The 115,343-nt window shown below is 65.4% G+C and carries 96 protein-coding genes and 1 tRNA gene (1 of these 97 cut by a window edge); 52 read left to right on the forward strand and 45 right to left on the reverse strand.

All coding sequences use genetic code 11. The annotated features are described in order from the left end of the window. On the forward strand, positions 1-563 hold the 3' portion of the coding sequence (locus ML540_RS13895; RefSeq protein ID WP_243362150.1) for a hypothetical protein. 427 nt of this gene lie to the left of the window's left edge; 563 of the gene's 990 nt are visible here — the last part of the coding sequence; its start codon lies off the left edge, out of view; the stop codon is at positions 561-563. A 12-nt stretch (positions 564-575) separates the two neighbouring features. Here the strand turns inward: ML540_RS13895 and ML540_RS13900 are convergent, their stop codons facing one another. The 3 genes from ML540_RS13900 to ML540_RS13910 form a co-directional block, all read right to left on the reverse strand. After that, positions 576-1,160 carry a hypothetical protein gene (locus ML540_RS13900; protein WP_243362151.1) on the reverse strand — a complete coding sequence of 195 codons (585 nt, stop codon included), beginning with the start codon at positions 1,158-1,160 and terminating at the stop codon, positions 576-578. Beyond that, a complete protein-coding gene (locus ML540_RS13905; RefSeq protein WP_243362152.1) occupies positions 1,157-1,462 on the reverse strand; it encodes a hypothetical protein in 306 nt (101 codons plus the stop codon). Before ML540_RS13905 ends, ML540_RS13900 begins: the two co-directional genes overlap by 4 nt. Positions 1,463-1,651: 189 nt before the next feature. Beyond that, positions 1,652-1,984, reverse strand: coding sequence for a hypothetical protein (locus ML540_RS13910; protein WP_243362153.1), 333 nt, complete (start codon positions 1,982-1,984; stop codon positions 1,652-1,654). Between ML540_RS13910 and ML540_RS13915 the strand changes: the two genes are divergently transcribed. Then, positions 1,983-2,969, forward strand: a complete 987-nt coding sequence (locus ML540_RS13915) for a hypothetical protein (protein WP_243362154.1) — start codon at positions 1,983-1,985, stop codon at positions 2,967-2,969. The two genes, ML540_RS13910 and ML540_RS13915, sit on opposite strands and share 2 nt — an antisense overlap. A gap of 5 nt (positions 2,970-2,974) precedes the next feature. Here ML540_RS13915 and ML540_RS13920 read toward each other — a convergent pair whose 3' ends face one another. After that, positions 2,975-3,847, reverse strand: coding sequence for a lysozyme family protein (locus tag ML540_RS13920; RefSeq protein ID WP_243362155.1), 873 nt, complete (start codon positions 3,845-3,847; stop codon positions 2,975-2,977). A gap of 266 nt (positions 3,848-4,113) precedes the next feature. On the opposite strand from ML540_RS13920, the gene ML540_RS13925 reads away from it, so the two are divergent. Both ML540_RS13925 and ML540_RS13930 read left to right on the forward strand, forming a co-directional pair. Further along, positions 4,114-4,578: an RpiB/LacA/LacB family sugar-phosphate isomerase gene (locus ML540_RS13925; protein WP_243362157.1), complete on the forward strand. Its 465-nt coding sequence runs from the start codon at positions 4,114-4,116 to the stop codon at positions 4,576-4,578. Positions 4,579-4,666: 88 nt separating this feature from the next. Then, positions 4,667-5,284, forward strand: coding sequence for an HAD family hydrolase (locus ML540_RS13930; protein WP_243362158.1), 618 nt, complete (start codon positions 4,667-4,669; stop codon positions 5,282-5,284). A gap of 69 nt (positions 5,285-5,353) precedes the next feature. Here the strand turns inward: ML540_RS13930 and ML540_RS13935 are convergent, their stop codons facing one another. Then, positions 5,354-8,041 carry a bifunctional acetate--CoA ligase family protein/GNAT family N-acetyltransferase gene (locus ML540_RS13935; protein WP_243362160.1) on the reverse strand — a complete coding sequence of 896 codons (2,688 nt, stop codon included), beginning with the start codon at positions 8,039-8,041 and terminating at the stop codon, positions 5,354-5,356. A gap of 113 nt (positions 8,042-8,154) precedes the next feature. Here ML540_RS13935 and ML540_RS13940 point away from each other — a divergent pair, with 113 nt between their 5' ends. Then, positions 8,155-9,879, forward strand: a complete 1,725-nt coding sequence (locus ML540_RS13940) for an AMP-binding protein (RefSeq protein ID WP_243362171.1) — start codon at positions 8,155-8,157, stop codon at positions 9,877-9,879. A gap of 83 nt (positions 9,880-9,962) precedes the next feature. Continuing rightward, positions 9,963-10,805: a zinc dependent phospholipase C family protein gene (locus tag ML540_RS13945; protein ID WP_243362172.1), complete on the forward strand. Its 843-nt coding sequence runs from the start codon at positions 9,963-9,965 to the stop codon at positions 10,803-10,805. A 245-nt stretch (positions 10,806-11,050) separates the two neighbouring features. Here ML540_RS13945 and ML540_RS13950 read toward each other — a convergent pair whose 3' ends face one another. The 4 genes from ML540_RS13950 to ML540_RS13965 all read right to left on the reverse strand — a co-directional run bounded on the left by ML540_RS13950 (position 11,051) and on the right by ML540_RS13965 (position 14,988). Continuing rightward, positions 11,051-12,070, reverse strand: coding sequence for a transglutaminase-like domain-containing protein (locus ML540_RS13950; RefSeq protein ID WP_243362174.1), 1,020 nt, complete (start codon positions 12,068-12,070; stop codon positions 11,051-11,053). 273 nt (positions 12,071-12,343) lie between these two features. Continuing rightward, the gene (gene pstA, locus ML540_RS13955; RefSeq protein WP_243362176.1) at positions 12,344-13,213 is read right to left on the reverse strand and encodes a phosphate ABC transporter permease PstA; all 870 of its coding nucleotides are present in this window, start codon (positions 13,211-13,213) and stop codon (positions 12,344-12,346) included. Positions 13,214-13,225: 12 nt separating this feature from the next. Next, a complete protein-coding gene (pstC, locus tag ML540_RS13960) occupies positions 13,226-14,119 on the reverse strand; it encodes a phosphate ABC transporter permease subunit PstC (RefSeq protein ID WP_243362178.1) in 894 nt (297 codons plus the stop codon). Positions 14,120-14,175: 56 nt separating this feature from the next. Beyond that, positions 14,176-14,988: a PstS family phosphate ABC transporter substrate-binding protein gene (locus tag ML540_RS13965; RefSeq protein ID WP_243362186.1), complete on the reverse strand. Its 813-nt coding sequence runs from the start codon at positions 14,986-14,988 to the stop codon at positions 14,176-14,178. A gap of 327 nt (positions 14,989-15,315) precedes the next feature. Here ML540_RS13965 and ML540_RS13970 point away from each other — a divergent pair, with 327 nt between their 5' ends. The 3 genes from ML540_RS13970 (at position 15,316) to ML540_RS13980 (ending at position 20,260) form a co-directional block, all read left to right on the forward strand. Next, on the forward strand, positions 15,316-15,774 hold the full coding sequence (locus tag ML540_RS13970; RefSeq protein ID WP_243362188.1) for a hypothetical protein: 459 nt from the start codon (positions 15,316-15,318) through the stop codon (positions 15,772-15,774). Positions 15,775-16,152: 378 nt separating this feature from the next. Continuing rightward, entirely contained in the window at positions 16,153-18,174 is a 2,022-nt protein-coding gene (locus tag ML540_RS13975) for a PAS domain-containing sensor histidine kinase (RefSeq protein ID WP_243362190.1), read from the forward strand. 187 nt (positions 18,175-18,361) lie between these two features. Then, positions 18,362-20,260, forward strand: coding sequence for a HAMP domain-containing methyl-accepting chemotaxis protein (locus ML540_RS13980; RefSeq protein ID WP_243362192.1), 1,899 nt, complete (start codon positions 18,362-18,364; stop codon positions 20,258-20,260). A gap of 102 nt (positions 20,261-20,362) precedes the next feature. Here ML540_RS13980 and ML540_RS13985 read toward each other — a convergent pair whose 3' ends face one another. Next, on the reverse strand, positions 20,363-21,904 hold the full coding sequence (locus ML540_RS13985) for a YifB family Mg chelatase-like AAA ATPase (protein WP_243362194.1): 1,542 nt from the start codon (positions 21,902-21,904) through the stop codon (positions 20,363-20,365). Between the two features lie 243 nt (positions 21,905-22,147). On the opposite strand from ML540_RS13985, the gene ML540_RS13990 reads away from it, so the two are divergent. Continuing rightward, entirely contained in the window at positions 22,148-22,795 is a 648-nt protein-coding gene (locus ML540_RS13990; RefSeq protein WP_243362196.1) for a tetratricopeptide repeat protein, read from the forward strand. Positions 22,796-22,867: 72 nt separating this feature from the next. Here the strand turns inward: ML540_RS13990 and ML540_RS13995 are convergent, their stop codons facing one another. From ML540_RS13995 to lepA, 3 genes are all read right to left on the reverse strand, one after another. Beyond that, positions 22,868-25,207 carry a methyl-accepting chemotaxis protein gene (locus tag ML540_RS13995; protein ID WP_243362198.1) on the reverse strand — a complete coding sequence of 780 codons (2,340 nt, stop codon included), beginning with the start codon at positions 25,205-25,207 and terminating at the stop codon, positions 22,868-22,870. A 215-nt stretch (positions 25,208-25,422) separates the two neighbouring features. Further along, the gene (lepB, locus tag ML540_RS14000) at positions 25,423-26,022 is read right to left on the reverse strand and encodes a signal peptidase I (RefSeq protein WP_243362208.1); all 600 of its coding nucleotides are present in this window, start codon (positions 26,020-26,022) and stop codon (positions 25,423-25,425) included. A 120-nt stretch (positions 26,023-26,142) separates the two neighbouring features. Next, on the reverse strand, positions 26,143-27,945 hold the full coding sequence (gene lepA / locus ML540_RS14005) for a translation elongation factor 4 (RefSeq protein WP_243362223.1): 1,803 nt from the start codon (positions 27,943-27,945) through the stop codon (positions 26,143-26,145). 184 nt (positions 27,946-28,129) lie between these two features. Here lepA and ML540_RS14010 point away from each other — a divergent pair, with 184 nt between their 5' ends. Genes ML540_RS14010 through ybgF form a run of 5 tightly spaced genes read left to right on the forward strand, consistent with a single transcriptional unit; the run spans position 28,130 to position 32,572 of the window. After that, positions 28,130-28,744: a rhodanese-like domain-containing protein gene (locus tag ML540_RS14010; protein WP_243362225.1), complete on the forward strand. Its 615-nt coding sequence runs from the start codon at positions 28,130-28,132 to the stop codon at positions 28,742-28,744. A gap of 3 nt (positions 28,745-28,747) precedes the next feature. Continuing rightward, positions 28,748-29,392 carry a YeeE/YedE thiosulfate transporter family protein gene (locus ML540_RS14015; RefSeq protein ID WP_243362227.1) on the forward strand — a complete coding sequence of 215 codons (645 nt, stop codon included), beginning with the start codon at positions 28,748-28,750 and terminating at the stop codon, positions 29,390-29,392. After that, positions 29,389-31,458, forward strand: a complete 2,070-nt coding sequence (locus ML540_RS14020; protein WP_243362229.1) for a rhodanese-like domain-containing protein — start codon at positions 29,389-29,391, stop codon at positions 31,456-31,458. Before ML540_RS14015 ends, ML540_RS14020 begins: the two co-directional genes overlap by 4 nt. Beyond that, positions 31,455-31,760: an MTH1187 family thiamine-binding protein gene (locus ML540_RS14025; protein ID WP_243362231.1), complete on the forward strand. Its 306-nt coding sequence runs from the start codon at positions 31,455-31,457 to the stop codon at positions 31,758-31,760. The genes ML540_RS14020 and ML540_RS14025 overlap by 4 nt, the downstream gene beginning before the upstream one ends. Beyond that, positions 31,757-32,572 carry a tol-pal system protein YbgF gene (ybgF, locus tag ML540_RS17975; RefSeq protein ID WP_243362240.1) on the forward strand — a complete coding sequence of 272 codons (816 nt, stop codon included), beginning with the start codon at positions 31,757-31,759 and terminating at the stop codon, positions 32,570-32,572. The genes ML540_RS14025 and ybgF overlap by 4 nt, the downstream gene beginning before the upstream one ends. 187 nt (positions 32,573-32,759) lie before the next feature. Here ybgF and ML540_RS14035 read toward each other — a convergent pair whose 3' ends face one another. Next, a complete protein-coding gene (locus tag ML540_RS14035) occupies positions 32,760-35,291 on the reverse strand; it encodes a methyl-accepting chemotaxis protein (protein WP_243362242.1) in 2,532 nt (843 codons plus the stop codon). Positions 35,292-35,560: 269 nt separating this feature from the next. Here ML540_RS14035 and ML540_RS14040 point away from each other — a divergent pair, with 269 nt between their 5' ends. The 4 genes from ML540_RS14040 to ML540_RS14055 all read left to right on the forward strand — a co-directional run bounded on the left by ML540_RS14040 (position 35,561) and on the right by ML540_RS14055 (position 38,840). After that, positions 35,561-36,766, forward strand: coding sequence for a PhoH family protein (locus ML540_RS14040; protein WP_243362244.1), 1,206 nt, complete (start codon positions 35,561-35,563; stop codon positions 36,764-36,766). Between the two features lie 526 nt (positions 36,767-37,292). Next, entirely contained in the window at positions 37,293-37,685 is a 393-nt protein-coding gene (locus ML540_RS14045; RefSeq protein ID WP_243362246.1) for a hypothetical protein, read from the forward strand. Next, complete coding sequence (locus tag ML540_RS14050) at positions 37,682-37,930, forward strand: glycine zipper domain-containing protein (RefSeq protein WP_243362248.1); 249 nt, start codon at positions 37,682-37,684, stop codon at positions 37,928-37,930. Before ML540_RS14045 ends, ML540_RS14050 begins: the two co-directional genes overlap by 4 nt. Before the next feature lie 79 nt (positions 37,931-38,009). After that, positions 38,010-38,840 carry a hypothetical protein gene (locus ML540_RS14055; RefSeq protein ID WP_243362251.1) on the forward strand — a complete coding sequence of 277 codons (831 nt, stop codon included), beginning with the start codon at positions 38,010-38,012 and terminating at the stop codon, positions 38,838-38,840. A 63-nt stretch (positions 38,841-38,903) separates the two neighbouring features. Here ML540_RS14055 and ML540_RS14060 read toward each other — a convergent pair whose 3' ends face one another. Continuing rightward, a complete protein-coding gene (locus ML540_RS14060; protein WP_243362261.1) occupies positions 38,904-39,647 on the reverse strand; it encodes a sulfite exporter TauE/SafE family protein in 744 nt (247 codons plus the stop codon). Between the two features lie 323 nt (positions 39,648-39,970). Between ML540_RS14060 and ML540_RS14065 the strand changes: the two genes are divergently transcribed. Beyond that, positions 39,971-40,309, forward strand: coding sequence for a Rap1a family protein (locus ML540_RS14065; protein ID WP_243362263.1), 339 nt, complete (start codon positions 39,971-39,973; stop codon positions 40,307-40,309). A 111-nt stretch (positions 40,310-40,420) separates the two neighbouring features. Here ML540_RS14065 and ML540_RS14070 read toward each other — a convergent pair whose 3' ends face one another. Then, a complete protein-coding gene (locus tag ML540_RS14070) occupies positions 40,421-41,881 on the reverse strand; it encodes a sensor domain-containing diguanylate cyclase (protein WP_243362265.1) in 1,461 nt (486 codons plus the stop codon). Between the two features lie 191 nt (positions 41,882-42,072). Between ML540_RS14070 and ML540_RS14075 the strand changes: the two genes are divergently transcribed. The 7 genes from ML540_RS14075 to ML540_RS14105 are packed head-to-tail and all read left to right on the forward strand — an operon-like array spanning position 42,073 to position 48,995. Further along, the gene (locus ML540_RS14075; RefSeq protein ID WP_243362267.1) at positions 42,073-42,642 is read left to right on the forward strand and encodes a GAK system XXXCH domain-containing protein; all 570 of its coding nucleotides are present in this window, start codon (positions 42,073-42,075) and stop codon (positions 42,640-42,642) included. A 9-nt stretch (positions 42,643-42,651) separates the two neighbouring features. Continuing rightward, positions 42,652-43,851 carry a hypothetical protein gene (locus tag ML540_RS14080; protein WP_243362269.1) on the forward strand — a complete coding sequence of 400 codons (1,200 nt, stop codon included), beginning with the start codon at positions 42,652-42,654 and terminating at the stop codon, positions 43,849-43,851. 13 nt (positions 43,852-43,864) lie between these two features. Then, positions 43,865-44,176, forward strand: coding sequence for an amphi-Trp domain-containing protein (locus ML540_RS14085; protein ID WP_243362271.1), 312 nt, complete (start codon positions 43,865-43,867; stop codon positions 44,174-44,176). Between the two features lie 3 nt (positions 44,177-44,179). Beyond that, the gene (locus ML540_RS14090) at positions 44,180-45,826 is read left to right on the forward strand and encodes a PhoU domain-containing protein (RefSeq protein ID WP_243362280.1); all 1,647 of its coding nucleotides are present in this window, start codon (positions 44,180-44,182) and stop codon (positions 45,824-45,826) included. 16 nt (positions 45,827-45,842) lie between these two features. Then, the gene (locus ML540_RS14095) at positions 45,843-46,715 is read left to right on the forward strand and encodes a GAK system ATP-grasp enzyme (RefSeq protein ID WP_243362282.1); all 873 of its coding nucleotides are present in this window, start codon (positions 45,843-45,845) and stop codon (positions 46,713-46,715) included. After that, complete coding sequence (locus tag ML540_RS14100) at positions 46,715-47,797, forward strand: HprK-related kinase B (protein WP_243362284.1); 1,083 nt, start codon at positions 46,715-46,717, stop codon at positions 47,795-47,797. Before ML540_RS14095 ends, ML540_RS14100 begins: the two co-directional genes overlap by 1 nt. 4 nt (positions 47,798-47,801) lie before the next feature. Further along, a complete protein-coding gene (locus ML540_RS14105; protein ID WP_243362286.1) occupies positions 47,802-48,995 on the forward strand; it encodes a GAK system CofD-like protein in 1,194 nt (397 codons plus the stop codon). On the opposite strand, the gene ML540_RS14110 is transcribed toward ML540_RS14105, so the two are convergent. Further along, entirely contained in the window at positions 48,967-49,815 is an 849-nt protein-coding gene (locus tag ML540_RS14110; protein ID WP_243362288.1) for a hypothetical protein, read from the reverse strand. The two genes, ML540_RS14105 and ML540_RS14110, sit on opposite strands and share 29 nt — an antisense overlap. Before the next feature lie 302 nt (positions 49,816-50,117). Then, the gene (locus ML540_RS14115) at positions 50,118-52,451 is read right to left on the reverse strand and encodes a GGDEF domain-containing protein (protein WP_279343445.1); all 2,334 of its coding nucleotides are present in this window, start codon (positions 52,449-52,451) and stop codon (positions 50,118-50,120) included. Between the two features lie 161 nt (positions 52,452-52,612). On the opposite strand from ML540_RS14115, the gene ML540_RS14120 reads away from it, so the two are divergent. Then, a complete protein-coding gene (locus tag ML540_RS14120; protein ID WP_243362290.1) occupies positions 52,613-53,389 on the forward strand; it encodes a hypothetical protein in 777 nt (258 codons plus the stop codon). A 126-nt stretch (positions 53,390-53,515) separates the two neighbouring features. Here the strand turns inward: ML540_RS14120 and ML540_RS14125 are convergent, their stop codons facing one another. The 16 genes from ML540_RS14125 to ML540_RS14200 all read right to left on the reverse strand — a co-directional run bounded on the left by ML540_RS14125 (position 53,516) and on the right by ML540_RS14200 (position 72,493). Further along, positions 53,516-53,974, reverse strand: a complete 459-nt coding sequence (locus ML540_RS14125; protein WP_243362299.1) for a GNAT family N-acetyltransferase — start codon at positions 53,972-53,974, stop codon at positions 53,516-53,518. 136 nt (positions 53,975-54,110) lie between these two features. Then, positions 54,111-55,994 (reverse strand): asparagine synthase (glutamine-hydrolyzing), encoded by a 1,884-nt coding sequence (asnB, locus tag ML540_RS14130; protein WP_243362301.1) that lies wholly within the window; start codon positions 55,992-55,994, stop codon positions 54,111-54,113. Between the two features lie 177 nt (positions 55,995-56,171). Continuing rightward, entirely contained in the window at positions 56,172-57,341 is a 1,170-nt protein-coding gene (locus ML540_RS14135) for a glycosyltransferase family 4 protein (protein WP_243362304.1), read from the reverse strand. Beyond that, positions 57,341-58,150 (reverse strand): class I SAM-dependent methyltransferase, encoded by an 810-nt coding sequence (locus ML540_RS14140; RefSeq protein WP_243362311.1) that lies wholly within the window; start codon positions 58,148-58,150, stop codon positions 57,341-57,343. The genes ML540_RS14135 and ML540_RS14140 overlap by 1 nt, the downstream gene beginning before the upstream one ends. A gap of 55 nt (positions 58,151-58,205) precedes the next feature. Continuing rightward, complete coding sequence (asnB, locus tag ML540_RS14145; protein WP_243362313.1) at positions 58,206-60,065, reverse strand: asparagine synthase (glutamine-hydrolyzing); 1,860 nt, start codon at positions 60,063-60,065, stop codon at positions 58,206-58,208. A 6-nt stretch (positions 60,066-60,071) separates the two neighbouring features. Next, entirely contained in the window at positions 60,072-61,034 is a 963-nt protein-coding gene (locus ML540_RS14150) for a glycosyltransferase family 2 protein (RefSeq protein ID WP_243362315.1), read from the reverse strand. A 144-nt stretch (positions 61,035-61,178) separates the two neighbouring features. Continuing rightward, a complete protein-coding gene (locus tag ML540_RS14155; RefSeq protein ID WP_243362317.1) occupies positions 61,179-62,843 on the reverse strand; it encodes a hypothetical protein in 1,665 nt (554 codons plus the stop codon). A gap of 123 nt (positions 62,844-62,966) precedes the next feature. After that, a complete protein-coding gene (locus ML540_RS14160; RefSeq protein ID WP_243362319.1) occupies positions 62,967-64,094 on the reverse strand; it encodes a hypothetical protein in 1,128 nt (375 codons plus the stop codon). 1 nt (position 64,095) lies between these two features. Next, on the reverse strand, positions 64,096-65,046 hold the full coding sequence (locus tag ML540_RS14165; RefSeq protein ID WP_243362327.1) for an efflux RND transporter periplasmic adaptor subunit: 951 nt from the start codon (positions 65,044-65,046) through the stop codon (positions 64,096-64,098). A gap of 3 nt (positions 65,047-65,049) precedes the next feature. Beyond that, positions 65,050-66,558 (reverse strand): TolC family protein, encoded by a 1,509-nt coding sequence (locus ML540_RS14170; protein ID WP_243362329.1) that lies wholly within the window; start codon positions 66,556-66,558, stop codon positions 65,050-65,052. Between the two features lie 15 nt (positions 66,559-66,573). After that, the gene (locus ML540_RS14175) at positions 66,574-67,260 is read right to left on the reverse strand and encodes an ABC transporter ATP-binding protein (protein WP_243362331.1); all 687 of its coding nucleotides are present in this window, start codon (positions 67,258-67,260) and stop codon (positions 66,574-66,576) included. Continuing rightward, complete coding sequence (locus tag ML540_RS14180; RefSeq protein WP_243362332.1) at positions 67,253-68,503, reverse strand: ABC transporter permease; 1,251 nt, start codon at positions 68,501-68,503, stop codon at positions 67,253-67,255. The genes ML540_RS14175 and ML540_RS14180 overlap by 8 nt, the downstream gene beginning before the upstream one ends. 59 nt (positions 68,504-68,562) lie before the next feature. Then, entirely contained in the window at positions 68,563-69,855 is a 1,293-nt protein-coding gene (locus ML540_RS14185) for an aminotransferase class I/II-fold pyridoxal phosphate-dependent enzyme (protein ID WP_243362340.1), read from the reverse strand. 115 nt (positions 69,856-69,970) lie between these two features. After that, positions 69,971-70,450 carry a hypothetical protein gene (locus tag ML540_RS14190; protein WP_243362343.1) on the reverse strand — a complete coding sequence of 160 codons (480 nt, stop codon included), beginning with the start codon at positions 70,448-70,450 and terminating at the stop codon, positions 69,971-69,973. Beyond that, positions 70,447-70,890, reverse strand: a complete 444-nt coding sequence (locus tag ML540_RS14195) for a hypothetical protein (protein WP_243362345.1) — start codon at positions 70,888-70,890, stop codon at positions 70,447-70,449. Before ML540_RS14195 ends, ML540_RS14190 begins: the two co-directional genes overlap by 4 nt. After that, complete coding sequence (locus ML540_RS14200; protein WP_243362347.1) at positions 70,880-72,493, reverse strand: glycosyltransferase; 1,614 nt, start codon at positions 72,491-72,493, stop codon at positions 70,880-70,882. The genes ML540_RS14195 and ML540_RS14200 overlap by 11 nt, the downstream gene beginning before the upstream one ends. A gap of 138 nt (positions 72,494-72,631) precedes the next feature. On the opposite strand from ML540_RS14200, the gene ML540_RS14205 reads away from it, so the two are divergent. Further along, positions 72,632-73,435 (forward strand): glycosyltransferase family 2 protein, encoded by an 804-nt coding sequence (locus ML540_RS14205; RefSeq protein ID WP_341482662.1) that lies wholly within the window; start codon positions 72,632-72,634, stop codon positions 73,433-73,435. Between the two features lie 329 nt (positions 73,436-73,764). After that, positions 73,765-76,134, forward strand: coding sequence for a methyl-accepting chemotaxis protein (locus ML540_RS14210; RefSeq protein WP_243362350.1), 2,370 nt, complete (start codon positions 73,765-73,767; stop codon positions 76,132-76,134). Positions 76,135-76,211: 77 nt separating this feature from the next. Here the strand turns inward: ML540_RS14210 and ML540_RS14215 are convergent, their stop codons facing one another. Beyond that, positions 76,212-76,673: a helix-turn-helix transcriptional regulator gene (locus ML540_RS14215; protein ID WP_243362352.1), complete on the reverse strand. Its 462-nt coding sequence runs from the start codon at positions 76,671-76,673 to the stop codon at positions 76,212-76,214. A 510-nt stretch (positions 76,674-77,183) separates the two neighbouring features. Here ML540_RS14215 and ML540_RS14220 point away from each other — a divergent pair. Then, entirely contained in the window at positions 77,184-77,810 is a 627-nt protein-coding gene (locus ML540_RS14220; RefSeq protein ID WP_243362360.1) for a hypothetical protein, read from the forward strand. A 25-nt stretch (positions 77,811-77,835) separates the two neighbouring features. Here ML540_RS14220 and ML540_RS14225 read toward each other — a convergent pair whose 3' ends face one another. Continuing rightward, positions 77,836-79,041, reverse strand: a complete 1,206-nt coding sequence (locus ML540_RS14225; RefSeq protein ID WP_243362362.1) for a zinc-dependent alcohol dehydrogenase — start codon at positions 79,039-79,041, stop codon at positions 77,836-77,838. 165 nt (positions 79,042-79,206) lie between these two features. Between ML540_RS14225 and ML540_RS14230 the strand changes: the two genes are divergently transcribed. From ML540_RS14230 to ML540_RS14245, 4 genes are all read left to right on the forward strand, one after another. Beyond that, positions 79,207-80,421, forward strand: a complete 1,215-nt coding sequence (locus tag ML540_RS14230) for a radical SAM protein (protein WP_243362364.1) — start codon at positions 79,207-79,209, stop codon at positions 80,419-80,421. Then, on the forward strand, positions 80,421-81,530 hold the full coding sequence (locus ML540_RS14235; RefSeq protein WP_243362366.1) for a glycosyltransferase: 1,110 nt from the start codon (positions 80,421-80,423) through the stop codon (positions 81,528-81,530). Before ML540_RS14230 ends, ML540_RS14235 begins: the two co-directional genes overlap by 1 nt. Positions 81,531-81,698: 168 nt before the next feature. Beyond that, entirely contained in the window at positions 81,699-82,106 is a 408-nt protein-coding gene (locus tag ML540_RS14240) for a hypothetical protein (protein WP_243362368.1), read from the forward strand. A gap of 19 nt (positions 82,107-82,125) precedes the next feature. After that, the gene (locus ML540_RS14245) at positions 82,126-83,301 is read left to right on the forward strand and encodes a glycosyltransferase (protein ID WP_243362377.1); all 1,176 of its coding nucleotides are present in this window, start codon (positions 82,126-82,128) and stop codon (positions 83,299-83,301) included. Between the two features lie 190 nt (positions 83,302-83,491). On the opposite strand, the gene ML540_RS14250 is transcribed toward ML540_RS14245, so the two are convergent. The 5 genes from ML540_RS14250 to ML540_RS14270 form a co-directional block, all read right to left on the reverse strand. After that, positions 83,492-84,946 (reverse strand): oligosaccharide flippase family protein, encoded by a 1,455-nt coding sequence (locus ML540_RS14250; RefSeq protein WP_243362379.1) that lies wholly within the window; start codon positions 84,944-84,946, stop codon positions 83,492-83,494. Between the two features lie 59 nt (positions 84,947-85,005). Then, positions 85,006-86,526 carry a radical SAM protein gene (locus ML540_RS14255; RefSeq protein WP_243362381.1) on the reverse strand — a complete coding sequence of 507 codons (1,521 nt, stop codon included), beginning with the start codon at positions 86,524-86,526 and terminating at the stop codon, positions 85,006-85,008. A 49-nt stretch (positions 86,527-86,575) separates the two neighbouring features. Next, the gene (locus ML540_RS14260; protein ID WP_243362383.1) at positions 86,576-87,652 is read right to left on the reverse strand and encodes a glycosyltransferase family protein; all 1,077 of its coding nucleotides are present in this window, start codon (positions 87,650-87,652) and stop codon (positions 86,576-86,578) included. A gap of 78 nt (positions 87,653-87,730) precedes the next feature. Next, positions 87,731-89,629: an asparagine synthase (glutamine-hydrolyzing) gene (asnB, locus tag ML540_RS14265; RefSeq protein ID WP_243362391.1), complete on the reverse strand. Its 1,899-nt coding sequence runs from the start codon at positions 89,627-89,629 to the stop codon at positions 87,731-87,733. Positions 89,630-89,634: 5 nt separating this feature from the next. Beyond that, the gene (locus ML540_RS14270; protein ID WP_243362401.1) at positions 89,635-90,876 is read right to left on the reverse strand and encodes a glycosyltransferase; all 1,242 of its coding nucleotides are present in this window, start codon (positions 90,874-90,876) and stop codon (positions 89,635-89,637) included. Between the two features lie 202 nt (positions 90,877-91,078). Here ML540_RS14270 and ML540_RS14275 point away from each other — a divergent pair, with 202 nt between their 5' ends. The 6 genes from ML540_RS14275 (at position 91,079) to ML540_RS14300 (ending at position 99,638) form a co-directional block, all read left to right on the forward strand. After that, the gene (locus ML540_RS14275) at positions 91,079-92,050 is read left to right on the forward strand and encodes a chemotaxis protein (RefSeq protein WP_243362403.1); all 972 of its coding nucleotides are present in this window, start codon (positions 91,079-91,081) and stop codon (positions 92,048-92,050) included. Positions 92,051-92,131: 81 nt separating this feature from the next. Next, positions 92,132-92,221: transfer RNA gene (locus ML540_RS14280), tRNA-Ser, on the forward strand. A gap of 1,120 nt (positions 92,222-93,341) precedes the next feature. After that, complete coding sequence (locus ML540_RS14285; RefSeq protein ID WP_243362412.1) at positions 93,342-94,292, forward strand: ABC transporter substrate-binding protein; 951 nt, start codon at positions 93,342-93,344, stop codon at positions 94,290-94,292. 51 nt (positions 94,293-94,343) lie between these two features. Further along, positions 94,344-96,548, forward strand: coding sequence for a two-component system sensor histidine kinase NtrB (locus ML540_RS14290; protein ID WP_243362415.1), 2,205 nt, complete (start codon positions 94,344-94,346; stop codon positions 96,546-96,548). 223 nt (positions 96,549-96,771) lie between these two features. Next, a complete protein-coding gene (locus ML540_RS14295; RefSeq protein ID WP_243362416.1) occupies positions 96,772-98,286 on the forward strand; it encodes a sensor histidine kinase in 1,515 nt (504 codons plus the stop codon). Further along, positions 98,283-99,638 (forward strand): sigma-54-dependent transcriptional regulator, encoded by a 1,356-nt coding sequence (locus ML540_RS14300; protein WP_243362419.1) that lies wholly within the window; start codon positions 98,283-98,285, stop codon positions 99,636-99,638. The genes ML540_RS14295 and ML540_RS14300 overlap by 4 nt, the downstream gene beginning before the upstream one ends. A 6-nt stretch (positions 99,639-99,644) precedes the next feature. Here the strand turns inward: ML540_RS14300 and ML540_RS14305 are convergent, their stop codons facing one another. Further along, positions 99,645-101,654: a S16 family serine protease gene (locus ML540_RS14305; RefSeq protein WP_243362421.1), complete on the reverse strand. Its 2,010-nt coding sequence runs from the start codon at positions 101,652-101,654 to the stop codon at positions 99,645-99,647. Positions 101,655-101,907: 253 nt separating this feature from the next. Between ML540_RS14305 and ML540_RS14310 the strand changes: the two genes are divergently transcribed. From ML540_RS14310 to glpK, 9 genes are all read left to right on the forward strand, one after another. Beyond that, positions 101,908-102,075 carry a hypothetical protein gene (locus ML540_RS14310; protein WP_243362431.1) on the forward strand — a complete coding sequence of 56 codons (168 nt, stop codon included), beginning with the start codon at positions 101,908-101,910 and terminating at the stop codon, positions 102,073-102,075. Between the two features lie 8 nt (positions 102,076-102,083). Beyond that, positions 102,084-102,620 carry a universal stress protein gene (locus ML540_RS14315; protein ID WP_243362432.1) on the forward strand — a complete coding sequence of 179 codons (537 nt, stop codon included), beginning with the start codon at positions 102,084-102,086 and terminating at the stop codon, positions 102,618-102,620. A 54-nt stretch (positions 102,621-102,674) separates the two neighbouring features. Then, positions 102,675-102,974, forward strand: coding sequence for a hypothetical protein (locus tag ML540_RS14320; protein WP_243362435.1), 300 nt, complete (start codon positions 102,675-102,677; stop codon positions 102,972-102,974). A 28-nt stretch (positions 102,975-103,002) separates the two neighbouring features. Next, positions 103,003-104,058, forward strand: coding sequence for a sulfite exporter TauE/SafE family protein (locus ML540_RS14325; RefSeq protein WP_243362446.1), 1,056 nt, complete (start codon positions 103,003-103,005; stop codon positions 104,056-104,058). A gap of 4 nt (positions 104,059-104,062) precedes the next feature. Next, complete coding sequence (locus ML540_RS14330; protein ID WP_243362448.1) at positions 104,063-104,914, forward strand: universal stress protein; 852 nt, start codon at positions 104,063-104,065, stop codon at positions 104,912-104,914. Positions 104,915-105,416: 502 nt separating this feature from the next. Then, complete coding sequence (locus ML540_RS14335) at positions 105,417-106,364, forward strand: sugar-binding transcriptional regulator (protein ID WP_243362450.1); 948 nt, start codon at positions 105,417-105,419, stop codon at positions 106,362-106,364. 12 nt (positions 106,365-106,376) lie between these two features. Continuing rightward, complete coding sequence (locus ML540_RS14340; protein ID WP_243362452.1) at positions 106,377-108,014, forward strand: glycerol-3-phosphate dehydrogenase/oxidase; 1,638 nt, start codon at positions 106,377-106,379, stop codon at positions 108,012-108,014. Positions 108,015-108,107: 93 nt separating this feature from the next. Further along, complete coding sequence (locus ML540_RS14345) at positions 108,108-108,851, forward strand: MIP/aquaporin family protein (protein WP_243362454.1); 744 nt, start codon at positions 108,108-108,110, stop codon at positions 108,849-108,851. A 53-nt stretch (positions 108,852-108,904) separates the two neighbouring features. Continuing rightward, positions 108,905-110,398, forward strand: a complete 1,494-nt coding sequence (gene glpK, locus ML540_RS14350) for a glycerol kinase GlpK (protein ID WP_243362456.1) — start codon at positions 108,905-108,907, stop codon at positions 110,396-110,398. Between the two features lie 112 nt (positions 110,399-110,510). On the opposite strand, the gene ML540_RS14355 is transcribed toward glpK, so the two are convergent. After that, positions 110,511-110,864, reverse strand: a complete 354-nt coding sequence (locus ML540_RS14355) for a hypothetical protein (protein ID WP_243362466.1) — start codon at positions 110,862-110,864, stop codon at positions 110,511-110,513. Between the two features lie 158 nt (positions 110,865-111,022). Here ML540_RS14355 and ML540_RS14360 point away from each other — a divergent pair, with 158 nt between their 5' ends. Then, positions 111,023-111,526, forward strand: coding sequence for an SRPBCC family protein (locus ML540_RS14360; protein WP_243362468.1), 504 nt, complete (start codon positions 111,023-111,025; stop codon positions 111,524-111,526). A gap of 82 nt (positions 111,527-111,608) precedes the next feature. Here ML540_RS14360 and ML540_RS14365 read toward each other — a convergent pair whose 3' ends face one another. Continuing rightward, entirely contained in the window at positions 111,609-112,232 is a 624-nt protein-coding gene (locus ML540_RS14365; protein ID WP_243362475.1) for a DUF1571 domain-containing protein, read from the reverse strand. Between the two features lie 424 nt (positions 112,233-112,656). Between ML540_RS14365 and ML540_RS14370 the strand changes: the two genes are divergently transcribed. After that, positions 112,657-113,997, forward strand: a complete 1,341-nt coding sequence (locus ML540_RS14370) for a ferredoxin reductase family protein (protein WP_243362477.1) — start codon at positions 112,657-112,659, stop codon at positions 113,995-113,997. Positions 113,998-114,009: 12 nt separating this feature from the next. Here ML540_RS14370 and ML540_RS14375 read toward each other — a convergent pair whose 3' ends face one another. Beyond that, positions 114,010-115,167: an iron-containing alcohol dehydrogenase gene (locus ML540_RS14375; RefSeq protein ID WP_243362480.1), complete on the reverse strand. Its 1,158-nt coding sequence runs from the start codon at positions 115,165-115,167 to the stop codon at positions 114,010-114,012. Positions 115,168-115,343 lie beyond the last annotated feature (176 nt).

Genomic DNA, 115,343 nt, shown 5'->3' on the forward strand with positions numbered 1-115,343 from the left:
ATGAAAGATTCATGACGTTGGCCACAAGGCGTTGGCAAGCAGAGATGGAGGCGTGGTTGCGCGTGGCCACATACCTGAAACAGGAGTGTGATGCGGAAGGGCTGGAGCCTGGCGCGTGGCAGAAGTCTATAACTGAAACAGCTCCCGAATTTGTCCGCTTTAAACACAGAGTGGAAAAAATTCGTCTGGAAGCGGAGAAAATGACGAAGGGATACAGCACGCGCATCACCAGCAACTGGCCGGGCAAACTGGCGTACCTTCTGGAAGATGTCCGGACCAGGGCCGATTTATGGTCGATGGCCCTGGTCGCGGACATTTCGGAGAAGACCCCCAAAGAGGGCCTCAAGTTGTTGACGGACCTCTACAGGATGGACGAAGATGCAGATATGTCCGTGCGGTACTCCTTCCAGACAAAGGGCGAGAGATACCCGCCGCTTTCGCCTCCAGAGCGGCGTCTCGCGCGAGAGGCGCTTGAAGCCTTGGAAGCTTACCGGAACGCCATTCTCGAGAGGAATCTCATTTCATTTGTGAACAGGGCCGAGGACCTGCTCGACGCCAAGTAGGTCATTCTGCTGTTACTGGCCGTTCCATTGGCCAGGGAACATCTTTCTGACATAGCCGGGGTTTGGCCATGGTTTCCCCGACCGTTCCATATCGTTGAGCGTGCCGAACCCATTTCTGTAGCCCGCCTCGGCCCTGAACGGATCGTCTCCTGCTTGATTGAAGTTATTCCTGGCAAGCATGGAGCCGACCATTGTGGCGAAATTGGGGTCGTGCATGGCCTGCCGGAATGCCTCGATGTCCTTGGGCTCGGTAAGGTTCCCGCCGTTACGGTTTCCAAAGTCGAAACCGACGTCGGCAGCGGCGATGGGGCGCACCTGCTCAAGGCCGCCAGCCTGCGAGCCAGCCACCCAAGCATCGGCCTTACCCTTCGATTCCACGGAAACCTTGTTGTTGGCGTACTGGTCCGGATACCCGAAATAGTTGGCCCAGTACTTGGCCGTGTCGGCGTTGGCCCCGGTGGGCGGGCCGTAGTTGGTGTCCGGGGCCTTCATGTTGCCGTAGACGTCTTTGACCGCCTGCGGGGCGTTGGAGGGATTGAGCGGGTGGCGCTTGTTGAAGTCCGCCAGGAACTCCGACAGCCTCTCCGGGTCGTTCACCCATTGGAATTTCTCGGGCAGCGCTGATTTTGCTTGGGGAGCTCCGGCCGGGCCGCCCCGGAGGAGGCATCGGGCGGTGAACTGCCGCCATCCGGCGATGCCGGGTATACGGAGTCGGAGAGCACCCCCTTGACGCGGAGGTAATCGTCCGGTTGCCTTCCGGCCCAATCGTTTCCAGTCTCGCCGTATGACAGCACGCCGCCGTTGAAATGCTCGCCGTCCGGGTTGGCGCGCACGTAGCTCTCTGCGAGGGCGTTCACGTAAGGGAGTTCATTGTCTTCAGTTGATCCGAACGTCACCATCTTCGATTCTCCTGTGGCCGCATGCGGCCGTTTTCACTCCCCAAGGGCGGGAGCGGTTTTCGCTTCCTTGCCATGCCTGAAGCATTCTCCTGCGGGAAGGCGATCACAGTCTTTCGGGATGCCGGAACGTCTGGCCATGAAACGGTCGTGCGGGGCGTCCTCCTTTGCCGGGGCAGACAACGCGCGATTTTAGCGGGAAGGAGTTCCAAAGCTTCCCATATAGGGGTATGTGGGGAGAAAGTTGAAAAAGCCTTTCGGAGGGACACCCATGCGCATCGGAATCGCCGCCGACCACGGCGGCAACACCATGAGTACCTCGCGGATGCGATCGGGCGGGAAGGCCAACATGTGGAAGATTTCGGGGCCTACAGCTTCGACCCTGGAGACGACTGCGCCGACTTCGTCATCCCCATGCCCGTCGGGCAGGCGGCTGCCTTGCAGTTTTGACTGCATTATCTTATAAATTCGCACGAATTGATTTCGTCTGATGAATATTCGCGATAAAGTTTTCAGGTGCCCCATGCGCCCCATCCCGCTTCATGTCTTGCTCCTCGTGATGCTGGCCGCGCTCGCCTTCGCGTCACCCGCATGGTGCGGGGCGGGGGAGATACGCCAACTCGCGGTCGAGCTCGACACGGCCAAGAACGCGATTTTCCTGCCCGGTTCGAGCGCGCTCCGGGACAAAGTACTGGCTGAGTTCGCAGGCAAGCCGCCCGGTCCCGGCTGGGCGGACTGGAGCGAATCGGGCCTCCCGTCGTTCTCCCTGGCGTATGATGTGCTGGAACTGCTCCGGGCGGCAGATATCCTGGGCTTTCTCGACCGGCGCGACGCCACGGCCCGGAAGGTGCTCCTGGAGATGGCCGGGCGTATCAGGGACACGGGACGCGAGGATGCGCGATGGCTGGCGAGGACGGGCCGGTGGATCCAGGCGAGCGTCAGCATCCCGCACGCGCAGGACATGGTCGGGAACGTCCGGGAGAAGAGCCCCGAGGTCAGGCGGCTTCTTGCCAGGCTCAAGGCGGCATTGCGGGCCGAAGCCCTCGCCGGGGGGCCGCCCCCGAAGGGGCGGCCCGTGTTGGCGGAGGGGTATCTCCCCTACTTGACGTTGATACGCAGGGTGGAGTCACTTAAGCCCATGGCCCGTGATCTCGAAGCCCGGTACGGCAAAACCATCAAGCACGACTGGCCCCAACGTCTGCGGAGTGCTCGCTACTGGGCCCGGTGGAGATGCGACATCCTCGGCATGATCTGTTCCTCCGACCTGACGAAAGCAAGCCCTAAGCCAGCCCTGGAGTTTTCCCGTGACTTCACAGGAGACGATGGGTGGGCTCTTGAGGAAATTGTGGAGTCACTCTGTCGGCCGTTCGATTGGAAACCTCCGATCCCAGAAAAGGAACAGGTTGTTGCACAGAGTGTCTGCGCGCTGCTTACGACTTTCCATGACGACATGTACGAGGCGAACCTGACTCTCGCAAATCGTTTCTGGGGGTGGGTTCCTCGTCACTAGGCATGTTACTTCATGGAGCCATCCCATTGGCCTGGAAACATGTTGCGAACATATTCCTGCGCTTCATTTTTCCAAGGCTCGCCAGGAGAAAAGCCGTATGGACCCTTATTGTACCCCGCTTCGGCCTTGAATGGGTCCCCTTTTTCAATGTTGAAAACTTTCCGTGAGTACATTGTTGACACCATACTATTGAAGTTGGGATCTTTCATCGCATTCCGAAAATCCTCGGCATCCTCGGGGCCTAGTTTCCCATTCTTCCGGTCCCCGAACTTGAAACCCACATCTTCAGCGGCAATCGGGCGCACTTGGTTGAGTCCAGCAGCCTGCGAGCCAGCCACCCAAGCATCGGCCTTCCCCTTCGATTCCACGGAAACCTTGTTGTTGGCGTACTGGTCCGGGTATCCGAAGTAGTTGGCCCAGTACTTTGCCGTGTCGGCGTTAACTCCGGTGGGCGGTCCGTAGTTGGTTTCCGGGGCCTTCATGTTCCCGTAGACGTCCTTGACCGGTTGCGGGGCGTTCGATGGATTGAGTGGGTAACGCCTATTGAAGTCCGCCAGAAACCCCGACAGCTTCTCCGGGTCGTTCACCCATTGGAATTTCTCGGGCAACGCCGATTTTGCCGGGGGAGCTCCGGCCGGGCCGCCTCCTGACGCGCCATCAGGCGGGGAGGCCCCGCCATCCGGTGATGCCGGATATACGGCATCGGACAGCACCCCCTTGACCCGGAGGTAATTGTCAGCCTGCCTCCCGGCCCAATCGCCGTATGACAGCACGCCGTCGTTGAAGTGCTCGCCGTCCGGATTGGCGCGCACGTAGCTCTCAGCGAGGGCGTTCACGTAAGGGAGTTCATTGTCTTCAGTTGATCCGAACGTCACCATCTTCGATTCTCCTGTGGCCGCATGCGGCCGTTTTCACTCCCCAAGAGCGGGGGTGGTTTCGCTCGCTTTCTTGCCATGCCCGAAGCCTTTTCCCGAAGGGAAGGCGACCGTCTTGAACGCCGGAACGTCCGGCCATGAAACGGTCGTGCGGGGCGTCCTCCTTGCCAGGGCTGACGGCGCGAGATTCTAGCGGGAAGGAGTTCCAAAGCTACCCATATAGGGGTATGTGGGAAGAAACGTGAAAAATCCCGCAGGAGGACCACCCCATGCGCATCGGAATCGCCGCAGACCACGGCGGCTACGAAATGAAGGAGCGCCTGAAAAAGGCGCTCGCGCAGGACGGCCACACCGTGGAGGACTTCGGGGCCCACGCCCTGGATTCCGGCGACGACTACCCCGACTTCGTCATCCCCATGGCCGCCGCCGTGGCCTCGCGGAAGGTCGAGCGGGGCATCGCCCTGTGCACCAGCGGCGTGGGGGCCTCCATCGCGGCCAACAAGATTCCCGGGGTGCGGGCGGCCCTGATCCACGAGACGTTCTCCGCCAGCCAGGGCGTGGAGGACGACGACATGAACGTGCTCTGCCTGGGCAGCAAGGTGCTCGACTACGGGCAGGCCCTGGAGCTGGCCCGGCTGTTCCTGGCCGCACGGTTCAGCGGGGCCGGGCGCCACCGCCGCCGCCTGGACAAGGTGGCGGGCATGGAGTGCGACTGCAAGTCGGGCCTGCCGTGACCGGGCCAGCGCATCATGCAGGGAACGCAAGGCCGCGCGCGGCGCAACGAACGAAAGCTCTCCTCACGAAACCGACGGAGGCGCGGGCATGAGACTTGATTTCACCACACTGTTCGTGGACGTGGGGGGGGTGCTCCTGACCAACGGATGGGACCGCGAGGCCAGGAAGCGGGCCGCGCGGCACTTCGGCCTGGATCACGAGGCGATGGACGAGCGCCACCACCTGACCTTCGACACCTACGAGGTCGGAAAGCTGAGCCTGGACGGCTACCTGGAGCGGGTGGTGTTCCACCGGGACCGGCCGTTCACGCCGAGTGAGTTCCGGGCCTTCATGTTCGCCCAGTCCAAGGCATTCCCGGAGATGATCGCCCTGGTGAAACGCATCAGGGATCGCCACCGCCTCAAGGTGGTGGTGGTCAGCAACGAGGGGCGGGAGCTGAACGAGCACCGCGTGCGCGCCTTCGGCCTGGGCTCCTTCGTGGACTGCTTCGTGTCGTCGAGCTACGTGCACTTCCGCAAGCCCGACGAGGACATCTACCGCATCGCCCTGGACATCGCCCAGGCCGCACCGTTCCAGGTGGCCTACATCGACGACAGGCCCTTGTTCGTGGAAGTGGCCGCGAGCCTGGGCATCGCGGGCATCGTCCACAAGGACGTGGAGACCACGCGGCTGGCCTTGAAGGACATGGGGCTTGACGACCAATGAAAAAGGCCGCGGGATGGCCCGGAGCCTTTCAGTCGACATCGGAATAAACTGAAGAAACTTGATCGACGCTTATCGTAAAGCGTCCGGCTGCTTGAGGTCCAGGTGCATCTCCACCACCTCGTCGTCGGTGTTGCGCCACACCTCGAACCCTACCTTTTCCGCCAGCCCCTGCATGCCCTTGTTGTCCAAAAGCGCCTGGCCGGTGATGGCCCCGGTGCCCCGTTCGCGGCAGTAGTGGATGATCTTCTCCATGAGCTTGCGGCCCAGGCCCTGCCCTTTCTGGTCCGAGCGCACGATGATGGCGAACTCGGCCGAGCTGTTGTCGGGCTTGGCCGAGGCCCGCACCACGCCAAGCGTCTCGGGCACGCCTTCGGCGCTTTCGGCGGTGGCGATGAAGGCCATCTCGCGCTCGTAGTCGATCTGGGTGAGCCTGGCCATCTCCATGTGCGAGAGCTCGCGCACCACGCCGAAGAAGCGGAAACGCAGGTCCTCGGGGGTCAGGTGGGTGAAGAATTCGTAGTGGGCCGGTTCGTCCTCGGGCCGTATGGGCCGGATGAGCACCTCGCGGCCGTTTTTCAGGACCGCGTGCTCCTCCAGCTCCTTCGGATAGGGCCTGATGGCCAGCCGGTCCTGGCCCGAGGCCATGACCTCGGCCACGCGGACGCGTACGCCGAGCACCGACACCCCGTGGCTGTCGGCGAACAGCGGGTTGATGTCGATCTCCTGGATCTGGGGGATGTCGATGATCAGCTGGGCCACCTGGATGATGGTCTTGCTGATGGCGTCCAGGTCCGCCGGGGGACGCCCGCCGAAGCCCTTCAGAAACGCCGACACGCGGGTGCGGTTGATCAGGTCGCGAGCTAGGCTCATGTTGAGCGGCGGCAGGGCGATGGCCTTGTCCTGGGAGAGCTTGGCCGCCAGACCGCCCTGGCCGAAGCGCAGGTACGGCCCGAACACCGGGTCCACCTGGGCCTGGAGCAGGAGTTCCTGCGCGCCCCGGCGGCCCATCTTCTGCACGATGAAGCCCTTGATGCTGGCTCCCAGCTCAAGCTTGCGCGCCCGGGCCTTGATGGACTGGGCCGCCTGCTTGAGCTCCTCGCGGTCCTCGATGTCCAGCACCACCCCGCCCACGTCGAAGGGCTGGGGAATCTCCGGCGAGACCACCTTGATGGCCACTGGATAGCCCAGCTCCTCGGCCGCCTCGATCACCTCGGCCGTGGTGGTGACCAGCTTGGAGCGGATGACCGGGATGCCGTAGCAGGCCAGCACAACCTTGGCCTCGGGCTCGGTCAGCTCGGTCCGGCCTTCCTCCAGCACGGCGTGCACCACGCCAAGGGCGCACTCGTTGTCCGGGGTGAATCCGGCGGGGATGCTGGCGGGCATCTCCATGAGCAGTTCCTGGGTGCGGCGGTGGTTGGCCAGGTCCAGGAAGGCGCGGACGGCGGTGTCCGGGGTGTTGTAGGTGGGGATGCCCGCCTGGCTGAACAGGGCCCGGGCCGGTTCGGCCACGCCGTGGCCCAGCCAGCAGGTGAAAACGGGCCGCTGGCTCTTTGAAGCGGCCTTGATCACGGCGCGCGCCACTTCCTCGCCGTGCACGGCCGCGAAGGGCACGTGCATCACCAGCACCGCGTTGGGCTCCTTGTCCTTGAGCACCGCGGTCAGCGCGTCGTGGTACTGCTCTGGCGAGGCGGTGAGCCCCATGTCGACGATGCCCTCGCGCTGCCAGTTGGGGCCCAGAAGCTCCCGCAGGCCCAGGCCGGTCTCGGCGCTCACGCCCGAGAGCTTGCCTCCGCGCTCGATCAGGGTGTCCGCGCTCATGACGCCCACCGACCCGCCGTTGGTCATGATGGCAAGCCGGTCGCCCTTGAGCGGCTGGGAGCGGGCCAGGGTCTGGGCGGCGTCGAACAGGGCGTCGATCTCGAAGACGCGCAGCATGCCCGCGCGCCGGAAAGCCTCGTGGTACACCTCGTCCAGTCCCTGGCCGGGCCGGGCGATGGATTCGCCGCCGGGGCCGCGCCTGCGCCCGGGCTTGACCACCAGCACCGGCTTGTTGCGGGCCGCCGCCCGGGCCGCGCTCATGAACTTGCGGGCGTCGGACACGCTTTCCAGATAGAGAAGGATCGAACGCGTGTTGGGGTCGGAGGAGAGGTAGTCGAAAAGGTCGTGGTATTTGAGGTCCAGCCGGTCGCCCAGCGACACCACGTAGGAGAAGCCGATGCCGTGGCCGTGCGCCCAGTCCAGGACGCCCGTAAAGAGCGAGGCCGACTGGGAAATGAAGGCGATGCGCCCCTTGGGCGGCTCGGCGGCCACCAGGCTGGCGTTCAGGCCGATGGGGGGGATGATGAGCCCCAGTCCCGAAGGCCCGAGGATGCGGATGCCCTCGTCCTCTGCGGCGGAGAGCATCTTGCCCTGCACCTCCCACTTCTCGGCGGGGGTCAGTTTGGCGTAGCCGGGGCACAGGGCCACGGCCGCCTTCACGCCGCGCCGTCCCAGGCGGTAGATGTAGTCCGGCGCATCCGCCGGGGGGATGCACAAGATGGCCAGGTCGGGCGTCAGCGGCAGCGTGTCCACGCCCTTGTACGCATCGACGCCCAGGACCTCGTCCTCGGTGGTGGAAAGGGGCATGACCGGGCCGAGAAACTTCCCGCCCAGCAGGTTCTCCATCACCACACGGCCCACGTGCCCGGGCTCGTTGGTGGCCCCGATCACGGCCACGGAGTTGGGCTTGAAGAGCCCGTCTAGGTTGGCAACGCTCATGGTCCGTCGCTTGTTGAAATCCTGGGGTTTGGCTAGTACATTCCTGCGATCGCAGGATAGTAGGCCCACGCCGATACGGCAAGCCTGATTTTCGATAAGCCCCAAGGAGAACCATGAACCAGCCCCAACGCGAACGCTTCTGGGACGAACGCGCCAAGGAACTCCTGGCCTGGAGTTCCCCCTGGACCCGCGCCTGCCCTGAAACCTTCGAAGCCGCTTCCCGGTGGTTCGAGGGCGCCTCCCTGGACGTGAGCGCCAACTGCCTGGACCGCCACATCGCGGCCGGGCGCGAGGACGTGCCCGCGCTCATCTGGCAGGGCGAGCCCGAGGACGAAGCCGTGGCCTACACCTACGCCCGCCTCCAGGCCGAGACGCGCCGCGCCGCCGTGGTGCTGGCCGGGCTCGGGGTGAGCAAGGGCGACGTGGTGGGCCTGAGCCTGCCGTCCCTGCCGGAACTGGTCGTCTCCATGCTGGCCCTGGCGAGGCTGGGGGCCGTGCACCTGGTCTTCCCGGCCGGGCTCTCCCCGGCCGTGGTCTCCAAACGCCTGGACGACTGCGACGCCAAGCTCTTCATCACCGCCGACGGCCACTACAAGGCCGGGCGCCCGGTGGCCGTGAGCCAGCCCCAGGGCGGGCCGCGCCGCGTCGTGGTGCGCCGCACCGGCCAGCCCCTTGTCGATCCCCGCCCGGACGACCTCTGGTGGCACGACCTCATGGACGCCCACGCCACACCCCCCTCCCTGCCCGCGGCGGTGCACGGAGCGTCCGAGCCGCTGTTCATCCTCTACACCTCCGGCTCCTCGGGCCACCCCAAGGGCGTGGTCCACACGGCCGGCGGGTTCCTCACCGCCTGCGCCCACTCCGCCCGCCACGCCTTCGGCGTGGGGCCCGGCATGACCATGTGGTGCCAGGCCGAACCCGGCTGGATCATGGGGCACGCCTACGCGGTCTACGCCCCCCTGTGCCTGGGGGCCACGACCCTTCTCTATGAAGGTTCTCCCAGCCATCCCAAGCCCGACCGAATCTGGCGCATCGCCCAGAAGCACCAGGTGGCCACCCTCATCACCACACCGGCGCTCACCGGCCAGCTCATGCGCGAGGGCGAAGCCTGGCCCGCCGCGCGCGACCTCCCGGCGCTCAAGCTCATCGTGAGCCTGGGCGAGAAGCTCACCCCCGAGAGCCGGCAATGGCTGGCCCGCGCCGTGGGCAAGGGCCGCGCCCCGGTGGTTGACGCCTTCGGGCAGACCGAAACCGGAGGTGTGCTCATGATCTCGGGCAGCCAGGGCGGGCTCTCCCCCATGCCCGGCGCGGAACTCTCCGTGGCCGACGACTCGCGCCTGGGCCTGGACGCTCCCTGGCCCGGACTGGCCGCCGCCCTGGTGGGGTCTCCCTTCGAATTCAGCGGACGCTACGACACGGGCGATCTGGCCCGGCGCGCGCCGGATGGCAAGTTCGTCATCCTGGGGCGTTCCGAGCTGGCCGGGCAGGGTCTCCCCCTGGCCGCGGTGGAGGCCGCCGTGGCCGCCCAGCCCGGAGTGGCCGAAGCCGCCGCCGTGGCCTGCGACGACACGGTGGTGGTCTACGCCACGCTGCGCGCCGAGGCCGACGACCCCTCTAGCATGGAAGACATCCTGACCAAGGCCGTGCGTGAAGGCGTCGAAGCCTCGGAATTCCCCTTGAGCGTGCGCATCGTGCAGGAACTGCCCAAGACCCGCTCTGGCAAGATCGCCCGGCAGGCCTTGCGCGGCGCGGCCGAGGGACGCATGGGCGACGTCTCCGGACTGGCCGATCCCTCGGTCATGGCCGCGCTTCTGGATCAAGGCGACTCCCTGTTCTGAAACATGAACAGGGTTGTCACTTGACTTGGCCAGCCACGGGCATAGATACATCCCCGTCCGCAACCGGCGGTGGAGGCGTTGCCTTGGCGCTTCTTTTGGTTCTTTCGTTCTTCCTGGTGCTCCTCCTGCCCGGAGAAGCCCTGGCCTGGGGTCCCGGCGTCCATACCGCCGCGGCCCGCTTCGTGCTGGCCAACCTCGATCTGGTGCCGTCAGCGGTGGCCGCCCTTATCGCCCAGTTTCCCAACACCTACCTCTACGGCTGCCTGAGCGCCGACTTCTTCGTGGGCAAGGGCACCCGCCTGCGCCCCGGGCACAGCCACAACTGGGAGTCCGCCTTCCGGCTGGCCGCCGCCGCAGACACCCCCCAGCTCAAGGTCCACGCCCTGGGATACATGTCCCATCTGGGGGCCGACGTGGTGGCCCACAACTATTACGTGCCCGGCGTCATGGAACGCACCGCCCTGCCGCGCAACATCGCCCACATGTACGTGGAGATGCAGGCCGACTCGCGCCTCACCGGCGGCCACGGCCTCAAGGAGCGCCTGTCGCGCCTCTCGCAACGCATCCTGGACCGCAGCCTCGTCTCCGCGCTGGACAAGAACCCCTTCACCTACCTGTGCCGCAAGCGCGTGTTCCGTGGCAGCGTGCACCTGTGCCGTCTCCCGGGCTGGAACCGCTCCCTGCGCTTCGCCCAGAAGATGATGCCCCTGCCCGACGGCAGCCAGGCCCTGGACGACATGTTCGACCTTTCGCTGCGCGCCGTGCTCGACGTGCTTCGCTCGCCCGAATACAGCGTGCTCACGAAATTCGACCCCATCGGCAGCGTGAACCTGAAACACGTCAAGCGGCGTTGCACGCCCGACCTGGACGAACGGCTGGCCAGCCTGCCGGCGCTGCCGGTGATGCCGGTCAAGGACGTGGCGTAAGAGGAAGAGAAGAAGCCTCCGGCGGCCAAAGGGCTACGCCCTCTGGATACCCTTTTCGCTTCGCGTCGACCGATGCGGAGTTTGCTGAACGCAAATTAAGGCAGGAAGCGCGCAAAGCCGCGCTTCCTGCCTTAATTAATTAACTTACGCGCGAACCCCGTTGAGGGTCCAGGGGGATCATATCCCCCTGGTGGGGGGAAGTCGCAGCGCCCTGCCGGGGTCTGGGGCAAAGCCCCGGTCTTCTCCTAGTCGGCCTTGTAGCCCACGCTGAAGCTGAACGCCTTGGGGTCGAAGTAGTTCAGGGTTTCGCCGTCCACTTGGCCGAAGGGGTACATGAAGTAGTTCACCGGGCCGCCTTTCTGGGCGGGGTTGAACACCACGCCGCGCGAGCCGATGTTCAGGGTGATGCGCGTCAGGTCGTCGCCGCCCCAGAAGAACTCCCGGTAGCGTTCGGCTTCGGGGCTTTTGGCCTCCAGGTTCTTCACCAGCATCATCTTGCGCACGTCGGCGGGATCGGCGGGCACCCAGCCGGTGCCCGGCAGGTAGAACTCGGCCCAGCAGTGGTAGTCGCCGGTGATGTCGCCGGTCTTGGGGTCGGCCATGCGCAGCCCGAACACCTCGCGCGCGGGCACTCCGGCGGCCCTGGCCAGAGTGACGAACACGGTGCTGATGTCGGCGCATTTGCCGCCGCCCTTCATTTCGCACAGGGTGCGTCCGGGAATGCCCAGGCCGCAGCCCTGTACGGCGGGATCGCGGAAGGTGTTGTCCACGGTCCAGTCGTAGACGGCCCGCGCCTTGGAGAGGACGGTGCGCTTGCCCTTGACGATCTTGGCCGCCTGGTCGGCGTAGGCCTCGGAAGGCGTCCAGTCGTCGCTGGCGAGGTACTGGGCCTTGATGTCGGCGGGGATGGGCTCCTTGGAGTCCTTGAGGGGCGCGAGCTTGCGGAAATGGCTGTCCACATGGAAGCTCAGGGTGAGGGCGGGCTTGTCCTTCGCGTCGACGCGGCTCCAGGCGGCGTACAGGTAGTTGGCCCCGCTCTTGGGGTCGCGCAGCACCTGCACGGAGTCGTAGTTGCCCTTGAACGAGACGCCCGCGATGTCCTGGGTGTCGTTGGAGAACGGGTAGGGCAGCCAGACGTCGGCCTGTCTCGAGCCGGGCAGGACGCTCGGCGTCACGGTCATGGTGATGGTGCCGGACGCGGCCTGGGCGGCCTGGGCGGTGAACGCCAGGACCAGCAGGACGGGCAGGATGAACTTGTAGCGCATGAAAACCCCCTTGAGGAAATGCAGACTTCCATAGGCGGATTTTCAGGCGCCAACCAATCGTTTTTCGAAATCAGGCCCACCCTGCGGCATCAGGTGGCCTGATCGCGCTTCGTAGTCTCACTCACGAATCCCGCGACAATTCCGCAGGACAGCGGAATTGGACGCTGCGTAGCAGCGCCCGAAGGGCGAGGGCCAGGATGGCCCGAGTCAAGCAATTACCGGGTCCAGGGTGAGGCTTCTCCCCCTGGCCGCCGGAGGCATCTTACTCTTCTCTTATCTCTTCTTCTGCAGTCTCGCGCGCAGCACGATGGCCACGAGGTTCATCCCCAGCACCAGGGCGATGAGCACCAGGGCGGTGCCGTACTGCATGGGCCGGGTCTTTTCGATTTCGGTCCCGGCGGTGGCCAGCACGAAGATGTGGTAGGGCAGGGCCATGACGTCGGAGAAGATGGACGTGGGCAGTTTCGGGGCGAAGAACACGGCGGCGGTGAACATGATGGCCGCCGTTTCGCCTGCCGCGCGCGACAGGCCGAGGATGGCGCCGGTGAGCATGCCGGGCAGGGCGGCCGGGAGCACCACCAGCCGGATGGTCTGCCACTTGGTGGCCCCGAGGCCGAGGGAGGCTTCGCGGTAGGTGTTGGGCACGGACTTGAGGGCTTCTTCGGCGGTGCCGATGATGACCGGCAGGACGAGGATGGTCAGGGTGAGCACGCCCGAGATGACGCTCACGCCCAGGCCGAAGAAGGTCACGAAGAAAGCCAGCCCGAACAGTCCGAAGACCACGGAGGGCACGCCCGCCAGGTTGGCGATACCCAGGCGGATGACGCGCACGAGCTTTCCGGGCTTGGCGTATTCGTTGAGATAGATGGCGGCGCACACGCCCAGGGGGAAGGCCACCATCATGGAGCCCAGCGACAGGATGACGGTGCCGATGATGCAGGGCAGGATGCCGCCGGCGGTCATGGAGTCGCGGGGGGGCTGGGTGAGGAATTCCCAGGAAATGGCGGGCAGCCCGTTGTAGAAGAGGAACAGGCAGATGACGCCCAGGGCTGCGGCGTTGACCAGGGCCGCGCCCCTGAACACGTTCCACATGACGCTCTGCGCGCCCCGGCGCCGCTTGAGCAGCTTTTCGTCTATGCGCATGGCTCGGGGCTCCTAAAGCGTGGCCGCGCCGACCTGCTTGTGCTTCTCGGCTATGTGCTGTGCGATGATGTTGAAGACCAGGGTGAACAGGAACAGGATGATGCCGATGGCGAACAGGGCGTGGTAGTGGTCCGACCGGAAGGGGGCCTCGGCCATTTCGGCGGCGATGGACGAGGGCATGGGCCGGATGGCCGAAAAGATGGATGTCGGGACGATGGCCGCGCCGCCCGCCACCATGAGCACCACCATGGTCTCGCCGATGGCCCGGGACATGCCCAGGATGATGGCCGTGGACACGCCCGAGAGCGATGCGGGAACCACCACGCGGCGGATGGTCTCCCAGTGTGTCGCGCCCAGGGCCAGGGAGGCTTCCTTGAGTTCGCGGGGCACGGCGTAGATGGCGTCCTCGGACACGGAGCAGATGGTGGGCACGGACATGAAGGCCAGCATGAGACTGGCGTTGAAGAGGTTGAGTCCCGTGGCCAGGTCGAAGGTGTCCTGGAGGAAGGGGGCCACCACCACCATGCCGAAGAAGCCGATGACCACCGAGGGCAGGGCGGCCAGGAGCTCCACCAGCGGCTTGACCGCGCCCCGGGTGCGGGGGCCGGCGATTTCGGCCAGGTAGACGGCGGTCATGACGCCCAGCGGGATGGCGATGAGCGAGGAGAGCACCGTCACCGCGATGGAGGCCACGATCAGCGGGAAGATGCCGAACTCGGCCGGATCGGACGTGGGATACCAGAGGTTGCCGAAGAGGAAGTCCAGGACGTTCACATGCGTGAACAGCGGAAGGCCTTCCAGGAAAAGATAGATCATGATCAGCGCCAGGGACACGATGGACACCATGGCGGTGATCATGAAGAAATAGCGGATCAGGTCGTCTTTGAGCTTGCGGCTTACGGCCACGGCGTTCTCCAAAGGCGGCCCCCCTCTGGGCGAGAGGGGCCGCAAGGCGGTTGGATCTATTTCTTGACGGGGAAGTAGCCGACTTCCTTGATGATCTTCTGTCCGTTGGCGGCGTCCATGATGTAGTCCACGAATTTCTGGACAGGGGCGTCCAGCTTCTCGGGCACGATGATGAACAGCGGGCGGGCGACGGGGTAGGTCTTGTCGGCCACGGACTTCTCGCCGCCGGTCACGCCGTTGACCTGGAGGCCCTTCACGGAGTTGTTCACGTAGGCGATGCCGTCGTAGGCGATGGCGGCCTTGTTCTTGCTGACCACCTGGAGCACCGCGCCGGAGGAAGCCTGCAGCAGGGCGGCGGGGGTCACTCTCTGGCCTTTCATGATCAGTTCGTTCCAGGCTTCGTAGGTGCCGGAGGAGGAGTCGCGGGAGATGATCACGATTTCCTTGTCCTCGCCGCCCACTTCCTTCCAGTTCTTGATCTTGCCGGCGTAGATGCCCTGCAGCTGCTCGGCGGTGAGGTTGGTGACGGGGTTGGCCGGGTTCACGATGGGCACGATGGCGTCCATGGCGATCTCCATGGGCTTCACCGGATGGCCTTTTTCCTTGGCGGTGGCCAGTTCCTTCTCGGTGATCTCACGCGAGGACATGGCCACGTTGGTGGTGCCGTCGATGATGGCCTTGATGCCGTTGCCGGAGCCGCCGCCGGACACGGTGATGTTCACGCCCGCGTTGGCCTTCATGTAGGCTTCGACGATTTTCTGCATGGCGGGCAGCACGGTGGTGGAGCCGTCGACGCGGATGCTGGTGTCGGCATGGGCCAGGCCGGCCATGAGCATAAGAGCAAAGAGAAACACATTGATTTTCTTCATCTTGTGTAGCCTCCAGAAAGGATTGTTTGTTGCCGGAGACGCTGGCCCGGCAGCATGCGGACCCTAGGAGTAACATATTACAGTTCTGTGACGGCCGCCAAGAGAATCTGTGACAACCTCACGCCCGGCCGACACCGGGCGATGCCCGGGCGGACGTAACCTTGAACCGCGCGGTGGCGTCTAGCGCGAGCCGCACCTTATCTCTTGCCATCGGCCGGGAGCGGGATTACTTCTTAAGCGTCACGTACGGTTTCCATGGACGGGAACCCGCGCCACGGCGCGTAGAGGCAAGGCCGCCTCAAAGGGCTGCAGCCCGGGAGCACGTCCATGGAAGCATCCGGCCAGATCAGGCAGGCTTCCCAAAATCAGGCGTTCGAGGCCGTAAAGGCTCGCGTCACCACGCGCGCCTTCGGCTTTCGCATCGGCGCGTTCGGGGTGGATTACACCTCGAAGAAGGTCGAGGTCGATCCCGACGATCAGGCCAGCCGTCGCAAGCAGGGCGGTTCCAAGGCCGACGGGGCCGGGTATTCGCCCGCCGGACTGCGCTCCGGGGCCGGGCGGGCCTCCTCGCCGGATGCTCCTTCCGCCGACGCCCAGGCGTCCTCCTCCGCTTTCGAAAACTCCGACGCCTATTCCTCCGCGAGCGATTTTGCCTCCGGCCAGACGGACGGCGCGGACCATCCCGATCCCGCCTGGCGCAGGGGCCTGGCCGCATACGCCAAGGCCCGGGACCTGCTGCTTTCCGACTCGTCCCGCTCTGGGCGCGTCAGCCTGGCCGTAGCCTGAGCGAACCTTCTGATCCGGGCTGATCCGGGGCAGGTAGGGAGCAGGCTTTTCGCGGCGTTCGGCGTGGCGGACGAAACATCATTATTTTTCTGTCCACTTCCTCCGGAAAGCCTTTTCCCCTTTTCACCCCGGCCCGAGGCTGCTAGGGTTTATGTAATCGTGGCGGCCCCCTGGCCGGGCGCCATGGACCGGCCCCCCCGGTTGTGTTGTCACAAGGCCCTCTGCTCACGAGAAGTGAGAAGGAGGAGTTCCGTTATGGACGTCCCGAAAATTCGTCTGCTCAAGGCGGCGGGTAGCCGCGTGGAAAACGGTCCGGCCTGCGTCGACTCCCCGCGGCGCAAGCGCTGCGGGACCTCCGCATAAACCGCGCGGCGAACCATGTCCGGCGCGTCCCTGCAGGCTTCGGTTCTCGGCCAGCTCCTGCTCGTTCCGAGCTTGGCCAACGCCCTCCCCGATGAGACCTCCCTTTTCGCCTTCGTCTGCGAGAAACTGAAGGACATCCCCGGCGTGAAGGAAGTCCTGATCGTGCCCGATGGAGCCGGAGACGCATACGGGGCCGAGCCCGAGAGCGAGCTGCTTGCTTTGCGCGACGGGAAAGTCCAGTGGGGGAGGCTCCTCTTCAGACTGTCCGATCCGGCCGCATTTTCCCCCTACCGGGCGTATCTCGAGAGCCTCTGCCAGGTGCTGGCCGTGATGCTGGAGGCGCGCGCGCAGCGCTGGCGGATGGAGGCGCGCGAAGCCTGGCTGGAGGAGCGCATCCAGGTGCGCAACCTCCAGCTCACCGAGCAGGCCGCAGCGCGCAGGCAGACCGAAAAGGCGTTGGGCGAGAGCCGGATGATGTTGGAATACATCCTGGACGCCGTGCCCCAGTCCATTTTCTGGAAGGACCGCGATAGCGTCTACCTAGGCTGCAACCAGGCGTTCGCCAGCGCGGCTGGCGTGGAGCATCCGGCCGCCATCACGGGCATGACCGACTACGATCTCCCCTGGCTCCGGGAGGAGTCCGACGCCTACCGCCGCGACGACAAGGAGGTCATGGAGCACAACCGGCCCAAATTGCACATCGTCGAGCAGCAACTGCCCGCCGATGGCGAGCGCCGATGGGTGGAGACCAGCAAGATCCCGCTGGTGGACGAAAAAGGGGAGGTCATGGGCGTGCTCGGCATCTACTCGGACATCACCGAGCGCAAGCTGGCCGAGGAAGCCCTGCGGGAGAGCGAGGCCAAGTACCGCAGACTCCACGAGAGCATCATGGACGGGTACGCCCGGGTCACCATGGACGGGAGCATCATGGAGAGCAACCCTTCGTTCCAGGTCATGACCGGCTACGGGGCCGAGGAGCTCGGGCATCTGACCTACAAGGACCTGACGCCCGAGAAATGGCACGCGTTCGAGGGCGATATCCTGAGCAAGCAAGTGCTCGTCCGGGGGTATTCCGAGGTCTACGAGAAGGAGTACCGGCGCCGCGACGGAACGATCATCCCGGTGGAGCTCAGGACCTACCTGGTCCGGGGGGCCGATGGGGAACCCGAGGGCATGTGGTCCGTGGTGCGCGACGTCACCGAACGCAAACACATGCTGGATGCGATGATCCAGAACGAAAAAATGATGAGCGTGGGCGGCCTGGCCGCGGGCATGGCCCACGAGATCAACAATCCCCTCTCCGGCATCATCCAGGGGACGCAGGTGGTGATCAACCGTTTGAATGTCGACACCCGGGGCAACCTCGAGGCTGCCCGGGAATGCGGCATCGATCCGGAAAGCCTGCGGAGTTACCTGCACAAGCGCGAAATCCCGGAAATGGTCGAATCCATCCGGGAATCCGCCGTCCGGGCGGCCCGGATCGTGGCCAACATGCTGGAGTTCAGCCGAAAGAGCGACTCCGCCAAGATCCCCGTGGACCTGAATGCGCTTCTGGACAAGTCCGTGGAACTCAGCTCCACCGATTACGACCTCAAGAAAAAGTTCGATTTCCGGCGCATCGTCATCCATCGGGAGTATGACCCGAATCTGCCCCAGGTGCCCTGTTCGGCGTTGCAGATCCAGCAGGTGTTCCTGAACCTGCTGCGCAACGCCGCCCAGGCCATGGAAGGCCGGAGTCCGGAAGCCCCGCCCCCTGCCATCACCCTGCGCACCAAGCTGGAGGGAGACAAGGTCCGCATCGAGGTGGAGGACAACGGCTCGGGGCTGGACGACTGCACCCGCCGCAAGATATTCGAGCCCTTCTTCACCACGAAATCCGTGGGGCGAGGCACCGGGCTCGGCCTGTCCATCTCCTACTTCATCATCGTCAACAACCACCGCGGCAGCATCGAGGTGGAATCCTGCCCGGGCTTGGGCAGCCGCTTCGTGGTCAAGCTGCCGCTGGGAACCTCCGCGAGCCCTCGGACCTGCTCCTAGCGCCGCTTCCGCCGGGGAATCTCCACGAGCCGGAACGGCTTCGGGGCAACGTGCGCCGGATTTTCGTCCCGAGCCGCTTTCGGGCTTTTCATTTCTATCAGGTTGTCATACCTGCAAGGTCCGGTCTGGCCGGATGCTTCGTTTTCGCCAGTCGTCCGTCACATCTGTATTCGTGAGGGAATTATACATGAAAAACGCTCGGTTGGGTGTCAAAATCGGGGCTGGTTTCGCGGTGCTCATCCTGTTGTCCCTGGCCGTGTCCGCCACCGGCTGGTTCGGCCTCGGGGCCGTGACCGACAGGGCCGGGAAGGCCGAATCGGTGGGGCGCATCTACGCCGACATCCTGCTCGCCCGCATAGACGCCCTGAACATCATGTTCGCGGGGGGCGAGAAGCGCGGCGACGCGTTCAAGGCCAAGCTCGAATCCGCCCGGGCGCAGTCTTCCGCGCTCAAGGAATCCTTCCGGGACTCCTGGAACAGGGACAAGCTGGACGCGATCACCGGGGCGGTGAAAGCCTACGAGGCCGATTTCGGGAAATTCGGGGAGGCCAAGGACTTCAAGATGGCGGCGGTCAAGATCATGGCCGCGGCCGCGGCGGACCTGCAACAGGCCGCCGACAGCCTGGAAAAGAGCCTGGACGCCGCCCAGGGCCGGGTCCTGGCCGGAGGGGACCAGGCGCAGCTCGCGCGGCAGTTCGAGATGCAGCGCAAGCTGGGCTCCGTGACCCGGGCGTTTCTGGGATCTCGCATCGAGGTGCTGTATTTCCTGTGGCAGGGGGATGCGGGCCGCGCCCGGAACGCCATGACGCAGCTCGCTTCCGTGGAGCAGGCGTGCCGCGAGCTGGCGGGAGTGGCCGCCTCGGGCGAGGACAAGGCCATGCTGGCCGGGATAGCCGCCAAGGCCGTGGCCTACCGCGACAGGATCGGGGACCTGCTCGCCGCCACCCAGGCGCAGCAGGAGGCCGTGGGCCGGATGACCACGCGCGCCGCGGAGGTCAGCCAGGTCACGCAGGAATCCCTTGAGTTCCAGCAGAAGAAGATGGTTTCGGACGCCTCCGCCGTGAATGCGGTCAACATGGCTGTGGCCGTGGCCGCGGCTGTGTTCGGGGCGGTGGTGGCCGTGCTGCTCACCCGGTCCATCACCGGCCCGGTCACCAAGGGCGTGGACTTCGCCCGCAACATGTCCGGGGGCGACTTCACTACCTTGCTGAACATCCACCAGAGGGACGAGATCGGCGTGCTGGCGCAATCGCTCAACGCCATGGTCTCCAGGCTGCGGGAGGTCGTGGCCGAGGTGCAATCCGCCTGCGAGAACGTGGCCGCCGGGAGCGAGGAGCTCTCCAGCACCGCCCAGACCCTCTCCCAGGGAGCCTCGGAGCAGGCCGCCTCGGTGGAGGAGGTTTCTTCCACCGTGGAGCAGATATCCGCCGCCATCAAGCGCAGCGCGGACAACTCGGCCCAGACCGAGGCCATCGCCGCCAAGGCCGCCGAGGAGGCGGAGCTGGGCGGCAGGACCGTGGCTCAGACCGTGGCGGCCATGAAGCAGATTGCCGAAAAGATCAACATCATCGAGGAGATCGCTCGCCAGACCAACCTGCTGGCCCTGAACGCGGCCATCGAGGCCGCCCGGGCTGGGCAGCACGGCAAGGGGTTCGCCGTGGTGGCGGCCGAGGTCAGGAAGCTGGCCGAGCGCTCAGGCAACGCCGCCGCCGAGATCGCCACCCTGTCCATCGAATCCGTGGCCGTGGCGGAACAGGCCGGGGAAATGCTCGGCGCCATGGTTCCGGACATCAGAAGGACGTCCGTGCTGGTGCAGGAGATCGCCTCCTCGGCCAGGGAGCAGAACACCGGCGCGCAGCAGATCAGCCAGGCCATCAACCAGCTGAACCATGTGGTGCAGTCGAGCGCGGCCGCCGCCGAGGAGATCGCCTCCACCGCCGAGGAGCTCGCCAGCCAGGCCGAGCACCTGCAGCACGCGATCTCGTTCTTCCATGTGGGAGCGCAGGGGGGGCGTGCCGGCGCGGGCGTGGCGAAGAGGGCCAGGGCCCTGGCGGTGCGGCGAGCGCCGGCGGCCATCGGGGCGTGACGGAGGGGCCGGCGGTTTCGATATCGGACAGTTGCCGGTCACGCGGGCGCATTGGACGCAACAACGCCGTTGCGCATCGGCTGCAATCAAGGTTGACCGGCGCTAGAGTCCGCCCCCAGCCCTGTCCAAATTCCGGTAATTGATGGCCTCCGCCAGGTGCTCCACCCGGATGGACTTCTCGTGGTCCAGGTCGGCGATGGTGCGCGAGAGCCTGAGAATGCGGGTATGCGCCCGGGCGGACAGCCCCAGGCGCGAGTTGGCCATCTCCATGAAGCGGTGGCAGTCCTCCCCGATGGGGCAGAAGGTCGTAAGGGCCTTGCCCGAGAGCTGGCTGTTGGTGCGTATCTTCGTGCCCGCGAAGCGCGTGGTCTGCACCTCCCTGGCCGCCAGCACCCTCGCCCGCATAATGGCCGAATCCACCCGCCCCGATTCGGCCTTCAGGTCCTTGTAGGGCACGGCCGGGACCTCCACCTGCAAATCGATGCGATCAAGCAACGGCCCCGACAGCTTGCTCAGATACCCCCGCACCTTGACCCCCGTGCAGGTGCAGTCGTGGCGTTCGTCCCCCCGGAAGCCGCAGGGGCACGGGTTCATGGCCGCCACCAGCATGAACTCGGCCGGATAGGTCAGGCTCATGGCCGCCCGGGCGATAGTCACGCGGCCGTCCTCAATGGGCTGGCGCAGCACCTCCAGCACGCTCTTCTTGAATTCCGGCAGCTCGTCCAGGAAAAGCACCCCGCGATGGGCCATGGACACCTCGCCGGGCCTGGGCACGCCTCCTCCCCCGATGAGCCCCGCGTCGGAGATGGTGTGGTGCGGCGAGCGGAAGGGGCGCACGGTGATGAGAGACCCCCCGCGCGCGAGCTCCCCGGCCACGGAATAGACCCGTGTGACCTCCAGCGCCTCGTCGAAGGTGAGGGGAGGCAGCACGGTGGGAATCCGCTTCGCCAGCATGGTCTTGCCCGAGCCGGGAGGCCCCATGAAGAGCAGGTTGTGCCCACCTGCGGCCGCAATCTCGATGGCCCGCTTGGCGTGCTCCTGGCCCTTCACCTCGGCGAAATCCAACGGGAACGGCCCGTCATCCGGCTCGAGCGCGGCCTCGTCGAAGGCCGTGGGGGTAAGGGCTTCCTCGCCGGTGAGGAAGCGCACGGCCTGGTCCAGGGTGTCCACGGCGTAGACCGGCAGTTCCTTGACCACGCAAGCTTCCTGGGCGTTGGCGGCGGCCACCAAAAGCCCCCTGGCCCCGTCCTGGCGCGCCCGGATGGCCAGGGGCAGTACGCCGGACACGGGCTTGAGTTCGCCCGTCAGCGAGAGTTCGCCGGAGAAGAAATAGCCTGAGAGTGATTCTGTGGGGATGACCTCGGCGGCGGCGAGCAGCCCAAGGGCCAGGGGCAGGTCGTAGCCCGAGCCCTCCTTGCGCATGTCCGCGGGGGCGAGGTTCACGGTGATGCGCGAGGGCGGCAGGCGGAATCCCCGGTTCTTGAGGGCCGCGAACACCCGCTCCTTGCTTTCGCGCACCGCGCCCTCGGCCAGCCCCACCATGGTGAAGGAGGGCATGCCCTGGCGGGCCAGATCGGTTTCCAGGACCACGCCATGGGCCTCGACCCCGGCGAGCGCGGCGGTGAATGCGCGGGAAAGGGCCACGTGCTCCTCCAGGTATTGTGTGGGCAAAAAGACGATGCCCCCTGCAGGGTATCGCACAGGCCACCATATACGCTTTTCCGTGATGTTTATCCAGCTTTCCGGGGCGCGGGATCGATCTGGAGTGCGGCGCGCTTCCCGGCCGCGTGCCTGGGTGACGCGCGCCTGGCCGTGACGGCGCGGCTTGACCTTTTCCCAATTCGTCAAATAGACACGGCAGGAAATAGATAGGCCAGGAGGCTACGCTTGCCAAACGTCATTATCGCAGTGCTGTTCGTGCTCGCCTTGGCCGCCGGATGTGGGCGTCAGGACTCCCTTCCGGCAAATCAACGCCCCATGTACGGCGGGATCGAGAAGAGCGACGCCCAGAAGAAGGCGGACGCCGACCTGGTGGCCGGCATCAAGGCCAAGGGATTCACGCTCGAGCAGGGCTCGGAAAATGCCGTGAAATTCGGTTGGGAGGCGTTCCACAAGAAGGATCGCGACCTGGCCGTCGCGATGCAGCGCTTCAACCAGGCCTGGCTGCTCGACCCCGAAAACGGCGACGCCTACCACGGATTCGCCCTGGTTTCCTACGAGAAGGGAAGCCCCCCGGACGAAGTGGACAAGTATTTCCAGCTGGCCCTTTCCAAACAAAAGGTGGGCATAAACGCACACGTCGATTACGGCCGCTTCCTGTGGACCCAGAAAAAGTACCGGGAAAGCCTGGCCCAGCTCCAGAAGGCCTTGGAGATCGATCCCAAGGCCTGGAAGGCGCGCTCCCACATCTCCTTCGTCTATTACAAGATGGGAGACTACGCCTTGGCCTGCGAATGGGCGCAGAAAGCCAAGGAAAACAAGGACCCCCTTGAAAAGGGCTACCTTGAGGATATGTGCTCGAAAGCCGGGAAATAGCGGCCCGCGCGCAACCGAAAGGCCCGGCGTGGACCGGGCCTTTCGGACCAATCGTGAACGGGAGCGGCCCAGCTACCTGGGCAGCGCCCGGGCGCCGCTCCTGGACGAGCTTCCCAGCGCCCGCGAGCCGCTCCTGGACGAGCCTCCCTCGGACTGCATCTCCTCGATCAGGCCTCTGAGCACCTGGGCCTGGTTGGCCAGTTCCACCACCGCCTGGGCAGACTGCTCCATGGCCTGGACGGTCTCCGAGGAGATCTGGTTGACCTCCTCCACGGAGCGGTTGATCTCCTCACTGGCGGCGGACTGCTCCTCGGAGGCGGTGGCAATGGCCCGCACCTGGTCCGAGGAGACCTCCACGATGGATACGATCTCCTTGAGGGACTCGCCTGACTTGTTGGCGAGGTTGGTGGCCTTGTCCACGGCCTTGGACGCGTCGTCCATGCTGGTGATGTTCGTGCGGGCCCCGTTTTGGATCTCCCGGATGGTGTTGCCCACCTCGTTGGTGGCGCTCATGGTCTTTTCGGCCAGCTTCCTGACCTCGTCGGCGACCACCGCGAACCCTCTCCCTGCGTCGCCGGCCCGGGCCGCCTCGATGGCCGCGTTCAGGGCCAGCAGGTTGGTCTGGTCGGCGATGTCGGAGATGACGTCGATGATCTGGCCGATGCCTTCAGCCTGGCGGCCCAGGGCGGACATGTTCTCCTTGAGGCGTTCAGCCTGGGTCTGCACGTCGCGGATGGCTTCCACCACCTGGCGGACGACGTCCGCGCCCTCCTGGGCCATCTTCTTGGCGTTGTCCGTGCCCTCCGAGGCATGGAGCGCGTTGCGGGCCACCTCCAGCACGGTGGAATTCATCTCGCTCATGGCCGTGGCCGCTTCCTCGGCGCGGCTTTTCTGAATGGTGGAGCCTCTGGCCGCCTGCTCGATCTGGCCGGAAAGCTGGTCCGAGGCGGACGTCAACCGCTCCACCACATCCACCAATTTGTTGGCTGCGGCCAGGATGCCCTCCCGCTGGGCCTGGTCGGCCTGCTTCCTGGCCTGCTCGGCCTCGGCCATGGCGTCGTTGGCCTTGCGGGCCTCTTCCTCGGCCTCTTGCCCCTTTTGCTCGGCCTGGTGGATCATCTTTTTCAGGTTCTCCACCATGGTCCGCAGGGCGTCGGCCAGCATGCCGATCTCGTCGGACTGGCGCACGTCCAGCACCTTGGTGAAGTCGCCCTCGGCAACGCTCCCGGCGAAGTCGGCCGACTTCCGGATGGGCCGCACGATGCCGCCGGAGAAGAACCACAGCAAGACCACCGCCGCCAGGGTCACCGCCGATCCCACGCCCGTCTGCCAACCCACCGCGCTGTCGGACTTGTCCTTCAGACCTTTCTCCAGGATGTTGGCGTCGGCCATGACCACGTCGGGCTTGACCCGGATGAGCACCGACCAGGGCTTTCCGGTCCGGCCCAGCTGGATGGGGGCGAAGGCCCTGACCATGCCGGTCACCTGGCCCAGGTCGGCCAGGGATTTACCCGCCTGGACGGTTTCCACGACCTCCTGCCAGTTGTCCGGCAGGAAGCTCTTGACGTGCTCGCCGATGAGCTTCGGATTGCCGCTGTGGGCCACGATGAGCCCCATGTTGCTGATGACCACCACTTCAGCCTGGCCGCCGTAGAGCTTCTGGGCCACTTCCTTGCTCAGGTCCTGGAGGAAGTTCAGGCGCAGGTCGGTGCCGGCCACCCCCAGGAACTTGCCGTCCACCACGATCGGCACCGAGAGGGTGGTCAGCCAGTCCTGCTTGCCCTGGACGATGTAGGGGAAGGGGTCGAGCACGCTCTCCTTGCCCGTCTCCCTGGGTCCCAGGTACCAGCCCCCCTTGCGCACCCCGTTGGGGTGCTTGTCCTGGCTTTCATACTCCACCAGGGCCTGCCGGGCGATGTTGCCCTTCTCGTCCCGGTTCCAGTAGGGGATGAAGCGGCCGGTGTCGTCGTAGCCGCCGGTCTTGTTTCCGGCGAAATCCTTGTCGCGCCCGTCGATGGCGTTCGGTTCCCAGGCGGAATAGGTGCCCAGGAACTTTGGGTTGTCCTTGAGCACGGCCAGGAGGATCTCGTTCAGGGTGTTGCGCAGGGTACCCTGCCCCGCGCCCCCGGCGGTGTCCCGTTCCTTTTTCAGGACCGAGAAACTCTTGGCCAAGGTCCGGGCGGTGTCCAGATTGGCCTGCAGCTCTCCCTGGATGAAGCCGGCCTGCTCGCTCGCGATGGCCAGCAACCCCAGCTCTGTGGTCTTGTTGATGAGCTTGGTGACGTTTTCCTTGGTGTACTCCTGCAGCCCCCTGGTCTGGAACAGGCTGAAAACGACCAGGACGGCGGAGGTGGCCATGAGGCAAACGGCGGCCATGACGGCGATGCGCGACTTGATGGATTTGAATTGCATGCTGGCGCTCCGATGGTTTTCCTCGATAACTATCTGCATCCAACCTTTCCAGGCGAGAGTCAAGAATTCTCGCTGAGGTTTGGCGAACCTTCAATCGTGCTCGCTTGCGCCATCGGCCGGAGCGGCGGTCTCTTCGTGTATTTACCGCGCCCCAGGACAAAAAAGCGCCCCGTCCTTTCGGACGGGGCGCTTTGGTTGCTCGTGTATGAACCGGGCTAGTGGATGATGTTGCCGACCCGGTTCCAGCGGATATCCGTGATTCCCGCCCAGGACCAGTAGATCACCCAGGCCTTGCCCCGGATGTACTCCCGCGGCACGAAGCCCCAGTAGCGCGAATCCTGCGAGTGGTCGCGGTTGTCGCCCATGACGAAGTACTGCCCCTCGGGCACGGTGATGGGGCCGTAGGTGGACTTGGTGCCGGGCACCATGTTGGCCTCCACCCGCTTGTAGGGCTCATCGACCTTCTGGCCGTTGCGGTAGAGCACGTTGTTCTTCAGCTCGATCACGTCGCCCGGGATGCCGATGATGCGCTTGATGTAGTCCAGGTCGCGGTTCTCGGGGTATTCGAACACGATGACGTCGCCGCGCTCGGGGTCGCCGGTCTTGACCAGGGTCTTGTCCGTGAAGGGCAGCTTCACGCCGTAGGCGAACTTGCTCACCAGCAGGTGGTCGCCCACCAGCAGGGTCTCGACCATGGATTCGGAGGGAATCTTGAAAGCCTGCACCACGAAGGAGCGGATGACGAGAGCCAGGATGAGCGCGACGGCCAGGGCTTCGACGTATTCCTTGAGCAACTTCTGCCAGCGAGGATTCATGCGGTGTCCTTTCTAAGAAGAGAGATGGGGGCTTAGCCCCCAAACCCCCGGCAGGGCGATGCCCTGCACCCGCCAGGGGGATCATCCCCCTGGACCCCGCGACGGGGCCTGCGGGGTTGGTTATTCGCCTGCTTTCAGGGCGGCCAGGAACGCTTCCTGGGGCAATTCCACGTTGCCCATGCGCTTCATGCGCCGCTTGCCCTCTTTCTGCTTCTCCAGGAGCTTGCGCTTGCGGGTGATGTCGCCGCCGTAGCACTTGGCGATGACGTCCTTGCGCAGGGGGGCCACCCGCTCGCGCGCGATGACCTTGGCCCCGATGGCCGCCTGGATGACCACCTCGAACATTTGTCGTGGAATGACCTTCTTCAGTTTCAAGGCAACGTCGCGTCCCAGGTAATAGGCCTTGTCGCGGTGCACGATCACGGCCAGGGCGTCCACGGGGTCGCCGTTCAGAAGGATGTCCAGCTTCACCAGGTCCGAGGCGCGGTAGTCGATGAGCTCGTAGTCGAGCGAGGCATAGCCGCGCGTACCGGATTTGAGCCGGTCGAAGAAGTCGTACACGATCTCGGCGAAGGGCAGCTCGTAGGTGATGATCACCCGCGTGGCCGTCAGGTAGCGGATGTCCTTCTGGATGCCGCGCTTCTCCTCGCAGAGCTTGAACACGTTGCCCACGTACTCGTTGGGCACGTGGATCTCCACCCGGGCGTAAGGCTCGTAGAGGGTGACCGTGTCCTGCTGCTTGGGCAGCTTGGAGGGGTTGTCGATGGAGATTGTGGTGCCATCCTGCTTCTCGACCTTGTAGACGACCGAGGGCGCGGTGGCGATGAGCTCCACCTGGAACTCGCGCTCCAGGCGCTCCTGCACGATCTCCATGTGCAGAAGCCCCAAAAAGCCGCAGCGGTAGCCGAAGCCCAGGGCCTGCGAGGTCTCGGGCTCGTAGGTGAGGGCGGCGTCGTTGAGCTGGAGCTTTTCCAGGGCGTTTTTCAGCTGCTCGTAGTCGTTGGCGTCCACGGGATAGAGCCCGCAGAACACCATGGGCTTGACTTCCTTGAAGCCGGGAAGGGGATCAGGCGTGGGGTTCTCGGCCAGGGTGATGGTGTCGCCCACCCGGGCCTCGTGCAGGTTCTTGATGGCTCCGCACAAAAAACCCACCTCGCCCGGCCCGAATTCGGTCATGTTCACCGGGCCCGGCGAGAACACGCCGAGCTTGGTCACCTCGAATTCAGCGCCCGTGGAGAACATCTTGGCCCGGCTGCCCACCTTGAGGGTGCCGTCCATGACCCGGAACAGGACCACCACGCCCTGGTAGGCGTCGTACCAGGAATCGAAGATGAGGGCCTTGAGCGGGGCGTCGGGGTCGCCCTTGGGGGCGGGCAGGCGGTCCACGATGGCTTCGAGGACCTTGTCCACGTTGAGCCCGGTCTTGGCGGACACGGAAACGGAATCCTTGGTGTCCAGCCCGATGGCTTCCTCGATCTCGGCCTTGACCCGCTCCGAATCGGCGGAGGGAAGGTCGATCTTGTTGAGCACTGGGATGATTTCCAGGTCGTTGTCCAGGGCCAGAAAGACGTTGGCCAGGGTCTGGGCCTCGACGCCCTGGGTGGCGTCCACCACCAGGAGCGCTCCCTCGCACGCGGCCAGGGAGCGCGAAACCTCGTAGGAGAAGTCCACGTGGCCCGGGGTGTCGATGAGGTTCAGCACGTAGTCGTTGCCGTCGTGCGCCTTGAAGGGGATGCGGACGGTCTGGGCCTTGATGGTGATGCCGCGTTCGCGCTCCAGGTCCATCTTGTCCAGGTATTGTTCCCGCATTTCCCGGGCGGTGATCACCTTGGTGACCTCCAGGATGCGGTCGGCCAGGGTGGACTTGCCGTGGTCGATGTGTGCGATGATGCTGAAATTGCGTATGCGCGAAGGGTCTACCATTTTTCACCTGCTGACGTGTGTGCAACAACGCCCTCTAAAAGATGGCGGGGGGAAGGTCAATGAGGCGTTTGGGGTCCAAGCCGCCTCGAACGCCGCCCGAATTGCCAAGCGCCTCAAGGTATTGAGATCGCGGGGTTGCAATAAATCGTCTTGGTGCTACCAAGTCGCTCAAGGAGACATGCCCATGAAACGCACGGCACCGCTCTTCCTGGCGGCGATCATCGCCGCCGGGGGGATTTTTGCGCCCCCGCCCGTCTCGCCCCTTTCGATGGCCCAGGCCAAGGAGCCGGTCCTGCCCAGGGCCGCCACCCCCGCCGAGACCGCCCAGCTGCTGGCCAAGCCGCCGGCTGGATTCGAAATCGTGGACATCCGGCCCCAGGCCGAATTCGCCGACTATGCCCTGCCCGGCAGCCTGAACCTGGACGCGGCCGCCGTCCTGGCCGACGAATCGTTTTTCACAGGAGCCGGTCCCCTGCTCATCGTGGACAAGGACGGCACCAGGGCCTTCGCCCTGGCCGGAGCGCTGGCCCAGAAGACCTCGCGCCCCCTGCTGGTGCTGCGGGGCGGCCTGGCCGCCTGGTGGGCCGAACGGGAAATGGGCGCGGTGGTCAAGGAAACCCCGCTGACCGGCGCGCCGTCCCCGGCTCCCGCCCCGGGCAAGGCCCCCGCATCACCCGGGGCTCCCAGTGCTCCCGGTTCCTCGGGCTCCCCGGCCCCGGGAACTCCCGCCGCTCCGGCAACGCCCGGTGCGCCCGCTCCGGCCCCGCAACCCCCGGCCTCCAAAAGCGCAGGATGCTAGACCATGAGTGACCATATCATTTCAGACGCCCCCCAGGAAGCGCCCGGCGAGGAGAACTCCGCGCCCGAGGGCGGCCGGGACGCCTCGGCGCAGGCCTCGGCCGCGTCCGGCTCCCCCTCGTCCGCACGGCCAGCCGTGCCGCAAGGCCCCGGCAAACCGCCCATGAACCCCTATCTGGCCGGGATGTTCCTGGGGCTCACCCTCTTGGCCTCCTACCTCATCCTGGGGGCCGGCCTGGGCGCGTCCGGCGGCTTCGCCCGCTTCGGAGCCTGGCTCGAACATCAGGTCCTCCCGGCCCACGTGGAGGCGGCCGCCTATTTCGGCCCCTGGTTCCCGGCTCCGCTCAGCTACTACTTGGTGTTCATGGTGGCGGGCGTGTTCGCGGGCGGGTTCCTCTCCGCCATATCCGGCGGAAGGCTCTCGTTCATGATCGAGCGCGGCCCCACGGCGTCCTCCTCCCGCAGGCTTCTTCTGGCGCTCATCGGCGGCTGCCTGGCTGGGTTCGCCTCGCGCCTGGCCCAGGGGTGCACCTCGGGCCAGGGGCTTAGCGGCGGGGCGATGCTCCTCACCGGGAGCTTCGTGTTCATGGGCTGCCTCTTCGCCACAGGCTACCTCACCGCCTGGGCCTTCAGGAGGCAGTGGAAATGATCGCCACCCTCTATTCCACCGGGCAGTTGAACGCCCCCATCGGTTTCATGGCCGCCCTGGCCCTGGGCTTCTGCTTCGGCCTGTGCCTGGAGAAGGCCGGATTCGGCAGCTCCAAGCGGCTCGCGGGCGTCTTCTACCTCACGGACATGTCCGTGGTGAAGGTGATGTTTTCAGCCATGGTCACTGCGGCCATCGGCCTTACGGCCGCCGAGCGCATGGGCGCGGTCAGCCTTGACGCCCTGTACCTCATGCCCACGATGCTTGGCGCGCACGCCATCGGCGGCGTGATCTTCGGCCTGGGCTTCGCCATGGGCGGCTGGTGCCCGGGTACGGCCGCCGTGGGCGTGGGTTCCGGACGCCTGGACGCCCTGGTGTTCCTGGCGGGCATCGTGCTCGGCTCCATCGGCTACAGCGAAGCCTACCCGTGGGTGGCTCCCTACGCCTCCATGGGCTCCAAAGGGGTGGTGTTCCTGCACCAGAGCCTGGACATCACCAAGGACCAGCTGCTGCTCGGCCTCACGGGCGCGGCCGTGGTCATGTTCTGGATATGCGAGGTGATCGAGCGCGGACCGGCCATCGCCCGGCCCGGCGTCAGCAGGATCTTCCTGGCCGGATTCAGCATGCTTTTGTGCGTGGCCGCCCTGGTGGCCCTGAACATGCCCAAGATCGATATGGCCCCGGGTGCAGCCACCATCGCCTCTCCGGGCGTCCCGGCCGCTCCCCAGGCCCCGGCGGCCTCGCCCGAGGCAGGCCTGCTGGCCGACGTGCAGACCGGCAAGGACCACGTGGAGCCCGAGGAGCTGGCCGCGCGGCTCATGGCGGGCGACGCCTCCATCACCCTGGTGGACATACGCTCCAAGGCCGAGTTCGACTCCTTCCACCTCAAGGGGGCGGTGAACGTCGTCGTGTCCCAGTTGCCTGAGGCCCTGGCCGCCAAGCGCGGGCAGGGGATCATCGTGCTCTACTCCAATGGGATGACCCACCCGGCCCAGGCCCGCGACGCCCTGGTCCGCATGGGCTTCCCCAACGTCTACATGCTCACCGACGGCCTGACCGGATTCTTCGAGAGGGTCCTCAAGCCCGCCTCCCTGCGCGACGAGCCCGCCTCGCCGGAAAAGGCCGCCGGTATCGCCGCCGCGCGCAAGTTCTTCCTGCCCGCCGAGTGGACCAAGCCAGCCGCCCCGGCCCTCCTCACGCCGCCGGGACAGCTGCCGGGCCTCGTGGACGCCGCCTGGCTGGCCGCCAATCTGGGCAAGCCCGGCCTTGCGGTCATCGACCTGCGCACGCAGCCGCAGTACAACTCCGGGCACATCCCCGGCAGCCTCTCCCTGCAGTTGGAAAGCCTGCGCGGCAACGTGGGCGGCGTGCCCTCGTCGCTCCTGCCCGCTCCCATGCTGGCCCAGCACCTGAGCCAGATGGGCGTCGGGCCGCGCGACCTGGTGGTGATCGTGGCGGGCGAATCCCCCCATGACGCCACCCTGGCCGCCGTGGCCCTGGAACGCGTCGGCCACATCCGCTACGCCGTGCTCTCCGGCGGCATGAAGGCGTGGACCGCCGCCAACCTTCCCAAGGACATGGCGCTTCCCAAGGTGACCCCCTCGCGCCACCCCGCGCCGGAATACGGCAACGCGCCCGACGCCTTCACCGTGAGCGGGGCCGAGGTCTTCGCCGCCATGACCGCCGGAAAGACGACCATCATCGACGTGCGCCCGGCAGAGTACTACACCGGGGCCAAGACCGACGAAGCCCGCGCCGGACATATCCCCAATGCCGTGAACCGGCCTTTCAGCGAGGACACGGCCAAGGGACCCGGCGACGCAACCGTCCTCAAGCCCGTGGCCGAGCTGGAAAAGGCCTACGCGGCCATCATCCCCTCCAAGGATTCGCCGGTCATCGTGCACTGCCGCACGGGACACCAAGCCTCCCAAACCTGGTGGATACTCACGCGCCTTTTGGGGTACACCAACGTCAAATACTACGACGCGGGCTGGACCGAATGGGCCGCCCGTCCGGAATGGCCGGTGGCCGCCTCGCCGCCGCCCCCGGACAAGGAGCAGAAGAAATGAGCGTCATCGCCGAACTCTCCATCTTTCCGCTGGGAGTGCAGGGCAGCCTCGCGCCCTACGTGGCCAAGGCCGTGCACCTGATCCGCGAATCCGGGCTGCCGCACCACCTGGGCCCCATGGGCACCTGCGTCGAGGGGGAATGGGACGAGGTCATGGCCGTGGTGGACCAGTGCTTCAAGGCCCTGGCCGTCGACCAGGAGCGGGTCTACATGACCCTCAAGGTGGACTGGCGCGCCGGACGCGAAAACGGCCTGCACTCCAAGACCGCATCCGTGGAGTCGCAGTTCTGGAGCGCCCGGTGAAACGCCCGGGCCTTCTCGCTGCGCCGGTTCCGGTCCTGGCTTTGGCGCTCGCCCTGGGTCTTTCGGGGTGCGCCGCGGAGCCCAAGCCCGTCGATCCCGGGCAGATGGCCCAGGCCAACATGCAGGCCGACCTGACCGCGCTCAAGTCGCGCAACCAGGAACTGCGCATGCGCCTGGAGGAGATCGAGTCCATCCTGGGCAAGCAGGGACGCGGCTTCACCCTGGAGGACGTCAACAAGCGCCTGGCGCAGCTCGAGGAGACCGTGTACCGCATGGCCGCCACCCTGGGGGTGGACGCAGGGACGCGCGCGCCCTCGCCGTCCGGAACGACCGCCGCTCCGGCCGGACAGTACCCCGGCGCGCCCTCCGGCACGCCCGGCTCCTACGGCGCAGACACGCCCCCGGCCGGACCCATCAGCATGGGGCCGGGCTCCACCGATCCGGCCGAGGCCATCTACAACATGGCCATGGAAGCCTACAACCAGCGCGACTACGACCGGGCCAACACCCTGTTCTCGGAGATGCTCAAGAGCTACCCCTCCTCGCGCCAGGCTCCGGGGGCGCTCTTCTGGCAGGCCGAGACCAACTACCAGCAGGGGGACTACGCCCGGGCCGCGCTTCTGTGCCAGGACCTCATCCAGAAATACCCCAGCAACCCCATGGCCGCGTCCGCCATGCTCAAGCAGGGACTGTGCTTCCGCAAGCTCGGCAAGCTCCAGGCGGCCAAGATACTGTTCCAGGACGTGGTGAAACGCTACCCCGGCGGCCCCGAGGCCAGAAGCGCCCAGGTGCAGTTGAAGGAGCTGCGGTAAGAGAGCAAAGGCAGGAGACGCGAGGAGGGGAAGATGCCTCCGGCGGCCAGGGGGATGATCCCCCTGGACCCTCAACGGGCTTCGCGTCGATCGACGCGAAGCCCGTTGAAAGTTTTTGAAGGAGAGTCCAGAGAGGAAACTTTTTTCAAAAAGTTTCCTCTCTGGCCGCCGGAGGCGTTTTTATCTTCTACATGACCAGCATCCGGCGCTGCGGATAGTGTCCCTGCCGCGATTCCAGCGCCGGGGCGCCGGCCGCGCGCAGTTCGGGCGCGCCCTGGTCGCCGCTGACCATGGAATCGATCAGTTCCCGCAGTTCGCTGGCCTGGGCGGCCAGGTAGGTGACGGCCTCGGCGGTGTCCACCATGCCGAGCGAGGTCTCCTGGGCGATCTCGTTCACTTCCGACACCGCGCCGTTGACCTGGTGGTGCGCGCTGGACTGTTCCTCGGCGGATGCGGCGATGCGCCGCACCTGGTCGGCGGTGGCGGAGGTGTAGTCCACGATGCGGGCCAGGGCGTCGCCGGAGCGTTTGACCAGGCTGTTGGCTTGGCTGATGGCCTCGAAGGATTTCTCGGTGCCGTCGATGTTGAGGCGGGTGACGCGCTGGATTTCGGCGATGCTCTGGGACACCTCGCGGGTGGCGTTCTGGGTCTTTTCGGCAAGCTTGCGCACCTCGTCGGCCACCACCGCGAAGCCTCGCCCGGCGTCGCCCGCGCGGGCGGCCTCGATGGCGGCGTTCAGGGCCAGCAGGTTGGTCTGGTCGGCGATGTCGTCGATGACGCCGATGATGCGTCCGATGGAGGTAGCCTTGTCGCCCAGGTCGTTCATGCTTTGTTGGTGTTCATTGGAGAGGCTGAAGACCTTGTCGATGGAATCGATGCAATGGGCGACGACCTGCGACCCTTCCCCGGCCTGGCCGCTTGCCGCGTCGGAGCTCCCGGCGGCCTCACCGGCCACCCGGGCCACCTCCACCAGGGCGGCGTTCATTTCATCCATGGCCCGGGATGTTTCGGCCAGGCGTGTGGTCTGGTGGTGGGCTCCTTCGCGGATGCTCTCCACCTGCCCGGAGAGTTCCTCGGCTCCCTGGGAGACGTGCATGGCGATCAGGTTGGCCTGTTCGGCCACCTGGGTGATCTTTTCGTTCTGGCGGCGGATGAGGGCTTCCTGGTCCTTGATCCCGGTCAGGTCGGTGAAGAGGGTGAAGGTGCCCAGGGGCACCGCGTCCAGGTCGTAAAGGGGGGCGCAGTCCTGGCGGACGAAGAAGGCCCAGCCGCGCGCCCCGCGCCCTTCGAGTTCCACGCCGCGCACGGGGTGCTTCTCCGCAAACGAGCGGCGGGGTGCGTCGGCCAGTGAGGGGGTGGCGGCGAAGAAGTCATCCACGTCCATGCCCGCGCATTCGGCCGGGGCAAGGTCCAGTTCCAGCAGTTCCAGCAGGGGGGCGTTGACGAAGGCCACCTTGCCCTCGGGGGAAGTGACCATGCAGGGCAAGGTCATGGCCTGGAGGATGCCCTGGGAGAAGCCGAGCTTGTTTTTTATCTCGCCCACCATGCGGGTGATGCCGCCGGAGAGCACGGCCATTTCGGCCTTGAAACGGCCGGTGAGTTCGGCCTGGAAGTCGCCCTTGGCGATGCGGTCCAGGAACAGGCGCAGGGAGTCGAAGGGCCTTACGATCTCGCGGCGAAGGAAGGCCACGGAGCAGGCCAGGATGATCGCGGCGGTGCACAGACCCAGGATGAGGCTCGCATTGGTGAGCCTGCGCACGGCGGCGAAAGCCTCGTCCTTGTCGATGACCGTGACCAGCGCCCAGGTGGCGTCCCCGGCCTTGACCGGGGTGTAGGCCGCGAGGACGGCTTTCCCGGCCACGTCGACGGTGATCTCGCTGCCGGTGTGGCCTTCCAGGGCCCGGGCCACGGCCGGGATGTCCATCCTGCCCCTGGCCGGGTCGGCGAAGGAGGCCGCCACGGAGTGGGTGTCCGGGTGGGAGGCGCTGTCCGTGCGCATGAGCCGGTCCGCGCCCGTGAGGAAGCTCTCGCCGGTTTCGTCCTTGCCGGAGCGCGAGGCCATGATGGAGGCCAGGTCCTCGGGGGCGATGCGCAGCAGGGCCACGCCGTCGATGCCTCCCACGTGGTTGTGCACGGGGCTGGCCACGAAGGCCGCCGGAGCGTTGCCCAGGGGCTGGTAGGGGGCGAAATCCTCGAACACGGTCCGGCCCTGCATGGCCTTGCGCCAGGACCTGGCCAGGCCGGAGTCCTTGAGGGGGCCCTTGTCCAGGTCCTCGCCCAGCTCCAGCCCCTTGCTTACGCTGAAGATGACCCGGCCGTACTCGTCCACCAGCAGGGCGTCCCGGTAGCCCAGCACCGAGACGAAGGGCTCGAAGGCTGGGGCCACGAACTGGACCATCTCCGCGAATTCGGGGTCGCTGACGTCGTTTCGCACGCCGGTGCTGGACTTGCCCATGAAGATGTCCCGCAGCATGCCGATGGCGTTGTAGACCTCCTTCACGGAGGCGTAGATGCGCACCTCGGCCAGCCATTTGTCCACCTGCTGGCGCAGGGCCTCGCGGCGCGAGTCGCGCACGGATTCGAGCTGGCCGAAGGCCTGCTGGGAAAGGCTGCCGGATGCCTGGCGGACGCTGTAGACACCCATGAACGCAAGGGGCAGGATGCCTATGGCCAGGCAGAAGATGACGAGTTTGGCGCGCAGGCTGAGCTGGATTTTCACGGGGGGACTCCTTGGAAGTTGCGCGCGCATCCTAGAAGCCCATGGTTGGGGCTTGGTTGACAACCGGTTACAATTGGGTGACGGCTATTTCAGATCGCAAAAGGCGGCAATGCCAGGACATCCAGGAGGGCACGAAAGAGCTGGAGAACACGAAGGGCGCGGCCATGCGCCGATAGGGGCGCGCGGGCGCGGTCATGGTTTCGTCACACAGGGCGGATAGGTTCGGCATGCCGCACAAGCGGCGAGAACGTCCCTGAAAGGAAGGCCACATGACCCTGGAAGGTTCGAAGAAGAAAAATTACGTCATCGACACCAACGTCCTCATCGAAAACCCCAACTCGGTCCTGGCGCTACGAAACGGCAACGAAAACAACATCTTCATCCCCTACCACGTGCTCATGGAGCTGGAGACGCTCAAGAACACGCCCAAACTGCGCCACATCGTCTCCCAGGTCATCACCAGCCTCATCGAGAACCGCGACCACATCACCTTCATCCGCAACGGCAACTCCGACTCCCCCTTCACCCACATCGTCGACAACTACATCCTGCGCGAGATCGAAACCGCCCAGGACATCCAGGACCCCATCCTGGTGACCAACGACCGGCTCCTGCAGCTGCAGGCCTCGCTGCGCAACATCAAGAGCGAGGAGCTGCGCGACTCGAAGCCCTTCGAGTCCGAGTCGCAGCTGTACACCGGCTTCGTGGAGGAGCCCCGGAACGCCCCGCCCAACAGCTTCCTGTGGCGCGACGGCAAGCCGGTGATGCTCAGCCCTGAGGGCGAGCGGCCCATCGGCTACGTCAACGACGTCTGGAACCTGAAGCCCCGCACGGTATACCAGAACCTGGCCCTGGAGCTCATCACCTCCGGGCACGTGGACCTGGTGTCCATCCAGAGCGAGGCCGGGTTCGGCAAGACCTACCTGGCCCTGGCAGCCGCGCTGTATCTTGTGCTGGAGCGCAAGGAGTACGACAAGATCTTCGTGGTCAAGCCCACCATCGAGATCGGCGCCAAGCTCGGCTACCTGCCGGGCGACATCGCCGAGAAGATGGAACCCTACATGAAGTACATCTTCGACCTCTTGGTGAAGCTGCACCGCCAGCGTCCGGCCAACAAGGTGTTCTTGAACCCCAACGACGAGGCCCTGCGCCTGAACGTCAAGAAGTTCGAGATACTGCCCTTGGGCTACGTGCGCGGCATGAACATCGAGAACGCCTTCGTCATCATCGACGAGGCCCAGAATCTGTCGCGCTCGGAAGTGCGGGCGCTGCTGACCCGCATGGGCGAGGGGGTGAAGTGCGTGTGCCTGGGGGACACCTCCCAGGTGGACAACCCGTACCTCAACGAGGCCAACAACGGTCTTAACTGGATCGTCAGGAAATTCAAGGGGTTTTCGAACTATGGGCACATCGTCCTGAAGGGCGATCGATCGAGGGGGCCCATCACGGACATGGTGCTCAAGAGCAAGCTGTAGGCGCACGCGCGCCTCTCGATTCCCGGGCGGGCCATCCGCCCGCCCCGGGCCAGGGCGGCCGGATGGGGTCCGGTCCGGGTCAGCCCGGTGTCGTCGCTCCCGGGGCGCCCGTGGGGCGTTCCCGTTGCCCCGTCCCCGCCGCCGGGGGAGCATCCTTTGCGCACCGGAACCTGCTGCCTGGCCATCCGCATCCATGAGGGCGGCAGTTCCAGTAAGCCCCCGCCGGGTCTCCTCGTATCCCTCCTTTCGTGCTTCTGCATTCTTGCAATTGTCTGCACTAATTTTCTATATCATTGTTTGTGTTGATCTTTTTTAGAGGCTTCAAACGCAGTTTCCAGAAAAGAGATTATGTAAAAAAGATAGTCATACGTTTGTCTCCGGAAAATATGCTATGCCAGGGCGGTTTGTTCTGCTTTTTGTTGAAACAGAATGGCTGGTCTGGGAGCGATCGTAAAGCATGATCGTTGGTTAGATGCCGTTGTTTGCGTCCGGAAGCCGTCCAATCTACCCGGACAGGGAGGACCTTATGAAAAGACAATGGTTGCTGGTCATGGCGCTGCTTGCGGGCATCCTGCTCCTGGCGGACGGCCCGGGCTCGGCCCAGGACAAGGCGATGCTGCCCGACGTGGACGGCGTGGTCTGGATGCGGTCCAGTTCGGAAGCGAAGCGCGCCTTCCTGTACGGCGCGGGAAGCGCCTTCGTGCTGGAGTACTACATCCGCACCAAGCACAACGAACAGCCGTCGCAGTTCATCCTGGGGTGGGTGGAGGTCTTCGGGAACCGGACCTGGGGCGAACTGGAGAAGGCCCTGGACGATTACTACGCGGCCAATCCGGACCAGATGCAGGAGCATGTTTTCCGCGTCATCTGGACCCAGATGATCGAACCCAAAATGAAGAGGGTTGAGGCACGGCCATGAACAAGAAACTCGTCTCCATTCTGGCGGTGGCGGTTCTCGGCATGGGCGGCTGCACCAACATGACCCCCACCCAGCAGGGTGCGCTGTCCGGCGCGGCCATCGGCGCGGGCGCGGGCGCGGGCATAAGCGCCCTGTCGGGCGGCAACGCGGGGGTCGGGGCCTTGCTGGGCGGCGCCCTGGGCGGCGTCGGCGGCGCGCTCTACGGCCATGAACAGGAAAAACCGAAGTACAGACGCACCTACTAACGTACCGATGACGTCCCGGGGCCGAGGCCGCCGGGCACATCGCCCCGGGCCTTGCGGGCCCACAGGGAGGAGATTCCCCATGCGCCATGGAAAATACCTTTCGATCGTCGTCCTGCTTCTTTCCTGCCTGATGCTTTTGGGCGGATGCGCCCCGCGCAGGCATTACGACTCCTCCGCCACGAGCACCCCCTACTACCGGGACGAAACCGGCCGGGCCTACTACCGGGACGCTTCAGGGCGCTCCTACTACAAGGATGATCGGGGAAACAGGCATTACATGGAGCCGAAGATCGTGGAGCGCGTCCCTGCTCCTGCCGGGGAAATGACCGTGCGATACTACGTTGACGCCACGGGAAGGCGATACCTCCTGGATGAAGGAGGGAACAGATACTACATCAACAACGACATAATGCGGATATTCGTCGATGACGTGGGGAACAGGTTTTATGTCGATGCGGCCGGGGTGAAGCATTTCATCAAGGATGGAGTGGTGCGGACGTATTATACCGATCCGTCCGGCGTGGTTTATTACGTCGATGATTATGGGACCAAGTATTACGTTCCTGACGTGGCAAGGCATTACTATATCGATGAGAGCGGAAGGAAATTTTACGTCACCGACAGCGACAAACGTTTCATCGTCGATGAGCGGGGAACCAGGTACTATGTCGTGGACAGCGTCCCCGGGGTGGTGACGGAGACTGTCCGGCCCATGCCCAGGGTGATGGAGCCCGTCGAGATCATCCGCGTGCAGGAACCGATGAGCGCGCGCGAAGCAGCCATGCTCGGTTGCAACTCCAAATGGAACGCCTGCCAGTCCGACTGCAACGGCCTCGACTCCGAAACGGCCAAGGAAAGGTGCTTGAAGCGCTGCGACAACGATCGAGAGAATTGCATGCGCAACTACTGAGAACAAGACGCCCGGCTCCGGCCGGGCTTTTTGTGTCCCCACGGGGAGCGCGCCCGGGCCGGATCAGCGCAGGGCCGTCCCAGCTGCCTGCCAGACCATGGAGGTCCCGATCAAACCGAGGAGCGTCAGCACTACGGTCCGGAAGGTGCGCTCGTCCACCTTGCCGCAGCAGGCGCCGCCGATCTTGATTCCGGCCAGCAGCGCGGGCAGGGACCACGCGAAGAGCGTGAGCACCTGGCGCGTCACCACCCCCTGCGTGCTCTGCACCGTCACGATGCACAGCCCCGTCAGCAGGAAATAGAAGGTCAGGGTGGCGCGCAGCTCGTCACGCCGCCAGGGCTGGCGCGACGCCCAGGCTATCACTGGCGGGCCGTTGGCCCCGGTGCAGACTCCCACCGTACCGCTGCAGAACCCCGCGACCACCGCCCAGAACCTGCCCGCAGGCGCTGTCCGGGGTGCCGGGGAGACCACGGACTGGGCCACCAGCAAGAGGATCACCGCTCCCAGAATCCCCTTGATGAGGGCGTCCGGCGCATCTTTCAAAACCCAGGCACCAGCGGCCATGCCCGGCAGGGAGCCTGCGATGAGGGTCTTCATGGGGCCGCGCTGGATGTGCCCGTGCAGGCGCGCCACCATCACCACGTTGATGGACACGGCCACCAGGCTGCCCAGGGGGACGGCCGTGCGCACGTCGAGCACGGTCAGGAGGAGCGGCAGGGCCACCAGCACGGAGCCGAATCCGGCGAAGCCCTGGACGAATCCGGCCAGCAGGGCGGCGGTGAGGCAGACGGGCAGAAGCGGTTCCATAGGGTGTGCGATGTCCTTCGGACGGCGGGGGGAAACCGTGTCCGACCAGCGGAGTAAGTTCCGCGTGGGAGGAAGGCAAGCGAAGAAAAGGGAACCGGCGGTTCGGATTCCCCGAACGCTCAGGAACGGTGGCTCAGGCCCGACAGACCGTCTCCGCGCGCGCCTGCGCCTCCGCCATCAGGGTGCGGGTCCGCAGGATACTCACGGGGTTGCCTCCGGCTCTCCGGGCGGAGTATGGTGCCGGCCGGCCTTTTCGGCTGCGGCGCTTGCGGCGGGAGGCCCCTCCGTGTGTCCGCCCGATTCCGAACCAAGGAGTGAACGCCATGAAAAAGATTCTTCTCTGCGTCGTATTGCTGATGATCCCCACTGCGTCATACGCAAAGTATTTCACTCCAGAGCTGCTCTCGGAATACCTCAATTCCGGCGAGTGCGAGAAGCGTAACCAGGCCGCCGGTTACATCGTGGGGGTGTACGACTCCTTCGAGGGGGTCATCTACATGCACCACGAGGGGCTCAAGCGGGAGGAGCTGGTGGACGTGGTGGACCGGTTCATGAAGCAGAACAAGGAGGGCATCTACTATTCCGCGCAGCTCATGGTGCTGCGGGCCATCGAGGATTACGTGAAGAAGCAGGAAGAGGAGAAACGCCGGAGTTCGCAGTAGCCGGAGTCCGCAGTAGATCGTTGGGTTGGATGGTTGCAGAACGTCCGGCTCGGTGGCCCCTGTGCCGTTTCCGCCAGGGAAAATCGTGAAGGGGGATTCGGCGGAAGCTGATCAGCCGGCCATCAGGCTGCCGGCCTGGGCGGCCTCGCGCGCGTCCTCGCGGGAGGCCGCGATGCTCACCCGATTGCGTCCGGCGAGCTTGGCCGCATAGAGGGCCTGGTCGGCCTGGGCCACCAGGCTGGCCGGAGTGGCGGCTTGGCCCGGCGCGAATCCGGTCATGCCGATGGAGATGGTGAGCGGGATCATCCGCCCGGCGTAGCGCAGCGTGATCGAGCTCACGCGGCGGCGCAGCCTCTCGGCCAGCATCCATGCCTGGGACTGCCCCGTGTGCGGCAGGATGACGGCGAATTCCTCGCCGCCGTAGCGGGCCAGGAAATCCGAGGAGCGAAGGCCGCTTTCCAGGGCATGGGCCGCGTGCTTGAGCGCGGCGTCACCGGCAAGGTGGCCGTGGGTGTCGTTGACGGCCTTGAAGTGGTCCAGGTCGGCCATGAGAAGGACGAAGCCCTCCTTGTGGCGTATGTGGCGCTTGAGTTCCTGGTCCAGGCGGGCGTCAAAGCTCCGGCGGTTGTACAGGCCGGTCAGCCCGTCGCGGTCGGCCCTCCGCTTGAGCAGCAGGTAGTCCAGGGAGTGCTTGACGCACGGGGCCAGCTGGTTGAGCGCCTCACGGGCGGTCTCCTGCTCGTGCTTGGCCAGGTCGCGGTGGATGAGCACGCTCAAGCACCCGAAGGGCTTGTCCTCGACGCGCAAGGGCACCAGCAGCGCCCGTCCCGGTTCGGCCGGGGCGGATTCGTCCCCGCCGGGCACCGGGTGCGTCCGGTAGGAACTGGGCGGCGCGCCGCGCAGGCGCGAGGCCAGGTCCAGCAGGTAGTCGGTCCGCGCGGCCTTGGCCTGGACCGACAGCCCATCGGGCAGGAATATCTCGCTCTCGGCGGACAGTCCCCAGAACACTCCGAGCACTTCCGACACCGGGAAAGCCAGCCCCAGGTCCTCGCGGAGGCAGGCCAGGATCTGCGCCAGGTCCAGGGTGGACATGGCCCTGGCCAGCATATGCTGGAAAAAGGCCAGGCGTCCGTTCTCCTGCGCCATGTGGTCGCGTTCGCGCTGGGCCTCGCCCAACAGCTTGGCGATGTCCTCGAAGACTCCGGCGGTGTCGCGCGCGGCCTTGATGGCGGCGACTATGCGGGCCTTGGCCAGGGGCGGAGCCAGGCAGGCCAGGAAGCCTCCGGCCAGGACCTCGTCGTGGCCGGGCAGGTCGCCGTCCGAGGCCACCAGCACTTTGCGCGCGGTCTTGAACCAGGCGGGCGGCGCGGCCTGGAGGCTCCTCCAGGCGGGGACGTCCAGGAACACCACCAGGGGGTCGGCACGGTCGTAATCCGTCTGGGAGGGGGTGTCGCGCACGTCGAAGCGCCTGACGTCCAGGTCCTCGCCGGCGGCCAGGCGAATGCGCTTGGCGGGCTGCCCGGCCAGGCCCAGGAGCCAGATGGGAGAGGAACTCTTGGCGGACTTGCGCATGCGTGGTCTCCGGATGGTGGTGCTCATCGCCGCGTTTCAAGCAAGTTTGATGCCGGGAATTTTTTGCCCCCGGACCGGACCACGGCCGCCGCCGGTAACAGGATCGCCATGTCGGCGGGGTAGGAACACTTTGCCTCCCGCCGGGAAGGTGCTATGTGAAAATCTCTTTTATCTCCGGGAGGACGCCCGTCATGAGCATGAGCAACAAACACAAAGCGGAAGTTACGCTTGAAAAGAGCGATCTGGCCGGATGGCTGCGCGGCCTCGCCGAGGCCGTGGAGGCGGGGGAAATCGCCACCGAGGCCGGACCCGTGAGCCTGGAAGGCTACAGGGCCGTGAAGATATCCTTCAAGGAGACCTTCGAGGGCAAGGTGCGGGCCAAGCTCAGCGTGAAGTTTCCCCGGCCTGCCCTGGTGCTGGCGGGCGAGCCGGGCGAAGCCGCTGAGGACGAGGAGTCCGAAGAAGGCGGAGCGCTTCCGAAATACAAGTCACTGAAAAAGCACATGAAGCAGACCTTCAAGGCCATCGGGGCGGCCTTGCTGGCGGGCCAGATGCCCCCGCTCCTGGAGGCCCAGAGCTTCATAGCTGACTCCAGGCTCATGGTCAGCTATCCCGGCAAGGGCGACGAGTTCTACGCCGCGTTTCTCGAGAAGACGGTCGCCTTCGAGGCCGCCCTTGTCGCTTCCGACCTGGAGGCCGCCAAGTCCGCATATCTCGATCTGGCTCAGCTCAAGCGGGACTGCCACTCCCGCTACGTGTAGGCGCGCGCCATGTCCGGCTCGAAAATGGAACTGGTGAAGACCCCCGGGGCGCCCGCCTCTTCCCCGTCTTCGAAGGTCTGCTCGGAGATAGACCTCTCCGCCATCCCCCGCGAAGTCACCGAGTGGGACCTGGAGACATTCCTGGAGATGACCTGCCCCGGCGTCACCCCGGAGCAGGCCCGGATAGTCCGCAACCCGTCCGTGCGGTACCCCCGCCAGGAATACGTCCTGGCCGTGCACTGGCACCCGGAGCAAGTGCCCATGGACGTCATCCGGGACCGCATCGCGGCCATGTTCCCGGGCAGCCGCGACGAGCTCATCATCCCCACCCAGCACAATCAGCTGCTCACCTGGGGCGAGTACGCCGGGGTGGAGGTGGACTGCTATTCCCACGGCTTCAACCGCAAGGTGCAGCTCCTGGTGCACATGCGCGCCGATCGCCTGGACCGGGCCGGGGTGCTGGCAAACATGCTCAAGCACACGTTCAAGTACCGCTCCTCGCAGCTCTTCGAGTATCTGGACGCCCTGTGCGACCCCGAATGGGAGGAGCGCCGCCAGCAGGCTGCGGGCAGGGCCGGGTCCGACGAGGATGTGGTGGAGTTCACCGCCATCCACGCCAGGCGTCTGAAGGGCCTGCTCATCCAGAACGAGATGCGCACCCCCCAGGACGCCATCAAGAACAAGCTGGTGCGCAACTACCTGGACTGCTTGCGCGAATTCTACGACGCCCGGTTCATCAACAAGGCCCAGGTCTACGCCAAGGCGGTCAAGGAAGTGGTCAAGGACAACTTCTCCCTGGCGTACTTCTACCGGGCCTCGGAGGTGGTGGAGGAGTGCCGGGCCATGGGGGCCGGAGTGGTCATCCCCCACCCGGAGCAGTTCTGGCCCATCCTTCTTCGCAACTACGACGTGGACGGCATCGAGGTGTGGAACCCGCAGTCGCAGCAGTACACGGAGTTCCTCATCAACGTGGTGCTGGACCAGAACCGGCGCGGCTACCACAAGGACAGGCCCATGCTCATCTTCATGGGCGACGACTGCCACCTCTCCGAGAAGCTCAAGAAGCCCGAGGAGCAGGACAGCGACAAGGCCGCCCGCGAGGTGGGCCTGCAGCCCGCCTGGGACGACCTGGGCATCTCCAAAGCGCTCATCATGGCGGGGGTGAGCCGCAAGACGGTCATGGACGAATACCGCACCCGCCTGGGTTAGGAGTACGCACGCGATGGATACTACGGACAACAAAGACCAGCCCGCACGCGAGGGCAAGTTCTTCTACGAATCGGTGCAGGACGCCAAAACCCTGGTGGAATACCTGCGGGCCCTGACCGACGGCTTCGAAAAGGGCGAGATGCGCTTTTCGCGCAAGGACCTGGACATGACGCTCTCGCCCAAGGGGCTCATCGGCTTCGCGGTGGAGGCCAAGGCCAAGGAGGGGCGCATGAAGCTGGCCCTCAAGTTCGCCTGGCGCGAGGCCGTGGCCGATCCTGAGCGGGATACCGACAATCTGGTCATCACCTCGGGGGGCGGAGAGTAGCGGATGCGTTTTCTGGAAGGCATCGAAGAGAATTTCCGCTTCATGGTCCTGGAAGTGACCAAGCAGGTCGAGAACACCCTCAAGGTGCTCGAGAACCCCGATCCGGCCCTGGTGGTCAAGATAGAGAGCCGGGACGACTACATCGACAACCTGAAGAGCGTCATCGAGAACAAGTGCTTCTCCCGCATCCACACCGGATTCGGCAGCGACAAGCGGGCCATCGACATGGCCCGGGCGGTGAACATCATCACCTCCAACCTGGAGCGTCTGGCCGACCACGCGGTGAACATCGTCATGCAGTCGCAGTACCTGCGCGACCCGAACTTCATCAAACGCTACGACTACAAGGCCTTCTTCACCGAGATCATCAAGGCCCTGCGCTTGGTGGTGAAGGCCCTCTACAACCAGGACATCACCCTGGCCTTCCGCATCTGCCGCGCCGAAGTGACCCTGGACGCCCTGTTCAAGACCAACTTCGACATCATCCTGGCCGACCTGCGCAAGGGCGAATCCCCCGAGAACTGCATCACCGCCCACAACATCTTCCGCTACCTGGAGCGCATGGGCGACACCATCCTGAACATCGGCGAGGCCATCATCTTCGCGGCCGTGGGCGAGAAGTTCAAGATCCACCAGTACGAAGCCCTCAAGGAGACCCTCTCGGAACTGGGCGAGGAAGTGCCCATCTCCGACGGCGAGTTCCACTCCATCTGGGGCACGCGCTCGGGCTGCCGCATCGGCATGGTGGCCGGAGAGCGCAAGGGCAGGCGTTCAAGCGGCGTGCTCTTCAAGGAGGGCAACCCCGAGAAGCTGCGCCGCGAGGTGGAGAACATCCGCCGCTGGGAATCCATCATGCCGGGCCTGCCGCCCAAGGTGCAGGCCTTCCACGAGGACGTCGAGTCGGCCTCCATGCTCATGGAGTACCTGGGCGGCTGCACCTACCAGGAGGTGGTGCTCACCGGCGCGCCCGAGGTGGCCGCCAACGCCACCTTCATCCTGGAGCAGACCGCGCGCCAGCTCTGGACCCAGACCCGCAAGGACACGCCCGTGCAGGCGGGCTACGTCAGCCAGTTGCGCCAGCGCCTGGACGACGTCTACCGCATGTACCCGTCGTTCCGCACCAAGGCCATGACCCTCATGGGCCTGGACATCCCGGCCTTCGAGGACCTGGTGGATGCCACGGCGGATCTGGAGACCCGGTTCCAGGCCCCTTTCACCGTGTTCATCCACGGCGACTTCAACATCAACAACATCGTCTACAACCACGAAGAACAACGAATCCACTACATCGACCTGCACCGCGCCAAGAACAGCGATTTCGTTCAGGACGTGTCGGTGTTTCTCATCTCCAATTTCCGCCTCCCCGTGCTGGACAGCCTGCTGCGCACCCGCCTGGACCGGGTCATCAACGAATTCCTGGCCTTCTCCCGGGAGTTCGCCGCCGAGTCCGGGGACGAGACCTTCGAGGTGCGCCTGGCGCTGGGGCTTGTGCGCTCGTTCGTCACCTCCAGCCGCTTCGAGTTCAACCACCGCTTCGCCCACGAGATGTACCAGCGCGGCGTGTACATCATGCGCAAGCTCGACGCATTCAGGCAGGGCGGGCGGCCCTGGCGGGAGTTCATCCTGCCCGCGGACGTCCTCATTTACTGATTTTCCGGGAGCGCACATGAAAAAGATAGGTGTCGTCGGCCTGACGGACGGATGGTCCTCCGAGATATTGGCCGACGCGTGCAGAAAGCTGACGGGGTTTCGGCTGCTCATCGACATGGACCGCGCCGTGCTGGACCTGGACCGGGGCACGGTGTTCTACGGCGGGCAGGATCTCTCCGAACTGGACGCCCTCATCGTCAAGAAGATCGCCCCGCAGTACTCCCCGGACGTGCTCGACCGGCTGGAGATGCTGCGCTTTTTGGAACTGAAGGGGCTGCCCATATTCTCCAAGCCGTCTTCGATCCTCAAGCTCATCGACCGGTTGAGCTGCACCGTGGCCCTGCGCGCGGGCGGCCTGCCCATGCCCGCCACGGTGATCACGGAGGACGTGGACGAGGCCCTCGCGGCCGTCGGACGCTTCGGCCGGGCCGTGTTCAAGCCCCTGTACTCCACCAAGGCCCGGGGCATGGAAGTGATCGCCGCCGGGCCCGAGGCGCGCTTACGCATCGAAGCCTTCCAGAACGGCGGCAACAAGGTGATCTACCTGCAGAAGATGCTGCCGCCCCTGGAGAGAGACCTGGGCGTCACCTTCATGGGCGGGCAGTACCTGGCCACCTACGCGCGCAAGTCAGGCGGTACCAGCTGGAACACCACCACCAGCGCGGGCGGTAAGTACGAGCCCTACGAGCCCTCGCAAGAGATCGTCGAGCTGGCCCGCAAGGCCCAATCGCTCTTCGACATGGCCTTCACCTGTGTGGACGTGGCCGAAACCGCCCAGGGGCCCATCGTGTTCGAGGTTTCGGCGTTCGGGGGCTTCCGGGGCCTTCTGGACGCCTGCGGCATCGACGCCGCGGAGGCCTACGCCCGGTATGTCCTGGAGAGGATTTGATGAGCCAGCCCACGGTTCCCACGGTCAGGGGGCTCGTCGCGCCCTTCCTCGAACGCTTTGACTGCCCCCACCTGCTCAGGCTGGATTTCGGCGGGTTCGGGGTGGACGTGCGCGTAAACGACGAGCGCCTGGCGGCCTGGCTGGCGGACTACTTCCGCGATTTCCACCGCGCCCCGGGACCGGCCCACTGCGAGGTCCTGGCCGTGGAGTGCGATCCGCAGACCCTGCCCGTGACGTACTCGGTCAAGGAGCCCGAACCGGGCAAGACCAAGATCAAGGAGGAATGGGCGGACCTGGTCGACGGGCGCGTGGTGCGCAAGCGCCTGACCGGGATGCTCTTTCTTTTCGGCCAGGGCTGCAACCTGGCCCTGGGGCCTTGCCTGGACAACCCCAACCAGGTGGTCAACTTCATCAACAACCGCTTCATCGAGCATAAGCTCAACCAGGGATGCCTGCTGGGGCATGCCGCCGCAGTGGCCTGGGACGGCGAGGGGCTGGCCCTGGCAGGGTTCTCGGGCATGGGCAAGTCCACCCTGGCCCTGCACATGATGAACCTAGGGCTTGATTTCGTCTCCAACGACCGGGTGATGCTGGGCCGGGACAGCGGCGGGCTGACCATGTACGGCGTGGCCAAGATGCCCCGGGTGAACCCCGGCACCGTGCTTCACAACACAAGCCTCGCGGGCGTCATGCCGGATGCGGACCGGGCCGCCTTCAAGGACTTGCCAATCGAGGAGCTGTGGAGCCTGGAGCACAAGTACGACGCCTTCATCGACGAGTGTTTCGGGCCGGGACGTTTCCAGCTTGAGGCGCGCATGAAGGGGCTGGCCATCCTCAACTGGAAGCGCGGCGGCGGCGAATTGAAAGTCGCACGCGTGGACATCGCCCAGCGCCGTGACCTTTTGCCCGCGTTCATGAAGAGCACCGGGCTTTTCTACGACACCGGCGCGGACATGCCCATCCCGGATTTCTCGGAGGACGCCTACGTGGAGGCGCTTGGGGGGTGCACGGTGCTGGAAGTGACCGGCGGGGCCGATTTCGAGACGGCCGCGCGCGAGCTGACGAAATTTCTGAAGGGATGACCATATGCCCACAGTCACCATCTCGCACACGGTCACGCTTCCCGATCCGGTGAAGATCGCGCGCTACCTGAAGGCCCCGGAGCTCGGACCGCGCGTGCTGTTCTTCAGCGGCGGCTCGGCCCTGCGCGACCTCTCGCGGGAGCTTGTGCGCTACACCCACAATTCGGTGCACCTGATCACGCCCTTCGACTCGGGCGGGTCCTCGGCCAAGCTGCGCGCCACCTTCAACATGCTGGCCGTGGGCGACCTGCGAAACCGGCTCATGGCCCTGGCCGACCGGACGCTGCATGGCAACCCGCAGATATACGACCTGTTCGCCCACCGGCTGCCCAAGGATTTGCCCCAGGACGACCTCAAGGCGCGCCTCGACGCCCTGGTGGACGGCAGCGATCCCCTGGTGGGCGCGGTGCCCGACCCCATGCGCAAGATCATCCGCAGCCATCTCAAATTTTTCCGCAAGGCCATGGAGGGCACGAATTTCAACCTGCGCGGCGCGAGCATCGGCAACCTGATCCTGGCGGGAGGCTTCTTCAACTACAATCGCCAGATCGACCCGGTGATCTACATGTTCACCATGCTGGTGAAGGCGCGGGGCACGGTGCGCCCCATCATCAACAAGGACCTGACCCTGGTGTCGGAGATGGCCGACGGGACGCTCCTGGCCGGGCAGCACCTGCTCACGGGCAAGGAGACCGGTCCCATCACCCAGCCGGTGAAGCGGGTGTACCTGAGCAAGAGCCAGAAGGACCTGCGCCCGGTGGAGGTGAACGTGCGCCGCAAGGTGAAGGAGCTGATCCGCTCGGCGGAGCTCGTCTGCTACCCCATGGGTAGCTTCTACTCGAGCCTTCTGGCCAACCTGCTGCCCAAGGGCGTGGGGGACGCGGTGTCCAAGGCCCAGTGCCCCAAGGTGTTCGTGCCCAATCCGGCGGGCGATCCCGAGCAGTTCGGCCTGGGCCTGGGCGACAGCGTGCGCCGGCTGCTCGAGGCCCTGCGGGCAAGCTGCGTGAAGCCCAGGCCCACGCAGTCGCTTCTCAACTTCGTGCTGCTGGACAAGGGGCGCGGCTACCAGGCGCCTCTGGCGCTCAACCAGATCGAGGCCATGGGCATCAAGGTCATCGAGGCGGATCTGGCGAGCACGGCCAACGCGCCCTATTTCGACGAGCGCGCGGTCATTGAGCTCCTCCTGTCCGTGGCTTGATCGGCTGGTTCACCGACAATATACTACTTATTTGAGGCTTCTTGTCTGAAGTCGATCTGCAAATAAAGGAGGCTCCCCCAGGATCGGCATTAGGGATGAAGGTTATTGCGACATCAACCATTTTGTCGCAACATTTGAATGTCCAGATTTCTTCCCAAACACCCTTGAATGTCTTGTCTCCTTCAGTCACGTCGTGAAACCCCTCGGAGACGCGCATGTCAAATACATTGACATCTTCACATTTTTTGTCACCTGTTTTTATTGCTTGCAGATGTACGTTGGTTAAGGCTGACGTCAAAGCGTCTTTAATCAACAATTGTGATGCGTTTGTGGTCCCGGGGAGAAGCATGTCACATTTTGGTTTCTCTCTGTCGTTGCTGGCAGTGAATAAGGCGTTGTAAATTTTTGATTCCCCGCAACGATCAAATTTGTATCTTACTTTCCATATGCCTTTTGACGGAAATAGTCTTCCGTAATTAAACTCAATAGGTTGAATGATGTATACGAGGATTGGCGTAATACCATATTCTTTCGTGGTACAATTTGATTGAATATTTAATTTTGAATCTTGTGTCGTGCCAAGTTTGACCATGTCGTTCAGTATGTCGATAGACATGATGGAATCCATCGCTTCCTTGTCTTGTAATAATTCGCTTGTCGTTCGTATAGGTGTTTGACAATCGGCTATTCCGTGAAAAGTAAGTAGTAAGCATAATGTGAATTTTGTGATTTTAAATAGGATGTTTTGCATTTTTTCCTCAATTTGAAATGAAATTTCTGAGTCTTTTACGCCGCATTTTGCCTGCGCTTGCACAGCCACATCACCTGCGAAAGGGGTAGGGGTACGGCCTAGGACGAGTGATTCCCGGCCGGAACAATGGCGAATACTTTCATATCCCGCGCCGAGTTCGGTCCTGGCATATGAAAATATGCCAGTATATGCGATAATGAATTGACAAGCACGTTTTTGTCAAGGGCAGCCGAATCGGTTGTTTCTTGATTCGGCCCATCCACGCAAAGCCGTGAAGGCGCTCGGATGATTCCAGAGGGAGGGCAGGTTGAGAGGTCGCGGCGGTCCCCGCCATCGCAGGCCTTCACCCTGGGACTTTCACACCAGGGCTTTCAGCCCGTGCAGGCAGTGAGCCCTACGGGGCCGCGCCGGTCACGCACCCAGACGTTGCCGGGCCTACTCTTGGCGTACTTCTTCATCTCCGCCGAGCGCTGGGAGATGGACTCCAGGGTGCATGCCCCGTGGCAGTCCACGATGGCCAGCGACATGGACACGATCGGGAACTTGCCTTCCTTGCCGCTTCTGTCCTTGCCCGTGATGTATCCGGCCGTCCGGTCGGCTTCGTTGTAGCAGTCGCCCACCAGCCGGGCGAAGCAGCGCGTGACGGCCTTGCAGATGCGCTCGGCCTTGTCCGGGGTGGTGCAGATCACGAAGTCGTCGCCGCCCACATGGCCCAGGAAGTCCGTGGGCGCGCCGTGGCGGCGCATTGCCCAGGCCAGGATGCGCGCGGCCAGCAGGATGATTTCGTCGCCAGCCTTGAACCCGTACGAATCGTTGTAGACCTTGAAGTTGTCCAGGTCCGCGTAAAGGAAGCTGACCGGGGTCCCGGCCGCCACGCGGCCTTCCAGTTCGCGCTCGATGGCCACGTTGCCGGGCAGGCCCGAGAGGGGGTTGGCGCCCTTGGCCATCTCCATCTGCACCTGGGCCAGGGCGTCCAGGATCATCTGCACCGAGGCCAGGCCCGCCAGCAGGCCGTCTCGCGTGACCAGCACGTGGTCGTACACCTTGTAGCCGTCGCGGTTCATGGCCGCCTGGGCCGCGATCTCCACGGGGGTGTTCCAGTCCACCACCAGGGGCTGGCTGTCCATGATCTTGGTGACGGGCCGGTTGGTGTACAGGGCCAGGCCGTACTGGGAGGAGAGCACCCGGTCCATCTGGTGGCGGGTGACCAGGCCCACGGGCCTGCGGCTCGAGACCACGGCCACGGAGCTGACCCGGGGGTGGGCGTCGAAATAACGCTTGAGGTCCCCCACATGGGATGAGGTCTGCACCTGGACGGCCTCGTCGGCGTGGATGCCGATGGGCGAGGAGCACTTGAGCTCGGCCGTGGAGCGGCGCTTGCGCCCGGCCAAAAAGAGCGACGCCTCGGCCGAGATGTCCGGCTTGGGGGCGGCCGGGCGGGCCAGGTAGTAGCCCTGGCCGTAGTGCACGCCCATGGACACCAGGGAGGACAGTTCCGTGGCTGTCTCGATGCCCTCGGCGATGATCTTGCACCCCACCTTGTCCGAAAAGGTGAGGAAAGTCTCGATGAGGGCGCGCTTCACCGGGTTGGCGTCGATGCCCTGGATGAGCGACATGTCCAGCTTGATGAAGTCCGGGCGGATCTCGGCGATGGACCACAGGCCGGAATAGCCGGTGCCCACGTCGTCCACCGCCACCTTGAACCCTTCGCCCCGGTAGTGGTCCAGGGTGCGGTGGAAGAGGGAAAAATCTTTGGTGGAGTGGCGCTCGGTGATCTCCAGGACGATGTCGTGGGGCTCGAGCCCCAGGGTTTCGAGCAGCTTGAGGGTTTCGCCGGGGCTGAAGGACGGGTCTACCAGGGTGCGCGGGTGGACATTCAAAAAGAGTTTGCGCCCGGGCGGCAGGGCCCCGAACCCGGTGACGGCGGCGGTGCGGCAGGCGCGCTCCAGGGGGAACACCAGGTCGTGCTCCTCGGCGAAGCCGAAGAGCATGGCCGGGTTCTCGAAGGTGCTGCCCCGGGGGCCTCGGGCCAGGGCTTCCCAGGCGAAGATGTCGCCCGCGCGCAGGTCCAGGATGGGCTGGTAGACCGCGCGCACCTGGGGGGCGTCGATAAGGCCCCGGAACTCCTTGAGGAGCACCGCCCCGGCGGGGTCCAGGCTGCCCCGGATCATGCGGTGGGCGTCGGCCAGGGCGGAGTGCACGGCCTGTTCGAGCTTCCTGCGCGAGATGCCGGTGATCTGGGCCGCGCCCACGGCGATCTCCATGTCCTGGCCGGTGAGGTTGAGGGCCTCGCGCTTGAGCCTGGCGCGCAGGCTCAGGCGCATGATGGAGCCTGTGTGCAGAAGCGGTCCCATCTCGGCCTTGTACGCCCCCACGGCCAGCAGGAACTTGTCGTTCTCGAGCTTGTCCAGGACCATGAAGGGCAGGCTGTCCACGCGCTCGCGGGCCAGGGCTTCCAGTTCCTTTTCGGCGCACTGGCTCAGGGCGTCGGCAATGGCGCTGCCGTAAATCCGGCTGAAGATGTAGAAATCCTGGATTTCAAAGAGGAGCAGTCCGACGACTCCGTCTTTTTTGAGCAGGTTCTCCATGGCCTCGCGGTGGGGCGAGGCCAGAAGCGAGAGAGGGCGGCGGCTGTCGGGGACGGTTCCCCGCCGGTTCGCCGGCCTGGCCAGATGGGGGCTTAGGTCGATCACGCCTTCGAGCATGGGGAGGCAATACCTGTAACGTGGAAAGAGGCGTGCCGGGCGGGTGAAATCACTGTTAAGAACGTGTTACGGCGTTGCGGGAGGCAATGCCCGGGACGCCGAGGGCTTGCCAATCCGTTTGCAGGGCCGTAGGAAGGGCGCATGGCCGGAAGGAGGCCGGGATGCCGGAAAACAAGAGCTTCATGGACGACTTTTATAGCGAAACCATGACGGAGATGGCGGAGAATTTCTTTACCCGCCGCCGTGAACTGGAGACCCGGATGGAGGGCTTCGCCCGGCTGTCCGGCGAAGTCCGTTCCTACGCGGTCAAGGCCCTGCGGCGGTGGAGGACGTTCTGCATGCTTCTGGCCGATGACGCCCGGACGGCCGGATTCCTGCGGCGGATCGGCGTGGACCCGGGGGAGATCCCTGCGATCGCGAACCAGGCCGGGGAGCCCTGGCACTTCAAGCCCCAGTTCGCCCTCACGGCGCGCGGGCGTTACCGCAAGAGCGTCCGCTACGCCTACCGGGCCTTGCGCCAGGCCACACAGGACTACATGGAGGGGTGCTACGGCACCGACCCCAAGAACCCGAAAAAGAAGATCGTCCTGCCCAACTATTTCGCGCTCAGGGACATGGCCGAGCAGATCAACAGGGAGGTGGCCACCGTGAACACCGCCCAGTGCCCGTCCTCGGTGCTGAGCTACGCGAAATCGCTCGATCCGTCGGCGTCCGAGAGGGAGGCCGTGATGGGTGGCATGGTGGGGGAGGACGTCTGCAGGCTCGATGAGTCCATGGCCTTCCACCCCGTGGATTTTTCCGCCCTGGAGCTGCCTGAGCTGCCGGTCCTGCCGCCCCTGGACGACGTCGAGGATGCGTTGGATGAAGCCTGCTGCGATGCCTACGGCGACTGCCGGGAGGCCGCACAGCGGGCCTTGGCGTACATCACCGGCCCATGAAGGGCTCCCGGCCCGTCACATTGCGGCAGGCGGCGCGTCCGACCCGGCCGCCTTCGTCATCAAATGGCAACACGGACTCCGGAGGGGCAGGCTCGTGCAGGTTTCCTGGCGGCGTGGACGCGCTCCTTACCCTTCCGTTTGTGACTTCAACCGCTTTTTGAACCCCGCATGCCCGGCGTAGCCGAGGGATTGATAGAATCCATGAGCCCGGGTCCGCTTCTCGTCGGAGACGAGCACGGCGTAATTGCAGTTGTTCAGCCGCCCGAATTCTTCCAGGGAGTTCACGAGCAGTTTCCCGGCGTTTTTGCCTCGATGGCTGGGCAAAACGACCACGTTTTCGATCAAAAGAAACGGATCGCAATTCCCGACAAGGTCATGGCACACTATTCCCATTGCCGTTCCAATGACTTTGTGGCTGTCGCAGGCGACGGCCACAAAATAGAGCGGATTGTTTGAAATGATTTCGATTCGCTTCTTGAGGGAGTCGGCATTGGAAGGCCGGCCAATGAACTCGAGGAACAAGTCGGACAGGGAGGCTATGTCGTCAAGGCTCGCCTTGCGGACCAAATAATCATGCTCACGCATCAAAAATATCCTCCTCTTTGGGAACCCCTCCCGGTGTCCGGCTTTGAAAAGCAGGAACCTGTTCTGCAAAAATAAAACAAAGTATTGAGGGTTGTCATTCCCGCAGGGAGTCTGAACGAATCTTGATGGCGTGACACTAGAGCGCTGAAAACCGGCGCAGCCACAGCTCCAGGCAGGCCAGGGCCCAGAGACGCTTGCCGTGGTCGATCCGCCCCCGCGCGTGCTCGTCCAGCAGGCGGGCGATCTCCTCTCGCCTGAACAGGCGCGCGACGGCCACCCCGCCCAGGAGCAGTTCTCGGCTCCAGCCCGAAAGCCCCTCGCGCATCCACTTGCCCACGGGGATGCCGAAGCCCTGCTTGCCCTGGGCCGTGACCTCGGGGGGCAAGAGATCCGCGAAGGCCTTGCGCAGCAGGTACTTGCCGGTGCGACCGCGCATTTTGAGGCGAGCCGGGAGGCGGGCGGCCCACTCGGCCAGTTCGTGGTCCAGGAGTGGCGAACGCCCTTCCAGGCCGTGGGCCATGGCCATGCGGTCGGCCTTCACCAGCAGGTCTCCCGGCAGGTAGGAGCCGAGGTCCGTGGCCAGGGTGCGGTCCAGGAAGGTGTTGGCGCGGGCGCCGTCGAACAGCCGGGCGAGCAGGTCCAGGGCGTCGACGCTGGGCCGGACCTCGGGCCTCCAGAGCCTCCCGGCGGCCTCAGGGGTGAAATAGGACCCCCAGCGCACGATGCTGGCCTTGGGGCTGATCGCCGCCACCTGGGCCAGACGCTTGAGCCCGGCCACCCAGTCGGATTCGATCGGCCGGTCGCCGGCTTGCGGCCACGCGGCAAGCAGGGCCGGGACGAGGCCCTGGGTGACGAAGCGGGGCAGGGCGGCATAGGGCGCGACCAGGGGGTCCAGCCAGTAGCGCTGGTAGCCCGCAAACAGTTCGTCCCCGCCGTCGCCGTTCAGGGCCACGGTGACCTTGGTCCTGGTTTCCCGGGCCAGGAAGTACGAGGGCAGGGCCGAGGGGTCGGCGAAGGGTTCGCCCACGTGGGCGACCACCTGCTCCAGGGTGCTCGGCACGTGGCCGTACTCCACCATGAACTCGCTGTGGTCCGTTCCGTAGCGGGCGGCCATGGCGCGGGCCTTGTGGAGTTCCGAAAAGGCCGCCTCCGCAAAGCCGATGGAGAAGGTCTTCACCGGCTCGTCCGAGAGCCGGGACATGAGGGCCACCACGATGCTCGAGTCTATGCCGCCGGAGAGGTGCGCGCCCAGGGGCACGTCGGACATGAGCCGGATGCGAGTGGCCTCGGTGAGGCGCTCGCGCAGCTCCTCGGCCAGCTGGTCCTCGCCTGCGGTGAACTTGGGCTCGAAGGCGAGGCTCCAGTAGCGGGCCGTGTCCAGGCGGCCGTCCTTCCAGGCGAGGTGGTGGGCCGGGGGGAGCTTTCGCAGGGCCTTGAAGGCGCAGAGCGGGTCAGGCACGTACTGCAGGCTCAAATAGAGGCCCAGCGCCTCGAGGTCCGGCTCGCGGCTCACGCCCGGGAAGGCCAGAAGCGAGGCCGGTTCCGAGGCGAAGAGCAAATGCCCCTGGTGCAGGCAGTAGTAGAAGGGCTTCTTGCCCAGGCGGTCGCGCGCGGCGAACAGGGACTGGCCGCGCTCGTCCCAGACGGCGAAGGCGAACATGCCGCGCAGGCGTTCGACGCAGGCCGGGCCGTACTCCTCGAAGGCATGCAGGATGGCTTCGGTGTCGCTTGCGGTGGCGAAGCGGTGACCCTTGGCTTCCAGGTCGCGGCGCAGGTCCAGGTGGTTGTATATCTCGCCGTTGAAGACGATCCACAGGGACCCGTCCTCGTTGCACATGGGCTGGTCCCCGGTGGCCAAGTCGATGATGGCCAGGCGGCGGTGGGCAAGCCCGGCCCGCCCGCGCGTAAAGAAGCCCTCGCCGTCGGGCCCCCGGTGGGCGATGGCGGAGGCCATGGCAGCGAGGGTTTCGCGCCCGGGAGTGGCCCCGGCAGGGGCGATGATTCCGGCGATGCCGCACATACGGGTGTTCCTAGTATAACAAGTAACGTTCTTGAAACGCTGGCCGGGGCGAAAAAGCGTTTCTAGTTGCGTGCAGGCGAAGAATGCGCACGCCCTGTCGTGGCGCCCGGCCCGGGCCCTCTCCGGCCGATTCCATGACCTGGCGCAGGGAAAATTCCGGCCAGGGCGGGGCCACGGTCATGGGCGGCGGGATCTTGAGGCGAGCCTGGCGCACAGGTCCAGGTAGCGCGCGGCCACGCCGCCCCAGGAGTAGTCGCGCTCCACCCGGCCTCGTCCGGCGCGGCCCATGCGCGAGCGCATCGTTTGCGCTTCGTCCCCGCCGGTTCCGATAAGCCGGGCCAGGGCCACGCACAGTTCCCCGGGCGAATCCGGCGCGACCAGCAGGCCTGATTCTTCCGGCACGACCAGCTCTTCGTTTCCGGCGATGCGGGTGGCCACCACGGGCAGCCCCGAGGCCATGGCCTCGAGCACGGCGTTGGGCATGCCCTCGTCGCGGGATGCGAACACGAACACGTCCATGTCGCGCAGCACCTCGGCCAGCTGCGGACGGCGCATCCAGCCCCGGAAGAACACCTTGGCCTCGATGCCGAGCTCCCTGGCCCGGGTCTCGAGTTCAGGGCGCTGGGGGCCATCGCCCGCGATGTGCAGCTCCCAGAGGGAGGAGTCCTGAAGCCGGCCCAGGGCGTCGAGCACCGTGTCCAGGCCTTTCTGGTAGACCACGCGACCGTGGAAGAAAAGCCGCACGGGGCCGGGCCTGCGCGCTTCCTCGCGGGGGTGGAAAAGCTCGGTGTCCGCGCCGTTGGGGATCACCGGATAATTGAGGTTCGGCTCGAAGGCTCGGGCCAGGGCCGCAAGCCCTGCGCTGTTTGGCACCACGGCCCCGGCCTTGCGCCACAGGAACCGGATGGCCGGGCCGGTGAGGGCGTGCATGCGGGCCAGGTCGTAAGGCTGGAAGCCCGGCACGTCGCCCCCCCGCAGCGACACCACGTAGGGAACGCCGCGAAGGGCCTTGAGGACCCAGGCCGACGGCCCGCTTGGGATGCCGAAAAAGGCCACGCAGGCGTCGGGCTTGAAGGACCTTGCGTAGAGCGGGACGTAGACGCAGGCGGTGGCCATGAACACGGCCATCTCCCAGCTGGCGCACTTCTCCTCGAAACGGCGCACGGTGGGGATGCGCCGGACGGTGAAGCCGTCGACACGTTCGTTGCGGGGAAAATCTCCGAAGGCCGAGGTGACCACCAGCACGTCGTGTCCCTGCCGGGCCATCTCCCGGGCAATGTGGGCAGTGGCGTTGCCCGCGCCGCCGCCCAGGGGCGGGTACTCGTAGTTGACCAGCAGGATGCGCATCAGGCGGGTTTCCTGCACACGATGGAGGCGGTGGTGGTGGCCAGGATGTCGCGGTTTCGCGAAGCGAACTCGGGGGCCAGGAAAGGGGCCACGGCGGCCAGACCGTCGGGGTCGGCGCTGCGCTCCACGACCTCCGCCTCGAAGCCGCAGCAGGACAGGGCGGCCAGATGGTCGTCCAAACGGTGGCGCGGCAGATCGCCCGGGTCCAGGAAGTTGTCCCAGGCGGCCTGGGAGAACGTCAGGAAGTGAAAGGGATATTTGAAGAAATGGTCGCGATAGTCCACCCGGTGCAGCATGGTCCCGCCCGAGGCCAGCACCCGGTGGCACTGGCGGAAGCAGGCGATCGGGTCGGCCACGTGCTCCAGCACCGAGTTGGACACGATGAGGTCCGCGCTGCCGGACTCCAGGGCGTCCAGGTCGCGCACCCGGTCCACCCGTCCCCCCAGGCCCGTTAATCCCCCTGGATGGCGCCGTGAGACGTCCTGGGCAATCCACGCGTCCAGTTCCGCGTCAAAGGGCGCAAAGGGCTCCACGCCCGTCCAGGAGCCCCCAAAGCGGGCGATCCATTCATGGCCCGTGCCGTTCGCCGCGCCGCAGCCCAGTTCCACCACGCGCGTCCCCCGGATGGCGACGCCGGCCTCCCGCGCCAGGCGCTGGTAGGCGGTGACGATGGGTTCGGGGTCCAGGCGTCCCTGGTTCACCCGCCAGTAGGGAATGAACGCGCCGATGCGGTCCAGCACCGCGCCGCTGAACAGGAAGCGGCGCACCAGGCGCAGGGTGACGTATTCCAGGTTGGACCAGAGGATCATGGACGCGCTCCACGAGGACGCATGCCTGGCCGCGCGGCAAGGGCGCGCGGGCGAGTCACGCGGCGCTCCTGCGCTGGTGGCGGCCAAGCACCCAGAGGTTCCACAGGGCCAGGCGGTGGTCCGCCTTGCCCGAGCGGTGTTCGTCCTCCAGGCGGGCGGCGCGGGAGCGGTCGATGCATCCGGGCAGGGACGCCGTGTCCAGGCGCAGGCGTCCCTCGTGGAACCACAGGCCCACGGGAGCGCCGAAGCCCTTCTTCTTGCGGTGTAGGATGTCGGCCGGCAGGACAGGCTCCAGGGCCTTCTTCAGGATGGACTTGCCCTGCCCGTTCGAGAACTTGAAGCGGTGGGGGATGCGCCGGGCCAGGTCCACCAGCTCGATGTCCAGGAAGGGGGCGCGCACCTCCAGGGAGTTCAGCATGCTGGCCCGGTCCACCTTGGTCAGGATGGCGTCCTGCAGGTAGAAGCGGGCGTAGAACTCAAGAGTCTTGTCGGTGAGGTCCTTGGCCGGGGTCTCGTCCCAGGCCTCTATGGCCTCGCTGTAGACCTCCTCGGGGTCGCAGGGCGCGGCGAAGAGCTCCGAGAGCATGGCCGGGTCCGCCGGGCCGAGCCAAACGGGGTTCCAGAGCTTTTTCGGGTGGGAGAGCCCGGACAGGAAGCGGTTCACCTTGAAGGAGACGTGCATGTTGGAGTGGCCCACGGGCAGGCGCGCGGCAAGCATCCGGAGGGCCTTGTGCACGGGGCGCGGGCACAGGGCGGCGTATGCCTCGGCCGCGGCCAGGGCCTTGAAGGGGTCATAGCCCGCGAAGAGCTCGTCGGCCCCATCCCCGCCCAGGGCCACGGTGACGTGCTTCCTGGTCTCGCGGCAGAGCAGGTACGTGGGCAACAGCGAACTGTCGCCCATGGGCTCGTCCAGGCGCGCGGCCAGGTCCGGCAGGATGTCCAGGGCCTTGTCCAGGCTCAGGGTCTCCTGGTGGTGGAGGGTGCCGAAGAGCTTGGCGGCGCGCAGGCTGTGGGTGGATTCGTCGAAGCTCGCCTCGGTGAAGCCCACGGAAAAGGTGCGCAGGGAACTCGCATGCCGAACGGCCAGGGCGGTGACGGCCGAGGAGTCGATGCCGCCCGAAAGGAACACCCCCAGGGGCACGTCGCTCATGAGGCGGCGGGCGACGGCTTTTTCCAGGAGATGGCGTATCTCCTCGCCCCAGGCGGCTTCCGGATCGGCCGGAAGCCGGTCGAGGGGCTCAACCCGGTAGGACCAGTAGCGCTCCACGCGGTGCGAGAAGTCCCTCAGGGACACCAGCATGGAGCACCCGCCCGGCAGCTTGCGCACCCCGGCGTACAGGCTGTTCGGGGCCGGGATGAAGCCGTAGGCGAAGTATTTGCGAAGCGCCAGTTCGTCATGGGAATCAGGGACGGCCGGATGGCTCGCAAGGCCCGACAGCTCCGAGGCGAAGGCGAAGAACCCCGGGCGGATGTGGTAATAGAGCGGCTTCTTGCCGAAGCGGTCGCGGCTTACAAACACCTCGCCCTTCTCGGCGTCGTGCACGGCGAAGGCCCACATGCCGTTAAGCCTTGCGGGCAGGGACGCGCCCCATTCCCGGTAGCCGTGCAGGAGCACCTCGGTGTCGCTATGGCTGGTGCGGAAGCGGTGGCCTTTGGCTTCGAGCTCGCGGCGCAGCTCCGCGTGGTTGTAGATTTCGCCGTTGAAGGTGACGGTGAGGCGCTCGTCGGCGGTGGCCATGGGCTGCGCGCCCGCGGCCAGGTCCACGATAGCCAGGCGCAGGTGGCCGAAGAAGAGCCTGTGGCCGGGGTGGCGGTAGGTGCCGCTGCCGTCCGGGCCGCGATGGGCCATGCGGGCCATCATGGCCTCAAGGACGGCCTGGTCGCCTTGCCCGGCGAAACCGCAGATGCCGCACACGGGGGGTCAGTCCCCGCTGTCGCAGTTTCGGGTCCTGTCCACGATGTAGGTGGGTTTGTCCTGGGACTCGTGGTACGTTCGCATGAGGATCTCCGCGATGAGCCCCATGAAGATGGACATGAACCCCATGAGGAAGAAGAGCACCACGGTAAGCGGCAGGGGCGTCTCGATGAAGCTCTTGCCCGCGAAAAACTTCAGATAGAGCATGAGCAGAAACATCAGGAAGGCCACCAGCAGCGCCACCAGCCCGAACCCGCCGAAGAGGTACATGGGCTTCTGAGCGTATTTGTCCAGGAACTTCACAACGATAAGGTCGAGGATGACCTTGACGGTGCGCTCGAAGCCGTACTTCGAGACCCCGTGAACTCGCGGATAGTGGGTGACGCCCACCTCGGTGACCTTGGCCCCCTGCCAGGTGGCGTAGATGGGCACGAAGCGGTGCATCTCGCCGTAGAGCTTCACGCCCTTGATGATCTCCTTGCGGTAGGCCTTGAGCGAGCAGCCGTAGTCGTGCAGATGCACGCCGGAGATGGCGGAGATGATGAAGTTGGCCACCCGGCTAGGGAAGTTGCGCTTGAGGGGGTGGTCCTGGCGGTCTTTTCTCCAGCCTGACACCACGTCGTAGCCTTCGGCCAGCTTGGCCAGGAGCTTGGGGATGTCGGCCGGGTCGTTCTGCAGGTCGCCGTCCATGGGGATGAGGATATCCCCGGAGGCGGCGTCGATGCCCGCCATCATGGCCGGGGTCTGGCCGAAGTTGCGGCGCAGATGGATGACCTTCACCCGGTTGTCGGCCTGGGCCACTTCCTTGAGGCGCGCGGCTGTCTGGTCGGTGGAGCCGTCGTCCACGATGATGACCTCGTAGGGGCGGCCCATGGTGTCGAGCACTTCGGAAAGCTTCTCGTGCAGCGGGTGGATGTTGTCCGCCTCGTTGAACACGGGGATGATGATCGAAAGGGATTGTTCTCGCATGCTTGGGGACCGGACTACACCAGAGAGCCCTGGGCATCAACCCTGGGCGGCAATTTGCAGAATTGTAGCGCTGTGTTGGCTAGATGAATCATTTCCATGCATTGTGACGGCACGAAGCCGGGACGGTGTTCAAAGGGCGGCGCTCTAGCCCCGGCTATAGGGGCGCAGGTCGATGAGGAAAGCTCCCGGCCGCAGGGGGATGCGGGCGAAGCGCGACTGGTCCAGCACCGCGAAATGCGTCCGGTCCCGGGTCATATCCCTGATGGCCTGGCCGAAGGGCTCGAAGAAGGGGTCGCGGGTGAGGAACTCGCGGGTGAAGTGGGACTCGTCCACCAGCAGGAAGTCCACGCCGAAGTGTTTGGCGAAGGCCGCGACATCGGCTGCGTCCTCGGCGTAGTAGGCGGCGAAGAGCCCGTCCAGGCGCGGGCGGATCTGGTTCCAGTAGCCCACACTCCAGGGCTGGGCCAGCTCGGTGTTCACGAAGCCGTTGCGTTTCGCGAAGGTCTGGACATTGTCCATGAGGTCGGGATGCCCGGCGACCAGGGCGTCCTTGGGCGTGGCGGCCTCGACGCCATCGTAGAGCGCCTTGTCCGGACGCAGGTCGTAGAGTCCCACCCCCATCAGGCGCACCCCGCCGGCCACTGCCAAGACGGCCAGGAGGGCGACGGTCGCGCCTTTCCCGGTCCAGGCCCGGCGCGCCCGCCAAGCCGCGCGGAGGCAGGCGGACAGAAGCAGGGCGTAAAAGAGGTTGATCGGGTACTGCACGTAGCGGTCGGGCACGAACAGGGCGAAGGCCCTGGCCCGGGCCATCACGTAAAAGAGGAGGAACGACCCGCCGATCCAGGCCAGCGGCTTCGCCCGCCGGGCCAGCTCGCGCCAGGGGAGCTGGCCCGCCCCCTTCCAGAGCGGCCAGGCCAGCAGGCACAGGCTCAGGATGCCCGGAATCAGGGTGAGTTCCTTGAACAGACCGATGCCCTCGAAGGGAAAATACACGAAATCGAGGAAGGGATTGGGCAGCGGCGCCAGGTCCAGGCGGCCCTTGGGACCGAATTCCGGCCTGCCTGCCGTTTCAGCCAGGCTGACCAGGGGCCCGAAGCCCTTCATGGCGTACACCTGGGTGAAGGCCAGCACGGCCGCGGCTGAAGCCACCAGGACGATCCAGTGCCTGCGGGTGTTCAGCCATACCCCTGGGCGCCCCTTGACGTGGGACCAGGCTTTCTGGGCCGTGACCGCCAGGGCGCAGGGCAGGAAGATGTACGGGATGAACAGCGCCTGCGCCGCCAGCACCCGGCCGAGCCACGTGCCGCTGCCGAGGAGCCAGGCCAGGGCGAAGGCGGCCAGCAAGGGGCTGGCAAAGGCGCGTGAAAGTCCGCCCGCCATGTTGTCCAGGAAGAACGGCATGAGCCAGCCTGCAGCCAGCGCGGCCCACCCCGCGTCCCTTCCGCCCAGGCGGCGGCCCAGCCCCATGAGAAGCAGGCACTGCGCACAGTAGAGCGCGCCCGTGACCACCTTGCTGAACTGCAGCGGGTTCATGAACCACGATCCGCACCAGTACAGGAACTTCACGCCCCACGGGACGTAGGCTTCGGAGTAGGCGTTCAGGAGGTCCGGCGGATAGAGGGCCGGGTCGAGCCAGCGCTGCATCCAGAAGATCTGCTGGCGCAGGTCGTCGTTTATGACCAGCGGGCTGGCCAGGGATTTCCAGTGGGCCAGGCAGAAGACCGCCGCACTGGCCGCCAGGGCGACCAGCCACCGGGACGCCGGGATAGCCGGTTCGGCCGGGCCTGATTTCGTATGGTCCATGATCATGCTGTCGATGCCGCCGAAAGGTCCGGAGCCGTACCCGTTGCCCCTAAAGGGGATTCCAAAGGGACTGGTCCCTTTGGCCACCGGAGGCTTTCCCTGGCGATTCCTCCCGCTCTCCCGGCCCGATCAGATTTCCCGGTCGTAGAGCCTGAAGGTACGCCACTTGCGGCCGCCGAACATCTGCAGGGTCTTGTTCCACTTCACCAGCGACTCGGGGATGAGCGAGCAGTCGCACCACACGCCCGCGCTCTTCCAGCGGTTCAGGGTGATCATGATGTTCATGATGAGCGCGTAGTGGAGCTTGCGCCACTGGTGCGACTTCTTCACGCCGATGATGATGGCCCTGGAGGCCTTGAGGGGCGCGATGCGGCAGTCGTAGAGCAGGCGCAGCATGCCCAGCCAGTTCAGCTTGCCGCCGGTCTTGTGCAGGGTGTGGTTGATGTCCGGAGCCACGACGCTGAACGCCAGGATCTCGCCGTTTTCCTCGATGAAGCTCACGAGTTCGGGGCGCAGCACGGGTTTGAGCTGCACGAAGATGTCGTTGAACTGGCGCTCGGTCAGCGGCACGTGGCCCCAGTTCTTGTCCCAGAGGGTGTTGAACATCTCCAGGACTTCCGGGCCGCGCTTGATGAATTCGCTGGTCTTGCCCTGGGTGATGGTGAGCCCGGCGGCGGCCATGATGTCGTCGCGGCGCTTGATGAGCTCTTCCAGGGGCATGGGCAGCTTGTCGATGATGTAGCCGAACCAGTCGAAGGACTTCCTGAATCCCCAGTTCTCCACGAGCTTCTCGTAGTAAGGGGGATTGTAGGTGTGGAACATCACCGGGCGTTCGCCGTAGCCCTGGATGCAAAGCCCCACCTCGTCGTAGATGCCGAACGAGAGCGGCCCGTGCAGCTTGGTCTTGCCCCGGGCCTTCACCCAGTCGGCGGCGGTCTGGAACAGGGCGTTGGCCGTGTCCTGGTCGTCGATGCACTCGAAGAAGCCGAAGAAGCCGGTGTCGGTATCGTGGTGCTTCTCGTAGGCGAAGTTCAGGTGCGCGCTGATGCGCCCGACGACCTTGTCCCCGTCCTTGGCCAGAAAGAGCTGGACCTGGCCCACCTCGTAGAAGGGGCCGGTCTTGGGGTCCAGGAAGGAGCGCAGGTGGGGAATGACGGGGGGGACCCAATGCGGGTCCCCCTCGTAGATCGAAAACGGAAACTGGATGAAGTCTTCCATGTCCTGCTTGGAGGACACGGGGATGATGCGCGCTGTCATGCTATTTCTTGGGGATGATGGTCACCTGCGCCTTGAGACCCTCCTTGAGGGCATAGTCGGCGTTGGGCAGGGTGAGCTCGATTTCGTAGTAGGAGGGCTGCTGCAGCGCCGTGGGCAGGGGCGCCCAGGGGATGCGGCTGACCGTAGCCGTGAATTCCTTCCCGGGGATGGAGTCGAAGACAACCTTGGCCTGGTCGCCCAGCTTCAGGCGCAGGGCCTCGATCTCGTGCACCTGGGCGCGGATGAGGATGGGGTCCAGCACGCCCACCTGGAAGAGCTCGGTCTCACGGGCGAGCTTCACGCCCTTGCGCAGCTCGGGGTTGATCCAGAGCACGTAGCCGTCCACCGGGGCCTTGATGATGCCTTCGCTCGGCAGCGATCCGAAGTTGGCCTTGGGACCGAAGCGGTCGCGGGCCAGATCCAGGCGCTGCTGGGCCTGTTCCTTCTCCACCGCGAGCTTCTCCTGCTGGGCCACGCGCTGCTTTTCGAGCACGTCGATCTCCTGGGCGTTCTGGGCGAGCGCCTGGGAGGTGGCCATGTTCTGCTTCTCCATGACCTCGAGTTCCTTGCGCTTGACGCGCAGCTTGTCGATGTCCCGGGCGGTGGTGGCCAGCTGGTGCTCCAGATCCTTGACCGACGCCAGGGACAGGGTGCGCTTCTCGGACATGCGCGTTTCCAGCGGGATCTCGAAAGTGGCCAGCACGTCGTCCTTCTTCACCTTCTGACCGATGGCCACGGGCATGGACATGATCTGCGAGGTGTAGGGCAGGGTGACGGAAAGCTTCAGCGGGCTGTAAAGCTTGCCGGCGAAGATGATCTCCTGAGCCAGAGGAGAGGGGTCGACGGGCTTGGCCTGCTGCGGCGCGGCCGGGGCCTGCGCCTGGTTCTGGGCGTGGGCCGCGCAGGGCAGGAGCGCAAGGGCCAGAGTGAGGCAAAGTGAACGTATCGTCATCGCTTATTTCTCCCAGGCGGCGACGTCGACGTACTGGCCCTGGAGGTCGCCGGTGAGGTGCTTGAGGGTGAGGAGCGCGACGTCGCGCTTGGTCTGCTCCAGGATCATTTTCTGCCGCGCCTCGTAGAATTCGTTGCGGTCGGTGACGTACTTGTCGAAGTCCACCTGGCCGGTCTTGTAGCGGTATTCGGTCTGCTCGTCCTGGAGCTTGTTGAGCTCCATCTTGGAGTTGGCCAGGGTGAAGTCGGCCGTGGTGGCCTGGTAGTCGGACATGGCCTTCTGCACGCTGACCATGAGCTCGAACTCCTTGGCCCGCGCGCCGGCGTAGACCTGGTCCATCTTCTTGTACTGGCGGGCGATCTCGCGGCCCCTGGTCCAGTAGTCCAGCGGCATGCTGATGTTGATGCCGGGATAGAAGGGGAAGCCGCTCTTGTTGCTGCTGGTGCTGGTGTTGTTGAAGGCGTCCACGGTCTGGAAGGTGAAACCGAAGGTGGGCAGGAGCTTCACGTAGGACAGGCCGATGTTCATCTTCTGAAGGTTCTTCTCGTACTCCTGGATGCGCAGGTCGAAGGAGTAGGCGCGGACCTTCTCGTCGGTGACGTCGGCCGGGCTGAACTTGCCCAGGATCTGTTTCTTGGCGGCGGCCACGTCCAGATCGAGCTTGTTGGTGAAGGGCACGCCCAGGATGAACTTGATGTCGTCCATGACCATGGCCCGCATGGAGTTGACCTTGTCGTCCTCGGCCTTGGTCATCTGGATGCGGGTTTCGGCGATGCGGATGTCCAACTGGGTGGCCTGGCCCATGCCGAGCCTGGTCTTGAAGAACTCGAGGTTCTGCTTGGCCAGTTCCTGCTTCTTCTTCACCACTTCCTTCTGCTCCTGCATGGCCGAGAGTTGGAGGAAGTCGGAGGCCAGACGCTTGAGACCCTCGCCGATGACCTTGAGGTGGCCCAGAACTGCGATGTTGGTCATCTGGTTCTTGGCCTTGACGTCGAACCCGGCCAGAATGGGGTTCCACTGGCTGGTGGAGAAGCTGATGGTGTAGGGCTTGTCCGTGGTTCCGTCGGTCTTGGTGGGCATGCGGAACCAGTAGGTGGTGTTGATGCTGATGGTGGGAATGAAGGTGCCCCAGGCGTCCTGGACGTCCAGGCGCTTGGTTTCGATCTCCAGGGCGGATTTCACCAGCATGGGCGACTGCACCAGGGCCACGCGCACGCATTCGTTGAAATCGGCGGGCTCCTTGACGGTGGTGGACATCTCCTTGGAGGAGTCCATGGGAGGAGCCATGTCCTGGCCCTTGGCGGGAGCGGGCTGGGCCGTTTCGGTGGCCTTGGCCGGAGGGGCGGTGGGCAGCGTCTCGGACTGCAAGGGCTTGACCTCGCCCGACTTCACCGTGGCGCCCTTGGTCTGCTGGGCCATGGCCGGACAGGCCCAGGCCAGGGCGAGGCAGGCCAGGACGGCCAGGGTTTTGAATCCGGACGGGAGCCTAACCGGGCCAGCTGTGCGGTGCATCATGTCTCTCCAGGGCTAATAGGGCTTGAGCAGTCCTTCGGACAAAAGGCTTTTCCGGGAGCAGCGCTCGGCCGTGGCCGCGTCGTGGGTGACGATGACCATGGCGACCCTGGCCTCCTCGGTGATTTTCACGAAGTAATCCATGACGCGTTCAGAGTTGGCCTGGTCGAGCTGTCCGGTGGGCTCGTCGGCCAGGATGAACTCGGGTTCGTTCACCAGGGCGCGCGCGATGGACACGCGCTGGCGTTCGCCGCCCGACAGGCGGTTGGAGGGCTGGCGCACCCGGTGCTCCAGGTTGACCCGTTGCAGGGCCTCCATGATCATGTCGGGCCGTTCCCGGCGTTTAACCCCGGTATAGATCAGGGGCAACTCCAAATTCTCGTATACCGTGGAATTCTCGAGCAAATCGCAGCTCTGGAACACGAAGCCCATCTTCTCGCGGCGGAATATCGCCTGGGCGTCGCGGTCCAGCGACAGCACGTCCACACCGGCCACATTGTACACGCCGCTGGTGGCGGGCTGGAAAATGCCCAGGATGAAGAGCAGCGTGGACTTGCCCGAGCCGGATGGGCCCATGATGGCCACCATCTCGCCCCGGCGGACCTCGAGGTTGATGTCCTTGAGCACGGAGATCTTCTCCGCCCCCGAGTTGTAGTCCTTGGTCAGGTGCTGGATGTCGATGACGAGTTCGCTGTTATTCATAACGCATGGCGTCCACGACCTGCATCCGGCTGGCCCGGATGGAGGGATAGAGTCCCGAGCCGACTCCCAGCACGGCGGCGAAGGCCAGGCCGGCCGAGAGGCACAGGAAGAAAAGGCCCTCTGGGGGGCTCGAGCCGAGCATGCGGCTCATGTATTCGATGCCCACGCGCCCGATGAGCACGCCCAGGAAGGCGGAGGAGAAGGTGACGGTGAGGGCCTCGAAGAGAAACTGCCACAGGATGTCGGAGTCTTCCGCGCCCATGGCCTTTTTCAGGCCGATCTCGCGGGTGCGGGCCGTGACCGCCGCCATCATGATGTTCCAGATGCCGAAGCCGCCCAGCACCAGGGTGGCGCCGATGGAGGCGTAGATGAACAGGCTCACCCACCAGAACATGCGCTGCACCTGCTGCAGGGGCTCCCAGCCCACCTGGATGCGCAGGCCCTTGTTGGACTGGTTGGCGGGGATGACGGACTCCAGGGCGGCGGCCACGGGGGCCACGTCGTCCCAGGTGTTGCAGCGGATGTACAGGCTCGAGATCTCCGAGATGTTGGGGATGCGGGCCTGGGCCGTGGTGATGGGCAAAAAGGCCATGAGGGTCTTGTCGGCCGCGCGCACGCCGCCGATGATGCCCACCACGTGGTAGAGGTTGTTGTCCAGGCTGAGCATCTGGCCGATGGCGGCCTCGGGGGAGCCGAAGATGGTTTTGGCCAGGTCCTGGCCGAGCACGCACACCTTGTTGCCCAGGGCGATGTCCTCGGCGGTGAAGAGCCTGCCCAGGCGGGGCGTGAAGGAGAACAGCGACCAGTAGTTGGCGTCCACGCCCAGCAGGTTGAAGCCGTAGACCTTTTCCTGGTAGGTGGTGGTGGCCCCGGAGCGCAGCCTGCTCTTGGTGACCTCCTTGACCCCCGGGATCTGCTCCACAGCCGCGATGGTGCCGGAGCGAAACCATTCCTGGCGGTCGTACATCTGGGGATCGAAGTGGGCGGCGATGATGGTCGCGCCGCCTAGGAGGTCCAGGTCGTTGTTGAAGTTGGCCTTGAGGTCGCGGCCCATGGTGACGATGGTGATGAAACCGGCGGTGCCCAGGGCGATGGCGGCCATGACGCCTATGTAGCGGCGGCGCTTGCGCAGAACCTCGCGGAAGCTGATGCGGATAAGGTCCCGGAAGCGCAGGAGTCTCGTCCCGCGGTCGGGAGGGAGAAAACCCGCTGCCCGGAGGCTTTGCAGTGATTTGTTTGCCATGCTTCTCATAGGGGCGGCCCGTGCCGCCACCTGATTAGACTATCCGAATAACGGTATGGTTACAACAAGGACTGGCTGGAGCGCGCTCCGGCGATGGTGGAGGCCTGTCCGGCCGCCGCTTCTTCCTCGGCCGCGACCTCGTCCTGGTCCTGGATGCGGATGCGGTACTTGCGCGCCATCTCGTCCATGACCTCCAGCACGAAGTCCAGCTGCCTGTCCTCGTGGGTGGACATGCAGGCGGTGCGGATGAGCGCCTGCCCGCGCGGCACGGCCGGATAGATGGCCGGCAGGGCGAAGATTCCCCTGTCGAAGAGCTCCTGGGCGAACATGAACGCCTTCTCGTCGGAGCCGATGGTGATGGGGATGATGGGCGAGAGCGACTGGGTGATGCGAAGCCCCATCTCGTTGTAGGCCTTGCGCATGCGGGCGGTGATGGAGTGCAGGCGCGTAACTCGCTCGGGCTCGGCCTCGAGGATGTCGATGCAGGTGAGCGCGGCGGTGGCGCTGGCCGCGGGCAGGGCCGCGGAGAAGATCTGGGTGCGCGACTGGTGTTGGATGTATTCGAGCACGTCCACGTGGTCCGAGGCGATGAAGCCGCCGATGGAGGCGAACGCCTTGGAGAAGGTGCCCATGATGAAGTCGGTCTGGGCGGTGACGCCGAAGTGCTCGGCCGTGCCCCGCCCATTAGGGCCCAGCACGCCCAGGCCGTGTGCGTCGTCCAGGTAGACGAGCAGGTCAGGGAACTGTTTCTTGAGCCCGGCCAGCTCGTCCATGACCGCCACGTCGCCGGACATGGAGAAGATGCCCTCGGTGATGAGCAGCACCTGTCCGTCGAAGTCGGGCTTGGCCATCTCCGAGGCGATCTTGCGGGCGGCGGACCCGGCGTCGTTGTGGACGAAGGTGCCCATTTTCTTGGTGCCGCCCAGGCCCGCGAAGATGGAGGCGTGGTTTTCGCGGTCGCAGAGCACGTAGTCGCTGGGGGTGAGCAGGCAGCCCAGGGCGCCCAGGTTGGTGGAGAACCCGGTGACGTGCAGCACGGCGCGCTTCTTGCCCACGAAGGCGGCCAAGCGTTCTTCCAGGGTCTGGTGCAGCACCATGTTGCCCGAGAGGAAGCGCGAGCCGCCGGGGCCGGTGCCCATGCGGAAGATGGCCTGGGCGGCGGCTTCCTTGACGCGGGCGTCATGGGCCAGTCCCAGGTAGTCGTTGGAGCCGATCATCACCAGGCGTTTCCCGGCGACCTCCACCTCGGTGCCCCAGGAGCGGTTGATGGGGCGGAAGTAGGGGTATATTCCCGCATCCCTCAGGTGGCGGGTGATGCCGGACACTTTCTGGCAGCGTTCATGCAATTTCATCGGCTGGCGTTCCTCACGAATGGATTTGCCTGGATGGCGGACGGAAGGCGCTTTATGCGCCATTTTAGGAAGGGGCCTCTACCCCAAATAGAGTTCCCCTGCAACCCTTCGCCTGTCAATGGTCCTGGGCGCTCAGGTATTCGCGGACGTGGCGGGCGTTTTCCTTCATGATTTTCCCAAGCGCTATGCGGGCCCGGTCGTATTGACCCGGGAAGGCCGGGGTGTAGTAGACCTCGTCGTCGTCATCGGCCAGCACCAGGGTGTAGCTGCGGGTCCAGACGCTGCGCTTGGCCGACCATTCCAGATAGATCCAGGCCAGGCGTTCGCGCCTGTCGGCGGTGATGGCCCGGGCCACGCCCCAGGCGTACGCCTCGCTTCCGGTTTCGGGCTTGCGGAACTTGACGAAGTCGGGGCGCTCGTACGTCAGGTCAGAGGATTGGCAGAAGCCGCGCGCCGCGGTTTCCCAGGCGGCCTGGTACTGGTCCACGGAAAGTCCGTGCAGGCCCATGGGCGGGTAGACGTATCCGTTCCAGAAGGCGAAGGAGCCGATGGCCAGGCCCAGAAGGACCGCAAGGATGAGCAGGAGGCGCTTCATTTTCCGGCCTCCCTCGGCGCGGACGGCCTGCACAGGCTCCAGCCCAGGGACCAGCCCTCGGCCTCGAGCCGCCTGGCCCGGGCGAGCTTCTCCTCGGCCATGTCCACGTAGTCGGCGTTGCGCGAGTCCTTGGCCGCGGTCTTGCGGATGGCCCGCTCCAGCCGGTCGCGGTTCACCAAGTCGCCATCCGGCGGATTTTCGCCCCGGGCCCGCATCTCGCGCCAGCGGATGTCCAGGGCCTTGCCGGTCTGGTAGTTGAAGTCGAAGTGGCGCTCCTTCATGATGAGGGAGTTCTCGCCGTCGTTCACGAGTCCCTGGTAGAAACGTCCGGGCTCGAGCGCGGGGTAGACCTCCGGCAGCTTCATGAATCCCTTCCAGGCGGTGAGCGCCAGGCAGAAGAAGAGACCCAGCTTCACCATGCGGGTGAGATCAATCCGCACGGGGGGACTCCTTGCGCTTGTAAATCACCAGCGGCTTCTGGGGCGGCCCGGCGGGAATGAAATAGTGGAACTGCGGCCCGGCCCGGTTGCCGAAGGTCTCGTCGGGCAGGTCCAGTTCGATGCGCTCGTAGTCGCGGGCCAGGTCCAGGTGGTTCTCGATGAACTCCCTGGGTGCGAAGAGGAATCCGTCGCGGTTGACGCGAACGTCGCGGCGCATGCTCACCCAGTCGGGCTTCTCGTCCAGGGCGATGGGGCCCTGCAGGCCGCCTATGATCCGGAAGGGCGTGTAGAACTGCAGGGGCATGTCCCCGTATTCGGCCAGGATGGTCTGTCCGGGCTTGGCGTTCTTCAGGAAGAAATTGACGAGGCTGATGTTCACGTCGGGATAGCCGCAGAGAACCTCGTTCAGATAGAGCTTGAGGGGGATGTTCACCGAGGTGAGCTGGCGCAGGTCGTTCTGCCAGGGGCGGTTGACGATGGCCAGGCGCTCCATGGGGATGATGTGCAGCCAGTTGGTGAGGCCCACCAGTATGAGAAACAGCGCCCCGGACGGTTTCGAGAACCGCCAGAGCGCGAGCCCGGCCCAGGCCAGCAGCATGGCGCACGCCGGATAGAAATGGACGATGTACCGGTGGAAGCGCTGGGGGAACAGGGACAAGATGAGCAGGCTTCCGATCATGATGAGCACCATGAACAGGCAGAAGCGTTCCGCCGGGGCCTGGGGGCCGCCCCGTCCCAGGAAGAACCCCCTCCAGCGCCAGGCCAGGGCGGCCAGCACCGGCAGGGGGATCATGTACATGATCCAGTCCGAGAAATAGAGCATGATGTTCTCGGGCACGAGCATGATGTTGAAGAGCGAGGACTGCCGGCCCATCCTGTAGAGGAAGATGCCCGGCACGATCATCACGCAGGAGATCGCTATGGCCAGGGCCACGCGCCTGAAGGAGAGATCCTTGCGGTAGAGCAGGATCGCCGCCGCAAGCAGCGGCGGCGACAGGGAGAGCAGCAGCAGGTAGTTGGCGTGGAAAAGAAGCCCGAGGCCCAGGCCGATGGCCAGGAGCGGCGGTGTGCGGCGTTTCCAGTCCCCCAGGAATCCCCAGAGGATCAGGAGCATGATGAGCCCGCCCGCCGCGTAGTAGCGTCCCTGGCGGGCGTAGAGGAGAAACGGCGTGTACACCGTGAGCAGGGCCGCCGAGACGCGCGCCCAGGCCAGGTCGCCGAAGCGGCTCATGATGAAGAGATACGTGGCCGCGATGCAGAGAAGGCCGGTGACGGCGAAAAAGAACCGGGCCCAGAAGGTGGAATGCGGGTCCACGAGCTGTCCGGCGGCGGAAATGTAGATCTGCAACCAGGGGGACCAGCGCCAGATCATGTCCTGGCCGAACTCCCTGCGCTCCTCCTGGGAGACGATGTTCACGCCGTCCGTGACGTAGGGCAGTCCGGTGCGCACGACGTTGCGGCCCAGGTTGGCGGTCTCGGCTTCGTCCTGCCACAGGGGGCGCGAACCGAGGTTTACGAATATGAGGAAGGCCCCCAGGGCCAGGATGGTCCAGAAAATTGGGTCGCGTAAGAAGCGGGAGTGGGTTGCGGATATGGTGCTCATGGTTTAAGCGGCGGTTCTCTACCCGCAATCTCGTCGAAAAACAAGGGCGGGCTCTTTGGGGCTTGACAGGGGGCGGGGGTTGGGGATTAATGCCCCGTTTCCGATTCCAGCAAGAGATCTTACCGGAGGATTCCCCCGATGATGAACGGCAAGAAAGTGGTGGTGGTCATGCCGGCCTACAACGCCGCCGCCACACTGGAGCGCACCCTTTCCGAGGTGCCCCGCGACATCGTCGACGATGTCATCCTGGTGGACGACGCCAGCCGCGACAATACCATCGAGCACGCCCGCAAGCTCGGCATCAAGTGCTTCCTGCACGAGCGCAACTGGGGCTACGGCCGCAACCAGAAGACCTGCTATTCCGAGGCCCTCAAGCTCGGCGCGGACGTGGTCATCATGGTGCACCCCGACTACCAGTATACTCCTCTGATTATCCCGGCCATGGCCAACCTGGCCACGTCCGGGCTCTACGACGCGGTGCTCGCGTCGCGCATCCTGGGCGGCACCGCCCTGGCTGGCGGCATGCCCGGATACAAGTACGTGTCCAACCGCGTGCTGACCCTGTCCCAGAACCTGCTCATGGGGGCCAAGCTCTCGGAGTACCACACCGGCTACCGCGCCTTCACCCGCGAAGTGCTCGAGACGCTGCCCCTGTGGGAGAACTCCGACGACTTCGTCTTCGACAACCAGATGCTGGCCCAGACCCTGTTCTTCGGGTTCAAGATCGGCGAGGTGAGCTGCCCCACCAAGTATTTCGACGAGGCCAGCTCCATCAACTTCAAGCGCAGCTGCATCTACGGCCTTGGCTGCCTGAAGACCGCCTGGCAGTTCCGCATGCAGAAGATGGGCAAGGGCGACTACAAGATCTTCGACCCCAAGGGCCGGGGGTTGAAGCATTCCGATTCCGACTACTACACCGACCAGACCGTCACCTGCGAATAGCGGGCGCGGTCCCGACAGGACTTGACGAGCCCCCCGGCCCCGCGGCCGGGGGGCTTTTTTGTGCGCCGGGTGCCGTTGCGCGCGGGGGGGGGGGGAATTGTTGTGGTTCGAACGCCACGGGCGCAAAACATCTGCCGCCATCGGCCCAGGCCATGGATATTGCTGCGTCCGCCCCATACCAGACCGCCAGGACAGGGTATGCTGATCCGAGAAACGTCCTTGCTCTTTGCGTCAAAACGATGCAAATTTCGCCGCTTGTTAAAAAAATCCCAAATGACGGATATAAACGGGGCGACATTCGGAGCGCCTGAACGACCGGAGGAATGGGCATGTTCAAGTTCATGGACCGGGTACGGTTGCAGACAAAGTTGCAACTTGCTGTGATGATGATTGTTTTTGTCGCGGTGACCCTCTCGGCGGGACTGTCCATCTACAATATTTATTCGAAGGCCCTGAAGCTGGGCCAGTCACTGGCGGAAACGTCGGCAAGCGGCGTGGCGGAAGTGCTCGACCTCTACCACAGGGCAAGCAAGTACCGCCTTGAGGCGGTGCTGGACATCCTGGAATCCCAGGTGGATATTGAGTCCTTCTCGCCGTCCTTCGACAAGGACAACGCCGTCGTGGACCGCATGCGCGAGCGCTACGACACCAGTGCGACCTATTTTTATTTCACGGACAAGGGCTTCGAGCGCATCTCCACCAACCTCGTGCAGGACGGCAAGCGCATGACGGGCACGGCCATCGACTCCGGCCCGGTTTTCGAGGCCCTCAAGGCCGGACGCCCCCACCAGGGCGTTTCCATGCTGGGGGGGATCTACCGCATCGTGGAGTACCGGCCCCTCAAGAAGAACGGGCAGGTGGTGGGGGCGGTGTTCGCGGGCAAGCGCATCTTCAGCCAGGATTTCATTGACTACCTGAAAACCGTGACCGTGAACGGAAAAGGCTATCCCTTCATTCTCGACGGCCAGGGCAACTTCGCCTACCACCCCGACCCCGGGTTCAACGGCAAGCCGTCCAGCCAGGTCTCGACGGTGGCCGACCAGCTGATGTCCAACAAGGAGAAGTTCCTTACCTACGAGACCCGGGGGCAGCACAAGGTGGCGGCCATGGAGGAGTTTCCCGAGTACGGCTGGAAGATTTATTTCGGCATGACCCGGGACGAAACCCTGCACGGCCTGGACTGGGTGGTCTACAAATCCTCCCTGCTGGGCCTGGGGCTGGCCATGGTGGGCTCCTTCCTGAGCCTGGTGCTGCTGGTGTCGCGGGTGCTGCTCGATCCGGTGAAGCGCATCGCCCACGCCTCGGAACAGATCGCCAAGGGCGAGTACGACGTCTCCATCGACTACGAGGCCCCGGACGCCCTGGGCGAGACCGCCGACAGCGTACGGCGCCTGGCGTTGACCGTGAAGGAGAAGATCGGCTTCATCCAGGGGGTGCTCGATTCCATCAAGTCCCCCAACATCATCTGCGACACGGCGGGCAAGGTCCTCCAGATCAACCGGGAGATGGTCGAATTCCTAGGCGCGGGGGGAACGCCCGAGAGCTGGAAGGGGCGCACGGCCGGGGATCTCATCTTCGGCGACCCGAACCGCAAGGCCGTAATCCAGCAGGTGATCGAGGAGCGCACGGCCCGTATCGGCTACCAGTCCGACGTGACCTCGCGCTCGGGCGAGGTCAGGCACGTGCGCATCGACGCCGTGCCCCTCTACGACCTGGACGGACACCTGATCGGCGGCTGCTCGGTGTGGACGGACATGACCGAAGTGGTGCGCAGCCACCGCGAGGCCGAGGACAACCAGAAGCGGCTCCTGGACGTGGCCCGGGACATCGACGCCTTCACCCAGCACGTGGCGGCGGCCTCCGATCAACTGGCCGCCCAGATCGAACAGGCTTCTCGCGGCACGGAAAACCAGCGCGACCGCACCGCCTCCACGGCCACCGCCATGGAGGAGATGAACGCCACGGTGATGGAGGTGGCCCGCCACGCATCCGAGGCGGCGGACGGCGCCAGGGACGTGCAGGAGAAATCCGCCCACGGTGCCCAGGTAGTGCAGGAGGTGGTCTCGGCCATGGGCCGGGTGAGCACCATGTCGCGCGAGCTCTCCGGCGAGATCAACGAACTGGGACGCCAGGCCGCGGACATCACCTCCATCATCAACGTGATCCAGGACATCGCCGACCAGACCAACCTGCTGGCCCTGAACGCGGCCATCGAGGCGGCCCGGGCCGGAGAAGCCGGGCGCGGCTTCGCCGTGGTGGCCGACGAGGTGCGAAAGCTCGCCGAGCGGACCATGTCCGCCACCTCTGAAGTGACCGGCTCCATCCAGGCCATCACCGGAACCGTGGACAAAAACGTGCGCAGCGTGAACCAGGCAGTGTCGGCCATCGAAGAGTCCAACCGCTTGGCCTCCCAGGCCGGGGACTCCCTGGAGGAGATACTGGGCATCGCGGGCAAGGCCGTGGACCAGATCACCTCCATCGCCACGGCCGCCGAGCAGCAGTCGGCCACCTCGGAGGAGATCAACCGCAGCGTGGACGAGATCAACGCCATCGCCTCGGAAACGGCCGAGGGCATGAACCACTCCGCCCAGGCCGTCTCGGACCTGGCCCGGCAGGTGACCGACCTCAAGGGGCTGGTGGAACGCATGGGCGCGCCCGGGCGGAAAGAGCTGGCGCAGGCCGGATTGGCCCGGCCGTAGCCTGGCCCCGGTCGGGGATGTGAAAAGAGGCGTCCCGGGCCCGACAGGCCCGTAGCGGCGGACGCCGGGCAGTCCGCCTAGGCGTCCCGGGTCTGGCCCGGGCTGGGGGGGGAGATGGCCCTGGTCTCCACCATGGCCACGCGCAGGTCCCCGTTTTCCTGCAAGAGCCTGCGAACGGTCAGGTTCAGTTCGCGGTTCTCCTGCCGGAGTTCCTTGTGCTCTTGGCGCAGCTCTTGGGTTTCCTTCCTGAGGTCCGTGGCCTCCCGGCGCAGCGCGGCCAGCTCCTGTTCCAGGGCCGTTTCGGAAAGCGCGGCCCGGATGTCCGTGGCCAAATCGTCGGAGGCGTACTCCTGCGAGCGCATGACCCCTTCACCCAGAAGAAGCCAGCGGGGCTCGATACCAAAGATGGTGCAGAGGGCCCTGGCGATGCCGGTGTCGGGCTCGGTGACGCCCCGTTCGTAGCGCCCCAGGGTGTTCTGGTGCACCCCGAGGCGCTTCGCGAATTCGGCCTGGGACAGGTCTCCGCGGATGATTTTCAACCGTTGCGCGGTCGTAGTGGCTGTGCCCAATGAGTTCCCCGAAAAATATATGTCTGATGTTGGACACGTCGCGAGCGTCTGGTCGAATGTAACACAGGACCACCAAAACAATTTTTAGTCACGGCTACCAATAACGGTTGACCATGAACCAAAAACAGGTTTATTAACGTCTCGCGGACAGTAGATAGCTCGACATCCCATGAACACTTCTACTTGTCCCGTAAACAGGGGTCAACGTCCGAAAGGCGTATTGGCTTGGGCGTTGGACTCGCCCTGTGCTATATCGCCCATGCGAAAACACGGAGCCGGTCCCGGGTCATGCGTCTCTTTCACGGCCAGCCGGGCGTTCAGGGCGTTGCGCTGCGCGTTCAAGGAATATGCGGTCACGCGCTTGTTGATAGTTCGGCATGTTTTGGAAAAGCTTTAGTGTCTTGCCGCCCACAGGCGAGGCGTTTGCTTGCCGGTCAGTGATCGTCTTTCGGACCGGGGCCGGTAGTGTGGAGCAATGGCATGACGTTTATGCGTTTGCGCCTGGAGATTGACGGCAAGCCGGACCTCCACGCCGATATTCAGGTGGGCTCGCCGGGCCCTTCCGGCGCGTGCCGTTTTTTCTCCCAAGGATGTTACGACGCCCGGGAAGCTGGCCCCGAAGCCGGCGCCAGCCCAGACTTCCCCGGGGGCTGCAAAGCCATCGCGGCATGCTCCGAAGTTTTCTCCTTCTTCACGCAGGTCGTTTCCTACGAGAAGGCCAGTGCCGTCCTGCACGGCATGGGAAGTCCGGCCGCGTTCAACGGTTCGGCGCAGTGCGTGGCGGCGTTTTCGCTGCTGTGCTGCCTGGTGCATTCCGGGTGTGGGTACCTGGGGGAATACGCCTTCCTGCTGCGAAGTCTCTGTCAGTTGCAGGGGCAGGCCGAAGCGGTGGAGGCGCTGGGCGCTCCCATGAGCTCCGGCCGCTTCGCGGGCAAGGCCAAGAAGAATTGGTACGCGAGGTTCATCGAGCGCCTCGGCAGCCGTACCGGGGTGCTGCTGGACGAGCTGGACAGGCAGGGCGGCAACGACACCCTGCGCAACGCCTGTCAGATACTCTATTCCGTGGGCAGCCTGGCCCTGTCCCAGGAGGACGGCCAGGACGGCTGACGCTCACACCGGTCTCCCGGCCCGGCTATCTGAAATCGAAGGCCGCCTTCATGGATCCGCTCCCGGCCTTGTCGAAGGCGGATTGAAACGCGCGCTTCCAGTCCTCTATCCTGTAGAGTCCGGTCAGAAGCCCCTGCGTGGGGTAGGCGCCCGAGGCCAGAAGGTCCAGGCACGCCTGGTAGGTGCGCACGCGCCCGTCCTTCCACGGGGCCGTGGCGTAGCTGGCCGAACCCGTCACCCGCAGTTGCCTGAACCACAGGCTGGACACGTCGGCCTTTCCTATCTCCGAAGCCGTGCCGATCATGACGTAGCGGCCCCTGGCCCGAAGCGCCAGCAGGGACTCCTGGAAGGTCCCGGACGAGGCCACGCAGTCGTAGACCACGTCCGCTCCGCCCTCAACGTTGCCGCCGCCCATGGTGGTGGGCACGAAACGGCCCCCGCAGGCTTTCGCCAGCTCCTGGCGCGAGGGCGAGCGCAGCACCGTGTCGGCTCCCCCTGCCTCGGCCATGTCCGCCTGGAAGCCGTGCCGGGCCACGGCCACGATGCGCCCGGCAAAGCCCATGGCCCGCAGGCAGCGCACCGCGTGCTGGCCGAGCACCCCGGCCCCCCAGACCACGGCCGTGTCGCCTGGTTCGGGGAAGTTCTCCAGGATGGGCTGCATCACCGAAGCCATGGAGTCGACCAGCACCGCGTCCTCGTCGCTCACGCTGTCCGGCACGTGCAGCACCTTGGAGGGATGGGCGGCTGTGGTCTCGGCCATGCCCCCCGAGGCTTTCGCGTTGAACCCCAGGAAAGACCCCGGCGGCAGCGCGCCGTCCAGGAAATTCTCGCACAGGTTGTATTCGCCCTTGGCGCAGAAGCGGCACGGGGGCAGCTCCCGGCAGGCGCAGTCCAGCACCGGTTCCACCAGCACGCGCTGCCCGGGCGCGAGGTCCGAGCCCGCGGGGGCGGACTCGACCGTGCCCAGCACCTCGTGGCCGATGACCATGGGCAGGGAGGCGTAGGGCTCGAGCAGCATGGACTCTGCGCCCTTGAGCAGGTTCACGTCCGAGCCGCAGATGCCGCACAGGCGGGTCTTGATGGTCACCCAGCCGGGACGGGCGGGCGTAAAGGGCACGTCCTCCAGTTTGAGGGGCGTCACCAGATGGTGGAAGCGCTTGCGCTGCAACTTGGTGAAGAAGGCCGAGAGCAGGTACCGGGGGATGGAGCGGTGGTAGACGAGGGCTTTCATGGCCGGGGTTCTGCGGCAGGCCCGGCGGCCCTGTCAAGGCCGCTTCGGCCGAGGTTGACTCCCGCATTGGCCGGGAGTAAGGAGCAGCGTCCCACTTGGGTTGAAAAAAACCCTCGGGATATCGACAATTCCGCCGGTTCGAACGTGTCCGGCCCGCGAGGTACCATGTCCAAACGCTCCAGCATCGCCCTGGGAACCATCCTCAAGAATTTCGCCCGGGTTTCCCGCCATCCGTGGATCGCATCCCGGCTCGTCGCCCTCGAAAAGGAAAAGATGCTTTTCAAGTGGCTGAATCCCAAGGCACACGAAGGCGTTGCCCGCTCCATCCGTCAGGTGTCCATCCGCATCACCGACCTGTGCAACCTGCGCTGCCACACCTGCGGCCAGTGGGGCGACCAGGGCTTCATGCACTGCGCCGACCTGAAGTCGCTCAAGAAGGCCGAGGTCAGCCCCGAACGCTACCACCTGCTGCTGGCCGACTTGGCCACCCACGGCCATTTCCCCTCGGTGTACCTGTGGGGCGGCGAGCCCACCATGTACAAGGGCTGGCTCGAGATCATCGAGCACGCCACCGTGCTTGGCATGCCCACCTCCATCGCCACAAACGCCACGGGCCTGGCCAAGGCCGCCGAGCGCCTGGTGGCCGCGCCCATGTTCCTGCTCCAGATGTCCATCGACGGCCCCGACCCGGACACCCACAACGCCGCGCGCCCCTCGGCCGGCGGCGGGAACAACTTCCAGGACATCCTGGACGCCCTGGAGGCGGTGAACGAAGAGAAGCGCCGCACCGGCAAGAAGTTGCCCCTGACGGCCTCGCTCACCACCATCTCCCAGGCCAACGCCCACCGCCTGGTGGACATCTACGAAACCTTCAAGGACAAGGTGGACCTGTTCGTCTTCTACCTCTCCTGGTGGATCGACGAGAAGTCCGCCGACGCCCACGAGGTGGACTTCAACAACCGCTTCGGCTTCGCCCCCAAGCTGCACCGCGGTTGGGTGGGCGACTGGACCATCAAGGACTACGCCACGCTGGACGCCCAGCTGAAGGAAGTGCTGCGCCGCTCCAAGAGCCTGAATTCCCCGGCGGTGAACATCATCCCCAACATCACCGGCGTGGACAACCTGCGCGAGTACTACACCGACCACTCCACCACCTACGGCTACGACCAGTGCATTTCCATCTACCAGGCGGTGGAGATCGACTCCAACGGCGACATGTCTCCCTGCCGCGACTACCACGACTACGTGGTGGGCAACGTCAAGAAGAACACCATCACCGAGATCTGGAACAACGAGGCCTACCGGAAGTTCCGCTCGAGCCTCACCACCGAGGGGCTCATGCCCGCCTGCACCCGCTGCTGCGGGCTGATGGGATATTAATGGCCGCGAGGCGGACGGTCCTGCTGCTGCAGGACCTCCTCTTCGGGGGCACCCAGCGCCACGCCCTGGAGCTGGCCCGGCGCATCGACCGCAGGCGCTTCGCTCCGGAATTCTGGATGCTCTCCTCGGGGGCGGACTTCGCCCCCCAGGCCCGCGAGGCGGACGTGCCCATGCGGTGGCTGTCCGATAAGCGCGCGGTCACTCCAGGGGCGATTCTCTCACTTCGGCGAGAGCTTGCGCGAAGCCGCCCGGACATCCTCATGCCCCTTACCGCCGTGCCCAACATCTGGGGGCGCGTTTTCGGACGCCTCTCGGGAGTGCCCGCCGTGCTGGCCACCTGCCGGGGCGGGGGAAACATCACGCGCCAGCACGAGCGCTTCCTGGCCCGCCTGGCCCACCACCACATCGCCAACACCCGCGCCCTCAAGGACGCCTTGGTGGCCCTGGGGCGGCGCGAGGACCAGGTCACGGTCATCCCCAACGGCGTCGACACGGACTTCTTCACCCCGGACCCCGACGGCGTGGGCCCGGTGCGCCAGGTGATCCTCTGCGTGGCCCGCTTCGTGGAGGACAAGGACCACCAGACCCTGCTGGCCGCCTTCGACATGGCCTGGGCCAAGGTGCCCGGGGCCGAACTCTGGCTGGTGGGCGACGGGCCGCTCAAGGGCCGCGTGGAGTTCTCCGCGCGCCGCCTGGCCAGCCATGAGCGCATCAAGTTCTTCCCCGGCGGCTCGGACCTGCGCCCCTTCTACCGCCAGGCCGCGGTGCTCACCCTCTCCAGCCTGCGCGAGGGGCTGCCCAATGTCATCCTTGAAGGAATGGCCTCGGGAGCGCCCATCGCCGCCACGGCCGTGGGCGGCATACCCGAGGTGGTGGAGGAGGGCGTGACCGGGCTTCTCTCCCCGGTTCGCGACGCCTCCCGCCTGGCCGGGAGCTTCGTGCGCCTGCTCTCGGACGAGGACGCCCGCGCCCGCATGGCCCGCGAGGCCAGGGCTGTGGCGGTGCGCGACTACTCCATGGCGGCCATGGTGGCCCGCCACGAGGAGCTTCTGGACCGCCTCGCATCCGCCCCGATTGGGGCTGGTCAAGCGGGTCCGCGCAGACTATAAGCCCCTTGTCCGCGAGGGATTCCGAGCACATCCCGTAACTTTTCCCCGCCGGAAAGCGACCAGGGATGGAGGCGGCCACGCCCAGGCCGGCGCGGGCAAGCCCCGCCACCGGCCTGAACCAGATCATCATGCCCGGCCCGGACACCACCCGGGCCGCCGGAGAATACCGTGAGAGCTTTTCTTCTTGCCATAGCCATGCTCCTCGTGGCACTGACCCCCGCCCTCGCCCAGGCGGACGTCACAGGCCTTTGGGTGGCCGAATTCTTCGGCAACAAGGTTGAGTGCAACCTGGAACAGCGCGGCCAGTTCCTCTACGGAGTGGCCACCGTCACCACCAGGACCGGCGAGAGCAACACCTACCACCTGGCCGGGTTAGTCGACGGGAAGCATATTCGCGCCCTGCACGGCAGCGGCAACTACTTCGAAGGCGAGATTCAGGGAGAGGACAAGGCGTCGGGGACGTTCTTCTTGATCAAGAGCGGCCAGTCCATCGCCATGCAGGCCGAGAGGACCAAGCGCGGCCAGACCGTTCCCGGCGGCCTCCAGTGGCCGCCCGGCTATCCTCCCTCCAACTGAGTCTCGCAAGGATGTGTTCGTGAAAACAGTCTTCGTGCTGACCGCTCTGGCGGAAATAGCCATGCTCCTGGCCCTGTACCTGGCCGGGCGCAAACACGTGCTCGGCGGGCTCAAGCGCCCCTACGCCGGACCACGCCCCCTGGAGAACGCCCCCCGCACGGCCATGATCGTGCCCATCACCGGTGACACACCGGCCGTGCGCGCCGGGCTCGAAAGCCTGCTGGCCCAGGACTACCCCAACCTGCGCTACGTGCTGGTCACCCGCGACGAGGCCGACCCGGCCACCGCCGTGGCCCGCGCCCTGGTCCGGGGACGGGACGACGCCGAGCACCTGCTCAGTGGCCCGTCCGCCGCCTGCGGCCAGAAGAACCACAACCTCCTGGCCGGAGTGGCCGCCGTGCGCGACTGGGCCGAGGTCTACGTCTTCTGCGATTCCACCCATGTGGCCCGGCCCGACCTGGCCCGCCTGCTGGTCGATCCCATCGCCCAGGGCAAGGCCCCAATCTCCGGCGGCTTCCACCGCGTCGTGCCCCTGGACGCCTCCGTGCCCACCCTGGGCATGCTCAACGTCTGCCTGTTCCTGCACAGCCTCCAGCCCATCCGGGCCATCACCCAGCCCTGGGGCGGGGCCATGGCTGTCACGCGCCAGCTCTTCGAGGAGCACGGCATCGCCCAGGTGTGGGAGAAAAACATCGTGGACGATTTCTCCCTCGGACCCCACCTGGCCAAGCGCGGCATCCGCTCCTGGCCCGTGGCCGAGGCCTGCCTGGATACGCCGCTGAAAAGCGTGCCGTACTCCATCTGGGAGGACTGGCTCACCCGGCAGCTCCTGTACCTCAAGTTCTGCACGCCCGAGATGTGGATAGGCTCCCTGGCCGTGGTCTGGATGTTCTCCGTGCCGCCGCTCCTGGCGGTGTTCGGCCTGCTCGGGGCGGTGACCGGCTCCGCTGACGCTTCCTGGTGGGTAGGGGCGGTCGCCTGCTACGCTGCCGGCTTCGCCGCGGTTGGGCTGGTCTTCAGGACGCTTTCGCCCAGGCCCATCGGATTCTGGGACTGGACCAAGGGATTCTTCGCCTCGCCCATCATCACCGTCTGGTGCTACCTGCGCACCTGGACCACCTTCACCATGCGCTGGCGCGGCATCGCGTACAAGGTGACGTGGGGTGGACGGGTCGTGGAGGTCATACGGGGGTAAGAGCAAGAGGGGAGGAGGACGCCTCCGGCGGCCAAGGGGACTGTGTCCCCTTGGAATCCCCAACGGCTTCGCGCGATTCGAGAGGCACGATTCAGAGAAATGTGAAAGGCGGGATGCGCACACAACTGCGCATCCCGTCTTTTGGTTTGTGAAGCGACGAGGGGCGTCGCCTAAGCCGCGTGGAGCCGGGCTAGGCCGCCTTCGGCAAGGCCTGGGCTTTCATCTCCCTCCACCACTTGTACCCGAGCACCCCGAACGGGGCCAGCCCGCCCGCTTCGGCGATTTCGCGGATTCCCAGAAGGCCGAGGCCGAAGTAGAGGCCGGCGCCGAGAAGCGTGGCCGTCAGCACCGGCCGCACCGCCCGCCATTTGATCAGCCCCATCTCCCGCTGGCAGGAGTACGTGGTGCAGCAGCACACCACGCCCTTGGTGATCACGATGGCCAGCCCCGCGCCGAGAAGCGGCATCTTGGGGATGAGCAGGGCGCACATCACGATGTTCAGGGCCAGGCCGCCGGCGTAGATCCAGAACAGGGCGTTCTGGCGGTGCTGGCTCATCATCAGGTAGGCCGCCAGGTTGTGCACGAAGCTGAACATCACCGACGGCACCAGCCATTTCTGCAGCCACATGGCGTCCACGTAGCTCTTGCCGTAGATGAGCCCGATGATGCGGTCGGACTCCACGAACAAAAAGAACATCACCGGGATGGACGCGCCCAGAAGCCACTTGACCGAGTTGTCCTTGAGGCGGTCGAAGCCCTCCTTGTCGTGGCGCCACAGCCCCACGAACAGGGGGAACAGCACGCTCTTCATGAGCAGGCTGGAGATGGGTATCTGGATGGCGTCCACCACCTCCCAGGTGGCCGAATACTGCGCCACAGCGTAGGGGCCGGAGAACTTCTGCAAAAAGAACAGGTTGGCCTTGTTGTACAGGATGGAGAAGAAGGCCAGCAGCACAAACACCAGCCCGCCCTTGGCCGTGTTCCAGGTGCGGGCCAGGGCTTTGCCCTTGAGGGCCAGGCTCTGGATGTCGGTCTTGTTCACCGCCACCCAGGCCCCGCCGACCAGCGAGATGCCGTTCTCGATCAGCTTGAAGAGCGCGATCCAGTGGGGCGCGAACCCCAGCGCCAGGGTGCCCAGCGCCCAGCCGTAGCCGCACACGGCGGCGACCGACCTGATGCGCGCCTCCAGATCCTGCCTGCCCTGCACCCGGCAGGCCACGAAGAAGCTCGAGGCCAGGGCCTCCAGGCCCACGCCCGCCGTGATCACCTGGATCAGGTTGGTGAGTCCGGCCGTGTAGCGCTGCTGGGTGATGAACACCCACACCCCGAGCCACCCCAGCACCAGGATGAGCCCCTTGATGAGGGTGTACTGGGCCAGGATGTCGCCCTTGTTGCCGTATTTCTTGGAAAGCGACGACACCAGCGGCTGGTTCAGGCCGAATTCGCCCAGAAACAGCACGATCATGGCCGTGTTGAAGGCCAGCTGGAACTCGCCATAATGGCTCTGGTCCACGCGGGCCAGATAGATGAAGAAGCACGTGTGCAGGACGTCCCGGATGGTCTGGGCGGACGCCAGATGCAGGAACTTGCCGATGATGCCGTGAGAGGCTGTGCCCGCCTGGGGGGTGCCGGGGGATTGAGTCATGCGGGCGGGTGGTTCCCTGTATAACGCGTTAAGGGCGGGCTCGAGGCCCGCCCTGGATGTTACTTCTTGCCTTTGGCCTTTGACGCCTTGGGCTTGCCTGACTTGGATTTCGCCGCCGATTTCGGCTTGGCGGCCGGGGGGGCCGGCGCTTGTGGCGCGGCTGCGGGCATCTCGATGGGAGCGGCCGGGGCTTCCTCCTTCACGGCGGGAGCCTTGACCTCCTGCTTGACCGCCGGGGCGCTGGCCTCCGGCTTCACGGCCAGGGGCGCTTCGGGCTTGGCCGCGGGCAGGGTCCCGGCGGCTTCGGCGGGCAGGTTGGCCCCGCTCTCGGCAGGCGTAGCCTGGGTGGCTGTGCCGCAGCATCCGCCGCGCGGGGTGCAGGTGATGAACGTGCCATACTTCACCAGTTCATCCACGCGGCAGCTCCAGACCATGCGGCCCTTGTGCAGGATGGCGTCGGGGCAGCCGTCGCACATGTTCTGGCGGCCGTCCTCGAACACGTCGCAGGGCTGGATGATCATGATGGACTGGATGTGCAGGCAATCGGTCCACTTCCCGGGCTCCTTGAGCCACTTGAGGAACACCTTGCGGATGCTCTTGCTGAAAAGGGCCAGGGGGAACAGGGCCTGGGCGGTGCGGACCAGCCAGGGCCTGGTGTAGGCCAGATAGGTGCCCCAGAAGAAGTGGTGGAACACCTGCACCAGTTCGGCGAACCTGGGGCCCAGGTAGCCGAGCGTGCGGTCCTTGTCGCCCACCTTGAGGGTGAGCAGCCACTTCATGGAGCGCGGGTCCTCGGTGCCGTTCAAGAACGCGCAGGGCTCGAAGTCGGGATCGATCTCACGGATCTTGTCGGCCACGTCCTGGGCCAGGATGTCCTTGTGGGTCTCCATGTGGTCCAGGTGGTAGACCAGCTGTCCCACGTCCACGGGCTTGCCCCCGGCGTGGCAGTCGAATCCGGCCTGGGCCTTCACCGAGCGGAACAGGATGAAGACCATGGTCTGCACCCGGTCCATGTGCGCCTGGGCCCAGCGGGTGAGCATGGGGATGTCGTCCAGGGTGTCGCGGTAGATGGTGGCGTTGAAGGCGCAGGCCACGGTGCCGCCGCTATGCTCGTAGATCATGTTGGCGAGCTTCTCGCGCAGCTCGCACAGCTCGAGCTCGGTCTTGCCGATCCAGCCCGGGCGTTTCTGGTGGGAGTCCACGTGCATGGTGAAGCCCACGAGCCCGGCCTTGGTCAGGTCGCGCACCAGCGCGGGCGTGAGCGCCTGCCCGTTGGAGTTGATGATGGGCTTCCAGCCCTGCGCGGCCACGTAGCGCACCAACTCCACGATGTGCGGATAGATGAGCGGTTCGCCGCCGGCGATGGAGATGCCGTCGGTCCGGCGCAGCTTGCGCACGGTCTCCAGCTCCCGGATCACGTCCGCGAGCGGTCTGTGACCATCGGGGTCGTTCTCGCGGTAGCAGCCCTCGCAGTACAGATTGCACTTGGTGGTGGGCTCGAGCCACGTGATGGAGTTGTCGGCGAGGTTCCAGGGGAGGCGGTAGTACGTCTCAGGCGTAAGAGGGCGTCTAGGATTCATGGCAGTCCGGGTTAGGGGGTTGTTCCAGAACAGCTTGATCCACTTCAATTTAGCGTACAAGTCGGCGGTTGGCAACGCCGGGCAAATTGCCCTGGCGGATGAAGCGCTCAACCAGCGAAAAGGCGAATTCGTTGCCCTTGAAGTCCACGGCCCGCACCCGCTCGCGGCAGGCTTCCACCTGGGATTCGAATCCGGCCACGGCGGCCTCGTCCAGGTGGTGCATGTCCAGGTGCAGCCCGTAGCCGAGCTTCTGGAGATAATGGGCGTTCAGCCACTGCTCGAAGGCTCCCTTCACCGGAAGCGAGATGATGGGCTTGCCGTAGCACAGGGCCTCGCTCATGAGGGTGTGCCCGCCGCCGCAGATGACGAAGTTGCAGGAGGCCATGTCGGAAAGCAGGCCGTCCTCGCTGAACTTCTTGAAGCTGAGGTTGCCGTCGGTTGCGTCCTTGCCGTAGCCGTAAACGATCACCGGACGGCCCAGGGTCTTGAGCAGCGGCACGAAGTTCTCGCAGATGGAGCAGCTTTGGTAGACCAGGATGTGGTCGCCCACCGTGGCCTCGTGCTCGAAGACCTTCTCCCGGTGAATGGGGGGGGAGATGGCCCTGCGGGGGCCGGGTTTGAGCGGCGGCTGGTAGAAGGAGATGACCAGGTGGTCGGTGGAGTTGGAGAAGAGGTTGTTCACCGAGAACGACGTGGAGGTGAGGTCCCACCAGACTTTTCCCGGAAGATCGTGCTCGCACAGGGTGATGACGTGCTGGTGGTCCAGGGAGAGGCAGGGGACCCCTGCTCTTTTTGCGGCTATGGGCACGAAGTATTCGTAGTCGGAGAGGCACACGTCCGGCTTGAAGCGCTCGATGACCTTGCCGATGCGGGTAAGCTCGCGGCCGCGGTGGATGAAGGTCTTGGCGGCCAGCTTGACCGTGGCGGGCAGGTCCAGGGCGTAGTTCTTGTAGCGGGTGCCGGGGTTGAGGGCGGTCTCCACCGGGTAGTGGCCGCGCAGGATCCCGGCGGCCTCCTCGCTGGTGACGAAGAGGAACTCGTGCTCGGAAAAGCGGCGCGCCAGGGTCAGGGCGCGGATGGCGTGGCCGTGCTGGGAGCCGTGAACGCCGTAGAGGATGCGGGCCATGGTGTATCCACGTTATAAATGAAATCGGGAGTCCAGAGGGCGCGAGCCCTTTGGCCGCCGGAGGCTCTAACCGTACATCTACCCGATGCTCGGATTATTGTGCCTGAGCCACAACTGGAGCACCAAAAGCGTCCACAATTCTTTTCTTCTGTCCACACGCCCCGAGTCGTGCTCGTTAATGAGCGCCCGCACCACCTTCGGATCGAAAAGCCCTTGCTGGCGCAGGTGCGCCTCGCCCAGGAGCTCCTCCACCAGGGGCTTCAGCTTGTCGCGCAGCCACCTGGCCACGGGGATCAGGAACCCGCGCTTGTTGCGCGTCAGGATTTCCTTGGGCAGCACGTCGGCCATGGCCTTTTTCAGCAGGTACTTGCGGGTGAGGCCGCGCAGCTTCAGGTTCGCCGGCAGGCGGGAGGCGAATTCGGCGAAGTCCCGGTCCAGGAAGGGGGCGCGGGCCTCCAGCGAGTGCATCATGGTGCAGCGGTCCACCTTGACCAGGATGTAGTCCAGCATGAACTGGCGCGCGTAGGCGTGGAAGGCGCGCTCGAAGTCGGTCTTGGCGCTGGATCGCTCGAAGCAGTGCAGGGTGGAGGCGTACAGGTTCTCGCGGATGAGGTGCGTGCGGTTCAGGTTCAGCCAGAGATGGTTCTGCAGCTCCGGGTGCAGGGCGGTGAGCCAGGTCTGGATGCGCAGCCATCCGGGCTGGCGGGCTCCGGCCAGGAAGGTGGCCGCCCCCAGGCGCAGGTTCACGTAGCCGTCCGAGGCGGGCAGCACGGCGCAGATGGGGTCGACGACGCCCCGGCGCAGGAGAGCGGGCAGGGCGTTGTACCACCCGGCGGCCTTGAGCCCGATGAAATGCTCGTAGCCCGCGAAGAGTTCGTCGGCGCCGTCCCCGCCCAGGGCCACGGTGACCTTCTCGCGCGTCACCTTGGAGAGCAGGTACGTGGGGGCGATGGAGGGGTCGGCCATGGGCTCGTCGAAGCGGGTGACGATCTCGGGCAGCAGGTCGGCGCAGTCCTCGGCGGCCAGGATGCGCTCGTGATGGTCGGTGTTCCAGCGCTTGGCCACCAGGCGGGCGAAGTTCGATTCGTCGTAACTGGCTTCCTTGAAGCCGATGGAGAAGGTCTTGATGCGCGGGGCGAGTTGCGCCATGAGCCCGGCCACGATGGAGGAGTCGATGCCGCCGGAGAGGAACACCCCCAGGGGCACGTCGGAGATCATGCGCCGCTTCACGGCCTGGGTGAGCAGACGGCGGAGCTCCTCGCAGAGTTCCTCCTCGGAGGCGCGCTGGGGCTCGGGCGCGGGCAGGTCCCAGTAGCGGCCCAGGCTGATCTCGCCCTCACGCAGGATCAGCGAGTGCGACGGCGGGAGCTTCCGCGCCTCGCGATAGATGCTGTCCGGGGTGGGCACGTACTCGTAGGCCAGGAAGCGGGCCAGGCAGGCCGGGTCCACCGTGAGCGACAGGCCGGGCAGCTTGGCCAGGGCCGAGAGCTCCGAGGCGAAGGCGAACACGCCGTTTTGCAGCGTGTAGAAGAAGGGCTTCTTGCCGAAGCGGTCCCGGGCGCAAAACAGGGTGCGGGTGGGGCGATCCCACAGGGCGAAGGCGAACATGCCCTCGAAGCGCTCCAGGCAGGCGGGCCCCCATTCCAGCCACCCGGCCAGAATGATCTCGGTGTCGGAGTGGGTCGTGAAGGTGTGGCCCTTGGCTTCGAGCTCGGCCTTGACGTCCTGGAAGTTGTAGATCTCGCCGTTGAAGGTGACCGCGCAGCGTCCGGAGTGGTGCTCCATGGGCTGCCCGCCCGTGGACAGGTCGATGATGGACAGGCGGCGGTGCCCCAGGGCTACGGGGCCTTCCACCAGGTGCCCGTCGCCGTCGGGGCCGCGGTGGGCCATGCACCCGGTCATGGCGGCGAGCCACGCCGGGGCCTGCGCGGACAGGGGCTCGCCGGATGTCCGGACGAATCCCGCGATGCCGCACATGATCCTTAGGCCTCTTCCCCGGACGGCGCCACGAGATGGCGCTTGAAGAGTTCGAACAATCTCGCGCCGTTGGCCTGGGGATCGAACATCTCCTTGACCAGGTCGCGGCCGCGCGCGGCCATGTCCACGGCTCGGGCCCTGTCGGAGGCCATGTCCATGATGGCGTCGGCCAGGGCCTTGGGGTCCTTCTGGGGGGCGATGAGGCCGGTCTCGCCGTGGCGGATGACCTCGGTGATGCCGCACACGTCGGTGGCCACCACGGGCAGGCGGTGGGACAGGGCCTCCATGATCACGTTGGGGATGCCGTCGCGGTCCCCGGAGGAATGCACAACGCTCGGCACCACCAGCATGTCGTGGGTCTTGAGCAGATGGGTGAGCTGATCGTGGGGGAGGAATCCCGGCATGTCCACGCAGCGCGCAAGGTCAAGGCGGCGGTGCAGGTTCTTGAGGTGCGGCCCCTGGAAGCCGGAACCCACCAGGGTGAGCTTGAAGTCAAAGCCCCTGTCCATCATGACCCTGCAGGCCTTGAGCAGCACGTCGAAACCCTTGGTGCGGGCGAAACGGCCCACGGCCAGGAGCTTCACGGGCGGCGTCATGTTCACGTCGCTCTCGCCGTTCTCGCGCAGGGTGAGGCTGTTGTAGACCAGGTTGATCTTGGAGGCGTGGGCCGGCGCCTGGGAGGACAGGTAGTCCACGTTGGCCCGGTTGTTCACGCGCACGAACAGGCTGTCGCGGATCTTTTCGGCCAGGGCTCCGTCGGGCGGGTAGATGTCGCCCGCGCGTCCGGCCAGGGAAAAGGGGATGCCCGTCAGGCGCGAGGCCACCCAGGCGGCGGTGGCCGGTCCTCCGGCCCAAGGGGCGTGGATGTGGCCCGCGCCGTCGCGCTCAAGCAGGCGCGCCAGCCGGAAGCCGGCCAAAAAGGCCCACCAGCTCTCACCCGTGACCTCCAGGCTGCACCAGCGCCTCAGGAGCACCTCTTTGGCCAGGGCCTTGAAGCAGCCGGGATTCTTCCTGTTCCAGTACAGGATGTCGCGGATGATGAAGGGCACGGCGAAGAGCCCCATGCGGCGCACGCCGTAGGAGAAGTCCAGCATCTCCGGCGAGCAGTTCCTGAGCTTCTTGCCGTACAGGCTGTATACCTGCACGTTCAGGCCCTGGCGGCGCAGGGCCTGGACTTCGCGGAAGATAAAGGTCTCCGAGGAAAGCGGAAACCAGAGGAGTACGTATGCGGTCTTGGGAAGGTTCAACTGTCGGCCTCGAATGTGGTGCCGCCGCTTGGCGTGATGCGCTATCTAGTCCAGGGCGGGCGTCGTGTAAAGCGCGCCGGGCGAAGGGCCGTCGTCTTGGAGGAAAAACTTGACAATCAATTGATTGTAACACATCCGAATGAACATGTTGGTCGAAAAGGTGTAGCCCGCCAATCACTTCCCGACGCATCCAGGAATCCGCATGAGCCAGACAAACATCCTTCTTGAATCCGGCACGAACGAGCTCGAAATCGTCGAGTTCTACATCGATGAAGAAACCGATGACGGCGGCATCTACCGGAGCTACTTCGGGGTGAACGTGGCCAAGGTGCTGGAGATCATCCGCAAGCCCAAAGTCACGGAGATGCCGAGCACCCCGCATCCGGCGGTGAAGGGCACCTTCAACCTGCGCTCGCGCATCATTCCGCTCATCGACCTGTCCATCTGGCTGGGCAAGCGCATGGTGCAGACCGAGGCCCCCAAGGTCATCGTGAGCGAGTTCAACAACATCACCAACGCCTTCCTGGTGTCCGGCGTCACCCGCATCCACCGCCTGAGCTGGGAGCAGGTGGAGCCCCCCAGCGGATACGTGGCCAGCTTCTCGGGCAACAGCTTCACCGGCGTAGTCAAGTTCGAGGACCGCATCGTGCTGCTCCTGGACATGGAAAAGATCATCTGGGACTTGAACCCCAGCCTGGCCATGCACGAGGACCCCGACAAGGTGACCAAGGTGCAGGCCACGGACGAGATCTTCTACCGCGCCCTGGTGGTGGACGACTCGGCCTCCATCCGCAAGCTCATCGTCAGCACGCTCCTGCGCGACGGCTACGAGGTGGAGCAGGACATCAACGGCCAGAAGGCCTGGGAGCGGCTCGTCGAGATCAAGCAGCGATCCGTCGACGAGGGCCGGGACGTGCTGGAGATCGTGAACCTGGTGGTGTCCGACATCGAGATGCCCGCCATGGACGGACACAACCTCTGCAAACGCATCAAGGACGACCCCGTGCTGCGCGACATTCCGGTGATCCTCTTCTCGTCGCTCATCAACGACAAGCTCTACCACAAGGGCGAGGCCGTGGGAGCGGACGACCAGATCACCAAGCCGGAAATATCCACGCTGACCCAGCGGGCCAAGGCCCTGATCGAGCAGAAGGGCCGCCCCCGCCGGAAATAGCGCCCTGAAACAACGCGACGGCCGCGCCACCCGGCGCTTGCCCGGAGAGCGGAGCGCGTGTAGACACAATCTCCCCGGCGCGGAGGGATGGCCGAGCGGTTTAAGGCGATGGTCTTGAAAACCATTGACGGGGTAACTCGTCCCAGGGTTCGAATCCCTGTCCCTCCGCCAAACGACGACCCAGGGCAGTCCGAAAAAGTTCACAAGGCCCTGAAAATACTAGAAGCCGAGCCAGAGATGGTCCGGCTTCTTCCATTTGGGGCCGTCGACATCCGGACAACAGCCGGAGCCGCGCGGCAACCCGTCGCAGAGGACCATTGCGCGGCAGACGGCGTGGAGCATCCGGGCCGTTGAAAGTAGGATACGCGGGCTCAAGAAAAGAGGAATCATCGCCGGGAGGCGGAGAGGTGCGGCTTGTTCTGCTCTTTCTTGCCTTGAGCGTCCGGAGGGTGCTCCGCTCATTCAGGAATGGCAGCGGTTCCAGGAGGGCGTCAGCCCTAAAAAGGAATGACGAGGCTTGGGCCGGTGGCCCCCATTTTTAAGTAATACAGCAACAACAACGCTGCTCCTACGATTAGACAAATCCAAAACGTCCAATCTTCATGGAATACGTTCTTGAGCATTTGTTGCCCTGCCGCTTTGAAAAAAAGTCCGTGTTTATGCTTCTCCACCACATGGACGTGGTCCCGGTGCATCATTATCACCCATATGCATCACTCGCAGGCGCGTCAAACAGCAACTCCTCAATCCGTCAGATAGAGCGCCAATGCTTCCACAAGATAGTCGCGATATCACGGTCCCCTGAGGTCTGGGCCTGGGGCCGAACTTTCGGCCAACGAGCTTCATCGGGCTCTTTAGGGGGCTCGGAGATGATCTGCCCTGCAGAGTTCCAGCATGTGAGACAGCTCAAGCAGGTGAAGATTGTAGGACGTCCGTCCTGGCGGCGGTGCTCGTTACTGGCCACGCATTTGAATTCGCCTGGGCCGCATTTGGGGCAGTGTTGGTTCATGTCTGCAAGATTCCCCTGTTTGGCTATGGTGGACGGCCGCTCGGGACAGACAAAACTCACAAGCGTTCCAGTGCTCAACTCGGCAACCATTCCAGTTTATTGCTTATCCTCATCTTTCTCAAGCAGGAAGCCAGGACGCCAATATACCTTGAACCCGGCGCGGTGCTCCTTACGGGGTAACAGGCCCGTATTCCGGGCGGGCAGGGAATCCGGGGCCATTTGTTGTGGACGAGGACCTGCCGGGACAATATACAAAAAGGACGACTCGGTACTGGAGGTTTCATGCTTCGCTCCAGATCGCCGCTCGCGGCGGTGTTTCTCTGCGCCCTCGCCTTTTTCTGCTGCGTTGGCGCCGCCGCAGCCTCTCCGGAGGCGAAGACCATCACCATCACCTACGTCAAGCATCCCCTGAACGCCCCCCTGGTCATCGCCAAGGTCCTGGGGTTGTACGAGAAGGCGTTCGAGCCGGAGGGGTTCACCGTCCGCTGGACCGACCTGCTCACCGGCGCGGCTCAGGCCCAGGCCCTGAGCGAGGGCTCCGTGCAGTTCGCCAGCGTGATCGGCTGGGACGCAGTGCTCTCGGCCAGGGCCAAGGGCGATCCGGTCAGGGCCATTGCGGTGTTCGCCAGGGCCCCGCGGTCCTTCTGCATCATGAGCAAGAACCCCTCGATCAAGACCGTGGCGGACCTCAAAGGACGAACCGTTGCCGGTCCCAAGGGGGCGCAGTTGTACCTGCTTCTGCTCATGGCCCTGGAGCGTGCCGGGCTTACGGCCTCGGACGTCACCTTCGTGGACATGCAGTTGCAGCCCGCCCTCACCACCTTGCTCTCGGGCGGCGTGGACGCCGCCGTGCTTGCGGGCGCGGGCAAGACCAGGGCCCAATCCCAGGGAGCCAGGGCCGTGGCCTGCGGCGACGGGCTGACCATCGGGCTCATGTTCACGGCCGTGAACGAGGACTTCCTGCGGGCAAACCCGGACCTGGCCCGGCGCTACGTCTCGGTGCACGCGCAGGCCCTGGCCTTTCTCAAGGCCAACCCGGAGCGAGCCCGGGCGATTCTCGCCAAGGAGACGGGCCTTTCCCCGGCCGACGTGGAGCGCCTGCTTCCGGAATACGATTTCAGTCCCGAAGTGACCGGGCCGGACAAGCGCTATCTTGCCGAGGCCCAGGACTTTCTTCTCCGTCACGGTCTCATCCCCCGTCCCGCCGATCTGGACGGGTTGTTCTGGCCCTAGGCTCCGGGTGGTCGACGCATGCGGTGGCGTAAACCGGGACTCCAGAAATTCATGCCTGAAACGCTGCGCGGTCAGGGCGCGCGACGCATGGTCCTGGCCTCCCTGGCCATGCTGCTCGTGGCCAGCCTGGCCGGACAGGCGGCCTACGACGCGGTGCTGGCCAAGTCGGCCCGCTACGAGGCCAAGACCGTGGAGACCTTCTACGCGGGCAAGCTTCTGGAATGGGATGAGGACTGGCAAAGCCAGGCCGAGCACCAGAAGGCCCGCCTGGCTTTCCTGGGGCTGGCGGAGAATCCCGCCGCGCGCCGGGAGAGACTTCACGCCTATTACCTCGCGCAGGGCGAGGACCCGAAGTTCAGCCATGTCTTCCTGATGACGGCCGATGGAACTCCGTTGTTCTGGTACGGCCCAGAAGCCAAGCGCATGGCCGCCCTGACGGCCCGGTCCCCAGGCGCGAACTGGCTCCACGACGAATCGTCCGGCCTTCTCTACCGCGTCTACAGCCAGCCTTTCTGGCTCGGGCCCGAGGGCATGGGGCGGATAGTCATGCTGCGCGTGCTGGACAACGCCCTGCTCTATCAGAACACCTCCACCCGAACCGATCTGCGTCTGGTCTGGCAGGGCCGGGTGGTGGCTTCCTCCCTGCGCTCCACGGACCCGGACGCACCCGCCGGAGAAGCCAGGCGGGTGGAGGTGGAGCTCCCCTGGCCGGGTGGCGGCTCCCCGGCGCCGGTGCTTCGCCTGTCGCACTACGTGGACGCTCCGGTGAGCGGCCTGGAGGTCGCTGCGGCCGTGGCCTGCCTGCTGGCCTTGCAGGCGCTGTGCATCTGGGGGGTGCTTGGGCGCTGGCTGGTGCGCATCGCCCGGCGGCTGGCCCTGCTCGGCGGCGCCTCCCGGGAGCAGGCCAGGGGCTGGGCCAGCGGCCGGCCGGCGCCGCTCGACCTGGACGAGGAGATGCTCGACCGGGATGACGAAATCGCCACGGTGGCCCTGTCGCTCAAAAGCCTGACCCAGGCCGTGGCCCACCACGATGCCCAGCGCCTGGCAGGACAGGAGGAGCTGGGGCGGCTGCGCAACCTTTTGTCCGAGATCATCGACTCCATGCCATCGGCGCTGATCACCGTGGACCTTCAGGGCCGGATAACCCGGTGCAACCGGCTGGCGCTGGAATCATCCGGATTCGAGGAGCACGAGGCCGAGGGCATGCGCATCGAGGAGGTCTTTCCCCGGCTCGCGGCCGAACTCGCGCCGCTGCACGAGGCCATGCGGGGCGGCGTGACCTGGACCGGACACAAGATTCCCCGGCGCGTGGCCGGCGACATCCTGTACGAGGACGTAACCATCTACCCCCTGGCCAACAGTCTGGGCGTCGAAGGCGCGGTCATCCGGCTCGACGACGTCACCAAGCGCCACCAGATGGAGCTCATGATGGTCCAGTCGGAAAAGATGCTCTCCGTGGGCGGGCTGGCCGCGGGCATGGCCCACGAGATCAACAACCCGCTGGGGGGGATCCTCCAGAGCGCCCAGGTCATGCGGCGGCGGATCACGGACGACCTGCCCCAGAACCTCAGGATGGCCGCCGGGCTGGGCTGCCCCATGGAGACTATCCGGGCTTACATGGAGGGGCGGGGAGTTCTGGACATGCTGGCCGGCATCACGGAGTCGGCCCAGCGCGCGGCCAAGATCGTGCGTGGAATGCTGGAGTTCAGCCGCAGGGGCGATTCCCCCTTCGAGCCGGTGGACATCCGGGGCATTCTGGAAAAGGCCCTGGAGCTCTGCTCCAAGGACTACGACTTCACGAAGCACCGCGACTTCAGAAGGATACGGATCGAACGCGACTACGACCCGGACCTGCCCCCGGTGCCCTGCTCGGCCACCCAGATCGAGCAGGTGGTCATGAACCTCCTGCGCAACGCGGCCCAGGCCATGACGGCCAACCCGGAGCACAGGCCCCCGGCGATCATCCTGCGGACCCGGCGGGAGGACGGACAGGCGCTCATCACCGTGGAGGACAACGGCCCCGGCCTTTCCGACGCGGCCCGCAAGCGCATCTTCGAGCCCTTCTACACCACGAAGCCGCCCGGCATGGGGACCGGCCTCGGGCTGTCGGTGTCCTACTTCATCGTCACCGAAAACCACGGAGGGAGCATGAGCGCGCACTCCGAGCCCGGCCGGTGGACCAGGATCAGCGTGCGCCTGCCGCTTGCGGTCAAGGAGCTCCGAGGGGCGGGCGGCCGGGATCCCGGCCCGGGTTAAAGCCCTTCGAGCACGGTCATGAGCAAGGCGAAGAGGATATAGGCGAAGGCCAGCACTTCCGCCGTGAGTGTGAGTGCGCGCTCCATGTCGCTCCCCCCGCGTGACGCCGCAGTATCGATAGTCATACGGTGAAGTCGCTTGGAGGCATGCCTCGGGTTACACGCGCCGGGGCGGACGGGCATCTCCGGCGCCGCCGCGCGTGACAATCGGCCCGAGGAGCCGTATGCTGGAAGGCAAACGGCTTGAAATTCCGAACATTCCGGGACCGCCCACTATGGCCGAGAAGTCCATCCTCTCCATGCTGCCCCATCTGACCATACGTCAGAAGGTTCTGGCCGGGACTGTCATCCCGGTGGTCCTCTTTTCCGTTCTGGGAGTGGCCTCCTACAACTACCTGGTGCGCCTGGAGGCTTCGCTCACCCACATGGAGATGGCCGACGATTTGGCCAACACCATCCTGGAAGTGCGGCGCTATGAGAAGAACTTCCTGCTCTACGCCCACGACGAGGACTACGACGAGGCCCAACGGTTCATGGACCTGGCCCGGTCGTCGCTTCGGGCCATGGCCGATCTCTCGCCGCAGCCGCGCGCCCGCAAGATGCTTGACGAAAGCCTTTCCAAGAACCTGGACGCCTACCAGGAGTTCACCCTGCGCCTGCGCTCCCAGGCCGAGCCGCCGGGTTCCGAGGCCAGCGCCCGGGTGCGCGATGCCCTGCGCCAGGCGGGCAAGGACATGGTGGACACGTCGCTGGCCATCAAGAACTCCGAGCGTGAGCGCATCCTGCGCCTGGTGTCCTCGCTCATGCGCCAGTTGGTGATCACCGGCGTGCTGTTGCTCAGTTTCGGCACGGCCATGGCCATGCTGCTCGGGCGCAAGATCCTGCGCGCCCTGAACACCATCGCCAATGCCACCGCCGAGATCGGCCAGGGCCGCTTCAAGACCTTGGACGTCCCCCGCACCAACGACGAAACCCAGCGCGTGCTGGAGGCCTTCAACCGCATGACCCGCGAACTGGAGCGCCGCCAGGACCAGCTCATCCAAGAGAAGAAGCTCTCCTCGCTTGGCGTCCTCACCTCGGGCATAGCCCACCAGCTCAACAATCCGCTCAACAACATCTCCACCTCCTGCCAGATCCTCCAAGAGGAGCAGGGCGAGTGCGACCCCGAATTCGCGGCCCGCATGCTCGGCAACATCCAGCAGGAGGTGCTGCGCGCCCGGGACATCGTGAAGGGCCTGCTGGAGTTCTCCCGGGCCAAGGATTTCAGCCTGAAGCGCGTCTCGCTCGACGAGGTCGCGGCCAAGGCCTTCCGCCTGGTCTCCAGCCAGGTGCCCTCGGGCATCGCGCTCATCAAGGACATACCCCCGGACCTCGCCCTGGACCTGGACGCAGCCCGCATCCAGGAGGCCTTCATCAACCTGCTCCTGAACGCCGCCCAGGCCATCCCGGACCCCACCGGCTCCATCACCGTGTCCGCTCGGGTGGACGAGAAGACCCATGAGGCGGTCATCGCCGTGGAGGACACCGGCACCGGCATCCCCGACGAGGACCTGGGCAAGATATTCGACCCCTTCTACACCACCAAGGAGGTGGGCAAAGGCACGGGGCTCGGGCTGTCCATCGTGTTCGGCATCATCGAGAAGCACAAGGGCTCCATCATCGCCGAGCGCACCGGCGGCAAGGGCGCGCGCTTCGTCATCCGCCTGCCCCTGACGCAAGAGCCGGAGGGACCGGCGTGACCGGCGCGTCCGTGCTGATCGTTGACGACGAGCCCATCGCCGTCGAGAACCTGGCCCACATCCTGCGCCGCGAAGGCTACCGCACCCTGAGCGCCTCAAGCGGCGAGGAGGCCGTGGAGACCCTGGCGGCCAACGAGTTCGACCTGGTGCTCACGGACCTGCGCATGAAGGGCATGGACGGGCTGGCCGTGCTGGCCGAGTCCAAGCGGCTCTGGCCGGACACCGAGGTGGTGGTCATGACCGGCCACGCCACCGTGACCACGGCCGTGGAGGCCATGCGCCTGGGGGCCTGCCATTACCTCACCAAGCCCTACGGCCTGGAGGAGGTGCGGGCCACCGTGGCCGAGGCCATGGACAAGCGCCGCCTGCGCCAGGAGGTGGCCCGGCTCTCGCGCCAGGTGGCCGACCTGGGGGCCACGCCGCTCATCATCGGGGAGAGCCCGGCCGTCCAGGCGCTGCGCGACAACATCCACCATATCGCCCCCACGGATTCCACCGTGCTCATCCTGGGCGAGACCGGCACCGGCAAGGAGCTGGTGGCCCGGGCCATCCACGAATCGAGCTCGCGCAACGCCAAGCGCTTCCTGGCCATCAACTGCGGAGCCTTCAACGAGGACCTGCTGGCCAACGAACTCTTCGGCCACGAAAAGGGGGCCTTTTCCGGGGCGCTGGCGCTCAAGAAGGGGCTCATGGAGGTGGCCGGGGACGGGACGATCTTCCTGGACGAGATCGGCGAGATGTCGCTCACCATGCAGGTGCGCCTGCTGCGCGTGCTGCAGGAGCGCAAGTTCTTCCGCGTGGGCGGCACCCAGGAGATCGACGTCACGGCGCGCATCCTGGCCGCCACCAACAAGAACCTCAGGGCCGAGGTGGACCTGGGGCTTTTCAGGGCCGACCTGTACTACCGCCTGAACGTGATCACCCTGCGGGTGCCGCCGCTTTCAGAGCGCAGGCAGGACATCCCCATCCTGGCCGGGTATTTCATCTCGAAGTATTCGCCGGGGGTGGGCAAGAAGCTGGAGGGCGTGTCGGCCGAGGCGGTGCGGCTTTTGATGGCCTACGATTATCCGGGCAACATCCGGGAGCTTGAGAACATCGTGCAGCGGGCCGTGATCATGGCCACGGGCAGGCTCATCGAACCGGCGGATTTGCCGCAGGATCTGCGCGGCGACGCCCCCTCGCTGGTGAAGCACGCCGCCCCGGAGATGATCACCCTGGAGGAACTGGAGCGCCGCCACATCGAGGCGGTGCTGGAGCACTGCGAGGGCAACAGGACCAAGGCCGCCGAAGTGCTGGGGATCGACAGGGTGTCGCTGTGGCGGAAGCTCAAGCGCTACGGCATGGCGGAGTAGCGCCCGTCACGCCAGCGCCAGCGGCAGCGCCTCGAACACCGTCTTCACGAACGACACCTCGACGTCCGCAAGGTCCTCCCCGCTCATGGCGTCCACCTCGGGCCGGTTGTCGTCGGGCAGGATCACCCGCGTGGCCCCGGCGCGGGCAGCCGCCAGAATCTTCTCCCGCACTCCACCCACCGGCAGCACCTGCCCCGTGAGCGTGATCTCGCCGGTCATGGCCACGTCGCGCCTGAGCGCCTTGCCCGTATAGAGCGAGGCCAGGGCCAGCGCCAGCGTCAGCCCCGCCGAGCTCCCTTCCTTGGGGATGGAACCGCCCGGGATGTGCACGTGCAGGTCCTCCTGCTGGAACGCCCCGGGATCGATCCCGAGCTCCCCGGCCCGCGAGCGCACGAGGCTCAAGGCCGTGCGGGCCGACTCGCACAGCACCTCTCCCAGCGACCCGGTCAGGGTGATGTTGCCCGCCCCCTGCATGCGGATGGCCTCCACGAAAATGATCTCCCCGCCGAACCCGGCATACACGAGCCCCGTGGCCACGCCCACGCGCGGCTCGCCCTCGGCGGCTTCGCGGATGTGCTTGCGCGGGCCGAGCAGGGCCGGGATCATGGCCGCGTCCACCTCGATGGGGGCGGCGGGCTGTCCGCCCTCGAGCCGCAGCCGGGCAAGCTTGCGGCAGGCCTGGCCCAGTTCCCGGTCCAGGTTCCTGACGCCGGCCTCGCGCGTGTAGCCGTCCACCACCGTCGCCAGGGCCTCGGGAGTGAAGCTGGGGAAGGGGTGGGTCAGGCCGTGCTCCTTGAGCTGGCGCGGCAGCAGGTGGCGCGCGGCGATGTTGACCTTTTCGCGCGCCGTGTAGCCCTGGAAGGGCACCATCTCCAGGCGGTCGGCCAGGGGGCCGGACAGCTCGCGCACGTCGTTGACCGTGGCGATGAACAGCACCTGGGAGAGGTCGAAGGGCACCTCCAGGTAGTTGTCCACGAATTGCGAGTTCTGCTCCGGGTCGAGCATTTCCAGGAACACCGCCGCCGGGTCGCCCCGGAAGTCCTTGCCGATCTTGTCCAGCTCGTCGAGCATGAACACCGGGTTGCGCACGCCCAGGCGGCTTATGGACTGCATCACCCGTCCCGGCAGGGCCCCGACATAGGTGCGCCGGTGGCCGCGCAACTCGGCCTCGTCGCGCAGGCCCGCCAGGGACATGCGGTGGAACTTGCGGCCCAAAGCCTCGGCGATGGCCTGTCCTACCGAGGTCTTGCCCGTGCCCGGAGGGCCGGAGAAGCACAGCACGGGGCTGCGGAACGCCGTGGGCGGGGCCTTGTCGCGCATGAGCCGGGCCACGGTGGCCCTGAGCTCGTCCAGGTTCACCGGCTTGGCCAGGTAGTAGGCCGCGCCCTGGCGCATGGCCTGCACGGCCGTGTCCACCGTGGCGAAGCCCGTGACCATCATCACCTGGGTGGCCGGGGAGAGCTTGCGGGCCTCCTCCAGGAGCTGCATGCCGTCCATCTTCTCCATCTTGAGGTCGGTGACGATGAGGTCGAACTCCCAGCGCCGCACCTCCTCCAGGGCGGCCAGGCCGTTGGCCGCGCCGCGCACCCGGTAGCCTTCCTTCTTCAGCACGTGCTCCAGGTTGGCCCGGGCGATGTCCTCGTCGTCCACCACCAGGATGTGGAAATCGGAGGACGCCCGGAGCGCCCGCGAGGCCAGATATTCGAGCACCCGCTCCTTCACCTGCCCCAGGCCGTAGTGGCGGCCCGAGAGCACCTCTTCGGCGCGCGCAAGGTCCAGGCGGTCTTGGGTGGCGGCGTTCCAGGGCAGGCCCAGCAGGAAGTCCAGATAGCCCAGGCCCACGGAATACTCGGCCACGGACGGGTCGGTCTTGGCCAGGCGCTCGAGTTCGCGCAGGGCGGCCTCCCTGGCGTGGGGCGGCAGGTCCGGGGCGTTGGCCCGGCCCGTAAGTTCCGCCAGGTCGCTGGTGGGCGGTTCGGGCGTTTTCCGGTCGGTGCGCTTCTGGAAGAAGATCATGGGCTCCTCCGCTGGTTTCCCGGCACGCTACGTCCTTTCTCCCCTTCCCTGCAACAGCCAGTCGCACGAGTGTTTCGAAACGCAACAGCTGTTGTGATGTGCAACACACGAACCATCGTCCTGGAGGGCGAAGTGTTGCAACCCGCAACGAAAGAATTTTTCGAGGGTTTGGCAGTGTGAATAATTTCAACATGTTATCTGTGGCACGGTTCTTGGGTAAGGGGAAGCAAAGCGCACTGAGGAGGACACGCGGATGGCAACCATCAAAGAACGCATCGAGGCAGTGTTCGCCGCCCAGGCATTCGCCGAGCGGAACCTGGACCAGGAAGCCCTGGAGATCCTGGGCGAGGCCCGGTCCGAGACCAAGACCGTGGCCGTGGCGGGCAAGCGTACCGACACCCGTCCGAGGCTCCGGGCCTAGGGAAGCACATGGCCGCACGTATGCGCCAAAAGCCGGAAGACGGATTCCGCCTCAAGCGGCCCAGCCGCCTCAGGGAATTCCTTGAGGATGTGGGACAGGCCGCGGCCCTGGCGGAATCCGGTTTTTCCGGCAAGGACCTGGGTGTGTCCGCCCCGGGAGTCGAGAACAAGAAGATCGTGGTGGTGTCCACCGACGCCGAATTCTCGCCCGCCCTTGTGCGCCACGCCCTGAGCGTGGCCGGCAGGCTCGGCACCGAAGTGGTGGCCCTGAGCATCGGCAGCCTGGCTCCGGCCGGGGACGATCATGCCCGGAAGGCGCGCGAGCTCTTCGAGATGCGCGCGCTCCGTTCCGGAGAGAATTTCAGCCTCCAGGCCAGCCAGGCCGGTGTGTCGTTCAGGCACGTGGTGCGCTTCGGCAAGGCGGCGGAGGTGGTCGAGGGCGAGTGCGGGCGTCTGCGCAGAGTGGAGTTCGTGCTGGCGTGCAAGGAGCAGCGGGGCAGGGACGGCCTGCATGTGAGCATGCCCCTGTTCGAGGTGGTGGGGTAAGGACCGCCTCGGCGCGTCCCTGTTTGTGAAATTTTTAGCAACTAGGAGAACACCATGGAAGCCAGGAAGAGCAAACCCATAGGCAAGCTCGTCGCGTACGGAATCGGCAGCGTCGGCCTCTACACCGCCGTGTACCTCTGCCAGGACCTGATCATGGACAACTTCGCCAAGGGCGGCCTCTACACGGCCCTGCCCATCGCCACCGTGTTCCTGTTCTCCTGGATTCACGGCACGTTCGCGGGCACGCTCTGGCAGGTGCTCGGCATCGACGCCGTGAAGAAGGCCCCGGCCCAGGCTACGGTTTCGGCCCCCGCCCGCAAGGACTCCCGTCCCCGCGCCACCGTCAGCGCCTAACCGGACCAACCGCGCAAGGAGATTTGAAATGGATATGCTCAGCGAAGCCACCAAGTTCATCACCCTCGATCCCGCCGGGATCGGGTTTCTGTTCATTGTGGGATTCATCGGCGGCCTGGTCAGCGGGTTCATCGGGTCCGGCGGCGCCTTCGTGCTCACCCCCGGCATGATGAGCCTGGGCGTTCCCGGCACCGTGGCCGTGGCCAGCAACATGTGCCACAAGTTCCCCAAGGCCCTGGTCGGGTCCATCAAGCGCTACCGCTACGGCCAGGTGGACATCAAGCTGGGCCTGTACATGGCCGCCTTCGCGGGCGTCGGCGTGCAGGTGGGCATCAAGATACAGAACTACATCCTGGGATTGTGGGGCCAGGCCGGTTCCGACCTGTACGTGAGCGTGTCCTTCGTGGCCGTGCTGGTCATCGTGGGCGGGTTCGTCATGCTGGACGCGATCAAGTCCTCCAAGAATTCCTGCGCCACCGAGCAGACCTGCTCCCTGGCCCTTCGCCTGCAGAAGATCGAGCTGTGGCCCATGATCAACTTTAAAAGGGCCAACCTGCGCATCTCCATGTGGTTCCTGCTGCCCGTGGGCTTCGCCACCGGCCTGCTGGCCGCCACCATCGCCGTGGGCGGCTTCATCGGCGTGCCCGGCATGATCTACATCCTGGGCGCTTCCGGCCTGGTGGCCTCGGCCACCGAGCTGGTCATCGCCTTCGTCATGGGCCTGGCCGGGTCCATCAACTGGGCCATGCACGGCATGGTGGACATCCGCCTCACCCTGATCATCCTGGCCGGTTCGCTTCTGGGCGTGCAGCTCGGCGCCATCGGCACCACCTTCGTGCGCGAACACATGATCAAGGTCGTCATGGGCACCATCATGCTGATCGTCGCCGTGTCGCGCGGATTCGCCATGCCCAAGTACCTGGCCAAGCTCGGCCTCATGGAAGTCAGTGACTCCACCGTGGCCATCCTGGAAAAGGCGAGCTTCGCCTTCATGGTGGTCTCTCTGGTGGTGGGCGCGGTGATCATCCTGGGCAGCATGGTCAAGGGCCGCAAGGCATTGGCTCCCCAGGGGCAGGAGGCGTAAGCAAATGCCGCTCAAGCGCCTCCTGGTCTGCGTGGACGAGTCCGACGCCAGCCGCCACGCCTTGAACGCGGCCCTGGACCTGGCCGGGACGCATGGGGCCTCCCTCACGGCGGTGGCCGTGGCCCCGCCCTACCAGGGTGACCTGAGGCTCGTGGGCATAAGCGACATCGCAAGCGTGCTCAGGCAGCCCTGCGACAAGGCTCTGCAATTCGCCAAAGGGGAGGCCGCCAAGCGCGGCCTCCCCCTGGCCACCCTCTGCGAGGAGGGCGAACCCGCCCAGGTCATCGCGGACCTGGCGGACTCCATGCGGGCGAGCCTGGTGGTGATGGGGCGGCGAAACACCTCCACCATGGGCAAGCTCCTGCTGGGCAGCGTCACGGGCCGGACCATCGGCTTCTGCAACTGCGACGTGCTCATCGTGCCCACCGGCGCGGCGGTGAACCTGCGCAGGCTGGTGCTGGCCACCGACGGCTCCCGCTTCTCGGCGGCGGCCGCGGACAAGGCCCTGGCTTTGGGCCGCGAGCTCGATTCGCTGGTCGAGGTGGTCTCGGTCATGGACGTGCCCAACGAATATCTGGCCCTGGCCCCCAGGGCTGCCACTGAGCTGGCCGCCGCCACCAAGGGCTTCATCAACGAAGTGCTGGACAAGGCCAAGGCCATGGGCGTCGCCGCCAAGGGCAAGCTCCTGGAAGGCAACGCCCCCGAGGAGATCCTCAAGTTCGCGGAGGAGGGCGGCACCGGCACCATCGTCATCGCGTCCCACGGGCGCACCGGGCTTCGCCGCCTGCTCATGGGCGGCGTGGTGGAGTGGATCGTGGCCCACTCTAGCCTGCCGATCTGGATCACCAAGGGATAGCAGGAATCCGCACGCGGTTGGGCTCCCTGGCTAGCCGCTGGGAGTCTCCCGGCCGGAGGATTCCGGCGGGGTTCGCAGAAATCCTGGCATTCGCCACAGTCTTGAATCACGGCGCGCCCCTTCTGGGGCGCGCTTGTTTTTTGGGCGTCTCACCCGTGACCCCCTGTATTGTTTGAGACTTCCTTGGACAGACATTTTTCGTGCGCCAAATGCATATGTTCTCGTCGAAAACGTCGTGCTCCAGAGGTGACGGACCACTTTCCGGTCTGAGATGCAGGGCGGTGTTCCCGGGAATGTTCATAAAAATAATCATAATTTTAGCGTGTTAATATGTTTATGAACAAGATGTCGTCTCCTTGCGCGGAAAAAGCGGTGTGCAACCCTCAGTGACATTTTTGAATTCCTCGTTGACATTTTTGATTTACACTTTCATTGTCGGAAAACTAAAAGTTCATACGAAATACACCCGGCCGCAACTTTTGGGCCGCCAGGAGGCAAATGTATGGTTGGCGTCGACGACAACGAAAGCCAGCTTCTCTCTCGGGTTGCCTGGCTGTATTTCAACGAAGAGCTCACCCAGGCCGAAATCGGCGACCGGCTGGGCATCACCCGCCTCAAGGTCAACCGCCTGCTCCAGATGGGGCGCGAGATGGGCCTCATCCGGGTGATCATCAACACCCCCTTCAAGGATTGCGTGGCTCTGGAAGGCCAGCTGACACGCGAATTCGGCCTGGTCCGGGCCATCGTGGTCCCCACGCCGGAGCGTGGCGACCGCCATCTCTACGACGCCATCGGCCGCCCGGCGGGCGAATACGTCTCTCAGGTGCTTGAGGACGGCCAGTCCCTGGGCGTGGGCTGGGGCAAGACCATCCGGGCGGCAATCAACGGCCTCACCGTACGCAGCTTCCGGGGCATCACCGTCACCTCCCTCTACGGCGGCGTGCCCAAAAGCCCGGTGAACCCCTTCGACTCCACGGCCATGTTCGCCCGCCAGCTGCGGGCCGAGGTGTGCAACCACCTGGCCGCGCCCATGTTCGTGTCCTCTCCCGAGGTGCGCGCCACCATCGCCAGCCAGGACATCTTCCGCACCTACTACCAGGACGCCCTCCAGGTGGACATGATCCTGACCGCCGTGGGCGACATGACCGCCCAGGCCACCAACATCGCCCTGGGGGCCGTGACCCACGAGCAGCGCCGCGACCTGGCCCGGGCCGGGGCCGTGGGCGAATTCTTCGGACGCTTCCTGGACGAGGACGGCAACGTGCTGGACCACCCGGTCAATCACTGCGGCATGTCCCCGGATTTCGAGGGCCTGTGCAAGGTGCCCCACACCGTGCTGGTGTCGGGCGGCATGGCCAAGGTGCCCATCCTCAAAACCGTGCTCAAGCGCGGCTACGTACACGTCTTCGTGACCGACGCGACCACGGCGACGAACCTGCTCAAACCCTAACAAGGCTTTCTTATGGACAGACAGCATCTTCTGCGCCGCCTCAAGGATGGCGGCGAATTCGACCTCCTGGTGATCGGCGGCGGGGCCACAGGCTGCGGCGCGGCCCTGGACGCGGCCACCCGGGGCCTGGATGTGGCCCTGGTGGAAAAGGGGGACTTCTCCCAAGGCACCAGCAGCAAGAGCACCAAGCTGGTGCACGGCGGCGTGCGCTACCTGGAGAAGGCCATCCTGAAGCTCGACCGCGAGCAGTTCGGGCTGGTGCGCGAGGGCCTGCGCGAGCGCGGTTACCTATTGCGCAACGCCCCCCACCTGGCCCACCCCATCCAGCTCATGACCCCGGTCGCGACCTGGTTTCAGGCCGCTTACATCTTCGCGGGCCTGGTGCTCTACGACCTGCTGGCCGGACGCCTGTCGCTCGGGCGCAGCAGGCTGGTGGGCCGGGCAAAGGCCAAGCGGCTCTTCCCCCAGCTGAACCTGGACGGCTACGTGGCAGCCGTCATCTACTACGACGGCCAGTTCAACGACGCCCGCATGGCAGTCACCCTGGCCCGCACCGCCAACGCCCATGGCGCCACCTGCGTCAACCACGTTGAGGTGGTGGAGCTGGTCAAGGAGTGCAACCAGGTGCGCGGAGCCGTGGTGCGCGACACAGTCACCGGCGAAACCTGGACCATTCGGGCCAAGGGCGTCATCAACGCCACCGGCCCCTTCGCAGACGCCATCCGGCGCATGGACGATCCCCATGCCGGCGACATGCTCAAGGTGAGCTCCGGCATCCACATCCTGCTCGACGCTAAGCACACCCCCCCGGACATGTCGCTCATGATCCCCAGCACCGAGGACGGGCGCGTGCTCTTCATGATCCCCTGGATGGGCCACGTGCTCTTCGGCACCACCGACGAGCCCGCCCGGGTGGAGCACGATCCCGTGCCCGAGGAGAAGGACGTTGACTACCTGCTGCGCTACGCCAGCAAGTACCTGCGCCAGCCCCTGACCAGGGACGACGTGCTGGCCGTGTGGAGCGGGCTTCGCCCCCTGGTGTTCTCGCCCGGCAAGGGCAGCACCCAGGAGCTGGCCCGCACCCATGTCCTGGATGTGAGCGCCTCGGGGCTTCTGACCATGACCGGCGGCAAGTGGACCAGCTACCGCAGCATGGCCGAGGACGCCGTGGACGCCGCCTGCGTCCGCTTCGGCCTGTGCCGGGGGCGCAAGAGCGCCACGCGTACCATGCGCCTCCTGGGCTCCTGCGGGCACGTGCCTGGTTCCTGGGAGGAGCTGGCCCGGCGCGAGGGCATCGAGCCCGCCGTGGCCCGGTCGCTGTATTCCCTCTACGGCGACGAGGCCAGGCGCGTGCTGGCCGTGGCCCGCGAGCCGGGCCTCATGGAGCGCATCCACCCGGGCCACCCGTACATCGGGGCCGAGGTGGCCTACGCCGTGCGCCAGGAGATGGCCGCCCACGTGGCCGACGTGCTCATCCGGCGTCTGCCCCTGGGGCTCCTGGACATGATCCACGCCCAGGAGGCCGCTCCCGTGGTGGCGGGCATCATGGCCCGCGAACTCGGCTGGGATGAGGCCCGCGTAAACGAAGAGATCGAATCCGCGCGTGCGCTGCTGGCGTCCTGGTTCACGGGGCAGCCGGCCGGCGCGTAGCGCGCGTCGAAGGCATCCGTCGGCAGAGGCAGGCATGGCAGGAACCGTCCGGCCGGAGGCAACCGGCCGGAGAAAGGCTGTACTGGAGGAAGCATGAGCGAGTCGTCGTTAGGCAAGGAGATGTTGTCCGAATTCATGGGGACCATGATCCTCATCATTTTCGGAGCGGGCAACGTGGCCATGGTGGTGCTCTTCGGCAAGGCGATCAACACCACGTGGACCAACATCACCCTGGGATGGGGGCTCGCCGTGCTCTTCGGCGTGCTGGCCAGCCTGCGCTCTGGTGCGCACATCAATCCGGCCGTGAGCCTGGCCCTGGCCTGCACCGGCCGCTTCCCCTGGCGCAAGGTGCTGCCGTACTCCATCGCCCAGACCGCGGGCGGCTGCGCGGGCGCGGCCATCGTGTTCCTGGACTTCCACGCCAAGTGGCTGCTGGTCGACCCCCAGCTGGCCAGCGCGGGCGTGTTCTGCACCTTTCCGGCCGTGCCCGGCTTCTGGCCCGGCTTCATCGACCAGGTCATCGGCACCGCCGTCCTGCTCTTCGGCGTGCTCTCCATCGGCGACTTCGCCTCCAAGAACAACGCGGGCTGGCTGGGACCCTTCGCCGTGGCCGCGCTGGTCATGGTCATCGGCATGGCCCTGGGCGCCATGAACGGCTACGCCATCAACCCGGCCCGCGACTTCGGTCCCCGCTTCTTCACCCTGATGGCGGGCTTCTCCACGCCCAACCTCATGGACCCGAGCGTGGTGCTGGTGCCCATCCTCGGCCCCCTGGTCGGCGGCCCCCTGGGCGCGTTCATCTACGACCGCACCACCGGCATGCTCAACAAGGCCTAGAAGACCCAACCAACCCGCAAGGCCCAACCGGGACACAGCCCTGGAGGATCATGATGAGCAAGTACGTTCTGTCTCTCGACCAAGGAACCACCAGCTCCCGCGCCATTCTTTTCAGCCGCGAGGGCGACATCAAGCAGATTTCCCAGAAGGAATTCACCCAGATCTACCCCCAGCCGGGCTGGGTTGAGCACAACGCCAACGAGATATTCGACACCCAGGCCTGGGTCATGCGCGAATGCCTGTTGCACGCCAAGGTGGACGCCTCCGACGTGGTGGCCGTGGGCATCACCAACCAGCGCGAGACCACCGTGGTCTGGGACAAGGCCACCGGCGCGCCCATCCACAACGCCATCGTCTGGCAGGACCGCCGCACCGCCGGGTTCTGCGACGAGCTGAAAAGCCGGGGCCTGGCCGAGACCTTCCGCAAGAAGACCGGCCTGGTGCTGGACGCCTACTTCTCGGGCACCAAGGTCCGCTGGATCCTGGAAAACGTGCCCGGAGCCAGGACTAAGGCCGAGAACGGCGACCTGCTCTTCGGCACCATCGACACCTGGCTCATCTGGAATCTCACCAAAGGCGCGGTCCACGCCACCGACGAATCCAACGCCAGCCGCACCCTGATGTTCAACATCAACACCGGGGCCTGGGACGACGAGCTGTTGAAGATCCTCGAAGTGCCCAAGGCCATGCTGCCCAAGGTGACCAAGTCCTCCGAGGTGGTGGGCGAGATGCACCCCGAGTTCCTGGGCAGCCCCCTGCCCATCGCGGGCAACGCCGGCGACCAGCAGGCCGCCACCTACGGCAACGCCTGCCTCAAGGCGGGCATGGCCAAGAACACCTACGGCACCGGCTGCTTCATGCTCATGAACACCGGCAAGGAAGTGCGCGAGAGCAAGAACAACCTGCTCACCACCATGGCCTGGGCCACCCCGTCCGGACGCTTCTTCGCCCTGGAGGGCAGCGTGTTCATCGCCGGAGCCGTGGTGCAGTGGCTGCGCGACGGCTTAGGCATCATCAAGCACGCCCCCGAAGTGGAGCAGCTGGCCCTCTCCGTGCCCGACAACGGCGGCGTGTACCTAGTGCCCGCCTTCGCCGGCCTGGGCGCGCCCCACTGGGACCAGTACGCCCGCGGCACCATGGTCGGCATCACCCGCGGCGCCACCAAGGCCCACATCGCCCGCGCCGCCCTGGAGTCCATCGCCCTGCAGACCCTGGACATCATGGACTGCATGCAGAAGGACTCCGGCATCAAGCTGGCCACCCTGCGGGCCGACGGCGGCGCCACCCGCAACAACCTGCTCATGCAGTTCCAGGCCGACGTGCTGGGCGTGCCGGTGGAGCGGCCCATGGTCACCGAGACCACGGCCCTGGGCGCTGCCTACCTGGCGGGCTTAGCCGTGGGCTTCTGGAAGAGCGAGGAGGAGATCGCGGCCATGTGGCAGCTGGACCGCCGCTTCGAGCCCAACATGGACCAGGGCAAGCGCGAGAAGCTGCTGCACGAATGGCAGCGCGCCGTGGAGCGCTCCAAGGCCTGGGCGCAGGACTAGCCCGTCAGGCGAGACGTGAAATGAAGCGCCGCGCACCGGATACAGGCCGGGGCGCGGCGTTTTTCGTTTGGGTGGCGGCTCACGCCGCCGGGCCGGGCCCTGGGCCTTGCCGTCAGGGCTTGGGCGGGCCGTAGTCGAAATACAAACGGCAATACTTGATGCACCAGTCCGTGGCGCTGCCGATGGCCCCCTCGCAGCCGCGCAGGGTGTTCTGCCGGTATTCCACCATCTGCAGATCGTTGCACCCCTTGATGCACTCCTCCTTGTTGCTGGTGGCCTGCGGCTGGGCCAGGTACGCCTGGTAGTCCCGGCAGAGCGAATCGTCTGAGCAGTTGGTGTCGATCTGGGCAGGCCAGCAGAAACCGTAGAACTCCTCCAGGGTCATGGGCTGTTGGGCTCCGGCGCAACCGGCCAGATTCAGGGCAAGAGCCGACGCCAGGACCACGAAAACGAACGCCTTGTGCATGGGGTCACCTCGGCTTTTCGTATCTACGCCCCGCTTTCTGCTTGAACCAAGTCAGGGGGACGCATAGTCTCGCTTAACTCTCTCCATCCGGAAAAACCAGGGAAGACCCGGGGCAATGATGCACATGCCGCGCATTCGATCCTGCCTGTGAGACGGCCATGACCCGATTCGAACTCGTGACCGAGTGGCGCATCGGCTCCTCGCTTGACGAGGTGTGGGAGGCCATCTCCCATTGCGAATGCTGGCCGCAGTGGTGGCGCGGGCTTTCAAACGTCGTCGAGGTCAGCGCAGGCGGCCGGGATGGAGTCGGCACGCTGTTTCGTTTCAGCTGGAAGGGGGTTCTTCCGTATCATCTCGTTTTCGACATCCGGACCACCCGCGTCGAGCGTCTGCGGATCATCGAGGGGGTGGCCAGCGGCGACGTGTCCGGCGTCGGAATCTGGCGGTTCGCCCGGGAGGACGGCGTGACCGTGGTGCGCTACGAGTGGACGGTGCGCATGGCGGCTCCCCGGATGAAGGTCCTGGCCTGGGTCGCCGGGCCCCTTCTTCGCTGGAACCACAACAAGGTCATGGAATGGGGGGGCAGGGGGCTGGCCAGGCACCTGCGGTCCGATCTGTGCGTGGTCCAGACCGGAGCGCCAAGTGTGGCGCCTACGAAATAAATATCTATTTATTTCGTAGGCAATAATTTAAAATGATTATTTTTATTGTCAAAAACATGTTCATGTTTTTGAGCACGCGACACTAGGGCCTGAAGAAGGCGTCATCGAGCTGGACGTCGGTCTCCAGGTCGTCCATGAGGACCTCTTCCCGCAGGTTCCCGGCTAGGTCGTAGGACCTGGTTTTCAGCGGGAGCCACGTCGTTTCGTCCAGATTGAGCAGGAAACGGTGGGTGCCGTCCAGGGCGAAGTCCTTCTCCCCCTCGACACTGACCAGAAAGGTCTTTCTCTGCCCCACCGCCTCTTCTCCGAGGATCTCGGCCTTGCCGTGCTGCTGGAGGGTGTTCGCCCTTCCCAGGAGCGTCCCGATGTCGGACTGGTCCACCCGGTGGCCTTGGGCGCTTTTCACCAGCGCGTTGTCCGGATTCAGGGTGAGGGTCAGGGCGGTGGCGAAGCCGAAGGGCCTCAGCCGGATTTTTTTCGTGGCCGGGTCGTAGATGATGAGCGCCCCTTTGTGGGGTCGTATGAAGTCCATCCGGATCAGCCCGGGCTTCTTGTAGGAATAGCGGATGATTTCGGCGGAATCCCCGCGCCCGGAACGAAGCGTCACCTGGTACGTCCCAAGCCGCGCGTAGCTTTCCATGGCCGCGACAAGCGGGTCACTGGGCGGCGACGCCAGGCTGAGCAGCAAGATGAGTGTGGGCAGCATATGGTCCGATCGTCCTCGCCGAGTTGGTGCGCGCGGGAGGGTGTGCGCGAAACGCCATCCGGCTCTACGCCTATTCGAGGGAAGTGCGGTCCGCCGGAAAGAACACGTCGTGCAAGCAACCCCGAGGGGAAAGCCTATTTCCCCACTTAAAAAGAATAATCCCGGCGATTGGAGCGTGTCAACACGCGCCAAACGCCTCCCGCCAACAGAAACGGGCTCCCTTCGCGACAGATTCCGCCCATTGGGGGATGGCCCAAGGCGTCCGTCATGCTGCAGGTTTGAAAAAACAAGACAGTGTGGTACGGAGAGCGTTCTGTCGCAATCAGGTTGCGTGCGGTTGGTTCACCGGGACTGGTTTGCGTCCGTGGCGCTCGCCAAAGCCCAGGAGTCGATCCTCGCGCCATGCGTGGAAGGGGGCCTCCTCATGAAGACGCCTTTCAGATTCAAGCCCTGGCTGCTGGCCGGAGCGTACGCGGGCGTGATTGCCGCCCCTCCCGCAGTGGCCATGCTCTCGGGGCAGTGGGGCGACGGGGAGAGTCCCGTCTACCAGCTGGGCCGGTGCTGCGCCCTTTCGGCCTTCATGATCCTGTGCCTACAGGTGGCGCTGACCGGGAGGTACAAAGCGGTGGAGCGCCCCTTCGGCCTGGACGTGCTGGCGCGTTTCCACCGGCGCATGGCCATGGCCGGGGGCGTCCTGCTCCTGTGCCATCCTGTCCTTTTGGCCCTGGGCGGATTGGGATGGAGGATGTTCTTCACCCTGGATGTGCCCTGGTACATCTGGGCGGCCAAGACGGCCGCGGCCCTCTTGGCGATGAACCTGCTCGTGAGCCTGTTCCAGAGACGCCTGGGGCTGGGCTTCGAGGGCTGGCGGCGGCTCCACGGGCTTCTGGCGCCAGGCATCGTGGCCCTGGCCTTCACGCACAGCTGGTTCGTGAAATCCGGTTTCCCGGGCACGGCGTTGGCCTTGGCCTGGCCGGCCTTCGCCTTGGGGTCCCTGGCCCTCATGGCCTGGCACAGGATCCTGCGCCCGCTGCTGGCCGCCAGGAAGCCCTACACGGTGACGGCCGTGCGCCAGGAGGTTCCAGGCGTCTGGACCCTGGAGCTCGTTCCCCCCCAGGGGGAGGAGGCCTACGGATACCTGCCCGGCCAGTTCCACTTCCTGACCTTGCGCCGCGCGCCGGGCCTGCCCGTGGAGGAGCACCACTTCACCATCTCCTCAAGTCCCGCCCAGCGCGGATACGTCAGCTCCACCATCAAGGAATCCGGGGACTTCACGGCCACCATCGGCCGGACCGCGCCCGGCGACACCGCCGTGGTCCAGGCGGCCTTCGGACACTTCTCCTACCTGCTCCACCCTGAGGACACGGACATGGTGTTCCTGGCCGGAGGCATCGGCGTCACACCGCTCATGAGCATGCTGCGCCACATGCGCGACACGGCCTCGGACAACGCCGTGACCTTCCTCTACGCCAACCGCTCCCAGGCGGACATCGTCTTCGGCGAGGAGCTGGCCCGGATCGAGGCCGGGGGACATCCCCGCCTCACGGTGAAGCACATCCTCAGCCGTCCGGACCCGGGCTGGGAGGGTGAGACGGGGCATCTGGACGAGGAGAAGGTCCTGCGCCTTTGCGGGGGGAGCCTCGCGGGAAAGGCGTTCTACCTGTGCGGGCCGCCCGGGCTCGTGGCCGCGAGCCTGGAAGTCCTGAAGCGGCTTGGAATCCCCTCCCGGCGCATCCGCCGGGAGGTGTTCTCCTTCCTGGATTGAGCCGGTTCGTTCTCAGACCAACGCCGCCTCCAGGATGGCCGAAAGCTCGCCGGCGGTGAGCTCAACGGGGTTGCCTTTCATGCTGCTTGCCCGGGACGCCTTCTCCACGACCAGGGGGATGTCCGCCCGGGTCACGCCCAGGCGGGAGAGCGACGGGGTATCGAAACTGGCGCAGAGTTCTTCTATCCAGGCGGCGCAGTCTTGCGCGGTGGCCGACTGCTTGCCGGTCAGTATCCGGGCGGCCTCGGCATAGGCGGCCAGGGCCGGGCTTTGCGGCGTGCGTTCGCCCAACGCCGCGATGTTGGCCCGCACCACGAAGGGGAGCAGGCTGGCGCAGACCTGGCCGTGGGGCGCGTCGAAGAGTCCGCCCAGCGGGGCCGCGAATCCGTGCACCGCTCCGAGCTTGGCGTTGGCCAGGGCCATGCCCGAGAAAAGGCTGGCCAGGGCCATGTCTTCTCGGGCCGCGGCGTTCGAGCCGTCATCGAACGCCCGGCGCAGCGACCGGGCGGCGCGCGAAAGCCCCTCACGGCACAGGGCGCTGGTCAGGGGGTTGGCTTTGTTCGAGGTGAAGGCTTCCAGCAGCTGGGTCAGGGCGTCCAGGCCCGTGGCCGCCGTGACCTGCGGCGGAACGGTGAGCGTGAGCAGCGGGTCCACCAGGGCAATCGTCGGCAGCATCCTGGGCGAGCGCAGGCTCACTTTCACGCGTTGCGCTTTTGCGGTGAGCACCGCGTTGGCCGTGGCCTCGGCCCCGGTGCCCGCCGTGGTGGGCGCGGCGATGTGCGGCGCCGGGCGGTTTTCCAGGGGGCGGGCCTTGCCCACCACCTCCAGGTATTCGTAGATGTCGTCCGTGTTGGCCATGAGCGCCGCGACCGCCTTTCCTGCGTCCAGCGCTCCGCCGCCGCCGATGCTCACCACCAGGTCGCACCCGTTCTCGCGGGCCAGGGCCGCTCCGGACGCGGCCACCTCCACCGAGGGTTCGCCCGCCACCGGGAAGGTCACGGGCGGGAGACCCGCGTCGGCCAGGGCGGCGAGCGCCGCCGCGTGGCGCTCCGGGGTGCCCCCGGTCACCACCAGGGGGGTGCGGCCAAGCCCGGCGGCCAGCCCGGGAAGCCGGGAAATGGAACCGGGGCCGAAAACGATCCTTCCCGGAGCGGCGAATTCGAAATCCATGGCTACCTCGATGTTGGCGGGGCGCGCGCACGCGTTCTTTCAGGCTACCCCGGGCGCGGCGGTCAGGGCAAGGGCGACCGGATGGTCGGCTTCCGGATAATCTTTCGCCCTCATTGTTAGGCGTCTCGTAACCGGATCGCCCGTAGAGCCGACACACCCTTGTCCGGTCCCGTTCA

The sequence above is a fragment of the Fundidesulfovibrio terrae genome, assembly GCF_022808915.1.
Taxonomy (GTDB): Bacteria; Desulfobacterota; Desulfovibrionia; order Desulfovibrionales; family Desulfovibrionaceae; genus Fundidesulfovibrio; species Fundidesulfovibrio terrae.

Excerpts from the sequence above, each read along its gene's own strand:
- asnB (WP_243362301.1), bottom strand. The coding sequence starts at position 55,994 with ATGTGCGGCATCGCCGGAATCATCGCCCCTGCCGGGGCCACTCCCGGG.
- ML540_RS14085 (WP_243362271.1), top strand. The coding sequence starts at position 43,865 with ATGGATACTACGGACAACAAAGACCAGCCCGCACGCGAGGGCAAGTTC.
- ML540_RS14135 (WP_243362304.1), bottom strand. The coding sequence starts at position 57,341 with ATGCGCATCCTGCTGGTCAACTACGAGTACCCGCCCCTGGGCGGCGGC.
- ML540_RS14140 (WP_243362311.1), bottom strand. The coding sequence starts at position 58,150 with ATGATCCTCTGGTCCAACCTGGAATACGTCACCCTGCGCCTGGTGCGC.
- ML540_RS14065 (WP_243362263.1), top strand. The coding sequence starts at position 39,971 with ATGAAAAAGATTCTTCTCTGCGTCGTATTGCTGATGATCCCCACTGCG.
- ML540_RS14310 (WP_243362431.1), top strand. The coding sequence starts at position 101,908 with ATGGCAACCATCAAAGAACGCATCGAGGCAGTGTTCGCCGCCCAGGCA.
- ML540_RS14090 (WP_243362280.1), top strand. The coding sequence starts at position 44,180 with ATGCGTTTTCTGGAAGGCATCGAAGAGAATTTCCGCTTCATGGTCCTG.
- ML540_RS14370 (WP_243362477.1), top strand. The coding sequence starts at position 112,657 with ATGAAGACGCCTTTCAGATTCAAGCCCTGGCTGCTGGCCGGAGCGTAC.
- ML540_RS14170 (WP_243362329.1), bottom strand. The coding sequence starts at position 66,558 with ATGCACCGCACAGCTGGCCCGGTTAGGCTCCCGTCCGGATTCAAAACC.
- ML540_RS14155 (WP_243362317.1), bottom strand. The coding sequence starts at position 62,843 with ATGATCATGGACCATACGAAATCAGGCCCGGCCGAACCGGCTATCCCG.
- ML540_RS13940 (WP_243362171.1), top strand. The coding sequence starts at position 8,155 with ATGAACCAGCCCCAACGCGAACGCTTCTGGGACGAACGCGCCAAGGAA.
- ML540_RS14360 (WP_243362468.1), top strand. The coding sequence starts at position 111,023 with ATGACCCGATTCGAACTCGTGACCGAGTGGCGCATCGGCTCCTCGCTT.
- glpK (WP_243362456.1), top strand. The coding sequence starts at position 108,905 with ATGAGCAAGTACGTTCTGTCTCTCGACCAAGGAACCACCAGCTCCCGC.
- ML540_RS14230 (WP_243362364.1), top strand. The coding sequence starts at position 79,207 with ATGTCCAAACGCTCCAGCATCGCCCTGGGAACCATCCTCAAGAATTTC.
- ML540_RS14365 (WP_243362475.1), bottom strand. The coding sequence starts at position 112,232 with ATGCTGCCCACACTCATCTTGCTGCTCAGCCTGGCGTCGCCGCCCAGT.
- ML540_RS14250 (WP_243362379.1), bottom strand. The coding sequence starts at position 84,946 with ATGACTCAATCCCCCGGCACCCCCCAGGCGGGCACAGCCTCTCACGGC.
- ML540_RS14180 (WP_243362332.1), bottom strand. The coding sequence starts at position 68,503 with ATGGCAAACAAATCACTGCAAAGCCTCCGGGCAGCGGGTTTTCTCCCT.
- ML540_RS13920 (WP_243362155.1), bottom strand. The coding sequence starts at position 3,847 with ATGGTGACGTTCGGATCAACTGAAGACAATGAACTCCCTTACGTGAAC.
- ML540_RS14080 (WP_243362269.1), top strand. The coding sequence starts at position 42,652 with ATGTCCGGCTCGAAAATGGAACTGGTGAAGACCCCCGGGGCGCCCGCC.
- ML540_RS13975 (WP_243362190.1), top strand. The coding sequence starts at position 16,153 with ATGTCCGGCGCGTCCCTGCAGGCTTCGGTTCTCGGCCAGCTCCTGCTC.
- ML540_RS14225 (WP_243362362.1), bottom strand. The coding sequence starts at position 79,041 with ATGAAAGCCCTCGTCTACCACCGCTCCATCCCCCGGTACCTGCTCTCG.
- ML540_RS14150 (WP_243362315.1), bottom strand. The coding sequence starts at position 61,034 with ATGCGAGAACAATCCCTTTCGATCATCATCCCCGTGTTCAACGAGGCG.
- ML540_RS14285 (WP_243362412.1), top strand. The coding sequence starts at position 93,342 with ATGCTTCGCTCCAGATCGCCGCTCGCGGCGGTGTTTCTCTGCGCCCTC.
- ML540_RS13980 (WP_243362192.1), top strand. The coding sequence starts at position 18,362 with ATGAAAAACGCTCGGTTGGGTGTCAAAATCGGGGCTGGTTTCGCGGTG.
- ML540_RS14275 (WP_243362403.1), top strand. The coding sequence starts at position 91,079 with ATGAGCCAGACAAACATCCTTCTTGAATCCGGCACGAACGAGCTCGAA.
- ML540_RS14200 (WP_243362347.1), bottom strand. The coding sequence starts at position 72,493 with ATGAGCACCATATCCGCAACCCACTCCCGCTTCTTACGCGACCCAATT.
- ML540_RS14115 (WP_279343445.1), bottom strand. The coding sequence starts at position 52,451 with ATGCTCGAAGGCGTGATCGACCTAAGCCCCCATCTGGCCAGGCCGGCG.
- ML540_RS13925 (WP_243362157.1), top strand. The coding sequence starts at position 4,114 with ATGCGCATCGGAATCGCCGCAGACCACGGCGGCTACGAAATGAAGGAG.
- ML540_RS14105 (WP_243362286.1), top strand. The coding sequence starts at position 47,802 with ATGCCCACAGTCACCATCTCGCACACGGTCACGCTTCCCGATCCGGTG.
- ML540_RS14175 (WP_243362331.1), bottom strand. The coding sequence starts at position 67,260 with ATGAATAACAGCGAACTCGTCATCGACATCCAGCACCTGACCAAGGAC.
- ML540_RS14020 (WP_243362229.1), top strand. The coding sequence starts at position 29,389 with ATGATCGCCACCCTCTATTCCACCGGGCAGTTGAACGCCCCCATCGGT.
- ML540_RS14100 (WP_243362284.1), top strand. The coding sequence starts at position 46,715 with ATGAGCCAGCCCACGGTTCCCACGGTCAGGGGGCTCGTCGCGCCCTTC.
- ML540_RS14335 (WP_243362450.1), top strand. The coding sequence starts at position 105,417 with ATGGTTGGCGTCGACGACAACGAAAGCCAGCTTCTCTCTCGGGTTGCC.
- ML540_RS14185 (WP_243362340.1), bottom strand. The coding sequence starts at position 69,855 with ATGAAATTGCATGAACGCTGCCAGAAAGTGTCCGGCATCACCCGCCAC.
- ML540_RS14305 (WP_243362421.1), bottom strand. The coding sequence starts at position 101,654 with ATGATCTTCTTCCAGAAGCGCACCGACCGGAAAACGCCCGAACCGCCC.
- ML540_RS14320 (WP_243362435.1), top strand. The coding sequence starts at position 102,675 with ATGGAAGCCAGGAAGAGCAAACCCATAGGCAAGCTCGTCGCGTACGGA.
- ML540_RS14315 (WP_243362432.1), top strand. The coding sequence starts at position 102,084 with ATGGCCGCACGTATGCGCCAAAAGCCGGAAGACGGATTCCGCCTCAAG.
- pstA (WP_243362176.1), bottom strand. The coding sequence starts at position 13,213 with ATGCGCATAGACGAAAAGCTGCTCAAGCGGCGCCGGGGCGCGCAGAGC.
- ML540_RS13995 (WP_243362198.1), bottom strand. The coding sequence starts at position 25,207 with ATGCAATTCAAATCCATCAAGTCGCGCATCGCCGTCATGGCCGCCGTT.
- ML540_RS14340 (WP_243362452.1), top strand. The coding sequence starts at position 106,377 with ATGGACAGACAGCATCTTCTGCGCCGCCTCAAGGATGGCGGCGAATTC.
- ML540_RS14070 (WP_243362265.1), bottom strand. The coding sequence starts at position 41,881 with ATGCGCAAGTCCGCCAAGAGTTCCTCTCCCATCTGGCTCCTGGGCCTG.
- ML540_RS14345 (WP_243362454.1), top strand. The coding sequence starts at position 108,108 with ATGAGCGAGTCGTCGTTAGGCAAGGAGATGTTGTCCGAATTCATGGGG.
- ML540_RS14160 (WP_243362319.1), bottom strand. The coding sequence starts at position 64,094 with ATGACAGCGCGCATCATCCCCGTGTCCTCCAAGCAGGACATGGAAGAC.
- lepA (WP_243362223.1), bottom strand. The coding sequence starts at position 27,945 with ATGGTAGACCCTTCGCGCATACGCAATTTCAGCATCATCGCACACATC.
- ML540_RS13950 (WP_243362174.1), bottom strand. The coding sequence starts at position 12,070 with ATGCGCTACAAGTTCATCCTGCCCGTCCTGCTGGTCCTGGCGTTCACC.
- ML540_RS14010 (WP_243362225.1), top strand. The coding sequence starts at position 28,130 with ATGAAACGCACGGCACCGCTCTTCCTGGCGGCGATCATCGCCGCCGGG.
- ML540_RS13915 (WP_243362154.1), top strand. The coding sequence starts at position 1,983 with ATGCGCCCCATCCCGCTTCATGTCTTGCTCCTCGTGATGCTGGCCGCG.
- ML540_RS14290 (WP_243362415.1), top strand. The coding sequence starts at position 94,344 with ATGCCTGAAACGCTGCGCGGTCAGGGCGCGCGACGCATGGTCCTGGCC.
- ML540_RS14235 (WP_243362366.1), top strand. The coding sequence starts at position 80,421 with ATGGCCGCGAGGCGGACGGTCCTGCTGCTGCAGGACCTCCTCTTCGGG.
- ML540_RS13935 (WP_243362160.1), bottom strand. The coding sequence starts at position 8,041 with ATGAGCGTTGCCAACCTAGACGGGCTCTTCAAGCCCAACTCCGTGGCC.
- ML540_RS14220 (WP_243362360.1), top strand. The coding sequence starts at position 77,184 with ATGACGTTTATGCGTTTGCGCCTGGAGATTGACGGCAAGCCGGACCTC.
- asnB (WP_243362391.1), bottom strand. The coding sequence starts at position 89,629 with ATGTGCGGCATCGCGGGATTCGTCCGGACATCCGGCGAGCCCCTGTCC.
- ML540_RS14330 (WP_243362448.1), top strand. The coding sequence starts at position 104,063 with ATGCCGCTCAAGCGCCTCCTGGTCTGCGTGGACGAGTCCGACGCCAGC.
- ML540_RS14040 (WP_243362244.1), top strand. The coding sequence starts at position 35,561 with ATGACCCTGGAAGGTTCGAAGAAGAAAAATTACGTCATCGACACCAAC.
- ML540_RS13905 (WP_243362152.1), bottom strand. The coding sequence starts at position 1,462 with ATGGTGACGTTCGGATCAACTGAAGACAATGAACTCCCTTACGTGAAC.
- ML540_RS14165 (WP_243362327.1), bottom strand. The coding sequence starts at position 65,046 with ATGACGATACGTTCACTTTGCCTCACTCTGGCCCTTGCGCTCCTGCCC.
- ML540_RS14120 (WP_243362290.1), top strand. The coding sequence starts at position 52,613 with ATGCCGGAAAACAAGAGCTTCATGGACGACTTTTATAGCGAAACCATG.
- ML540_RS14055 (WP_243362251.1), top strand. The coding sequence starts at position 38,010 with ATGCGCCATGGAAAATACCTTTCGATCGTCGTCCTGCTTCTTTCCTGC.
- ML540_RS13910 (WP_243362153.1), bottom strand. The coding sequence starts at position 1,984 with ATGGGGCACCTGAAAACTTTATCGCGAATATTCATCAGACGAAATCAA.
- ML540_RS14205 (WP_341482662.1), top strand. The coding sequence starts at position 72,632 with ATGATGAACGGCAAGAAAGTGGTGGTGGTCATGCCGGCCTACAACGCC.
- ML540_RS14025 (WP_243362231.1), top strand. The coding sequence starts at position 31,455 with ATGAGCGTCATCGCCGAACTCTCCATCTTTCCGCTGGGAGTGCAGGGC.
- ML540_RS14375 (WP_243362480.1), bottom strand. The coding sequence starts at position 115,167 with ATGGATTTCGAATTCGCCGCTCCGGGAAGGATCGTTTTCGGCCCCGGT.
- ML540_RS14255 (WP_243362381.1), bottom strand. The coding sequence starts at position 86,526 with ATGAATCCTAGACGCCCTCTTACGCCTGAGACGTACTACCGCCTCCCC.
- ML540_RS14355 (WP_243362466.1), bottom strand. The coding sequence starts at position 110,864 with ATGCACAAGGCGTTCGTTTTCGTGGTCCTGGCGTCGGCTCTTGCCCTG.
- ML540_RS13965 (WP_243362186.1), bottom strand. The coding sequence starts at position 14,988 with ATGAAGAAAATCAATGTGTTTCTCTTTGCTCTTATGCTCATGGCCGGC.
- ML540_RS14190 (WP_243362343.1), bottom strand. The coding sequence starts at position 70,450 with ATGAAGCGCCTCCTGCTCATCCTTGCGGTCCTTCTGGGCCTGGCCATC.
- ML540_RS14060 (WP_243362261.1), bottom strand. The coding sequence starts at position 39,647 with ATGGAACCGCTTCTGCCCGTCTGCCTCACCGCCGCCCTGCTGGCCGGA.
- ML540_RS14325 (WP_243362446.1), top strand. The coding sequence starts at position 103,003 with ATGGATATGCTCAGCGAAGCCACCAAGTTCATCACCCTCGATCCCGCC.
- ML540_RS14015 (WP_243362227.1), top strand. The coding sequence starts at position 28,748 with ATGAGTGACCATATCATTTCAGACGCCCCCCAGGAAGCGCCCGGCGAG.
- ML540_RS13930 (WP_243362158.1), top strand. The coding sequence starts at position 4,667 with ATGAGACTTGATTTCACCACACTGTTCGTGGACGTGGGGGGGGTGCTC.
- ML540_RS14045 (WP_243362246.1), top strand. The coding sequence starts at position 37,293 with ATGAAAAGACAATGGTTGCTGGTCATGGCGCTGCTTGCGGGCATCCTG.
- ML540_RS14210 (WP_243362350.1), top strand. The coding sequence starts at position 73,765 with ATGTTCAAGTTCATGGACCGGGTACGGTTGCAGACAAAGTTGCAACTT.
- lepB (WP_243362208.1), bottom strand. The coding sequence starts at position 26,022 with ATGAATCCTCGCTGGCAGAAGTTGCTCAAGGAATACGTCGAAGCCCTG.
- ML540_RS13970 (WP_243362188.1), top strand. The coding sequence starts at position 15,316 with ATGGAAGCATCCGGCCAGATCAGGCAGGCTTCCCAAAATCAGGCGTTC.
- ML540_RS14125 (WP_243362299.1), bottom strand. The coding sequence starts at position 53,974 with ATGCGTGAGCATGATTATTTGGTCCGCAAGGCGAGCCTTGACGACATA.
- ML540_RS14260 (WP_243362383.1), bottom strand. The coding sequence starts at position 87,652 with ATGGCCCGCATCCTCTACGGCGTTCACGGCTCCCAGCACGGCCACGCC.
- ML540_RS14050 (WP_243362248.1), top strand. The coding sequence starts at position 37,682 with ATGAACAAGAAACTCGTCTCCATTCTGGCGGTGGCGGTTCTCGGCATG.
- ML540_RS14075 (WP_243362267.1), top strand. The coding sequence starts at position 42,073 with ATGAGCATGAGCAACAAACACAAAGCGGAAGTTACGCTTGAAAAGAGC.
- ML540_RS14095 (WP_243362282.1), top strand. The coding sequence starts at position 45,843 with ATGAAAAAGATAGGTGTCGTCGGCCTGACGGACGGATGGTCCTCCGAG.
- ML540_RS14295 (WP_243362416.1), top strand. The coding sequence starts at position 96,772 with ATGCTGGAAGGCAAACGGCTTGAAATTCCGAACATTCCGGGACCGCCC.